This is a genomic window from Rivibacter subsaxonicus, from assembly GCF_004217215.1.
GTDB lineage: Bacteria > Pseudomonadota > Gammaproteobacteria > Burkholderiales > Burkholderiaceae_C > Rivibacter > Rivibacter subsaxonicus.
In genome coordinates this window covers 56074-169100 of record NZ_SHKP01000006.1, presented here as the reverse complement: position 1 = coordinate 169100, position 113027 = coordinate 56074, and the positions used below count along the sequence as shown (strand labels likewise).

102 protein-coding genes, 1 tRNA gene and 1 riboswitch (2 of these 104 only partly in view) are annotated in these 113027 nt (G+C 69.5%); of the genes, 49 read left to right on the top strand and 54 right to left on the bottom strand.

The features are described 5' to 3' along the window. On the top strand, nt 1-172 hold the 3' portion of the coding sequence (locus EV670_RS10735) for a BON domain-containing protein (protein ID WP_130431894.1). 143 nt of this gene lie to the left of the window's left edge; 172 of the gene's 315 nt are visible here — the last part of the coding sequence; its start codon lies beyond the left edge, outside the window; its stop codon occupies nt 170-172. Between the two features lie 55 nt (nt 173-227). On the opposite strand, the gene EV670_RS10730 is transcribed toward EV670_RS10735, so the two are convergent. After that, entirely contained in the window at nt 228-3119 is a 2892-nt protein-coding gene (locus EV670_RS10730; protein WP_130431892.1) for an adenosylcobalamin-dependent ribonucleoside-diphosphate reductase, read from the bottom strand. 194 nt (nt 3120-3313) lie between these two features. Here EV670_RS10730 and EV670_RS10725 point away from each other — a divergent pair, with 194 nt between their 5' ends. Then, complete coding sequence (locus EV670_RS10725) at nt 3314-3643, top strand: cupin domain-containing protein (RefSeq protein WP_130431890.1); 330 nt, start codon at nt 3314-3316, stop codon at nt 3641-3643. Nucleotides 3644-3651: 8 nt separating this feature from the next. Here EV670_RS10725 and EV670_RS10720 read toward each other — a convergent pair whose 3' ends face one another. The 11 genes from EV670_RS10720 to EV670_RS10670 all read right to left on the bottom strand — a co-directional run bounded on the left by EV670_RS10720 (nt 3652) and on the right by EV670_RS10670 (nt 15672). Further along, on the bottom strand, nt 3652-4833 hold the full coding sequence (locus EV670_RS10720; protein WP_130431888.1) for an acyl-CoA dehydrogenase: 1182 nt from the start codon (nt 4831-4833) through the stop codon (nt 3652-3654). 18 nt (nt 4834-4851) lie between these two features. Further along, entirely contained in the window at nt 4852-5256 is a 405-nt protein-coding gene (locus EV670_RS10715; RefSeq protein WP_130432790.1) for a RidA family protein, read from the bottom strand. Then, nucleotides 5256-5732, bottom strand: coding sequence for an acyl-CoA thioesterase (locus EV670_RS10710; RefSeq protein WP_130431886.1), 477 nt, complete (start codon nt 5730-5732; stop codon nt 5256-5258). Before EV670_RS10710 ends, EV670_RS10715 begins: the two co-directional genes overlap by 1 nt. Next, nucleotides 5732-7360: a benzoate-CoA ligase family protein gene (locus tag EV670_RS10705; RefSeq protein ID WP_130431884.1), complete on the bottom strand. Its 1629-nt coding sequence runs from the start codon at nt 7358-7360 to the stop codon at nt 5732-5734. Before EV670_RS10705 ends, EV670_RS10710 begins: the two co-directional genes overlap by 1 nt. 19 nt (nt 7361-7379) lie before the next feature. Then, nucleotides 7380-8558 carry an acyl-CoA dehydrogenase family protein gene (locus EV670_RS10700; RefSeq protein WP_130431882.1) on the bottom strand — a complete coding sequence of 393 codons (1179 nt, stop codon included), beginning with the start codon at nt 8556-8558 and terminating at the stop codon, nt 7380-7382. A 14-nt stretch (nt 8559-8572) separates the two neighbouring features. Beyond that, nucleotides 8573-9433: an enoyl-CoA hydratase family protein gene (locus EV670_RS10695; protein WP_130431880.1), complete on the bottom strand. Its 861-nt coding sequence runs from the start codon at nt 9431-9433 to the stop codon at nt 8573-8575. Beyond that, nucleotides 9433-9969 (bottom strand): MarR family winged helix-turn-helix transcriptional regulator, encoded by a 537-nt coding sequence (locus tag EV670_RS10690; RefSeq protein ID WP_130431878.1) that lies wholly within the window; start codon nt 9967-9969, stop codon nt 9433-9435. The genes EV670_RS10695 and EV670_RS10690 overlap by 1 nt, the downstream gene beginning before the upstream one ends. After that, nucleotides 9966-10751 (bottom strand): SDR family NAD(P)-dependent oxidoreductase, encoded by a 786-nt coding sequence (locus EV670_RS10685; protein ID WP_242616920.1) that lies wholly within the window; start codon nt 10749-10751, stop codon nt 9966-9968. The genes EV670_RS10690 and EV670_RS10685 overlap by 4 nt, the downstream gene beginning before the upstream one ends. Nucleotides 10752-10762: 11 nt before the next feature. Continuing rightward, nucleotides 10763-13117: a bifunctional salicylyl-CoA 5-hydroxylase/oxidoreductase gene (locus tag EV670_RS10680; RefSeq protein WP_130431874.1), complete on the bottom strand. Its 2355-nt coding sequence runs from the start codon at nt 13115-13117 to the stop codon at nt 10763-10765. Between the two features lie 252 nt (nt 13118-13369). After that, nucleotides 13370-13732, bottom strand: a complete 363-nt coding sequence (locus EV670_RS10675; RefSeq protein ID WP_130431872.1) for a transposase — start codon at nt 13730-13732, stop codon at nt 13370-13372. Between the two features lie 74 nt (nt 13733-13806). After that, nucleotides 13807-15672: a tetratricopeptide repeat protein gene (locus EV670_RS10670; protein WP_242616950.1), complete on the bottom strand. Its 1866-nt coding sequence runs from the start codon at nt 15670-15672 to the stop codon at nt 13807-13809. An 852-nt stretch (nt 15673-16524) separates the two neighbouring features. On the opposite strand from EV670_RS10670, the gene EV670_RS10660 reads away from it, so the two are divergent. Further along, entirely contained in the window at nt 16525-17727 is a 1203-nt protein-coding gene (locus EV670_RS10660; protein WP_242616919.1) for an alpha/beta hydrolase family protein, read from the top strand. An 18-nt stretch (nt 17728-17745) separates the two neighbouring features. Here EV670_RS10660 and EV670_RS18680 read toward each other — a convergent pair whose 3' ends face one another. The 7 genes from EV670_RS18680 to EV670_RS10630 form a co-directional block, all read right to left on the bottom strand. Continuing rightward, a complete protein-coding gene (locus EV670_RS18680) occupies nt 17746-17916 on the bottom strand; it encodes a hypothetical protein (protein WP_165393297.1) in 171 nt (56 codons plus the stop codon). 104 nt (nt 17917-18020) lie between these two features. Beyond that, nucleotides 18021-19226 carry a 3-oxoadipyl-CoA thiolase gene (pcaF, locus tag EV670_RS10655; protein WP_130431870.1) on the bottom strand — a complete coding sequence of 402 codons (1206 nt, stop codon included), beginning with the start codon at nt 19224-19226 and terminating at the stop codon, nt 18021-18023. A gap of 52 nt (nt 19227-19278) precedes the next feature. Then, complete coding sequence (locus EV670_RS10650) at nt 19279-20805, bottom strand: 3-hydroxyacyl-CoA dehydrogenase (RefSeq protein WP_130431868.1); 1527 nt, start codon at nt 20803-20805, stop codon at nt 19279-19281. A 34-nt stretch (nt 20806-20839) separates the two neighbouring features. Continuing rightward, a complete protein-coding gene (gene boxA, locus EV670_RS10645) occupies nt 20840-22126 on the bottom strand; it encodes a benzoyl-CoA 2,3-epoxidase subunit BoxA (protein ID WP_130431866.1) in 1287 nt (428 codons plus the stop codon). Between the two features lie 82 nt (nt 22127-22208). Continuing rightward, a complete protein-coding gene (gene boxB / locus EV670_RS10640; RefSeq protein ID WP_130431864.1) occupies nt 22209-23636 on the bottom strand; it encodes a benzoyl-CoA 2,3-epoxidase subunit BoxB in 1428 nt (475 codons plus the stop codon). 112 nt (nt 23637-23748) lie between these two features. Further along, complete coding sequence (gene boxC / locus EV670_RS10635; RefSeq protein ID WP_130431862.1) at nt 23749-25407, bottom strand: 2,3-epoxybenzoyl-CoA dihydrolase; 1659 nt, start codon at nt 25405-25407, stop codon at nt 23749-23751. 114 nt (nt 25408-25521) lie between these two features. Then, on the bottom strand, nt 25522-26499 hold the full coding sequence (locus EV670_RS10630) for a helix-turn-helix transcriptional regulator (RefSeq protein ID WP_130431860.1): 978 nt from the start codon (nt 26497-26499) through the stop codon (nt 25522-25524). Nucleotides 26500-26589: 90 nt separating this feature from the next. Here EV670_RS10630 and EV670_RS10625 point away from each other — a divergent pair, with 90 nt between their 5' ends. From EV670_RS10625 to EV670_RS10585, 9 genes are all read left to right on the top strand, one after another. Then, nucleotides 26590-27054 (top strand): DUF4863 family protein, encoded by a 465-nt coding sequence (locus EV670_RS10625; RefSeq protein ID WP_130431858.1) that lies wholly within the window; start codon nt 26590-26592, stop codon nt 27052-27054. Between the two features lie 10 nt (nt 27055-27064). After that, nucleotides 27065-28618: a 3,4-dehydroadipyl-CoA semialdehyde dehydrogenase gene (locus EV670_RS10620; protein ID WP_130431856.1), complete on the top strand. Its 1554-nt coding sequence runs from the start codon at nt 27065-27067 to the stop codon at nt 28616-28618. 33 nt (nt 28619-28651) lie between these two features. Then, nucleotides 28652-30235, top strand: coding sequence for a benzoate-CoA ligase family protein (locus tag EV670_RS10615; protein WP_130431854.1), 1584 nt, complete (start codon nt 28652-28654; stop codon nt 30233-30235). Continuing rightward, a complete protein-coding gene (locus tag EV670_RS10610; protein ID WP_130431852.1) occupies nt 30235-31053 on the top strand; it encodes an alpha/beta fold hydrolase in 819 nt (272 codons plus the stop codon). The genes EV670_RS10615 and EV670_RS10610 overlap by 1 nt, the downstream gene beginning before the upstream one ends. 2 nt (nt 31054-31055) lie before the next feature. Further along, the gene (locus EV670_RS10605) at nt 31056-32219 is read left to right on the top strand and encodes an ABC transporter substrate-binding protein (protein WP_130431850.1); all 1164 of its coding nucleotides are present in this window, start codon (nt 31056-31058) and stop codon (nt 32217-32219) included. Nucleotides 32220-32298: 79 nt separating this feature from the next. After that, complete coding sequence (locus tag EV670_RS10600) at nt 32299-33180, top strand: branched-chain amino acid ABC transporter permease (protein WP_130431848.1); 882 nt, start codon at nt 32299-32301, stop codon at nt 33178-33180. A 21-nt stretch (nt 33181-33201) separates the two neighbouring features. Then, nucleotides 33202-34215: a branched-chain amino acid ABC transporter permease gene (locus EV670_RS10595; RefSeq protein ID WP_130431846.1), complete on the top strand. Its 1014-nt coding sequence runs from the start codon at nt 33202-33204 to the stop codon at nt 34213-34215. Continuing rightward, the gene (locus tag EV670_RS10590) at nt 34202-34954 is read left to right on the top strand and encodes an ABC transporter ATP-binding protein (protein ID WP_130431844.1); all 753 of its coding nucleotides are present in this window, start codon (nt 34202-34204) and stop codon (nt 34952-34954) included. Before EV670_RS10595 ends, EV670_RS10590 begins: the two co-directional genes overlap by 14 nt. 64 nt (nt 34955-35018) lie before the next feature. After that, complete coding sequence (locus tag EV670_RS10585) at nt 35019-35717, top strand: ABC transporter ATP-binding protein (protein ID WP_207225063.1); 699 nt, start codon at nt 35019-35021, stop codon at nt 35715-35717. Nucleotides 35718-35720: 3 nt separating this feature from the next. Here the strand turns inward: EV670_RS10585 and EV670_RS10580 are convergent, their stop codons facing one another. Together EV670_RS10580 and EV670_RS10575 are read right to left on the bottom strand one after the other, a co-directional pair. Continuing rightward, nucleotides 35721-37982: a xanthine dehydrogenase family protein molybdopterin-binding subunit gene (locus EV670_RS10580; RefSeq protein WP_130431842.1), complete on the bottom strand. Its 2262-nt coding sequence runs from the start codon at nt 37980-37982 to the stop codon at nt 35721-35723. Between the two features lie 70 nt (nt 37983-38052). Beyond that, the gene (locus tag EV670_RS10575) at nt 38053-38514 is read right to left on the bottom strand and encodes a (2Fe-2S)-binding protein (protein ID WP_130431840.1); all 462 of its coding nucleotides are present in this window, start codon (nt 38512-38514) and stop codon (nt 38053-38055) included. A 138-nt stretch (nt 38515-38652) separates the two neighbouring features. On the opposite strand from EV670_RS10575, the gene EV670_RS10570 reads away from it, so the two are divergent. From EV670_RS10570 to EV670_RS10560, 3 genes are all read left to right on the top strand, one after another. Further along, nucleotides 38653-38961 (top strand): ArsR/SmtB family transcription factor, encoded by a 309-nt coding sequence (locus EV670_RS10570; protein ID WP_130431838.1) that lies wholly within the window; start codon nt 38653-38655, stop codon nt 38959-38961. Nucleotides 38962-39152: 191 nt separating this feature from the next. Continuing rightward, nucleotides 39153-39791, top strand: coding sequence for a TRAP transporter small permease subunit (locus tag EV670_RS10565; RefSeq protein WP_130431836.1), 639 nt, complete (start codon nt 39153-39155; stop codon nt 39789-39791). Next, nucleotides 39791-41623 carry a TRAP transporter large permease gene (locus tag EV670_RS10560; RefSeq protein ID WP_130431834.1) on the top strand — a complete coding sequence of 611 codons (1833 nt, stop codon included), beginning with the start codon at nt 39791-39793 and terminating at the stop codon, nt 41621-41623. Before EV670_RS10565 ends, EV670_RS10560 begins: the two co-directional genes overlap by 1 nt. 114 nt (nt 41624-41737) lie before the next feature. Here EV670_RS10560 and EV670_RS10555 read toward each other — a convergent pair whose 3' ends face one another. Continuing rightward, a complete protein-coding gene (locus EV670_RS10555) occupies nt 41738-42820 on the bottom strand; it encodes a TRAP transporter substrate-binding protein (RefSeq protein ID WP_130431832.1) in 1083 nt (360 codons plus the stop codon). Between the two features lie 130 nt (nt 42821-42950). Next, nucleotides 42951-44318 carry a metalloprotease PmbA gene (gene pmbA / locus EV670_RS10550; protein WP_130431830.1) on the bottom strand — a complete coding sequence of 456 codons (1368 nt, stop codon included), beginning with the start codon at nt 44316-44318 and terminating at the stop codon, nt 42951-42953. 40 nt (nt 44319-44358) lie between these two features. Between pmbA and yjgA the strand changes: the two genes are divergently transcribed. Then, complete coding sequence (gene yjgA / locus EV670_RS10545; RefSeq protein ID WP_130431828.1) at nt 44359-44997, top strand: ribosome biogenesis factor YjgA; 639 nt, start codon at nt 44359-44361, stop codon at nt 44995-44997. Then, nucleotides 44990-45586, top strand: coding sequence for a molybdopterin adenylyltransferase (gene mog / locus EV670_RS10540; protein WP_130431826.1), 597 nt, complete (start codon nt 44990-44992; stop codon nt 45584-45586). Before yjgA ends, mog begins: the two co-directional genes overlap by 8 nt. A gap of 15 nt (nt 45587-45601) precedes the next feature. Here the strand turns inward: mog and cysE are convergent, their stop codons facing one another. The 3 genes from cysE to EV670_RS10525 all read right to left on the bottom strand — a co-directional run bounded on the left by cysE (nt 45602) and on the right by EV670_RS10525 (nt 48287). After that, nucleotides 45602-46381 carry a serine O-acetyltransferase gene (cysE, locus tag EV670_RS10535; RefSeq protein ID WP_130431824.1) on the bottom strand — a complete coding sequence of 260 codons (780 nt, stop codon included), beginning with the start codon at nt 46379-46381 and terminating at the stop codon, nt 45602-45604. A 77-nt stretch (nt 46382-46458) separates the two neighbouring features. Beyond that, entirely contained in the window at nt 46459-47568 is a 1110-nt protein-coding gene (locus EV670_RS10530) for a PrpF domain-containing protein (RefSeq protein WP_207225052.1), read from the bottom strand. Further along, nucleotides 47565-48287, bottom strand: coding sequence for an RNA methyltransferase (locus tag EV670_RS10525; RefSeq protein ID WP_242616949.1), 723 nt, complete (start codon nt 48285-48287; stop codon nt 47565-47567). Before EV670_RS10525 ends, EV670_RS10530 begins: the two co-directional genes overlap by 4 nt. 173 nt (nt 48288-48460) lie before the next feature. On the opposite strand from EV670_RS10525, the gene EV670_RS10520 reads away from it, so the two are divergent. From EV670_RS10520 to trmB, 11 genes are all read left to right on the top strand, one after another. Next, a complete protein-coding gene (locus EV670_RS10520) occupies nt 48461-49462 on the top strand; it encodes an inositol monophosphatase family protein (protein WP_130431823.1) in 1002 nt (333 codons plus the stop codon). Nucleotides 49463-49476: 14 nt separating this feature from the next. Further along, the gene (mutS, locus tag EV670_RS10515; protein WP_130431822.1) at nt 49477-52119 is read left to right on the top strand and encodes a DNA mismatch repair protein MutS; all 2643 of its coding nucleotides are present in this window, start codon (nt 49477-49479) and stop codon (nt 52117-52119) included. Between the two features lie 283 nt (nt 52120-52402). Beyond that, a complete protein-coding gene (locus EV670_RS10510; RefSeq protein WP_242616918.1) occupies nt 52403-53251 on the top strand; it encodes a proteasome-type protease in 849 nt (282 codons plus the stop codon). Further along, a complete protein-coding gene (locus EV670_RS10505; RefSeq protein ID WP_130431821.1) occupies nt 53251-54093 on the top strand; it encodes an alpha/beta fold hydrolase in 843 nt (280 codons plus the stop codon). The genes EV670_RS10510 and EV670_RS10505 overlap by 1 nt, the downstream gene beginning before the upstream one ends. Before the next feature lie 60 nt (nt 54094-54153). Next, complete coding sequence (locus EV670_RS10500) at nt 54154-55857, top strand: CTP synthase (RefSeq protein ID WP_130431820.1); 1704 nt, start codon at nt 54154-54156, stop codon at nt 55855-55857. A 136-nt stretch (nt 55858-55993) separates the two neighbouring features. After that, entirely contained in the window at nt 55994-56851 is an 858-nt protein-coding gene (gene kdsA / locus EV670_RS10495; RefSeq protein ID WP_130431819.1) for a 3-deoxy-8-phosphooctulonate synthase, read from the top strand. A 35-nt stretch (nt 56852-56886) separates the two neighbouring features. Next, nucleotides 56887-58185, top strand: a complete 1299-nt coding sequence (gene eno, locus EV670_RS10490) for a phosphopyruvate hydratase (RefSeq protein WP_130431818.1) — start codon at nt 56887-56889, stop codon at nt 58183-58185. Nucleotides 58186-58205: 20 nt separating this feature from the next. Then, nucleotides 58206-58481 carry a cell division protein FtsB gene (gene ftsB, locus EV670_RS10485; RefSeq protein WP_130431817.1) on the top strand — a complete coding sequence of 92 codons (276 nt, stop codon included), beginning with the start codon at nt 58206-58208 and terminating at the stop codon, nt 58479-58481. 37 nt (nt 58482-58518) lie between these two features. Next, complete coding sequence (pnuC, locus tag EV670_RS10480; protein ID WP_130431816.1) at nt 58519-59136, top strand: nicotinamide riboside transporter PnuC; 618 nt, start codon at nt 58519-58521, stop codon at nt 59134-59136. Then, nucleotides 59133-59807, top strand: coding sequence for an AAA family ATPase (locus tag EV670_RS10475; RefSeq protein ID WP_130431815.1), 675 nt, complete (start codon nt 59133-59135; stop codon nt 59805-59807). The genes pnuC and EV670_RS10475 overlap by 4 nt, the downstream gene beginning before the upstream one ends. Continuing rightward, complete coding sequence (gene trmB, locus EV670_RS10470) at nt 59804-60514, top strand: tRNA (guanosine(46)-N7)-methyltransferase TrmB (RefSeq protein WP_242616917.1); 711 nt, start codon at nt 59804-59806, stop codon at nt 60512-60514. Before EV670_RS10475 ends, trmB begins: the two co-directional genes overlap by 4 nt. 397 nt (nt 60515-60911) lie before the next feature. Here trmB and EV670_RS10465 read toward each other — a convergent pair whose 3' ends face one another. From EV670_RS10465 to EV670_RS10445, 5 genes are all read right to left on the bottom strand, one after another. Beyond that, a complete protein-coding gene (locus EV670_RS10465; protein ID WP_165393296.1) occupies nt 60912-61775 on the bottom strand; it encodes an undecaprenyl-diphosphate phosphatase in 864 nt (287 codons plus the stop codon). A 74-nt stretch (nt 61776-61849) separates the two neighbouring features. After that, nucleotides 61850-62923 carry an AI-2E family transporter gene (locus tag EV670_RS10460; protein ID WP_130431813.1) on the bottom strand — a complete coding sequence of 358 codons (1074 nt, stop codon included), beginning with the start codon at nt 62921-62923 and terminating at the stop codon, nt 61850-61852. Nucleotides 62924-63274: 351 nt separating this feature from the next. Further along, a complete protein-coding gene (locus EV670_RS10455; RefSeq protein WP_130431812.1) occupies nt 63275-64507 on the bottom strand; it encodes an ABC transporter permease in 1233 nt (410 codons plus the stop codon). Nucleotides 64508-64934: 427 nt separating this feature from the next. Next, entirely contained in the window at nt 64935-65675 is a 741-nt protein-coding gene (locus EV670_RS10450; RefSeq protein ID WP_130431811.1) for an ABC transporter ATP-binding protein, read from the bottom strand. 14 nt (nt 65676-65689) lie between these two features. Beyond that, nucleotides 65690-67294: an efflux RND transporter periplasmic adaptor subunit gene (locus tag EV670_RS10445; protein WP_130431810.1), complete on the bottom strand. Its 1605-nt coding sequence runs from the start codon at nt 67292-67294 to the stop codon at nt 65690-65692. 191 nt (nt 67295-67485) lie between these two features. Between EV670_RS10445 and EV670_RS10440 the strand changes: the two genes are divergently transcribed. The 5 genes from EV670_RS10440 (at nt 67486) to EV670_RS10420 (ending at nt 74883) form a co-directional block, all read left to right on the top strand. Next, nucleotides 67486-68127 carry a TetR/AcrR family transcriptional regulator gene (locus EV670_RS10440; protein WP_242616916.1) on the top strand — a complete coding sequence of 214 codons (642 nt, stop codon included), beginning with the start codon at nt 67486-67488 and terminating at the stop codon, nt 68125-68127. Further along, nucleotides 68124-69326 carry an efflux RND transporter periplasmic adaptor subunit gene (locus EV670_RS10435; RefSeq protein ID WP_130431808.1) on the top strand — a complete coding sequence of 401 codons (1203 nt, stop codon included), beginning with the start codon at nt 68124-68126 and terminating at the stop codon, nt 69324-69326. Before EV670_RS10440 ends, EV670_RS10435 begins: the two co-directional genes overlap by 4 nt. A gap of 23 nt (nt 69327-69349) precedes the next feature. Continuing rightward, nucleotides 69350-72571: an efflux RND transporter permease subunit gene (locus EV670_RS10430; RefSeq protein WP_130431807.1), complete on the top strand. Its 3222-nt coding sequence runs from the start codon at nt 69350-69352 to the stop codon at nt 72569-72571. Nucleotides 72572-72635: 64 nt separating this feature from the next. Further along, complete coding sequence (locus EV670_RS10425; RefSeq protein WP_130431806.1) at nt 72636-73289, top strand: protein-L-isoaspartate O-methyltransferase family protein; 654 nt, start codon at nt 72636-72638, stop codon at nt 73287-73289. Between the two features lie 238 nt (nt 73290-73527). Next, on the top strand, nt 73528-74883 hold the full coding sequence (locus EV670_RS10420; protein ID WP_130431805.1) for a TolC family outer membrane protein: 1356 nt from the start codon (nt 73528-73530) through the stop codon (nt 74881-74883). Nucleotides 74884-74890: 7 nt separating this feature from the next. On the opposite strand, the gene EV670_RS10415 is transcribed toward EV670_RS10420, so the two are convergent. Beyond that, nucleotides 74891-76018 (bottom strand): NAD(P)/FAD-dependent oxidoreductase, encoded by a 1128-nt coding sequence (locus EV670_RS10415; RefSeq protein ID WP_130431804.1) that lies wholly within the window; start codon nt 76016-76018, stop codon nt 74891-74893. Nucleotides 76019-76091: 73 nt separating this feature from the next. Here EV670_RS10415 and EV670_RS10410 point away from each other — a divergent pair, with 73 nt between their 5' ends. From EV670_RS10410 to EV670_RS10400, 3 genes are all read left to right on the top strand, one after another. Next, entirely contained in the window at nt 76092-77216 is a 1125-nt protein-coding gene (locus tag EV670_RS10410) for a YeeE/YedE family protein (protein WP_130431803.1), read from the top strand. Nucleotides 77217-77331: 115 nt separating this feature from the next. Then, nucleotides 77332-77679 carry a c-type cytochrome gene (locus EV670_RS10405; protein ID WP_242616915.1) on the top strand — a complete coding sequence of 116 codons (348 nt, stop codon included), beginning with the start codon at nt 77332-77334 and terminating at the stop codon, nt 77677-77679. A gap of 10 nt (nt 77680-77689) precedes the next feature. After that, nucleotides 77690-78988 (top strand): NAD(P)/FAD-dependent oxidoreductase, encoded by a 1299-nt coding sequence (locus tag EV670_RS10400; protein WP_130431801.1) that lies wholly within the window; start codon nt 77690-77692, stop codon nt 78986-78988. A gap of 67 nt (nt 78989-79055) precedes the next feature. Here the strand turns inward: EV670_RS10400 and EV670_RS10395 are convergent, their stop codons facing one another. The 4 genes from EV670_RS10395 to kbl form a co-directional block, all read right to left on the bottom strand. Continuing rightward, nucleotides 79056-80678 carry an outer membrane protein assembly factor BamB family protein gene (locus tag EV670_RS10395; protein WP_165393295.1) on the bottom strand — a complete coding sequence of 541 codons (1623 nt, stop codon included), beginning with the start codon at nt 80676-80678 and terminating at the stop codon, nt 79056-79058. A 325-nt stretch (nt 80679-81003) separates the two neighbouring features. Continuing rightward, nucleotides 81004-81813, bottom strand: a complete 810-nt coding sequence (soxY, locus tag EV670_RS18965) for a thiosulfate oxidation carrier protein SoxY (RefSeq protein ID WP_341274606.1) — start codon at nt 81811-81813, stop codon at nt 81004-81006. Between the two features lie 76 nt (nt 81814-81889). Continuing rightward, on the bottom strand, nt 81890-82852 hold the full coding sequence (locus EV670_RS10380; RefSeq protein ID WP_130431799.1) for an NAD-dependent epimerase/dehydratase family protein: 963 nt from the start codon (nt 82850-82852) through the stop codon (nt 81890-81892). Between the two features lie 13 nt (nt 82853-82865). After that, complete coding sequence (kbl, locus tag EV670_RS10375) at nt 82866-84074, bottom strand: glycine C-acetyltransferase (RefSeq protein WP_130431798.1); 1209 nt, start codon at nt 84072-84074, stop codon at nt 82866-82868. A 99-nt stretch (nt 84075-84173) separates the two neighbouring features. Between kbl and EV670_RS10370 the strand changes: the two genes are divergently transcribed. Continuing rightward, nucleotides 84174-84770 carry a helix-turn-helix domain-containing protein gene (locus EV670_RS10370; RefSeq protein WP_130431797.1) on the top strand — a complete coding sequence of 199 codons (597 nt, stop codon included), beginning with the start codon at nt 84174-84176 and terminating at the stop codon, nt 84768-84770. Here the strand turns inward: EV670_RS10370 and EV670_RS10365 are convergent. From EV670_RS10365 to EV670_RS10355, 3 genes are read right to left on the bottom strand one after another with little or no spacing between them, the layout of a single operon-like run. Next, on the bottom strand, nt 84767-86257 hold the full coding sequence (locus EV670_RS10365; RefSeq protein WP_130431796.1) for a hypothetical protein: 1491 nt from the start codon (nt 86255-86257) through the stop codon (nt 84767-84769). The genes EV670_RS10370 and EV670_RS10365 overlap by 4 nt on opposite strands. After that, on the bottom strand, nt 86254-87207 hold the full coding sequence (locus EV670_RS10360; protein WP_130431795.1) for an ABC transporter ATP-binding protein: 954 nt from the start codon (nt 87205-87207) through the stop codon (nt 86254-86256). Before EV670_RS10360 ends, EV670_RS10365 begins: the two co-directional genes overlap by 4 nt. Further along, the gene (locus EV670_RS10355) at nt 87204-87584 is read right to left on the bottom strand and encodes a GntR family transcriptional regulator (protein ID WP_242616914.1); all 381 of its coding nucleotides are present in this window, start codon (nt 87582-87584) and stop codon (nt 87204-87206) included. Before EV670_RS10355 ends, EV670_RS10360 begins: the two co-directional genes overlap by 4 nt. A gap of 166 nt (nt 87585-87750) precedes the next feature. On the opposite strand from EV670_RS10355, the gene EV670_RS10350 reads away from it, so the two are divergent. From EV670_RS10350 to asd, 4 genes are all read left to right on the top strand, one after another. Continuing rightward, complete coding sequence (locus EV670_RS10350) at nt 87751-88530, top strand: spermine/spermidine synthase domain-containing protein (protein WP_130431793.1); 780 nt, start codon at nt 87751-87753, stop codon at nt 88528-88530. 13 nt (nt 88531-88543) lie between these two features. Further along, nucleotides 88544-90202, top strand: a complete 1659-nt coding sequence (locus EV670_RS10345; protein WP_130431792.1) for a SulP family inorganic anion transporter — start codon at nt 88544-88546, stop codon at nt 90200-90202. 3 nt (nt 90203-90205) lie between these two features. Further along, nucleotides 90206-90772 (top strand): DUF1003 domain-containing protein, encoded by a 567-nt coding sequence (locus tag EV670_RS10340; RefSeq protein WP_130431791.1) that lies wholly within the window; start codon nt 90206-90208, stop codon nt 90770-90772. A gap of 116 nt (nt 90773-90888) precedes the next feature. Then, nucleotides 90889-91773, top strand: coding sequence for an archaetidylserine decarboxylase (gene asd / locus EV670_RS10335; protein WP_130431790.1), 885 nt, complete (start codon nt 90889-90891; stop codon nt 91771-91773). Between the two features lie 69 nt (nt 91774-91842). Here asd and EV670_RS10330 read toward each other — a convergent pair. The 12 genes from EV670_RS10330 to uvrB form a co-directional block, all read right to left on the bottom strand. After that, nucleotides 91843-91917, bottom strand: a tRNA-Val gene (locus EV670_RS10330). Between the two features lie 86 nt (nt 91918-92003). Then, complete coding sequence (gene dnaQ / locus EV670_RS10325; RefSeq protein WP_130431789.1) at nt 92004-92720, bottom strand: DNA polymerase III subunit epsilon; 717 nt, start codon at nt 92718-92720, stop codon at nt 92004-92006. Between the two features lies 1 nt (nt 92721). Next, nucleotides 92722-93060: an ISC system 2Fe-2S type ferredoxin gene (fdx, locus tag EV670_RS10320; protein ID WP_130431788.1), complete on the bottom strand. Its 339-nt coding sequence runs from the start codon at nt 93058-93060 to the stop codon at nt 92722-92724. Nucleotides 93061-93071: 11 nt separating this feature from the next. Continuing rightward, on the bottom strand, nt 93072-94943 hold the full coding sequence (gene hscA, locus EV670_RS10315; RefSeq protein ID WP_130431787.1) for a Fe-S protein assembly chaperone HscA: 1872 nt from the start codon (nt 94941-94943) through the stop codon (nt 93072-93074). A 21-nt stretch (nt 94944-94964) separates the two neighbouring features. Then, nucleotides 94965-95504, bottom strand: a complete 540-nt coding sequence (gene hscB, locus EV670_RS10310) for a Fe-S protein assembly co-chaperone HscB (protein WP_130431786.1) — start codon at nt 95502-95504, stop codon at nt 94965-94967. Continuing rightward, nucleotides 95501-95938 (bottom strand): GNAT family N-acetyltransferase, encoded by a 438-nt coding sequence (locus tag EV670_RS10305; RefSeq protein WP_242616912.1) that lies wholly within the window; start codon nt 95936-95938, stop codon nt 95501-95503. Before EV670_RS10305 ends, hscB begins: the two co-directional genes overlap by 4 nt. 86 nt (nt 95939-96024) lie before the next feature. After that, complete coding sequence (gene iscA / locus EV670_RS10300; RefSeq protein WP_130431784.1) at nt 96025-96348, bottom strand: iron-sulfur cluster assembly protein IscA; 324 nt, start codon at nt 96346-96348, stop codon at nt 96025-96027. A gap of 13 nt (nt 96349-96361) precedes the next feature. Further along, nucleotides 96362-96754 carry a Fe-S cluster assembly scaffold IscU gene (gene iscU / locus EV670_RS10295; RefSeq protein WP_130431783.1) on the bottom strand — a complete coding sequence of 131 codons (393 nt, stop codon included), beginning with the start codon at nt 96752-96754 and terminating at the stop codon, nt 96362-96364. Nucleotides 96755-96786: 32 nt separating this feature from the next. Then, complete coding sequence (locus EV670_RS10290) at nt 96787-98007, bottom strand: IscS subfamily cysteine desulfurase (protein ID WP_130431782.1); 1221 nt, start codon at nt 98005-98007, stop codon at nt 96787-96789. 43 nt (nt 98008-98050) lie between these two features. Then, on the bottom strand, nt 98051-98584 hold the full coding sequence (iscR, locus tag EV670_RS10285) for a Fe-S cluster assembly transcriptional regulator IscR (protein WP_130431781.1): 534 nt from the start codon (nt 98582-98584) through the stop codon (nt 98051-98053). Between the two features lie 138 nt (nt 98585-98722). After that, on the bottom strand, nt 98723-99229 hold the full coding sequence (locus EV670_RS10280) for a low molecular weight protein-tyrosine-phosphatase (protein ID WP_130431780.1): 507 nt from the start codon (nt 99227-99229) through the stop codon (nt 98723-98725). Further along, nucleotides 99226-101346, bottom strand: coding sequence for an excinuclease ABC subunit UvrB (gene uvrB / locus EV670_RS10275; RefSeq protein ID WP_130431779.1), 2121 nt, complete (start codon nt 101344-101346; stop codon nt 99226-99228). The genes EV670_RS10280 and uvrB overlap by 4 nt, the downstream gene beginning before the upstream one ends. Nucleotides 101347-101461: 115 nt before the next feature. Between uvrB and EV670_RS10270 the strand changes: the two genes are divergently transcribed. The 6 genes from EV670_RS10270 to EV670_RS10245 all read left to right on the top strand — a co-directional run bounded on the left by EV670_RS10270 (nt 101462) and on the right by EV670_RS10245 (nt 108592). After that, nucleotides 101462-102664, top strand: coding sequence for an amino acid aminotransferase (locus EV670_RS10270; RefSeq protein WP_130431778.1), 1203 nt, complete (start codon nt 101462-101464; stop codon nt 102662-102664). Between the two features lie 174 nt (nt 102665-102838). Further along, nucleotides 102839-104818, top strand: a complete 1980-nt coding sequence (locus tag EV670_RS10265) for a DUF6600 domain-containing protein (protein ID WP_130431777.1) — start codon at nt 102839-102841, stop codon at nt 104816-104818. A gap of 220 nt (nt 104819-105038) precedes the next feature. Beyond that, nucleotides 105039-106376, top strand: coding sequence for a polyhydroxyalkanoate depolymerase (locus EV670_RS10260; protein WP_242616911.1), 1338 nt, complete (start codon nt 105039-105041; stop codon nt 106374-106376). Next, nucleotides 106373-107053: an electron transport complex subunit RsxB gene (rsxB, locus tag EV670_RS10255; RefSeq protein ID WP_242616910.1), complete on the top strand. Its 681-nt coding sequence runs from the start codon at nt 106373-106375 to the stop codon at nt 107051-107053. Before EV670_RS10260 ends, rsxB begins: the two co-directional genes overlap by 4 nt. Nucleotides 107054-107081: 28 nt before the next feature. After that, on the top strand, nt 107082-107726 hold the full coding sequence (gene nth, locus EV670_RS10250; RefSeq protein WP_130432774.1) for an endonuclease III: 645 nt from the start codon (nt 107082-107084) through the stop codon (nt 107724-107726). Between the two features lie 59 nt (nt 107727-107785). Continuing rightward, nucleotides 107786-108592, top strand: a complete 807-nt coding sequence (locus EV670_RS10245) for a helical backbone metal receptor (protein WP_242616909.1) — start codon at nt 107786-107788, stop codon at nt 108590-108592. Between the two features lies 1 nt (nt 108593). Here the strand turns inward: EV670_RS10245 and EV670_RS10240 are convergent, their stop codons facing one another. Genes EV670_RS10240 through EV670_RS10230 form a run of 3 tightly spaced genes read right to left on the bottom strand, consistent with a single transcriptional unit; the run spans nt 108594 to nt 112165 of the window. Beyond that, entirely contained in the window at nt 108594-109346 is a 753-nt protein-coding gene (locus EV670_RS10240) for an ABC transporter ATP-binding protein (protein WP_130431774.1), read from the bottom strand. Beyond that, a complete protein-coding gene (locus EV670_RS10235; protein WP_130431773.1) occupies nt 109343-110278 on the bottom strand; it encodes a FecCD family ABC transporter permease in 936 nt (311 codons plus the stop codon). The genes EV670_RS10240 and EV670_RS10235 overlap by 4 nt, the downstream gene beginning before the upstream one ends. 12 nt (nt 110279-110290) lie before the next feature. Beyond that, nucleotides 110291-112165, bottom strand: a complete 1875-nt coding sequence (locus EV670_RS10230; protein WP_130431772.1) for a TonB-dependent receptor plug domain-containing protein — start codon at nt 112163-112165, stop codon at nt 110291-110293. Between the two features lie 77 nt (nt 112166-112242). Further along, nucleotides 112243-112508, bottom strand: a riboswitch (cobalamin riboswitch). Nucleotides 112509-112672: 164 nt separating this feature from the next. On the opposite strand from EV670_RS10230, the gene EV670_RS10225 reads away from it, so the two are divergent. Continuing rightward, entirely contained in the window at nt 112673-112918 is a 246-nt protein-coding gene (locus EV670_RS10225; protein WP_130431771.1) for a DUF904 domain-containing protein, read from the top strand. Beyond that, nucleotides 112915-113027: the 5' portion of a cell division protein ZapA gene (locus EV670_RS10220; protein ID WP_130431770.1), read on the top strand. 211 nt of this gene lie beyond the right edge of the window; the window shows 113 of its 324 coding nt (coding positions 1-113); the start codon lies at nt 112915-112917; its stop codon lies off the right edge, out of view. Before EV670_RS10225 ends, EV670_RS10220 begins: the two co-directional genes overlap by 4 nt.

Here is a 113027-nt window from a genome sequence, read left to right as displayed (position 1 = left end):
GGTCGAGGACAAGAGCGTCGACGCGGCGGCGATCAGCGTCGAGACGCTCAACGGCACCGTGATGCTGTCGGGCTTTGCCAAGAGCGCTGCCGAGAAGAACACTGCCGAATCGCTCACGCGCGACGTCAAGGGCGTCAAGGCGGTGAAGAACGGGATCACCGTGCGCGGCTGATCGCGGCCGCCGGGCCGCGGCTTCAGGGCGGCGCCGCTCGGCGCCGTCGAGGCCATCAGCCGCATTGCCCGACCGCGCCGCAGGCGGTGCAGAACTCGCAGCCGTCCTTCTGGATGACGGTCGCGTTGCCGCACTCGACGCAGACCTTGCCGGCCATCACGCGGACCTGTTCGCCAGCCTCGCCGGCCGACTCGAGCACGCCCATGTCGCGCAGCGGATAGCCCGCCTCGTCGAGCACGCCGAGCATCGCGTAGCGGTGGATGATCAGCCGCGCCAGGTAGGCCACCGTCGAGGGCCAGGTCTGCTGGCGCCGCTCGCCGTGCGGCAACCCCGGCACGAAGGCCATGAAGTGACCCAGCGGCTCGGCGTAGTTGAGCAGCTTGCGCAGCTTCATGCCGATCCAGGCCGGGTCGATCACGCGCATGTCGAGCGAGAGCAGCCGCGCCAGGCCATCGAGCGCACGCGGGTAGTTGCCGGAGAAGCCGAGCGCGCAGGGCCGGGTCACGGTGCCGCCGTCCGGCCCTGGCAGCGTGACCTCCTTGAGCGTCAGCGTGAAGGCCTCGCCGCTGGCCGGGTTGTCGATGTCGACCGCCCAGGCCAGCGTGCCCGAGGGCCCGGTCTGCGGCTCGGCCACGCTGAACATCGCGTCCATCACCGGTGTCGGCCCGCCGCGGCCGGGCAGCGCCCCGAGTTGCTCGCAGCGCCAGCGGACCACCGCCGCGGTCGCCGCCACCACGCCCGGGAACAGGCGTCGCTCGCCGTGCGGCGGGAACGGCATCTCGAAGGCGCGCTCCTCGGCCACCGTGGCGAGCGCGTCGAGCTTGAGCCGCAGCCAGGCGGCGTCGTTGGCGCGCAGGTCCATCGACAGCGTCTTGGCCAGCGCGCCGAGCCCGCGCGGTTGCTCGGCGCCGTTGACCCAGACCTCGAAGGGCTGGGCCGGGCCGCCGTCGGCGCCGGCGAGCTCGCCGATGAACAGCGCGAAGTCGCCGAATGGGTGGTGCACCATGAAGGTCCAGGCCGGGTTGCCCGAGGGCAGCTCGGGCCGGCCCGGCCAGCGCAGCGAGGCCAGCACCGGCGCCGGCAGCCGCTCGAGCGCGAGGCGGCGGTTGGCGCCTTCTATCTGCAGCGGCGCCACCGGCTGCGCGGCAACGCTCAGCACCGAGCCGAGCACGCTGTTAGGCCGATAGGTGGCCAGTCCCTTCAGTCCCGAGGCCCAGGCCTCGAGGTAGAGGTTCTGGAACTCGGCGTAGGGATAGTCGGCCGGCACGTTGACGGTCTTGGAGATCGCGGTGTCGATGCAGGGCGCGACCGCGGCGACCATCGCCTCGTGCGCCTGCGCGCTCATCTCGAGCGCGGTGACGAAGGCCGGCGTCAGCGCCGCGGCCTCGCCCTTCAGGTGGCGGTACAGCCGCCAGGCGTGGTCCTCGACCGCGTACTCCCTGAAGCTGCCGTCGGGCATGCGCTTCCTGCGCGTGTAGCTCCAGCTGAAGGCCGGCTCGATGCCGTTGCTCGCGTTGTCGGCAAAGGCCAGGCTGATGGTGCCGGTCGGCGCGATCGACAGCAGGTGCGAGTTGCGCAACCCCTGCGTTCGGATGCGTTCGCGCAGCGGCTGCGGCAGGCGCGACGCGAAGGTGGTGCCGCTGAGGAACAGGTCGGCGTTGAACAGCGGGAAGGCGCCGCGCTCGCGCGCGAGTTCGACCGAGGCCGCGTAGGCCGCGTCGCGCATCAGCTCGGCGATGCGGCGCGCCATCGCGCGCGCGGGCTCGGTGTCGTAGCGCAGGTTCAGCATCACCAGCGCGTCGCCGAGGCCGGTGAAGCCGAGGCCGATGCGCCGCTTGTTGCGCGCCTCCTCCTGCTGCTGCGGCAGCGGCCAGACGGTCACGTCGAGCACGTTGTCGAGCATGCGGGTCGCGACCGCCGCCACCTCGGCGAAGGCCGCGTCGTCGAAGTGCGCACCGTCCTCGAAGGGCTCGCGCACGAAGCGCGTCAGGTCGATCGAGCCGAGGCAACAGCAGCCGTAGGGTGGCAATGGCTGCTCACCGCAAGGATTGGTCGCCGCGATGCTCTCGCAGTACGACAGGTTGTTGTCGCGGTTGATGTGGTCGAGGAACAGCACGCCGGGCTCGGCGTGGTCGTAGGTCGACCGCATGATCTGTTCCCACAGCTCGCGCGCGCGCAGCCTGCGGTAGACCCAGGACCCGCCACCGCCGGCCTGCGCCTGCTGGTAGGCGCCGGCCTCCTTCTGCGCCGCGCCGGGCTCGGCCCGGTGCACCAGCTCGATCTCGGCGTCGGACTGCACCGCCTGCATGAAGGCATCGGTCACGCCGACCGAGAGATTGAAGTTCTTCAGGTCGCCGGCGTCCTTGGCGTGGATGAATTCCTCGATGTCCGGGTGGTCGCAGCGCAGCACGCCCATCTGCGCGCCGCGCCGCGCGCCGGCCGACTCGACCGTCTCGCAGGAGCGGTCGAAGACCCGCATGTAGCTGACCGGGCCCGAGGCGCTGCTCTGCGTGCTGCCGACCCAGGCGCCGCGCGGACGGATGCGCGAGAAGTCGTAGCCGACGCCGCCGCCGCGGCGCATGGTCTCGGCGGCCTCGGTCAGTGCGGTGTAGATGCCCGGGTGGCCGTCCTCGACCTGGGCGATCGAGTCGCCCACCGGCTGCACGAAGCAGTTGATCAGCGTGGCCGACAGCCCGGTGCCGGCGGCCGACTGGATGCGCCCGGCCGGCACGAAGCCGGCCCGCAGCGCCTGCGCGAAGCGCGCCTCCCAGTGGCTGCGATCGGCCGGCTGCTCGGCCTGCGCCAACGCACGCGCGACGCGCTGGTTCACGTCCTCGGCGCTGCGTTCGTCGCCCTTGGCGTACTTCTCCAGCAGCACTTCTGCGCTGATGTCCTGCGCGGGCAGGGTGTGCAGCGTGCGTGGCGTGGCTTGGTCGGTCTGGTGCATGCGTGGGTCTCCTCCGGTTCGAGCTTGCAAGGTAGACCTCGGCCCGGCTCCGTTCATTGACCTGGGTCAGGATTCATGAGAGCTTACGAGCCCATTTTCTGCACTCGATGCAGGGCAAGACCCTGCTGGCCACTAGCCGCTAGCCTTGAGCCCAACGGCCGGTGTTTTCACCGGCACACTGACCGGGAGCCCGCATGGCATTGCCGCACGCCCAACCGCTGGACATCATCGATGTTCGCCCGCTCGGTGCCGCCCTGCGCGGGACGGTGACCAGCAGCCTGCTGAAGACGCCGGCGTTGCAACTGATGCGCGTGGTCTTGCCGGCCGGCAGCGCCCTGCCCGAACACAGCGTGGCCGGTGCCGTCACCGTGCAATGCCTCGAAGGCGAAGCCGTGGTCACGACCCCATCGCGCAGCTGCAGGCTCGGCGCCGGCCAGCTCGTGATGCTGGCCGGCGGCGAACCGCACGCCGTGAACGCCGTCACCGACGCTTCGCTGCTCGTGACGGTGCTGTTCGGCGCCTGACGAGACCCTCAGAAGGCCGCGATGCCGGTGATCGCCCGTCCCAGGATCAGCGCATGCACGTCGTGGGTGCCCTCGTAGGTGTTGACCACCTCGAGGTTGACCAGGTGGCGCGCGACGCCGAACTCGTCGGAGATGCCATTGCCGCCGAGCATGTCGCGCGCGACGCGGGCAATGTCGAGCGCCTTGCCGCAGCTGTTGCGCTTCATGATCGAGGTCACCTCGACCGCCGCCGTGCCCTCGTCCTTCATGCGGCCTAGGCGCAGGCAGCCCTGCAGGCCGAGGCTGATGTCGGTCAGCATGTCGGCCAGCTTCTTCTGCACCAGCTGGTTGGCGGCCAGCGGCTTGTCGAACTGCTTGCGGTCGAGCGTGTACTGGCGCGCGCGGTGGAAGCAGTCCTCGGCCGCGCCGAGCGCGCCCCAGGCGATGCCGTAGCGCGCGCTGTTGAGGCAGGTGAACGGGCCCTTGAGGCCGCGCACCTCGGGGAAGGCGTTCTCCTCGGGGCAGAACACCTTGTCCATCACGATCTCGCCGGTGATGCTGGCGCGCAGGCCGACCTTGCCGTGGATCGCCGGCGCGCTCAGGCCCTTGGCGCCCTTGTCGAGGACGAAGCCGCGGATCTGGCCGCCCTCGTCCTTGGCCCAGACCACGAAGACATCGGCGATCGGGCTGTTGGTGATCCACATCTTGCTGCCCGTCAGCTCGTAGCCGCCGGCCACCTTGCGCGCGCGGGTCAGCATGCCGCCGGGATCGGAGCCATGGTTGGGCTCGGTCAGGCCGAAGCAGCCAATCCATTCGCCGCTGGCCAGCTTCGGCAGGTACTTCTGCTTGGTGGCCTCGGTGCCGAACTCGTTGATCGGCACCATCACCAGCGAGCTCTGCACGCTCATCATCGAGCGGTAGCCGGAGTCGATGCGCTCGACCTCGCGCGCCACCAGCCCGTAGCAGACGTAGTTGAGGCCGGCGCCGCCGTAGGCCTCGGGAATGGTGGCGCCGAGCAGGCCGAGCTCGCCCATCTCGCGAAAGATCGCCGGGTCGGTGCTCTCGTTGCGGAAGGCCTGCAGCACGCGCGGCGCGAGGCGCTCCTGGCAGTAGGCCTGGGCGGCGTCGCGCACGGCGCGTTCATCGTCGCTGAGCTGCTGGTTGATCAGCAGCGGGTCGTCCCAGTGGAATGAGGCTTTCTGGCTGGCCATGGCGGTTTCCTTTGTCTCTCAGTTCGAAGAGGTGTTCGGGATCACCGCGGTGACCTCGATCTCGACCTTGGCGCGGTCCTCGATCAGCGCGCTGACCTGCACCGCCGTCATCGCCGCGTTGAAGCTGCCGATGATCTCGCGAAACGCGGCACCGATCTCGCGTCCTGCGGCCAGGTACTCGCGCTTGTCGGTCAGGTACCAGGTCATGCGCACGATGTGCTCGGGCTTCGCGCCGGCCTCGGTCAGCACGGCGACGATGTTCTGCAGCGCCTGGCGCACCTGGCCGACCAACTCGTCGGTCTGGAATCGGCAGTCGGCGTCCCAGCCGATCATGCCGGCGACATAGACCTGCCGGCCCTCGACCAGCACGCCGTTGGAGTAGCCGCGCGGGCGCGCCCAGCCGGCGGGTTGCAGGATCTTCATCATGGTTGTTGCCCTCGCTTGGATTGCCAGTGCGCGATGGCGGCGCGCACGTCGGGTGGAATGTCGATGGTGCGGTCGTCACTGCGGCCGGTGCTGACCAGCACCTGGCGCAGCCGCATGCGCAACTGGCCGTCGCTGCCGTGGCAGGCGACCGCCAGCGTGATCGAGCGCCCGCCGAGACGCTCGACCTGCAGGCTGAAGTCGACCGGCTCGCCCATGCGGCTCGGCGCCGCGAATTCGCATTGCAGCGAGACCGTCGGCAGCCCGACCAGGCGCTGGCCGATCAGTGTTGCGTAGTCGATGCCGAGTTCGAGCGTGAACCAGTCCTCGACCAGGCCGTTGAGCAGCACCAGGTACTGCGGAAAGAACACCATGCCGGCCGGGTCGCAATGCGAGAAGCGGATGGTCTGGCGTTGCACGAAGACCGCGCCGCCCGGCTCGGGCGCGCTCAGGCGGGTGGCGGCGGGCAGCGCCATCACTCGACCTCGTGCAGCCTGAAGCGCTGCAGCTTGCCGGTCTGGGTGCGCGGCAGCTTGTCGACGAAGACCAGCTGGCGCGGGTACTTGTAGGGCGCGACGGTCTGCTTGACGAAGTCCTGCAGCGTCTTGGCCATCGCCGCGTCGGCGCTGTGCCCCGAACGCAGCACGACGAAGGCCTTGACCACCTGGCCGCGCTCGGCATCGGCCACGCCGATCACGCCGCACTCGGCCACCGCCGGATGGAGCATCAGCGCCTCCTCGACCTCGGGCGAGGCGATGTTGTAGCCGGCCGAGATGATCATGTCGTCGGTGCGCGACTGGTAGAAGAAGTAGCCGTCGCCGTCCATCAGGTAGGCGTCGCCGGTCAGGTTCCAGCCCTCGCGCACGTAGACCTTCTGGCGCTCGTCGGCCAGGTAGCGGCAGCCCGTGGGGCCGCGCACTGCCAGATGGCCGACGGTGCCCGGCGCGACCGGGCGGCCGGCGTCGTCGACCACCCGCGCCTCGTAGCCCGGGATCGCCTTGCCCGTCGCGCCGGGCCGGGCATGCGCCTCGTCGGCCGAGATGAAGATGTGCAGCATCTCGGTCGAGCCGATACCGTCGATCAGCTCGATGCCGGTCGCCTCGCGCCACAGCGCGCGGGTCGAGGCCGGCAGCGCCTCGCCGGCCGAGACGCACTTGCGCAGCGGCGTGCGGCGCAACTCGGCGCCGCTAGGCGCCAGCGTGCGATAGCTGGTCGGCGCGGTGAACAGCACGGTGGCGCCGAACTCGCGGACGCTCTCGAGCAGCTGCGGCGGGCCGGCCTTCTCGAGTAGCACGGTCGACGCACCGACCGCCATCGGGAACAGCAGCAGGCCGCCGAGCCCGAAGGTGAAGGCCAGCGGCGGGCTGCCGATGAAGACATCGTCGGCCACGGGCCGCAGCACATGCGGCGGCCAGCAGGCGCAGATCGCCATCACGTCGCGATGGAAATGCATGGTCGCCTTCGGCACGCCGGTGGTGCCGGAGGTGAAGGCAAAGATGCAGCAGTCGTCGGCCGCCGTGGCGACGTTGTCGAAGCGGCCGTCGTGGCGCTGCATCAGGGCCTCGAGGCCGTCGGCGCCATCGCCGTTGCCCACGCCGTTGCCGTGGAAGAAGCGCAGCTGCGCCAAGCCCGGGCACTGGCGTGCTGCCTCCTGCATTTCCTCGGCCAGGTTCAGGTCGCACAGCGCATGCGTGACCTGGCCCTTGTCGATGATGGCCTTGAGCTCCTTGGCGCGCAGCAGCGGCATCGTCGCCACCGCGATCGCGCCGGCCTTGATCACCGCGAACCAGCAGGCCGCCAGCATCGGGTTGTTCGGAGCCCGCAGCAGCACCCGGTTGCCGGGCACCACGCCCATCTCGTGGACCAGCACGCTGGCGATGCGGTTGGCCTTGTCCTGCAGCTCGGCGTAGGTCCAGCGCAGGCCGGGAGCCTGGATGCACAGGCGCTCGCCGCGGCCCTCGGCCACGTGGCGGTCGAGCAGCTCGGTGGCGCAGTTGAGCTGCGCCGGCCAGTGCAGTTCGGGCAGCTCGAACAGGAACTGCGGCTGCAGCTCGGGCGGCGGCAGGTTGTCGCGGGCGAAGGTGTCGATGTGGGCGCTGGGCATGGCGATCTCCGCTTAGAGCTCAGTTGGCACTGGCGGACGTGACATCGCGCAGCAACTCGCGCGCGATGATGAGCTGCTGCACCTCGGTAGCACCCTCGTAGATGCGCAGCGCGCGGATCTCGCGATAGAGCCGCTCGACCGGCTGCTCGCTGACGACGCCCATGCCGCCCCACATCTGCAGCGCGGCATCGATGACCTGCTGCGCGCCCTCGGTGGCGGCCATCTTGGCCATCGCCGCCTCGCGCGTGACTGGCCGGCCCTGGTCGCGCTGCCAGGCGGCGCGGTAGACCAGCAGCGCAGCACTGTCGATGGTGGTCGCCATCTGCGCCAGCTTGGCCTGCGTCAGCTGGAAGTCGGCCAGGGTCTGGTTGAACATGCGGCGGGTGGTGGCACGCAGCAGCGCCTCGTCGAGCGCGCGGCGGGCAAAGCCGAGCGCGGCGGCGGCGACCGAGGTGCGGAACACGTCGAGCGTGCGCATCGCGACCTTGAAGCCCTCGCCGGCCGCGCCAACGCGGCGGCTCAGCGGCACGCGGCAGTTCGTGAAGCGCAGCCGCGCCAGCGGGTGCGGCGCGATGACCTCGATGCGCTCGGCGATCTCGAAGCCCGGGGTGCCGGCATCGACGATGAAGGCCGAGATGCCGCGCGAGCCCGGCGCTTCGCCGCTGCGCGCGAAGACCACGTAGAAGTCGGCGATGCCGCCGTTGGAGATCCAGGTCTTCTCGCCGTCGAGCACGGCATGGTCGCCGTCGATGCGGGCCGCGCATTGCATCGCGGCGACGTCGGATCCGGCCTCGGGCTCGGACAGCGCGAAGGCGCTGATCGCCTCGCCGCGCGCCACGCGCGGCAGGTAGGCCTGCTTCTGCTCGGCCGAGCCGGCCAGGCTGATCGCGCCCGAGCCCAGGCCCTGCATCGCGAAGGCGAAGTCGGCCAGGCCGGAATGGCGCGCCAGCGTCTCGCGGATCAGGCAGATCGAGCGGGTGTCGATCGCCTCGCCCGCGCCGCCCACGGCGGTGCCGCCGACCGCGTGCGCCAGCCAACCACCCTGGCCCAGCTTGCGCACCAGGGCCCGGCATTCGGCATCGACGTCGTGACCATGCTCGAAGGAAATGTTCGTGCGACTCCAGTCATCGAGCGCGCGCGCCAGTTCGGCGTGGCGCGGCTCGAAGAAGGGCCAGTCGAGGTAGTTGGTGTCGCTCATCGCGTTGCCCTTGCTCAGTTGCCTTCGAAGCGCGGCTTCTGGCGCGCGACGAAGGCCTCGTAGGCGCGCGTGAAGTCCTCGGTCAGCATGCAGATCGCCTGCGCCTGGGCCTCGGCCTCGATCGCCTGCTCGATGGTCATCGCCCACTCCTGATGCAGCATGGTCTTGGTGATGCCGTTGGCAAAGGTGGGGCCGGCCGCCAGATCGCGCGCCAGCGCCGCGGCCTCGGCCTGCAGCGCCTCGGGAGCGACCAGCCGGTTGAAGAAGCCCCAGCGCTCGCCCTCCTCGCCACCGAGCGAACGCCCGGTGTAGAGCAGTTCGCTGGCGCGGCCCTGGCCGACGATGCGCGGCAGCATCGCGCAGGCACCCATGTCGCAGCCGGCCAGGCCGACCCGGTTGAACAGGAACGCGGTCTTGCTGCGCGCGGTGCCAAGGCGCAGGTCGGAGGCCATCGCGATGATCGCGCCGGCGCCGGCGCAGACGCCGTCGATCGCCGCGACGATCGGCTGCGGGCAGCCGCGCATCGCCTTGACCAGGTCGCCGGTCATGCGGGTGAACATCAGCAGCTCGGGCGCCTTCAGCCGCACCAGCGGGCCGATGATCTCGTGCACGTCGCCACCGGAGCAGAAGTTGTCGCCGGCACCGGCCATCACCACCACCTTGACGTCGTCGGCGTACTTGAGCTGGCCGAACAGGTCGCGCAGCTCGGCGTAGGACTCGAAAGTCAGCGGGTTCTTGCGCTCGGGGCGGTTCAGCGTGATGGTGGCCACGCCCTCGTCGAGCTGCCACTTGAAATGGGTGGCGCGGTAGCCAGCGGCGGGGCGACGGTTGCCGGCCGCGAGGGCCGGATCGAGGCGCGGGGTCTCGGTACTCATCACTTCTCCTCGGATATCTGTGGTTGTTCCTGCTGCCGCACCAGCTGCACGCGCAGCGCGCCGAGCTGGCTGTAGAGCTGCTGCACGGCCTTGGGATCGAGCCCGGCGAAGAGCTCCAGGATCCATTGCTCGTGCTCCTGCGCCATCGCCTCGAAGCCGCTGCGGCCCTTGGGGGTGAGCCGCACGATCCAGGCGCGGCGGTCGGTCGGGCTGCTCTCGCGCACGACCAGGCCGTCGCGCTCGAGCTCGTCGGTGAGGCCGGTGACGTTGCCGCCGGTCACCATCAGGTAGCGCGACAGCTCACCCATCTTCAGCCCCTCGGGCTGGCGATAGAGCTGCGCCAGGTAGTCGAAGCGCGGCAGCGAGATGCCGAAGCGCGTGCGCAGCCGGCGCCGGATCTCGTCCTCGACCTGCGTGGTGCACGCCAGCATGCGCAGCCAGAGCTTGAGCGCGGCATGGTCGCCCTGTTCGGCGCGCGCCTCGTGGCCGAGTTCGTCGGCGTCGTCGAGCAGCACGTGGCTGGCGTCGGTTCTCATTTCAGCACCTCGCCGCCGCAGACTGGGATGCTTTGCCCATTGACCGCCGCGGCCGCATTGCCGCACAGCCAGCGCACCGCATCGGCCACTTCCTCGGGCTGCACGATGCGGCCCTGCGGGTTGCCGGCGGCGAAGCCGGCGCGCGCTTCCTCCGCGCTGCGACCGGTCTTGGCCATCACGTTGGCGATGCTCTCGCGCAGGATCTCGGTCTCGGTGTAGCCGGGGCAGACCGCGTTGACGGTAATGCCCTTGCGCGCCAGCTCCAGCGCCAGCGCGCGCGTGAGGCCGATCACTCCATGCTTGGCGGCGCAGTAGGCCGACACATAGGTGTAGCCGGTCAGCCCGGCGGTGCTGGCGACGTTGACGACGCGGCCCCAGCCGGCGGCCAGCATGTCGGGCAGTGCGGCCTGGGTGCACAGCATCGTGCCGCCGAGGTTGACGTCGATCATCTGGCGCCAGAGCTCGGCATCGGTCTTGAGGAAGGGCGCACTCGCGGCCTGGCCGGCGTTGTTGACCAGGATCGCGAGCGGGCCGAAGCGCTCGCGCGCCGACGCGAAGGCGGTCGTCACCTGTCCGGCATCGGCCACGTCGGCGCCGACCGCGTGCAGCCGCTCGGGCTGATTGCTGGCGAGCGCCTGCACCACCTCGAGCCGACGGCCGAGCACCGTGACGCGGGCACCGGCGGCCACCAGCGCGAGCGCGATCGCGGCGCCGATGCCGCTGCCACCGCCGGTGACCAGCGCGTGGCGGTCCTGCAGACCGGCAGTCGTTGGTTGATTCACGGCGCCCACCATCAAGCCTCCGCCGCGCGTACCGGCGACAGCGCCGCCATCGCGGCCTGCGCCTTCTCGCGCTGGAAGTTGGCTTCCATCTGCTGCTTGCCCGAGCGGTACTGCTTGGGCCAGGCGAGCGCGGTGTAGCCGATCTTGGCGGCCTCGCTCAGGGTCCAGGCCGGGTTGGCCAGGTGCGGCCGCGCCACCGCGCACAAGTCGGCACGGCCGGCGGCGATGATGCTGTTGACGTGATCGGCCTCGCTGATCGCGCCGACCGCGATGGTGGCGATGCCGGCCTCCTGGCGGATGCGGTCGGCGAACGGGGTCTGGAACATGCGGCCGTAGACCGGCTTCTCCTTCTTGCTGACCTGGCCCGAGGAGCAGTCGATCAGGTCGGCCCCGGCGGCCTTGAAGGCACGCGCAATCTCCACCGCGTCGGCCGGCGTGATGCCGCCCTCCACCCAGTCGTGGGCCGAGATGCGCACCGACATCGGCCGCTGCTGCGGCCAGACGGCACGCATCGCCGCAAAGACCTCGAGCGGATAGCGCAACCGGTTGGCGAGGCTGCCGCCGTACTCGTCGTCGCGCCGGTTGGTCAGCGGCGAGATGAAGCTCGACAGCAGGTAGCCGTGGGCGCAATGCAGTTCGAGCCAGTCGACGCCGATGTCGGCCGCGGCGCGGGTGGCGGCAACGAACTGGGCCTTGACCTCATCCATGTCGGCCCGCGTCATCGCGCGCGAGACCTGGCTGATGCCTTCCAGGTACTGCTGCGGCGAGGCCGAGACGATCGGCCAGTTGCCGGATTCCAGCGGCTGGTCGATGCCCTCCCAGGGCACGCGGGTCGAGGCCTTGGCGCCGGCATGGCCGAGTTGCAGCGCGAACTTGGCGTCGGTATTGGCGTGGACCCAGTCGACGATGCGCTTGAAGGCCTGCACATGGTCCGGCCGATACAGGCCGGGGCAGGCCTCGGTGATGCGGGCCTCGGGGCTGACGCAGGTCATCTCGCAGAACACCAGCCCGGCGCCGCCCATTGCGCGCGCGCCCAGATGCACCAGGTGGTAGTCGCCGGCGACGCCGTCGACCGCCGAGTACTGCGCCATCGGCGAGACGACGACGCGGTTCTTCAACCTCAGGCCGCGCACCGTGTAGGGCGTGAACATCGGCGGTGGCGCGGCCTCGCCGTCGGCCAGTTGCATACCGGCGCGCTCGGCGAACCAGCGTTCGTAGCCGCCGAGCCAGTTGGCGTCGCGCAGGCGCAGGTTCTCGTGGCTGATGCGCTGGCTGCGCGTGAGCATCGAGTACATGAACTGCGGTGCGTCGAGCTGGTCGCAGTAGCGCGTGCCGCAGACCTCGAACCACTCCATCGCGTTCCAGGCCGCGTTCTGCAGGCGCAGCACGTCGACGTTGCGCAGCGTCTGGTAGCGCTCCAGCACATGGGGAATCTGGTCGGGTCCGTCGCCCATCTCGCCGAACAGCCGGGTCAGCTCGATCGCATCCTCGATCGCCAGCTTGGTGCCCGAGCCAATCGCGAAGTGCGCGGTATGCACCGCGTCGCCCATCAGCACCACGTGGCTGCGGCCGTTGTAGAGCGACCATTGCTCGCACTTGACGCGCTGGAAGTTCAGCCAGGCCGAGCCGCGCAGGTGGCGCGCGTTGGTCATCAGCTTGGCGCCCTGCAGATTGCTCGCGAACAGCTGCTCGCAGAAGGCGATCGACTGATCCTGGTCGGCCTTGTCCAGGCCATGCGCGAGCCAGACCGACTCCGGGCACTCGACGATGAAGGTGGTGGTCTTCTCGTCGAACTTGTAGATGTGGGCCTGGAACCAGCCATGCTCGGTCTTCTCGAACAGGAAGGTGAAGGCGTCGAAGAGCTTGTTGGTGCCGAGCCAGATGAAGCGATTCGGCCGCACCACGAGGTCGGGCTTGAAGACCTCGGCGTACTTGGTGCGGATGCGCGAGTTGATGCCGTCGCTGGCGATGATCAGGTCGGCGTCGGGGTAGTCGGTGTCGGACTCGACATCGGTCTCGAAGACCAGCTTGACGCCGAGCTGCTCGCAGCGCGCCTGCAGGATGTTGAGCAGCTTCTTGCGGCCGATGCCGACGAAGCCGTGGCCGCCGGAGCGGATCACCTCGCCCTTGAAGCCGAGCTCGATGTCGTCCCAGTGGTTGAAGGCCTGCTCGATCTCGGCCGCCGTGACCGGATCCCACTGGCGCATGTTGTCCATCGTCGCGTCGGAGAACACCACGCCCCAGCCGAAGGTGTCGTAGGGCTTGTTGCGCTCGACCACCGTGATGTCGTGCGCCGGATTGCGCATCTTCATCAGCAGTCCGAAGTACAGGCCGGCGGGGCCGCCACCGATGCAAACGATTTTCATGAACGCTCCTGCGGGACGAGATCGCCGGCCGGGTGCCGAGGGCTCCTGGACCTTTGGGCGGGCGCCGTGACCGCGCACCCGTCATGGAACGTACATTAGTTATCAATCATTTAGTTGTCAAGTAGTTTGGCGAGAAGCTGCCCGACGACCGTTCTAGGCGCATTGCTGAAGTTCAACTTCGAGCGGCGAACTCGCGCTCCCGACCCCAAGCGGAACTACAAGTAGCGCGATTCGCTCCCGAAAAGCTGGCATTCAATGGCGTGAAGCCAGATTGCGGGGGGAAGAGCGCGGCCTCGGCATCAAGGCCGCCAAGTGCTGCATGAACTCCAGCGGCAATATCGCCAGCTGCGTGGTGCCGTCGTGCCAGGGCGCCTTCTGCTTCAGCATCACCTGCCCCGCCGCGTTGCACTGGACCCGATCGTTGGCCAGCGCCGGGCGAGTGATATAGCGCCACAGTGGCTCCAGCGCTTTGCGGTCGTTGGCGTCACAGCGCACGGCCGCGTGCAGACTGAAACCGGGCATGTCGTTGCACAGCGCCTGATTGCGCCCCGTCTCCCTCGGTATCGTGCCCTGCACACTCAAAGCGCCGGGCGGCACGTGCTCGTTCGAGATCATCGAGGTGCGCTACATCTCACGCTGCATGCCTGCACCGAGACCATGGGGTGGGGGCAAAGCGCCCGCCTCGCTGCCTACAGCCGGGCGATGTCGGGCGCCGCGCCGCCGAGCCAGGCCCGCCCGTAAGCCTTGCGCGCCGAGGCCTCGGCCTTCGCGTCGCCCTTGCGCTTGTAGACCTCCGCCAGGCCCGCCAGCGCCCAGCCGTTGCCGCGCACGCGCACCAGCGAGTCGCGCAGCGCTTTCTCGGCCGCATCGAGCTTGCCCTGCCGCAGGTACACCGAGCCCAGCGACTGGCGAACCGGGTAGTACCAGTACGGCGGTTCCATGTAGGCGAGCGAGTCCTCGATCGCGACCGCCTCCTCGTAGGCCTTCGCCGCCCCGGCGAGGTCGCCCTGCGCGTCGGCCAGGCGTGCGGTCGCCACCAAGCGCGCGGTCTGCACGATCTCCTTGCCCGGCACTGCCCAGTCGGTGTAGGGCTTGAAGTCAGCCTTCTGATCGATCACGGCGATGGCGTCGATCTCGCGCTGTGCGCCGGTCGCGTCCTTCTTCGCCGCGAAGGCGAGCGCGCGGGCGTAGTGCGCCAGTGCGGACACCAGCACCTGCTCCTTCGGTGGCACCTTCATGGCGAGGATCGCCTCAGGCGCGCTGAAGACCGCGTGGGCCAGATAAGGTGCGGCCTTGATGGGTTCCAGCGCCGCGAACTGCGCGATCACCGTGTCGGACAGCGATGCGTCGAGCTTGGCCGCGGCATCGATCGCGGTCGGGCCGTCGCCACCCATCTGCGCCGAGACCAGCACGAAGTGGATGTTGTGTGGGTAGTAGGCCGACTTGTACATCGGGTCCGAGGGCGAGGTGCTGAAGTACCGCTCGTCGACGGCCATCGCGCGCTTGTTGATTTCCAGCGCCTCCTTGTACAGGCCGACGCGGTAGTAGATGTGGGCCGGCATGTGCACGACGTGGCCCGCACCCGGCATCAACGCGGCCAGCCGTCGCGCGTGCGGCAGCGCGCGATCGGGCTTCGTGGACGCCTCGACCGCGTGGATGTAGAGGTGGATCGCTCCCGGGTGATTTGGATTGCGTGCGAGCACCTTCTCCAGCGCCGCGAGCAGTTCGGCGGCGCGGCCCTTGGGTTTCGCGCCCCCCGCCTCCCAGTAATCCCAGGCCTGCGTATCCATCACGGCCTCGGCGTAGAGCGTGAGGACCGTGTCGTCGCCCGGATACTTCTCGGCCACAGACTTCATCGCGTCGGCGAAGGCCGCGTCAAGCGCGGCGCGCTCGGCCTTCGGGTCCGCCGAGTAGCGCTTCTGGAGAGCCGCGATCAACGCACGATCCTTCGCCGGCGCGCCGGGCGCCAATTCGACTGCCTTGGCGAGCGCGGCCAACGCCGGCGCCACCGCCTCGGGCATCATCGGCGCGTTGATGTTCGGCCCTAGCACCAGCGCCTCGCCCCACCAGGCCATCGCGAGCTTCGGGTCTGCCTTTTGCGCGGCCTGAAAGGCCCGCTGCGCCTCTGCGTGGTTGAACGCGAAGGCCCAGCGGATGCCTTGGTCGAAGTAAGCCTGTGCCCTCGCGTCGCGCGTTCCCACCTTGAAGGACAGCGTGCCCAGGTTGTCGTACAGCGGCACTGAGCCGTCCGCGGCCTTCATCGGCTGCGGCGTGAAGGGTTTGGTCTCGGTTTGCGCGAGGATCAGCTTCTGAAGCAGGGGCGGGCGTCCGGCCACGGATGGGCCGCACATATTGCCCGGCTCGGAGAGCAGCGCGTCGTAGGTTGCACCGCCGGAGGGTTCGACGCCGCGGCTCGCCATCAGGTCGGCCGAACTGAACAGGCCAGCCAGCGCCATCGCAACACCGCGCAGAGGGATACGCGCCGACTCCCTCTCGAAAGCGGTGACATTCCACTCCGTCACAGTGTCCGCGCGCCCCGCCGCGCAGGCCAGCACGAAGGCCAATGCGGCGATGGTGGACAGCCGGGCGCGACGCGTTCTCGTGCGTGGGAAGTCTGCTGGGTCGGGTCGCCGAAGGGCTCCAGTACACGTGGAGAGTGCGTCCATGTCATTCTCCTTTCTGCCGTTGAGGGCGCTTGCGGAGTGACGGTGAGCCCGGTGACCAGACGCCGAGTGCGCGCATTGCGCGCGGCGGTGGCTCTGCTCACCGCCGCTGGAAGAGCGATGTTGCGCGTGCTGGAGACCGCAGTCCAGTCGGGTGTCTTGAAAGCGACCCTGAAGTCGGAGGCTTATAGGGGATAGCAAGTTGGGGCCCCCCTTTCGATCCGGCAGAAGCTCAGCGCCGACCGATGCCCACGATGTGACCGAGCAGTGAATTCACGCCGCTCCTTCGAGCATTGGTCTACGCTTGAATGGCCGCTTCGCTTACATGCCACAAACCGCGATGGGTGTGCGCCGTGCAAAGGCGGCGCGGGTGCCTCGTAGCAGAGTCGAGCCGAAGAGTCGGGTGCCTGAACCGGACCGTCGGGACCACCAGCTCCTGGCCGGGACTGTCAGTTGCCGGTCGACCCTGGTAGCTGACTTTGGCGGCGGACCTGACCGAACGACTGCTGGTCACAACCTCGACCACCGTCTGCCGACCCGAACCAGCCGGACGACACCCCAGAAGCAAACAGGCGAGATGGCCGCGCGATCTAGGTCGCTGCGCAATTGGACCAAGGTGCAATGCGTCGGCCACCTCTGCAGGGTCCACGCTTGTACTAACCGGCGATTGCCAGGGCCGCCCCCTTCAACGCACGGTGCGGGCCACATTGCGGCGTTCTGGACGCCAGCGGTCCGTCGGGCCGTATGACCGGTTTCGAAAGTGCTAGCCACCTTGCCAGCATCAAGGCGGTTGTGCCGCACCCGCTCGGTCGGTACCGGAACTGCTTCGCGACGCAGGCTGCATTTCGTCGCGCAGGTTCAAGGGACTTGGTGCGCAGGGCGCACAGTCCGGCCCACGACACCCTCTCGGAGAAGCTGACCATGACCATTCGCAACTTCATTGCCACTGCCACGGTGGCGGCGTTCGGCCTGTCAGCCTGCAGCTCCGCCGTCATCGCCTCGGAGGTCGGCTGGCGCTCGATGAGCGTGCCTGCTGCGGCTGCCGGCGTGCCGATTCCCTTGGCTCTGTGGTACCCGGCCGAGGCCGGTGCGGCCGTCCGCAGCGTCGCCATGGGCCCCTTCGGCGTGCGTGCGGCGGTTGGTGCCCCGGCGGCAGCGAACGTGCGTGGGCTCATCGTGCTGAGCCACGGCACCGCCGGCACCGAGCTCGGCCATGGCCGCCTAGCCGAAGCGCTGGCTGCGCGCGGCTACCTCGTCGCCGCGTTGCGCCACCCCGGCGACAACTGGCAGGACGATTCGCTGCGCACCCAAAGGGCGGAGCAGTACTTCGACGAGCGCCCGCGGCAGGTCAGCCGGGTCATCGACGCGCTGCTGGCCGATGCGGCCTGGAGCCCGCGCATCGCGCGCGATGCGCGTGGCCCGCGCGTGGGCGCCGTCGGCCACTCGGCGGGCGGCTATACGGTGATCGCGCTCGCCGGCGGGCAGCCGGCACCACAGCGCATTGCGACGCATTGCCGCGAGCACGGCGCCGACGACCCGATCTTCTGCGGGCTGCCACGCGGCACGTCGGCCCCCGCGCCGCAGCCGGCCAGCGGGGCGCCGCTGATGGATGCTCGCGTGCGCGCCGTCGCGGCCCTGTCGCCGGTGGGCGTGGTCTTCGCCCCCGAGTCCTTGCGTCGCGTGACCACGCCAGTGGCGATCTGGGTGGCCGATCTCGACCGCTTCCTGGTGCCGCGCTTCCACGCTGAATGGCTCGCGCAGCAGCTGCCGGCGACCTCGTTGCGCCGGGTGCCGAACGCCTGGCACTACGCCTTCATGGATGCGCCAACAACGCCGATTCCCTCGCCCGACGGCGACCTCGCGGCAGACCCGCCAGGCTTCGACCGCAGCCGCTTCCTCGAGCAGCTCGGCCGAGATCTGAGCGACTATTTCGACGCCAAACTGTAGCCGCCGCGAGCCATCGCATCAGCCCGGCGCCCGCACTGGGTCCGCGACGGCTTCGTCGTCCGGCTCGACCAGGTAGGTCTGCCCCATGTCCTCCACCAGTACGCTGCGGCGCGTGAACAGCTTCATCAGCCGGGTGGTGAGGGTCTGCAGCAGCATCACGCAGTGCAGGTGGATGCTGAGCTTGGACATCGCAGGAAGCTGCCAGTCGCCAACGGCCGCAATTGGCCGGGAGGGTGAGTTCGACGACCGGCATTGAAGGTCCGCAATGCGCCGAAGACGGTCTCGCGCTCGTATCAGACGCGCTCGACGATCAGCGCGATGCCCTGCCCCACGCCGATGCACATCGTGCACAGCGCGTAGCGGCCGCCGGTGGCGTGCAGCTGGTTGATCGCGGTGGTGGCAAGGCGCGCGCCGCTGGCGCCGAGCGGGTGGCCGAGCGCGATCGCGCCGCCGTTGGGGTTGACGCGCGGGTCGTCGTCCTTGAGGCCGAGCTGGCGCAAGACCGCCAGGCCCTGGGCGGCAAAGGCCTCGTTGAGCTCGATGACGTCGAGCTGCTCGAGCTTGAGGCCGGTGAGCGCCAGCACCTTCTGCGTGGCCGGCGCCGGGCCGATGCCCATGATGCGCGGCGCCACGCCGGCGGTGGCCATGCCAACCACGCGCGCGCGCGGCTGCAGCTTGTACCTGGCCAGCGCCGCTTCGCTGGCCAGCAACAGCGCGCAGGCGCCGTCGTTGACGCCGCTGGCGTTGCCGGCGGTGACGCTGCCTTCGGGGCTCACCACGCCCTTGAGTTTTGCCAGCGCCTCGAGGCTGGTCTCGCGCGGGTGCTCGTCCCTGGCGACGACCACCGGCTCGCCCTTCTTCTGCGCAATGCTGACCGGCGTGATCTCGGCATCGAAGAAGCCTCGCAGCTGGGCTGCCACCGCCTTGAGCTGCGAGGCCAGCGCCATGCGGTCCTGCGCCTCGCGCTCGATGCCGAAGTCCTTGGCCACGTTCTCGGCGGTCTCGGGCATCGAGTCGACGCCGTACTGGGCCTTCATCAGCTTGTTGACGAAGCGCCAGCCGATGGTGGTGTCGTAGACCGCGTTGTTGCGCGAGAAGGCACTCTCTGCCTTGGGCATCACGAAGGGCGCGCGGCTCATGCTCTCGACGCCGCCGGCCAGCATCAGCTGCGTTTCGCCGGCGCGGATGGCGCGCGCGGCGCTGCCGAGCGCGTCGAGCCCCGAGCCGCACAGGCGGTTGATGGTGGCGCCCGGCACGCCGGTCGGCAGGCCGGCCAGCAGCGCGCTCATGCGGGCGACGTTGCGGTTGTCCTCGCCGGCCTGGTTGGCGCAGCCGTAGATCACGTCGTCGATCGCGCCCCAGTCGAGTTCCGGATGGCGCTGCATCAGCGCGCGGATCGGGATCGCGCCCAGGTCGTCGGTACGCACCGAGGACAGCGCGCCACCGTAGCGGCCGAAGGGGGTGCGAATGGCGTCGACGATGAAGGCGTGCTGGCTCATGGCAATGGTTCCTGGTAGCGGTAGAACGGGTGGGCGGCCACCGTCGCGGGTTTCAGTTCGCCCCGCGCTGGCGGCGCAGCCACGGGCTCACACGGTAGCGCTCGCCGCGGTATTCGGCGTCGAGTGCGTCGATCACCGACGCCACGCCCGCCACGCTCCAGCCGGCGAGCCACTCGAAGGGCCCGGCCGGGTAGTTGACGCCGAGCTTCATCGCGGCATCGGCGCCGGCCGGCGTGCAGACACCCTGCAGCACCGCATCGGCCGCCTCGTTGACCAGCATCGCGACGGTGCGCGCCACCACCAGCCCCGGCGCGTCGGCCACCGGCAGCGGCGCAAAGCCGAGCGCGGCCAGCCAGGCCGCGGCCTGGCTCCGCCAGTGCTCGCTAGCGCCGTCGGCGACCGCGAAGGCCAGTGCCGTGCCCGGTGCCGCCGGCAGCGACAGCGGGCGGTCGAAGACCGCGACCTCGTGCGTGCTCATCGACACCGCCAGTTCGCTGGCGCAGCGGCCGTCGGTGAGCACCAGCCGCTGGCCGTCGATCGCCAGTCCCGTCCAGTCGCTCTCGCGCACCCGCGCCGGGCCCCAGCCCTGGGCCGCGAGCGCGGCGGTGGCGGCCTGCTCGAGGAAGTCGGCGATCGCATCGTCGCCATGCACCGTGACCTCGCTCGCGTGGGCCGGCGCCTCGTGCAGCGCGACCGGCAGCGCCGGCGCGTCATTCGGGTACTGGTAGAAGCCGCGGCCGCTCTTGCGCCCGAACAGGCCGCCGTCGACCATCTCGCGCTGCACCAGCGAGGGCATGTAGCGCTTGTCCTGGAAGTTCGCCTCGTAGACCGAGTTGGTGACCGCGAAGTTGGTGTCGTGGCCGATCAGGTCCATCAGCTCGCACGGTCCCATGCGAAAGCCCGCGCCGCGCAGGCAGGCGTCGAGCACCGGCGGTGTTGCCGCGCGCTCGAGCAGCAGCGCCAGGCTCTCGGCGTAGTAGGGGCGCGCGATGCGGTTGACGATGAAGCCCGGCGTCGAGCGCGCATGCACCGGCACCTTGGCCCAGCGCTTGCCGAGCTCGAAGATCGCCGCGGCCACCGCGGGATCGGTCTGCAGGCCCGACACCACCTCGACCAGCTTCATCACCGGCACCGGGTTGAAGAAGTGCATGCCGACCAGCCGCTGCGGCCGCTGCAGACCGTTGGCGATGGCGGTGACCGAGATCGACGAGGTGTTGGTCGCCAGCACGCAGTCGTCGGCGACGATGGCCTCGAGCTGCCTGAACAGCGCGCGCTTGGCCTCGAGTTGTTCGACGATCGCCTCGACCACCAGCCCGGCGCCGACAGCCGCCTCCAGCCCGCTGGCCGCTTCGATGCGCGCCAGCGTCTGCGCGGCACTGTCGGCGTCCAGCTTGCCCTTGGCGACCAGCGCGTCCAGGCTCTTGGCCAGCCGGGCCTTGGCCTCGGCGGCGGCGCCCTCGCGGGCGTCGTGCAGGAAGACCCGGTGGCCGGCCTGCGCCGCGACCTGCGCGATGCCGGCGCCCATGATGCCGGCGCCGACCACCAGCACCGGCGCACCGTTAAGTTTCTCGAGGCTCATGGCAGCGTCCGTTACCGGTAGCGAAGCAAGATCATCAGTATGTCTCCAGGTGCAGCCGGCCTTCCTTCTTGAGTGCTGCGCCGACCGTGTCCCAGGACAGCCCGGCCTGCTGCGCCACCTCGCGCAGCGCCAGCACCACGCCCTCCTCCATGCTCTTGAGGCCGCAGACGTAGAAGTGGCTGTTGGGGTCGGCCAGCAGCGCGCCGAGGTCGGCGGCGCGCTCGCGCATCACGTCCTGCACGTAGCGCTTGGGATGACCCGGCGTGCGCGAGAAGGCGAAGTTGATGTCGATGAAGTCCTTCGGCAGCCCCTGCAGCGGACCGAAGTAGGGCAGCTCTTCCTTGGTGCGGGCGCCGAAGAAGAGCATCAGCTTTCCGGCCTCGAACTTGCCCGAGGCGCGCAGGCGCCGGCGCCATTCGGTCATCGCGCGCATCGGCGCGCTGCCGGTGCCGGTGCAGATCATCACGATGTGGCTGCGCGGGTGGTTCGGCATCAGGAAACTGGCGCCGAAGGGGCCGATCACCTGCACGGAGTCGCCGACCTTGAGGTCGCACATGTAGTTCGAGGCCACGCCGCGCACCGGGTTGCCCTGGTGATCCTCGAGCACCCGCTTGATGGTCAGCGAGACGTTGTTGTAGCCGGGCCGTTCGCCGTTGCGCGGGCTGGCGATCGAGTACTGGCGCGCGTGATGCGGCTTGCCGGCGCCGTCGACGCCGGGCGGAACGACGCCGATGCTCTGGCCCTCGAGCACCGGGAAGGGCATCGAGCCGAAGTCGAGCACGATGTGGTGGGTGTCGTAGTCCTCGCCGGCGCTGCGGCCGACCTCGGTGACGCGCACGTTGCCGACCACGGTCGCGGTGGTCGGGCTCTTCGGCCCATGCAGGTTGGTGTAGGCATGGGCCGCCGACCACGGCGGCAGCGTCGCGCCGTACTGGGCCGAGTTGAATGGCGTCTCGCCGTTGGCCGCGGCCGGCAGCACCGGCGCCACCGGCTCGACCGCCGGCTCGGCATCGGGCGCGACGCCGGCTTCGGCCAGCTGTTCGGCGGTCCACTCGGTCGGCAGCTCGTCCCAGAGCAGTTGCTCGGTGGTGCTGTAGGCGCGCACCAGCGGCATCGTGCGCCAGTTGTCGATCGAGCCCGTCGGGCATGGCGAGATGCAGGCCATGCACAGGTTGCACTTGGAGGCATCGACCACGTAGTTGCGGTCGTCGTGCGTGATCGCGCTGACCGGGCAGGTCGCCTCGCAGGTGTTGCAGCGGATGCAGATCTCGGGGTCGATCAGATGCTGCCTGATCACCGTGGTGTTGGTGGCCATGTCCATGGACTTGTCTCCTCGCCGCGAGGCTCTCAGTATGCGCAAGGGGCCACGCGGCCCCTTGCTGTCGCCCTGAAGTCGAAGTGGATCAGTTGAAGCGCACGTACTCGAAGTCCACCGGCTGGCGGTTGATGCCCATCACCGGCGGCGCGATCCAGTTGGCGAACTTGCCCGGCTCGACCACGCGGCCCATCAGGCTGGCGACGAAGGCGCGATCCTCGCCGCTCGGCAGCCACTCACCCACCTTGGCGTTCCATTCGGCATCGCTGACCACGCGGCCCTCGGGCGAGACCTTCACGCCCGACAGCGCGCCGATGTTGCGATGGAAGGCCTTGTGCGGCACCTTCAGCTTGAACGGGATGCCAGCCTTCTCGAGCACCTTGTTCCAGCGCTCGACGCCAGCCACCGAGTCCTTGATGTAGTCGTCGCGCAGCACCTCGTTGAGGGCGTTGAGCATCGGAACTTCCTTCTCGACCAGCTGGCCGCCACGTGCCTCGAGCACCTTGTAGGTCTGGCCCTTGAGCACATGGTCGTCGACCCGCTTGCCTTCCTCGTAGCGGCCCTTCAGGCCCGAGGAGTAGAAGGTCGCAGCGTTGCTCGACTCGTCGGCACCGAACAGGTCGATCGTCACGCTGAAGTGGAAGTTGATGTAGCGCTGCAGCGTCGGCAGGTCGATCACGCCGGCCGCGCGCAGCTTGCCCACGTCGTCGGTCTTGAGCTCGTTCATCGCCGCCGCGGTGCGCTGGATCACGCGCGAGATGCCGCTCTCGCCGACGAACATGTGGTGCGCTTCCTCGGTCAGCATGAACTTGGTGGTGCGCGCCAGCGGATCGAAGGCGCTCTCGGCGAGCGCGCAGAGCTGGAACTTGCCGTCGCGATCGGTGAAGTAGGTGAACATGAAGAAGCTCAGCCAGTCCGGCGTCTGCTCGTTGAAGGCACCGAGGATGCGCGGGTTGTTCTCGTCGCCGCTGCGGCGCTCGAGCAACGCCTCGGCCTCCTCGCGACCGTCGCGGCCGAAGTGCTTGTGCAGCAGGTAGACCATCGCCCAGAGGTGGCGGCCTTCCTCGACGTTGACCTGGAACAGGTTGCGCAGGTCGTACTGGCTCGGGCAGGTCAGGCCAAGATGGCGCTGCTGTTCGACCGAGGCCGGCTCCGTGTCGCCCTGGGTCACGATGATGCGGCGCAGGTTGGCGCGGTGCTCGCCGGGCACATCCTGCCAGGCCTTCTCGCCCATGTGGTCGCCGAAGTGCACCTTGCGGTCGGCGTCGCCCGGATTGAGGAAGATGCCCCAGCGGTAGTCGGGCATCTTGACGTGGCCGAACTGGGCCCAGCCCTGCGGATCGACGCTGACCGCGGTGCGCAGGTAGACGTCGAAGTTGTTGGAGCCGTCCGGCCCCATGTCGCCCCACCAGTTCAGGAAGTTCGGCTGCCACTGCTCGAGCGCACGCTGCAGCGTGCGGTCCTCGCTCAGGTTGACGTTGTTGGGGATCTTCTCGCTGTAGTTGATGCTGCTCATGTTGGTTCCTGTGCTGCGTACTCATTCGCGGGCATCGAGCCCGCTCATTCGCCGATCGCTTCGCTGGTCGATCCCCGTCGTCGACGGGGCCCCTCGCCCTCCGCTCCGCGCTCTAGACGCGATGCCAATCGAAGGCCGCCTTGTCGCCCTTGCCGTAGACCTTGAGCGCGCCCTTCTCGCCGACCGCGTTGGGGCGCTGGAAGATCCAGTTCTGCCAGGCGGTCAGACGCCCGAAGACGCGCGTGAACATGTTCTCGGGGCCGTTGAAGCGCAGGTTGGCCTCCATGCCGGTCAGCGCGTCGGGCGACATCGCCACGCGCTCCTCGACCGCGATGCGAACCTCGTCGGCCCAGTCGATGTCGTCGGGATTGCTGGTCACGAGGCCGAGCGCGAAGGCGGCGTCGGCGTCGAGCGCCTGGCCGGCCTTGGCGCGCACCGCATCGAGCGCGGGCTGCTCGTCATAGAAGCGGCGGCCGAGGCGGCTCTGGCCGGTGATCATCGGATAGAGGCCGAAGTTGGCTTCGGCCACGGTGATCTTGGGCGCGCGCGCCTCGTCGTCGGGCAGCGCCAGCTGGTAGCTGCGGTCGCAGGCCAGCGCCAGCTCGAGGAAGCTGCCGGCGAAGCAGGAGCCCGGTTCGATCAGCGCGAACAGGCTGCGCGAGGACACGTCGAGCCGGCTGAAGGTGCGGCGCAGCAGGCCGATCGTCTCGCGCACCAGCCAGTGGTCCTTGTTGGCCAGCAGCGTGGCGTCCATCGCCAGCACCGCGGCCGCCTCGCCCTCGGTCTTGATGAGCCAGGTGCCCATCTCGAGCTCGTTGGTGCGCATCGACAGGATCGCGTCTTCCAGCTGGCGCGCCAGCGCCAGCGGGTACCAGCCGGCGCCGAGCGCCTCGATGCCGGCTATGTCGCTCGGCTGGGCACCGCTCGGCGCCTTCACCGTGAAGGTGGCGGTGCGCTTGCTGCGGTCGATCTCGACCGTGACATGCGGATAGCGCAGCGCATCGGCCTCGATGCTGCACTCGACCGGCGTCAGCGCCACGCCCTTGCCATCGGCCGGGCGGTCGCTCTGCGCGGCCAGTTGCAGCGCGCGTTCCTGCACCTTCTGCGCGAAGACCTGCGGCTTGGCGATGTCGTCGACCAGGCGCCAATCCTTGGCCTTCTGGCCGCGCACGCCCTCGACGCTGGTGCAGAACAGGTCGGCCAGGTCGTGCCGCACATGGCGCTTGTCGGTCACCCGGGTCAGGCCGCCGGTGCCCGGCAGCACGCCCAGCAACGGCACCTCGGGCAGGCTCACCGCGCTCGAGCGGTCATCGACCAGGATGATCTCGTCGCAGGCCAGCGCGACCTCGTAGCCGCCGCCGGCACATGCGCCGTTGACCGCGGCCAGGAACTTCAGGCCGCTGTGCTTAGACGAGTCCTCGAGGCCGTTGCGGGTCTCGTTGGTGAACTTGCAAAAGTTCACCTTCCAGGCATGGCTGCTGACGCCGAGCATGAAGATGTTGGCGCCCGAACAGAACACCTTCTCCTTGCCGCTGGTCAGGATGACGGTGCGCACCTCGGGATGCTCGAAGCGGATCCGGTTGATCGCGTCGTTGAGCTCGATGTCGACGCCGAGGTCGTAGCTGTTGAGCTTGAGCTTGTAGCCGGGGCGCAGGCCGGCGTTCTCGTCGAAGTCGGCGATCAGCGTCGCGACCGGGCCTTCGAATTTCAGCTTCCAGTGGCGGTACTGGGAGGGATGGGTCTGGTAGTCGACGCGCGGTGCTTGGCTCATGCGATGGCTCCTCAGGTGAATGCAGCAAACTGCATCTTGTCGGATTCGATGTAAGCATCATAGTGCATGCATCGACACGAAGTCAAGCAGTTTCTTGCAGTCCTTGTCGGCGATTCAGGCGGGCAGTTGCAGCGCGCCGCGCACCAGTTCGCGCAGCGCCAGGAAGGTCGGCTGCAACGCTTGCGCGCTCGTGTCGAGCGCGAACTCGGCCTTCGAATAGAAGGCGGCGCGGCTGGCGAGGATGCCCTTGAGGTCGTCCATCGCTTCCTTGCTCGCGGCCATCGGCCGCAGGTCGCCCTGGGCCGCAACGCGCTGCATGTGATCCTCGGGCGCCGCCTGCAGCCAGACCGTGCTGCAGTGGGCCAGCAGCAGGTTGAAGGTCGCCAGGTCCGAGACCAGCCCGCCCGGCGTCGCGATCACCGCCTCGGGGTAGATCTGGATCGCCTCCTCGAGCGCGCGCCGCTCGTAGCGGCGGTAGGCGTTCTGGCCGTAGAGGGCCTGGATCTCGGAGATGCTGCAGCCGGCGAACTTCTCGATCTCGCGGCTCAACTCGACGAAGGGGAAGCCCAGGTCCTCGGCGAGCATCGCGCCCAGCGTCGACTTGCCGGCGCCGCGCAGGCCGACCAGCGCCACCCGCGAACTGCGCGGCGCCGGCCCGCTGCCATGCGCGCCGCCGGTGCCCAGCAGTTCGCCAATCGCCACCCGCACCCGGCGCAGCGTCGGTTCGTCGCGATGCTCAAGCAGTTCACGGATCAGGAGCCACTCGGTCGACGAGGTGGTCACGTCGCCCAGCAGTTCGGCCAACGAGCATTGCAGCGCCTGCGCCACCTGCAGCAGGACCAGGATCGAGGCGTTGCCGACCCCGTACTCCAGGTTCGCCAAGTGGCGCTCCGAGACATCGGCGTTCAGCGCCAGGCCCTTGCGCGTGATGCCGCGCCGCGCGCGCAGCGCCCGCACGCGCTCGCCCAGCGCCACCAGAAAGGGATTCTTGCCCTCCCCGTCACCCGCGCCGGACGCCGCCCCCGGCGCCTCGGCAACGGCTTCGGTCGGGCTAGGTGTTTCCACCAGTGAATGCAGTATATTGCTTGACATGGTCCCTGGGCACCCATAAAGTGCATGCAAGCACAATACTGCATCTTACTTGCGGAAGCAAGACCGACACTTTCAAACGGAGTTGCCACCATGCTGCCCGCCGAGTTCCGCCAACAGATTGCCGAGTTGACCGCCCAGTTGGCCGGCCGGCCGCTGGACGCCGGGCTCGATGCCTGGCTCAACCGTGAACACGGCCCGGGCAGCGCGACCTACGACCTGCTGCGCACCAGCTGCCGGATCGGCGTTGCCGAGGGCTGGCTCTGCGATCGCGAGGGCGGCGGCCTGCGCTACGGCCGCATCTTCAAGCCGGCGCCCGACCTGCACGACTTCTCGGTCGACGTGGTTGACATGAAGGACGTCGCCGGCCCCCACCATGCCCATCCGAACGGCGAGATCGATCTGATCATGCCGATCGACGCCGAGGCCCGTTTCGACGGCCGCCCGGCCGGCTGGCTGATCTGCCCACCCGGCAGCGCGCACCGGCCGACGGTGTCGAGCGGCCGCGCGCTCGTGCTCTACCTGCTGCCGCAAGGCCGCATCGACTTCACCAAGTGAGCGAGAACCCATGAGCGAACTGCTTTCCAACTTCATCGGCGGCCGCTGGGTCGCCGGTAGCGGCGCCGGCACGCCGCTGTTCGACCCGGTGCTCGGCACCGAACTGGTCCGCGTCGATGCGACCGGCCTCGATCTCGCAAGCGCCTTTGGCTTTGCCCGCGAACAGGGCGGTGCCGCGCTGCGCGCGCTGAGCTATCGCGAACGCGCCGGCCTGCTGGCCGCCATCGGCAAGGTGCTGCAGGCCAACCGCGACGAGTACTACGCGATCGCCACCGCCAACAGCGGCACGGTCAAGAACGATTCGGCGGTCGACATCGACGGCGGCATCTACACGCTGTCGACCTACGCCAAGCTTGGTGAATCGCTCGGCGAGCGCCGCTTCATGCCCGACGGCGAGCCCGCCCGGCTCGGCAAGGAGCCACTGTTCCAGTCGCAGCATGTGCTGACGCCGACCCGCGGCGTGGCGCTGTTCATCAACGCCTTCAACTTCCCGAGCTGGGGGCTGTGGGAGAAGGCGGCGCCGGCGCTGCTTTCGGGGGTGCCGGTGATCGTCAAGCCGGCCACCGCCACCGCCTGGCTGACCCAGCGCATGGTCAAGGACGTGGTCGACGCCGGGGTGTTGCCGGCCGGCGCGCTGTCGGTCGTCTGCGGCAGCTCGGCCGGCCTGCTCGACCAACTCCAGCCCTTCGACGTGATCTCCTTCACCGGCTCGGCCGAGACCGCCGCGCTGATCCGCTCGCATCGCGCGGTGGTCCAGGGCTCGACGCGCGTGAACATCGAGGCCGACAGCCTGAACTCGGCGCTGCTACTGCCGGGCGAAGCGGCCGGCAGCGAGGCATTCGAGCTACTGGCCAAGGAGGTCGCACGCGAGATGACGGTCAAGTCGGGCCAGAAGTGCACCGCGATCCGCCGTGTCTTCGTGCCCGAGGCGCTCTACGGCGCGGCGGCCGAGGCGATCTCGGCGCGGCTGGCCAAGACCACCGTCGGCAACCCGCGCAACGAGGCGGTGCGCATGGGCTCGCTCGTCAACCGGGCGCAGCTCAATTCGGTGCGCGAGGGCCTGGCGCTGCTGAAGCAGCAGGCCACCGTGCTGCACGACGGCGCCGGCCACGCACTGGTCGATGCCGATCCGGCCGTGGCCTGTTGCGTCGGCCCGACCCTGCTCGGCGTCGGCACGGCCGCGCAGAGCGACGCCGCCGACCGCGTCCATGACACCGAGGTCTTCGGCCCGGTCGCCACGCTGGTGCCCTACCGCGACGCCGCTCACGCGCTGGCGCTGGTCCGCCGCGGCCAGGGCTCGCTGGTCGCCTCGCTCTATGGAAGCGACCCCAAGGCATTGGCCGCCGCCGCGCTCGAGCTGGCCGACAGCCACGGCCGCGTCCACGTGATCTCGCCCGATGTCGCCGCCCAGCACACCGGCCACGGCAACGTGATGCCGCAATCGCTGCACGGCGGCCCGGGCCGCGCCGGCGGCGGCGAAGAGCTCGGCGGGCTGCGCGCCCTCAACTTCTATCACCGCCGCAGCGCGCTGCAGGCCTCGACCGAGGTGCTCGCCGCGCTCTAGCGCGGCAACGAGCCTCGGCACCAGGAGAACCGCATGAGCCAACATCCGCCGCCACCCGGTGCGCGCTTCAACTTCGCGCAGCACCTGATCGAGCGCAACGTGGCGCGCGCCGCCAAGGCCGCCTACATCGACGACCAGGGCTCGCTCGGCTACGGCGAACTGGCCGAGCGCATCCGCCGCGTCGGCGCCGCGCTGCTGGCCTGCGGTGTGCGGCGCGAGGAACGCGTGCTGCTGCTGATGCACGACTGCAGCGACTGGCCGGTGAGCTTTCTGGGCGCGATGTACGCCGGCATCGTGCCGGTGGCCGTCAACACGCTGCTGACCGCCGACGACTACGCCTACATGCTGCAGCACAGCCGCGCGCAGGCCGCGCTGGTCTCGGCGGCGCTGCTGCCGACGCTGCAGGCGGCGCTGGCGCAGCCCGGCCATGAGCTGAAGACGGTGATCGTCTCGCGCGCCGAGGGCGCGCTGCCGCAAGGCTGCGTGGGCTTCGACGCGCTGCTCGAGCAGCACGCGCCGCTGGCCGCGCCGGCCGCCACCGGCCCCGACGATCCCGGCTTCTGGCTCTACTCCTCGGGCTCGACCGGCCGCCCCAAGGGCACGCTGCACACCCACGCCAATCCGTACTGGACCGCCGAGCTCTACGGCACGCCGGTGCTCGGCCTGACCGAGAACGATGTCTGCTTCTCGGCGGCGAAGCTCTTCTTCGCCTACGGTCTGGGCAATGCGCTGAGCTTTCCGCTCAGCGTCGGCGCCACGACGATCCTGATGGCCGAGCGACCCACGCCGGACGCCACCTTCCAGCGCTGGCTCGGCCAGGCCGGCAGCGTGACCGCGCCCAAGCCCACGGTGTTCTTCGGCGCACCGACCGGCTACGCCGGCATGCTGGCCTCGCCCAAGCTGCCGGCACGCAAGGACGTGGCACTGAGGCTGTGCTCATCGGCCGGAGAGGCGCTGCCGAGCGACATCGGCACGCGCTTTACCGCGCATTTCGGCGTCGAGATCATCGACGGCATCGGCTCGACCGAGATGCTGCACATCTTCCTGTCCAACCTGCCGGGCAAGGTGCGCTACGGCACCACCGGCTGGCCGGTGCCGGGCTACGCGGTCGAACTGCGCGGCGACGACGGCCGCGCGGTGTCCGACGGCGAGCCGGGCGACCTCTACATCCAGGGGCCAAGCGCGGCGCTGATGTACTGGGGCAACCGCGAGAAGTCGCGCGAGACCTTCCAGGGCGGCTGGACCAAGAGCGGCGACAAGTACGTGCACAACGCCGACGGCACCTACACCTACTCCGGCCGCAGCGACGACATGCTCAAGGTCAGCGGCATCTACGTCTCGCCCTTCGAGGTCGAGGCCACGCTGGTGCAGCACCCGGCGGTGCTGGAGGCGGCGGTGATCGGCGTCGCCGACGCCGAGGGCCTGACCAAGACCAAGGCCTTCGTCGTGCTCAAGCAGGACGCGCAGGCCAGCGAAGACGAGCTCAAGGCCTTCGTCAAGGAACGCCTCGCGCCCTACAAGTACCCGCGAGTGATCGAGTTCCTGGCCGAGTTGCCGAAGACCGCGACCGGCAAGATCCAGCGCTTTCGGCTGCGCGAGCGCGAGGCGAAGTCCTGATGAGCGAAGCCCCGCGTTTCGTCGAGATCGACTGGGCCGGTCGGCGCGTGCGCGTCGAGCACCAGTGGATCGCGCCCGAGCGGCGCGCGGCGCCGCTGATCGTGTTCCTGCACGAGGGCCTCGGCTCGCTGTCGATGTGGAAGGACTTTCCGCAGCGCCTGTGCGATGCCGCTGGCTGCCGCGGCCTGGTCTGGTCGCGGCCCGGCTATGGCCGCTCGACGCCGCGCGCGGCCGAGGAGGCCTGGAATCCCGACTTCATGCACCGCCAGGCGCACGAAGTGCTGCCGGCGCTGCTCGAGGCGCTCGACGTCGACGTGGCCGCCACGCCGCCCTGGCTCTTCGGCCACAGCGACGGCGCCTCGATCACCCTGCTCTACGCGGCGCGCTTCCCCAAGCAACTGGCCGGCGCCATCGTGCTGGCGCCGCACATCCTGGTCGAGGATCTCTCGGTCAACAGCATCGAGAAGGCGCGCAACGCCTACCTGGAAACCGATCTGCGCCAGCGCCTGGCGCGCCATCACGATGATCCCGACTCCGCCTTCTGGGGCTGGAACGACATCTGGCTGGCTCCGGGATTCCGCGACTGGACGATCGAGCCCGAGTTGGCAAGCATCGTCTGCCCGCTGCTGGCGGTGCAGGGCCTGGATGACGAGTACGGCACACTGGAACAGATTCGCGGCATCGCGCGCCGGGCGCCGCAGACCGAGTTGCTCGAACTGCCCGCCTGCGGCCATTCGCCACACCGCGATCAGCCCGAAGGCCTGATCGCCGCGAGCACCGACTTCATTCGGCGACATCACTACAACCACGGAGACTAGACATGAACCTGTTCCGCCTCACCCTGATCGCCGCCACCACCGCGCTGGCTGCGCCGCTGGCCATGGCCCAGGCCGCGCCCAAGCTCAAGGTCGGCCTGATGCTGCCGGCCACCGGCACCTTCGCTGCGCTCGGCACCGCGATCGAGAACGGATTCAGGCTCTACGTCGCCGAGCAGGGCGGCAAGCTCGGCGGGCGCGAGGTCGAGTTCGTCAAGGTCGACGACGAGTCCGATCCGGCCAAGGCCACCGACAACGTCAACAAGCTGATCAAGCGCGACAACGTCGACGTGCTGGTCGGCACCGTGCACTCCGGCGTGGCGATGGCGATGGCCAAGGTCGCCAAGGAAACCGGCACGCTGCTGATCGTGCCCAACGCGGGTGCGGGCGCGGTGACCGGGCCGATGTGCGCGCCCAACATCTTCCGCAGCAGCTTCAGCAACTGGCAGACCGGCTACGCCACCGGCGAGGCAGTGGCCAAGCGCGGCCACAAGAAGGTCGCGACGATCACCTGGAAGTACGCCGCCGGCGACGAGATGGTGGCCGGCTTCAAGGAGGCCTTCGAGAAGGCCGGCGGCTCGGTGGTGAAGGAGCTGAACCTGCCGTTCCCGAACGTCGAGTTCCAGGCCCTGCTGACCGATCTCGCGGCAACCAAGCCCGACGCCACCTTCGCCTTCTTCGCCGGTGGCGGCGCGGTCAAGTTCGTCAAGGACTACGCCGGCGCCGGCCTCAAGAAGAGCATCCCCCTCTACGGCACCGGCTTCCTCACCGACGGCACGCTCGAGGCCCAGGGCGATGCAGCCGAGGGCATCTTCACCGCACTGCACTACGCCGACAGCCTCGGCACGCCGCGCGACAACGCCTTCCGCCTGGCCTATGCCAAGGCCTACAAGCTGCAGCCCGACGTCTACGCGGTGCAGGGCTACGACGCCGGCCAGATGCTGGGCGTCGGCCTCGCCGCCGTGAAGGGCGATGCCAGCAAGAAGGGCGAGTTCGCCGCCGCGCTGGAGAAGGCCAAGATCGACAGCCCGCGCGGGACCTTCACCCTGTCCAAGGCGCACAACCCGGTGCAGGACTTCTACCTGCGCCAGGTGGTCGGCAAGGAGAACAAGAGCACCGGCCTGGCCAGCAAGGCGCTGGCCGACCCGGCGCGCGGCTGCAAGATGTGACGCCGCGGCGGCCGCGCAAGGCCGCCGCTCCTGAATGCCCGTTGCCTCGCGCGGCAACGGGCGCCTCCCACCGCCCGAGATGGACATCGCCACCTTCCTCATCCAGTGCCTGAACGCGCTGCAGTATGGACTGCTGCTGTTCCTGGTCGCCTCGGGGCTGACGCTGATCTTCGGGATCATGGGCGTGATCAATCTCGCCCACGGCAGCTTCTACATGATCGGCGCCTACATGGCCTTCGCGCTGGCGCCGATCGTCGATGCCACCTTTGGCGGCGGCTTCTTCTCGACGCTGCTGATCGGCATGGTGCTGGCGGTGCTGCTCGGCTACGTGCTCGAGTGGGCCTTCTTCAGCTTCCTCTACGAGCGCGAGCACCTGCAGCAGGTGCTGATGACCTACGGCCTGATCCTGGTGTTCGAGGAGGCGCGCAGCCTGCTTGTCGGCGACGACGTGCATGGCGTCAATCCGCCGCCGCTGCTGGCCGGCACCCTACCGCTCGGCGAAATGATGACCTACCCGGTCTACCGGCTGTTCGTCTCTGGCGTCTGCCTCGCCGTCGCGCTCGGCATGTACTTCGTCTTCACCCGCACGCGCCTGGGCATGATGATCCGCGCCGGCAGCGCCAACCGCGAGATGGTGCAGTCGCTCGGCATCGACATCAAGTTCCTCTATCGCGTGGTGTTCGCCGCCGGCGTCGCGCTCGCGGTACTGGCCGGCATGGTGGCCGCGCCGGTGTCCTCGGTCTACCCGGGCATGGGCAACTCGGTGCTGATCCTGAGCTTCGTGGTGGTCGTGATCGGCGGCATCGGCTCGATCCGCGGCGCGCTGCTCGCTGCGCTGCTGATCGGCGTCGTCGACACCTTCGGCAAGGTCCTGCTGCCGCAGGCCGCCGGCGTGCTGGTCTACGTGCTGATGGCGCTGATCCTGCTGTGGAAGCCGGACGGCCTGTTCAAGGCTGGCTGAACGTCGAAAAAAAGAAGAGCCATGAACCGCCGCTCCAGCCCCCTCTTCGTCGCGCTCGTCTTCGCGGCGCTCGCGCTGTTCCCGCTCGTGGCCGGCAACTACGGCATCGACTTCGTCACCAAGGTGATGATCTACGCGGTGCTCGCGCTCAGCCTCGAACTGCTGGTCGGCAGCACCGGCCTGGTCTGCTTCGGCCAGGCCGCCTTCTTCGGCATCGGTGCCTACGCCACGGTGCTGCTATCGCCGCAGTCGGGCGCACCCTCGCTGCTGTGGCTGCTGCCGGCCTGCATGCTGGCCGCGGGCGCCTACGCGCTCTTCGTCGGCGCGCTGTCGCTGCGCACAAAGGGCGTCTACTTCATCATGGTCACGCTGGCCTTTGCCCAGATGGCCTACTACGTCGTGCACGACACGCCGCTCGGCGGCGGCACCGACGGCATCTATCTCTACAGCAAGCCGGCGATCGGCGCCTGGCTCGATCTCGACAAGCCGCTCACGCTCTATGCCTTCACGCTGGCCTGCCTGCTGGCGGTGTTCGGCTTCCTCGCGCTGCTGCTGCGCTCGCGCTTCGGCCGCGCGCTGGCCGGCATCCGCGTCAACGAGCAGCGCATGCGCGCCACCGGCTTCTCGACCTATCCGTACAAGCTGGCCGCGTTCGTGATCTCGGGCGCCCTCGCCGGACTCGCCGGCTTCCTGTTCGCGGTCAAGGATGGCTATGTCAACCCGGAGATGATGAGCTGGCACCTCTCGGGCGCGGTGCTGATCATGATCATCCTCGGCGGCCTCGGCCACCTGCGCGGCGCGCTGATCGGCGCCTTCGCCTTCGCGCTGCTGCAGGAGTTCTTCAAGTCGGAGGCGATCTTCGGCGGCTTCGCCAAGCACTGGCACCTGGGCCTCGGGCTGACGATCATCGCCAGCGTGGCGCTGCTGCCGCGCGGCCTGGTCGGCGTGCCCGGGCAGGTGCGCGAACGACTGGTCGGCAAGGGCATGAGCTCGCGCCGGGCCGACGCCTCGGAGGTTCGCAATGAGCACGCCTGAAGTCCTGCTGCGCGGCACCGGCCTCACGCGCCGCTGGGGCGGCCTGGTGGCCGTCGACCAGGTCTCGCTGGCGCTCGAGCGCGGCAGCGTGCACGCGGTCATCGGCACCAACGGCGCCGGCAAGTCGACGCTGATCAACATGCTGTCCGGCGAGATTCCGCCCTCGTCCGGTTCGGTCGAACTGCTCGGCCAGGACGTGACCGCCTGGACGCAACCGCGGCGTGCGCGCGCCGGCCTCGGCCGCAGCTACCAGCGCAACACCATCTATCCGAGCTTCACGGTCTTCGAGAACTGCCGGCTCGCGGCCCAGGCCCGCACGCAGAAGCCCTGGGCCTGGTGGCACAGCGCGCAGGCCTGCGAGGCGAGCACCTCGACCGCACGCGACGTGGCATCGCGTGCCGGCCTCGACGACATGCTCGACCGCGCCTCCGGCCTGCTCTCGCATGGCCAGAAGCGCCAGCTCGAGATCGCGATGTGCCTGGCCACCGGCCCCGAGGTGCTGCTGCTCGACGAGCCACTGGCCGGCATGGGCGCCGAGGAAACCGATCGCATGCTCGCGCTGCTCGAGGCGCTGCGCCCCGGCCACGCGATCCTGCTGGTCGAGCACGACATGGACGCGGTGTTCCGCATCGCCGATCGCATCACGGTGATGGTCAACGGTGCGGTGATCGCCTCGGACACGCCCGACGCAGTGCGCGCCAGCCCCGAGGTGCAGGCCGCCTATCTTGGAGACCACTGAAGTGCAGCTGTCGAGCCCCTCCGTCCAGGACCGCGCGCCGACGCCGCCACAAGGCCGGCCACTGATCGTCGATGCCCGCGCGGTCCACGCCTGGTACGGCTCGAGCCACGTGCTGCACGGCATCGACCTGCAGATCGCGCGCGGCGAGACCGTCGGCCTGCTCGGCCGCAACGGCATGGGCAAGAGCACCCTGATCCGCACCCTGCTCGGCCATGTGACGCAGCGCGACGGGCAGATCACGCTGTTCGGCCAGGACGCCTCGCGCGCCCGTCCGCACGAGGTGGCCCGGCTCGGCGTGGCCTACGTGCCCGAAGGGCGCGGCGTGTTCCCCAACCTCTCGGTGCGCGAGAACCTGGTGATGGCGGCGCGCCGCGGGCGCGACGGCCGCCAGGACTGGAGCTTCGAGCGCGTGCTCGAGACCTTCCCGCGCCTGCGCGAGCGGCTCACGAACCTCGGCTCGCAGCTCTCTGGCGGCGAGCAGCAGATGCTGTCGATCGGTCGTGCGCTGATGACGCATCCGGAGTTGATCGTGCTCGACGAGGCGACCGAGGGCCTGGCGCCGCTGATCGTGGCCGAGATCTGGCGCGTGATCGGCGACATCCGTGGCAGCGGCATCGCCACGCTGATCGTCGACCGCGACTACCGCAAAGTGCTGGCGCGTTCGGATCGCGCGCTGGTGCTGCAGAAGGGCCAAGCGGTGCTCGCCGGCCCCTCGGCCGAGGTCGCGGCCGACCCGACGCTGCCGAGCTACCTGGGCGTCTGAGCCTCAGGCCGCCGTCGGCCGCAGCGGCAGCGTGCGCAGCCGCTGGCCGTTGAGCGCGAACAGCGCGTTGGCGACCGCCGGCGCGATCGGCGGCGTGCCGGGTTCGCCGACGCCGCCCGGCGCCGCGGTGCTCGGCACGAGGTGCGTCTCGATCAGCGGCATCTGCGCCATCTGCAGCATCGGGTAGTCGTTGAAGCTGCCCTGCTCGACGCGGCCGTCCTTGAGCGTGATCGCGCCGAACAGCGCCGCCGTCAGGCCGAACACGATCGCGCTCTGCATCTGCGCCTCGACGGTGTCGGGGTTGACGACCACGCCGCAATCGATCGCGCAGACCACACGGTGCACGCGCAGCGCGCCGCCCTCCAGCGAGACCTCGACCACCTGCGCGCAGATCGAGCCGAAGCTCTCGTGCAACGCCACGCCGCGCGCGCGCCCGGCCGCCAGCGGCATGCCCCAGCCGGCCTTGGCCGCGGCGAGATCGAGCACCGCGCGGTGGCGCGGGTGACGCGTCAGCAGTTCGCGCCTGAAGGCCAGCGGGTCTTTGCCCGCGGCATGCGCCAGCTCGTCGACGAAGCTCTCGGTGAAGAAGGCGTTGTACGAGTGGCCGACGCTGCGCCACGAGCCCACCGGCACCGGCGTGCGCGATCGGATCTGGCGCACGTTGAGGTTGTCGATCGCGTAGGGCAGGTCGAAGGCGCCCTCGATCTGGTTCTTGTCGGGCGCGTCGGCGGCCGCCCACGGCAGCAGGCGCGCGAAGGTGTCGAGGCCGACCGAGGGTGCCACCACCTTGTTGAGCCAGGCGGTCGGCCGGCCCTGGGGATCGAGCGCCGCGGAGAACTTCGACAGCGCGGCCGGACGGTACATGTCGTGGCGGGTGTCTTCCTCGCGCGACCAGAGCAGCTTCACCGGCTTGCCGCCGGTCTTGAGCGCCACCGCCACCGCCTGTTCGACCATGTCGGTCTCGAGCCGTCGCCCGAAGCCGCCGCCCAGATACGTGATGTGCAGGTCGACCTTGTCGGTCGCCACCTCGGCCACCTGGGCCGCCTTCCAGCGCGCCAGCGTGGCAACCTGGGTGCCGGTCCAGACGCCGACCCGGCCGTCCCTGACCTGCGCCACGCAACTCATCGGCTCCATCGTCGCGTGGGCCAGGAACGGCACCTCGTAGGTGGCCTCGACCTTGCGCGTGGCCGCGGCGAGCGCGGCCGCGGCGTCGCCGACGCTCCTGAAGCTGAAGCCGCTGGCCGCGTCCAGGTCGCGCCGGAACTGGGCGCTGATCGCCGCCGAGTCGAGCCCGGCGTTGGGGCCTTCGTCGTACTCGACCTTCACCGCGTCGAGCGCGCGATTGGCGCGCCACCAGCTGTCGGCCACGACCACCACGCCGTTGCCGACCGCGAGCACCTGCTGCACGCCGCGCAGCTTGAGCGCCTCGGCGCCGTCGAAGGACTTGAGCTTGGCGCCGAACACCGGCGCCTGGCGGATCGAGGCGTAGAGCATGTCCGGCAGCCGCACGTCGATGCCGAAGCCGGCGCTGCCGTCGACCTTGGCCGGAACGTCCAGCCGCGGCGTCGGCTTGCCGATCAGCCGGTATCGCGCCGGATCGCGGAACAGCACCTCGGCCGGCGGCGACTGCGTGGCCGCGGCCGCCGCCAGCTCGCCGTAACCCAGCCTGCGGCCGGTGCTCACGTGGAGCACCGCGCCGGGCTGGGTACTGCATTCGCTCAGCGGCACCTGCCACTTCTGCGCCGCGGCCTGCAGCAGCAGTGCGCGCGCGGTGGCGCCGGCCAGGCGCATCGGCTCCCAGGCATCGCGCACGCTGCTCGAGCCGCCGGTCACCTGCAACGACAACGCGTAGCCGACGCGCTCGGCCGAGGCACGCACCATGCGCGCGGTGGCGCTGTCGTCGTCGGGCTGCAGCGGCACCAGGTTGAGGAACAGCGCGGTGTTGGCATAGCTCTGCTCGAGCGGTGCCTGCTCGACGCTCACTCGCGACCAGTTGGCATCGAGCTCCTCGGCCACCAGCATCGCCAGCGCGCTGTGCACGCCCTGGCCCATCTCGGCGCGCGGCACCGCGACGCTGACGCTGCCGTCGGTGCCGACGCGCACCCAGCCGTTGAGCGCCACCTTGCCGGCTTCCGGCGCCAGTTGCCCGGGCTTGCCAACACGCGCCGCCGGCCGGTTGTCGGCACAACCGACGATCAGGCCGCCAGCCAGCGCGCTGCCGGCGATCAGCAGGCGACGGCGAACAGGATCCCGCGGCGCGCTCATTGGTCCACCCTTCGGCCTGCGGCCGGTCCCGCCAAGCGGGAATTCGCCCCTTCGGACGGCCGGGCGGCGCTCATGCCTTGGCGCCCTCGCCGCGGGACGCCGCGTGGATCGCGGCACGCACGCGCTGGTAGGTGCCGCAGCGGCAGATGTTGCTCATCGCGGCGTCGATGTCGGCATCGCTGGGCTTGGGGTTGCCCGCCAGCAGGGCGCGCGCGGCCATCAGCATGCCCGACTGGCAGTAGCCGCACTGCGGCACCTGGTGCGCGATCCAGGCCGCCTGCAGGCGCTGCAGCAGCGCGTCGGGCTCGCCCTCGATAGTGCGCACCGACTTGCCCTCGACCGCCGCGACCGGCATCGCGCAGGAGCGGGTCGGCACGCCGTCGATGTCGACGGTGCAGGCGCCGCAGGCGGCGATGCCGCAGCCGAACTTGGTGCCGGTCAGGCCGAGCTCGTCGCGCAGCACCCACAGCAGCGGCATCTCGGGCTCGACATCGAGGCGTCGTTCGACGCCATTGACGGTGATCGTGGGCATGGTGCTTGGCAACAAATGGCGACAAAGTCGCGGTTGGTTTACACGTTTGAACGCATAATCTGAATGTACCGTCGCTGCCCCGGGTGTCAATGGGTTCCATTGCCGAGGAATGCCTTGCCTGTCAGCCATGCATCGCCCATGACCATTGCCGCCGCCCAGCTCGGACTTACCCTCGCCGCATGCACGCCGATCTTTGCGGCGCTTGGCGAGATTGCGCGCCAGCAGATCCTGCTGCTGCTGACCGAGCATGGCGAACTCAACGTCAACCAGCTGACCGAACGGCTGCCGCTGTCGCGGCCGGCGATCTCGCACCATCTCAAGGTGCTGCGCCAGGCCGGACTGGTGCGGGTGCGCCGGGCCGGGGTCGAGAACCACTACGGACTGGCGATCGACGATGCGATCGCGCTGCTTGATCGCTTCGTCGCCGAGCTCAAGCGCTGCGACTGAGTGGGCGCACGCTCAAGCCGGCATCGGCAGCCGGAACTTGCTCCGGCTGTAGGTGAGATCGCTAGGGGTTGCCGCGTAGAGAGGCACCCCTAGGGCGCTTCTAGAATCGTCGCGCCGCGCCCGCTGGCGCGCCTTCATCGGCTCGGCGCCGCCCTGCGCGCGCCGCCTGCCATCCAACCGCGAAGCGTCCCATGTCCGCCCTTCTGAGACTTTCCGCGCTGGTCGACTCGTTCAACGAGCTGATCGGCAAGCTGATCCGCTGGCTCGTGCTGGCGGCGGTGCTGATCAGCGCCGGCAACGCCATCATCCGCAAGATATTCAACATCAGCTCCAACGCCTGGCTCGAGATCCAGTGGTACCTGTTCGCCGCCGTGTTCCTGCTCGGCGCCGGCTATGCCTTCCTGCGCAACGTGCACGTGCGCATCGACTTCGTCTCGTCCAAGCTCAGCAAGCGCACCAACGCGATCATCGACTCGCTCGGCATCGTCGTGTTCCTGATCCCGCTGTGCCTGATCATGATCAACCTCAGCTGGCCGCTGTTCACCAACGCCTGGCATTCGGGCGAGATGTCGCAGAACGCCGGCGGCCTGATCCGCTGGCCGGCCTACCTGCTGATGCCGCTGGGCTTCGCGATCCTGCTGGCGCAGGCGGTCTCGGAGCTGATCAAGCGCATCGCCTTCCTGCGGGGCCACATCCCCGAGCCCATCAGCGTCGAGTCAGGCAAATCCGATGAAGAACTGCTCGCCGAAGAGCTGGCCGCCGAGGCCGAACGCCACCAACAGGCCATCGCGGTGCACGACCGCGCGGCCAAGCTGAACGGGGACAAGTGATGGAAGCCTCGTTCCTTGCCCAGAACTTCGTCCCGCTGATGTTCGCGGGGCTGTTCCTCTTCCTGCTCTCGGGCATCCCGGTCGCCTTCGGTCTGGCCGCCACCGGCCTGCTGTTTGGCTTCATCGGCATGGAAGCCGGCATGTTCGGCTCCAACCTGTTCCAGGCGCTGCCGCTGCGGGTGTTCGGCATCATGCAGAACGACACCTTGCTCGCGATTCCCTTCTTCACCTTCATGGGCATCATCCTCGAGCGCTCCGGCATGGCCGAGGACCTGCTCGAGACGGTGGGCCAGGTCTTCGGCCCGGTGCGCGGCGGCCTGGCGATCGCGGTGATCCTGGTCGGCGCGCTGCTCGCCGCCACCACCGGCGTGGTCGCCGCGGCGGTGATCAGCATGGGCCTGATCTCGCTGCCGATCATGCTGCGCTACGGCTACAACCGCACGATCGCCACCGGCACCATCACCGCCAGCGGCACGCTGGCGCAGGCGATCCCGCCGTCGCTGGTGCTGATCGTGCTGGCCGACCAGCTCGGCCGCTCGGTCGGCGACATGTACGCCGGCGCGCTGATCCCGGGCCTGATGCTCGTCGGCATCTACCTCGCCTTCATCGCCGTGATCGCCTTTGTCAAGCCGCACTGGGTGCCGGCGCTGCCGCAGGAGGCACGCATCTACCGCGAGGCCAACGGCGCCAGCGGCCACCGTTCGCTGCTGGTGCTGCTGCTGATCTGCACCGTGGTCGGCATAGCGTGGTCCAAGATTCACCAGGGCATCATCAATCCGCTGATCGGGCGCGAGCTGCCGGCGCCGGGCGACGAGATCTTCATCCTGTCGATGACGGTCGCCTCGCTGCTGGCGCTGGCACTGGCGATCGTCAACAGCGTGTTCAAGTTCGGCCTGCTGTCCAAGCTGGCCGAGCGCGTGACCTTCGTGCTGATCCCGCCGCTGGTGCTGATCTTCCTGGTGCTCGGCACGATCTTCCTCGGCATCGCGACGCCGACCGAAGGCGGCGCGATGGGCGCGCTCGGCGCGCTGATCATGGCGATCAGCCGCGGCAGGCTGAAGGGAACGCTGCTGGTGCAGGCGCTGGACAACACGGCCAAGCTCTCGTGCTTCGTGCTGTTCATCCTGATCGGCTCGACGATCTTCAGCTTCACCTTCAATGCCGCCGACGGCCACATCTGGGTCGAGCACCTGTTCGACAAGATGCCGGGCGGCGCGCTGGGCTTCCTGATCGTCGTCAACATCCTGGTCTTCATCCTCGGCTGCTTCATCGACTTCTTCGAGATCGCCTTCATCGTGATCCCCATCCTGGTGCCGGTGGCCGAGAAGCTGCTGCCCGGCCTGCTGCCGCCCGGCACCCCGCCCGAGATGGTGCTGATCTGGTTCGGCGTGATCCTCGCGATGAACCTGCAGACCTCGTTCCTGACGCCACCCTTCGGCTTTGCGCTGTTCTACCTGCGCAGCGTCGCGGCCAAGAAGGACTACAAGGACCGCGTCACCGGCGAGACCATCCCGGCGGTGCAGACCTCGCAGATCTATAAGGGCTCGATCGCCTTCATCTGCCTGCAGCTGGTGATGGTCGTGGCAGTGATCGCCTGGCCGACGCTGGTGACCGGCGGCATCGAGAAGACGGTGCAGATCGACGCCGACAAGGCGCTGCAGCAACTGCAGATGGACGACAAGGCCGAGAAGCCCGACCCCTTCATGCCATCACCGGGCGGTGACGGCGCCTCGGCGCCGGCAACCGCGCCGGCGGCACCGGCCTCGGCCGAGAAGGAAGATCCGATGAAGGGCCTGCTCGAGTCGATGAGCCGGGACGCCAAGAAGCCCTGATCTGCGGGCCAGCGGCGTGCTGCGGCACGCCGCCACGCGCACCCATGAAAAAGCCCCGCCGCGGCGGGGCTTTTGCTTTTGCCGGCCAGGCCCGTCAGGGGCCCGGCGCGGGGCTCAGAGCTTCTGCTGCTGCATGAAGTCGTCGAAGCCGGCTTCGGTGAAGCGGAACCAGAGGTTCTGGTCGCGCCGGAAGTTCGAGTAGTCCTCGTAGATCTTCTTCCAGGCCGGGTTGCTGGCGTTGAGCTCGGCGTAGACCTCCATCGCCGCCTTGAACGAGGCGTCCATCACGTCCTTCGGGAAGCGATGCAGCTTGGTGCCCGAGCCGACCAGGGTCTTCAGCGCGGCCGGGTTGCGGCCGTCGTACTTGGCCTGCATGTCGACATGCGCGAGCGCGGCGGCGTTCTCGATGACCGCCTTGTACTCGGCCGACAGCCCCTCGTAGGCCTTGCTGTTGACGTACAGCGAGAGCTGCGGGCCACCTTCCCACCAGCCGGGGTAGTGATAGTGAGGCGCGACCTTGAAGAAGCCGAGCTTGAGGTCGTCGTAGGGACCGACCCATTCGGCGGCGTCGATAGTGCCCTTCTCGAGCGCCTGGTAGATCTCGCCGCCGGGGATGTTCTGCGGCACCGCGCCGACGCGCTCGAGCACCTTGCCGCCGAAGCCGCCGATGCGCATCTTCAGGCCCTTCATGTCGGCAATCGACGTGATCGGCTTGCGGAACCAGCCGCCCATCTGGGCACCGGTGTTGCCCATCGGGAAGTTGACGATGTTGGACTTGGCGTAGAACTCACGCAGCAGCTTGAGGCCATTGCCCTCGTACATCCAGGCCGTCATCTGGCGGCTGTTGAGGCCGAAGGGAATGGCGCAATCGAGCGCGTAGGTCGGGTCCTTGCCGAAGAAGTAGTAGGGCGCCGTGTGCGCGCATTCGACGGTGGCGTTGGAAACGCCATCGAGCACGCCGAAGGCCGGCATCAGCTCGCCGCCGGCATGCACCGAGATGACGAACTTGCCGCCGGTCAGCGCGCTGACCTGGCGCGAGAACTCTTCGGCCGCACCGAAGATGGTGTCGAGCGATTTCGGGAAGCTGGAAGCCAGGCGCCAGCGGATCGTGGCCTGGGCATTGACCACCGCCGGTGCGGCACCGGCAGCGAGCACCCCGGCCAAACCGGCATGCCTGACAAACGAACGACGTTGCATTGATGAGTCTCCTCAGTGGAACAGCGTGACACGCCGCGCAGATTCTAGGGACGCGTCCCTAGCCGCCGTTGCGGGTTTTCCCACGGCGAAATTGCGTAGGGAGTGGCCGCAACAAGCGGCCCGCGCGGGCCTAGCTGCCGGCGACCTTCATGCGCTCGATGAGCACCGAACCGACGCTCTTGCTGCCAAGCGTGTAGACGTCGGCGCCGACCGCGGTCATCTGCATGAACATCTCGCGCAAGTTGCCTGCGATCGTGATCTCGTGCACCGGGTACTGGATCGCGCCGTTCTCGACCCAGTAGCCGGCGGCGCCGCGCGAGTAGTCGCCGGTGACGTAGTTCACGCCCTGGCCCATCAGCTCGGTGACGAAGAGGCCGCGGCCGAGCTTCTTGAGCATCGCGTCGAGATCGTCGCCGGGTCGCGTCTGGCGGCTGGTCAGCGCCAGGTTCTGCGAGCCGCCGGCATGGCCGGTGGTGCGCAGGCCGAGCTTGCGCGCCGAGTAGGTGGAGAGGAAGTAGCTCTGTACGACGCCACCCTCGAGCACCTTGCGCGCCTGGGTGCGCACGCCCTCGTCGTCGAAGGGCGCGCTGCCCTTGGCCTTGGGAATGTGCGGATCTTCCTGGATGTCGATGTGGGCCGGCAGCACCTGGGTGCCGAGGCTGTCGAGCAGGAAGCTGGCCTTGCGGTAGAGCGCGCCGCCGCTGGTGGCCTGCACGTAGGCGCCGAGCAGGCCGGCGGCCAGCGGCGACTCGAACAGCACCGGCACTTCGCAGGTAGCAATCTTGCGGGCCTTCAGGCGTGCCAGCGCACGCTCGGCGGCGTAGCGGCCGATGGCCTCGGGCGCAGCGAGGTCGGCCGCCGAGCGCATCGAGCTGTACCAGCTGTCGCGCTGCATGTCCCTGCCGCGGCCGGCGATCGGCGCCACCGACACCGAATGGCGCGAACTGGCGTAGCCGCCGCTGAAGCCGCGCGTGCTGCCGGCCCAGAAATGCGAGGCCTGGGCCGAGACCCCGGCGCCTTCGGAATTGGTGATGCGGCGATCGAGCGAGAGCGCGGCCTCTTCGCAGCGCAGCGCGATGCGCATCGCGGCATCGGCGTCGATGGCCCAGGGGTGGAACAGGTCGAGCTCGCGCGTGGCCTCGGCGCCCTTGGCGAGGTCGGCCTCGTCGGGCAGGCCGGCGGCCGGGTCCTCTGCGGTGAAGCGGGCGATGTCGTAGGCCGCCTTCACGGTCTGCTCGATCGCCGCCTTGGAAAAGTCGGAGGTGCTCGCATTGCCGCGCCGTTGGCCGAGGTAGACGCTGATGCCGAGCGACTTGTCGCGGTTGCGCTCGACCGTCTCGACCTCGCCCTTGCGCACCGAAACCGACAGCCCGGCCCCCTCGCTGACTTCGGCGGCGGCGTCGCTGGCACCGAGGCGCCTGGCGACGGCCAGAGCATCGGCGATCAGTTCCTGGAATTGGGCGGGGGTATGGGCGAAGCCGGAGGACGGACGGGTCATGAACCTATGATATCGGGCCGATACGAACCGAACCCCGAACGTGAGCCCGCGCCGCCCTTCCGTCCCGCTTGAACAAGAACCCGACGCCGAAGTCGATGACGGCGTCGACGAGAACGGCTACAGCCGCCCGAGCAAGAGCCAGCTCAAGCGCGAGTCGCACGAGTTGCAGGAGCTGGGCGAGGCGCTGCTCGAGCTGCCGGCCAACCGCGTCGACGACCTCGATCTCTCCGACCGCCTGCGCGAGGTGATTGCCGACGCGCACCGCGTCAAGACCCACGAGGGCCGCCGGCGCCAGCTGCAACTGCTCGGCAAGCTGATGCGCGGCATCGACCCGCAGCCGATCCGCGAGGCGGTGGCCTCGTTCCGGCTCGGCCATGCGCGCAACGCGCTGGCGCTGCACCAGGTCGAGGTCTGGCGCAGCGACCTCATCGCCAACGACTCGGCGATCACGCGCTGGATCGGCCAGTACCCGCAAAGCGACGTGCAGCAGTTGCGCCAGCTGCTGCGCGCGGCACGGCGCGACGTGCAACCGGACGCCGCGCCCGGCCTTGCGCAGCGCCAGCAGCGCGCCTATCGCGAGCTGTTCCAGTGGTTGCGTGCGGTGCTCGAGGCGGAATCGAACGACGAAGAAGAACAGTCGCACGAGCGCGACAACCGCGACGACGAGATCAATGACTGAACCGACACATGAGCCGGTGCGCATCGGCCTGGTCTCGATCAGCGACCGCGCCTCCAGCGGCGTCTATGCCGACCAGGGCATCCCGGCCCTGCAGGGCTGGCTGGCGCAGGCGCTGAAGAATCCGATCGAGTTCGTGACGCGGCTGATTCCCGACGAACGTCCCGGCATTGCCGCCGCGCTGCGCGAGCTGGTCGATGACGAACACTGCGACCTGGTGCTGACCACAGGCGGCACCGGTCCGGCGCCGCGCGACGTGACACCCGAGGCCACGCTCGATGTGGCCGACAAGGAGATGCCGGGCTTTGGCGAGCAGATGCGGCAGATCAGCCTGAGGTTCGTGCCGACCGCGATCCTGTCGCGTCAGGTCGCGGTGATCCGCGCCAAGGCGTTGATCATCAACCTGCCGGGGCAACCCAAGGCGATTGCGGAGACGCTGCAGGGGCTGCCGGATGCGCAGCCGCCGGCGCCCGGCATCTTTGCCGCGGTGCCGTACTGCATCGACCTGATCGGCGGCCCCTACCTCGAGACCCGCGACGAGTTCTGCAAGGCCTTCAGGCCGAAGTCGGCCGTGCGGCCGGTGCGCGGCTGAAGCACCGAAGCTGGCTCACTTCACCAGCCGATTCAGCCCCTCGGCATCGAAGCTCTCGGTGGTCTGCGCGTCGTCGGGCACGCAATCGGCGGCCGGCAGCTCGCGCGTGCGGGTCGAGAGCTTCTCGATCGCCTGCCACAGCAACGCGATCTGGTGCTCGTGGCCCGAGGCGTTATCGATCAGCCCCTTCATCGCCTGCGCCACCGGGTCGTCGCCCTGCGTCACGCCGTAGGCCGAAAAGCCCATCTTGGCGGCGGCCGCCTCGCGCTGGGCCTCGCCCTCGGCTTCGATGATGCGGGCCGGGTTGCCGACCGCGGTGGCACCCGGCGGCACCGCCTTGGTCACCACTGCGTTGGAGCCCACGCGCGCGCCGGCGCCGACCGTGAAGCCGCCGAGCACCGCCGCGTTGGCGCCGACCACCACGCCGCGCTCCAGCGTCGGGTGCCGCTTGGCGCCCTTGACCAGCGTGGTGCCGCCGAGCGTGACGCCCTGGTAGATCGTGCAGTCGTCATGCACCTCGGCCATCTCGCCGATGACGACGCCCATGCCATGGTCGATGAAGACCCGACGCCCGATCTGCGCGCCGGGGTGGATCTCGATGCCGGTGAAGAAGCGCCCCAGGTGCGAGAGGAAGCGCCCGAGCCCATGCCAGCCCGAGGTCCAGCAGGCGCGCGCGGCACGGTGGATCAGCAGCGCATGCAGGCCCGGGTAACAGAACAGCACCTCGGCACGGCCGCGCGCGGCGGGGTCGCGTTCGAGGATGGTGTCGATGTCTTCGCGCAGGCGGGTGAACATTTCAGGCGTTCGGAGGCAGGGTCAGGCTTTCAGTGTAGCCAGCACCCCGGCCGCGACGCCGTCGCGGTCTTGCGGTTTCAACGCGGTGTCAGCGGCAGCCAACCCTGCATCAGCCGGCGCGCGCTGCGCCGCACCTCGCTGGCGACCATGATCCAGCGGCCGTCGCGCTGCGCGAGCTCGGCGCCGAGGGCCATGCGGCCGCTGGCGTGGGCGAAGCGCAACTCGCCGGCGCCGTCGCCGACGATCTCGTGCACCACCGAGCCCGGCAGCCGCGCCGCCACCGCCAGCGCGATCGCCCCGGTGCCGGTGAAGGCGTGGTGCAGGCGACCCATCGACAGGATGCGCGCGGACAGCTCGCCGTCGGCGCCGCGGCCGACCCAGGCGATCTTGGGCGTGGCCGGGCGATCGCGCGTGGCCTGTTCGGCGCTGGTCGCCAGCCCCATCGCCACCGCACCGGCGGCGCGGATCGCTTCGAGCCGGGCCAGCAGCTCGGCGTCGGCGTCGATGCGCGGCGCGGCCTCGCTTGCGTCCAGGCCGAGGTCGACGGCACGCACGATCACGCTCGGATTGCCGGCGGTCAGCAGCGTGGCCTCGATCGTCGTGCCGTCGGGCAGCGCGAGGCGATCGAGCACGCGCCCGCTCGGCAGCAACGGCAGGCCGCCCTGCGGCTCGAAGTAGCGCAGGCCGATCTCGACGCTGGCGAACGGCACGCCGTCCTCGGCGAAGGCACCGCGCTCCTCGGGACGGCCATCGGCGTCGAGCGCGAAGCGGGCGTCGATGCGCTGCTGCAGATTGAGTTGCCACAGGCGCAGCGTCGTCGTCGAGCCGCCGGGTTGCGCCAGGCCGAGCCACAGCGCCGCCGGACCGACCGCGGCGCTCAGGTTGCCGCAGTTGCCGCTGGCGTCGATGCGGCCGCCGGCGATGTCGACCTGGCCGAACCAGTAGTCGATGTCGGCGTCGCCGCGCGTCGAGCGCGACAGCAGCACCACCTTGCTGGTGCTCGAGGTGGCGCCGCCCACGCCGTCGGTCTGGCGGCCGTAGGGGTCGGGGCTGCCGAGCAGGCGTGCCAGCAGCGCGTCGCGTGCCTGCGGATCGTCGCCGGCGACCGCGCGCACGTCTTCGGCGCGCAGGAACAGGCCCTTGCTGGTACCGCCGCGCATCCAGACGGCGTCGAGTCCTCTTTTCATTTCGCCGATGTCTCCAGCATCGCCTTGGCGATGCCGCGCAGCAGGTGCACTTCCTCCTGCGTCAGCCCGGCACGATTGAAGAGCTGGTTCAGGCGCGGCATGAGCTTCTTCGGCGCGGCCGGGTCGAGGTAGCCGATGTGCTCGAGCCCGTGCCGCCAGTGCTCGAGCAGGCCCTGCACCGCGGCGCCGTCGGCGAGTTGCGGCTCGGACCTGCGTTCGGTCACGTCAAAACCACCGAGTGCCTGCCGCCATTCCCACGCGACGAGCTGGATCGCCTGCGCGAGGTTCAGCGAGCCGTAGTCGGGCGCGGTCGGAATGCTGAGCACCGCATGGCAGCGGTAGACGTCCTCGTTGGCGAGACCGTAGCGCTCGGAGCCGAACACGAAGCCGACGCTGGCCTCGCCAGCCGCCACGCCCGGCAGCCAGTCGCGCGGCGAGTGGGTCGGTGGGCCGAAGTCGCGCGGCGTCATCGCGGTGGCGCAGGCGATGTGCACGCCCTCCAGCGCCTCGGCCAGCGTCTCCACCACCCTCGCCCGCACCAGGATGTCGGCCGCGCCGCTGGCCAGTGCGACGGTTTCCTCCTGCACCAGCACGTCGGGAAAGCGCGGCCGCACCAACACCAGATCGGAAAAGCCCATCACCTTCATCGCCCGCGCGGCCGAGCCGACGTTGCCCGGATGGCTGGTGCCGACGAGGATGAAACGGGTGCGGTCCGACACGAGTGCGTAGCCTAGGGTTTGCCCGGGCGGGCAGGTAGAATCGCGATTATCGAGGTGGCCCGTTTGCGCGATCATTTGCGCCGCACCGGACAGCTCGACAGCGGCCACCTCGGGCCGCTTGCTCTTTGTCCCCGCCAGCCGCCCTTCCCCTCTATCGACCGAGCCGTCTCGCCATGTCGCAGTCCCTGCATCCCATGCTCAACGTCGCCATCAAGGCGGCCCGCGCAGCCGGCGCGCTCATCAACCGGGCGGCACTCGACATCGAGCGGGTCCAGGTCACCGCCAAGTCGCACAACGACTTTGTGACCGAGATCGACCATGCAGCCGAGCAGGCGGTCATCGAAACCCTGCTCGAGGCCTATCCCGGCCACGGCATCCTGGCCGAGGAGTCGGGCCGCGAGCATGGCGCGCGCGACAGCGACTACGTCTGGATCATCGATCCGCTCGACGGCACCACCAACTTCATCCACGGCTTCCCGGTCTACGCGGTCTCGATCGCGCTGGCCTACCGCGGCCAGGTGCAACAGGCGGTGGTCTTCGACCCCAGCCGCAACGACCTGTTCTTCGCCTCCAAGGGCCGCGGCGCCTTCCTCAACGATCGCCGCATCCGCGTCTCCAAGCGCACCCGCCTGCTCGAGTCGCTGGTCGGTACCGGCTTCCCGTTCCGCAAGGGCGACAACTTCAAGCGCTACATGAAGATGTTCGAGGAGGTCAGCACCGCCTGTGCCGGCCTGCGCCGCCCGGGCGCGGCCTCGCTCGACCTCTGCTATGTCGCGGCCGGCTGGTACGACGGCTTCTTCGAGACCGGCCTGCAGCCCTGGGACTGCGCGGCGGGTTCGCTGATCATCACCGAGGCCGGTGGCCTGGTCGGCAACTTCACCGGCGAGTCCGACTACCTGCACCAGCGCGAGCTGGTGGCGGGCAACCCGAAGGTGTACGCCCAACTGGTCGGCATCCTCGCGCCCTACAGCAAGGTGATCAAGGAAGAGGACGAGAGCAAGCCGGCTGACACCGGTGGCGCCTCGGCCGAAGCCGCCATCACGCCCGAGGCTGCGTTCACGGCCACGCTCGGCGCTGGCATCGAGGAAGCGCCGGCCCTGGCGATCACGCCCAAGCCGGCGGCCAGGAAGGCGCCGCTGCGCATCCGCAAGACCGACGGCAACGCGCTGTCCTGAGGGCCGGCGTCAGCATGGCGGCCGTGCCGAGTGCGCCCGCGGGCGCCGCAACCGAGTTCGCCGGCCACACGCCGGTGATGCAGCAATACCTGCGGCTCAAGGCCGAACATCCGGACACGCTGCTGCTGTTCCGGATGGGCGACTTCTACGAGGTCTTCTTCGACGACGCGCGGCGCGCCAATCGCCTGCTCGACATCACGCTGACCGCGCGCGGCAACAGCGGCGGCGAGCCGATCCCGATGGCCGGTGTGCCGGTGCAGGCGCTCGAGAACTACCTCGGCAAGCTGATCCGCCTGGGCGAGTCGGTCGCGATCGCCGAGCAGGTCGGCGACGTCGCCACCGCCAAGGGGCCGGTCGAGCGCAAGGTGGTGCGCGTGGTCACGCCCGGCACCGTGACCGACAGCGAACTGCTCGACGAACGGCGCGAGACGCTGCTGGTCGCATTGCACCGCCAGCGCTCAACGCTGGGCCTGGCCTGGCTCGGCCTGGCCAGCGGCCGGCTCGGCATCACCGAATGCGGCGAGCGCGAACTGGCCGGCTGGTTATCTCGGCTGAATCCGGCCGAGTTGCTGGTCAGCGCCGAGTCGGATCTGTCGCCGCTGGCGCAGTCGGCGATCGCGGCGCAGGGCGTCGCGCCCACTCGCCGGCCGGCCTGGTCCTTCGACGCCGCTTTAGGCCTGCGCAAGCTCTGCGCACAGCTCGGCGTGCAGAACCTGCAAGGCTTCAACGCGCAGGAGCTGGCGGTCGCGCAGGGAGCGGCGGCGGCACTGCTGAGCTATGCCGAACACACCCAGGGCGGCGGTACGCCGCATGCCGACCGGCTCGAAGTGGCGCGCGCCAGCGAGCTGATCGATCTGCCGCCATCGACGCTGCGCAACCTCGAGTTGACGCAGACGCTGCGCGGCGAGAGCTCGCCCACCCTGCTCTCGCTGCTCGACAGCTGCCAGACCGGCATGGGCAGCCGTGCGCTGCGCCACTGGCTCACCCATCCACTGCGAGATCGCGCCGCCGCGCGCGCCCGCCACGACGCGATCGAGGTGCTACAGGACAGCGGCTTCGATGCGATCCGCAACGCGCTGCGCGGCGTCAGCGACATCGAGCGCAGCAGCTCGCGGGTGGCGCTGCGCCAGGTGCGCCCGCGCGAACTGGCCGGACTGCGCAGCACGCTGCAGGCACTGCCGGCGCTGCGCTCCACGTTGCCCGGCCCCGGCAGTGCGACGCTGCTCGACTCGCTGCATGACGCGCTTACCCCGCCGATCGAGATCGAGGCGCTGCTCACGCGCGCCGTCGCCGACGAACCGGCCGTGATGCTGCGCGACGGCGGCGTCATCGCCACCGGCTTCGATGCCGAGCTCGACGAGCTGCGTGCGATCCAGAACAACTGCGACGCATTCCTGCTCGATCTCGAAGCGCGCGAGCGCGCCCGCAGCGGCATCGCCAACCTGCGCGTGCAATACAACAAGGTGCACGGCTTCTACATCGAGGTCACCGCCGGCCAGGCGGCCAAGGTGCCGGCCGACTACCAGCGCCGCCAGACGCTGAAGAACGCCGAGCGCTTCATCACGCCCGAGCTCAAGGCCTTCGAGGACAAGGCGCTGTCGGCGCAGGACCGCGCGCTGGCGCGCGAGAAGTGGCTGTTCGAGCAGCTGCTCGACGCGCTGCAGCCGCATGTGCCGACGCTGTCGGCGCTGGCGCGGGCGCTGGCCCAGATCGACGTGCTGGCGGCACTGGCCGAGCGCGCCGCGACACTGGCCTGGTGCCGGCCCGAGTTCGTCAGCCAGCCCTGCATCGAGATCGAGCGCGGCCGCCACCCGGTGGTCGAGGCGCGCCTGGCGGAAACCGGTGCCGGCCCCTTCATGGCCAACGACTGCAGCCTCGACGCCAAGACGCGGATGCTCGTCATCACCGGCCCCAACATGGGCGGCAAGAGCACCTTCATGCGCCAGGTGGCGCTGGCGGTGCTGCTGGCCTCGATGGGCTCGTTCGTTCCGGCGGCGAGTTGCCGGCTCGGGCCGATCGACGCGATCCACACCCGCATCGGCGCCGCCGACGACCTGGCCAACGCGCAGTCGACCTTCATGCTCGAGATGACCGAGGCCGCCGCGATCCTGCATGGCGCCGGCGAGCACTCGCTGGTGCTGATGGACGAGATCGGCCGTGGCACCTCGACCTTCGACGGCCTCGCGCTGGCCGGCAGCATCGCGACCCATCTGCACGACAGGAGCCGTGCCTTCACGCTGTTCGCGACCCACTACTTCGAGCTGACCGCCTTTCCCGAGAAGCACGAGCGCGCGATCAACGTGCATGTCAGCGCGGTCGAGTCGCATGGCAGCGGCGGAGACGACATCGTCTTCCTGCACGAGATCCAACCCGGCCCGGCCAGCCGCAGCTACGGCGTGCAGGTCGCGCGCCTGGCCGGCATGCCGGCAGCAGTGTTGCGGCAGGCCCGGGCCACGCTCGAGGCGCTGGAGACCCAGCAACGCGAGCGCGAGGCCCAGATCGACCTGTTCGCGGCACCGCCCGAGCCGGCGCCTTCGCTGCCGAGCGAGAACCCGGTCACGGCGGCGCTGGCGGCGATCGATCCGGACGCGCTGAGCCCGCGCGAGGCGCTCGAGGCGTTGTATCGTCTGAAGGTCCTAGGGTCTATCGATACATGAATCACCCCTGCGTGGCACCCCAGAGCGGGCGCAATCTAGGCGCCAAGCGGAGCCGGGTTGGACACCCGGCGAGCATTGGCAACAACGAGTGCGCCCGCTCTGGGGTGCCACCCGAAGGGCCGGGCCTGCAAGGGGTGCCCCGCGTCGTTGCAGCCCTTGGTCGGGGGACCCACCCCGACCCGCGGCCTGCGCCTAGCGCTGCACCCCTTGCAGGCCCGGCGCAGGGGCGATTCATGTGTCGATAGACCCTTTGGCCACCCGCAACTGATCGCGCTTTCCCTTCATGACCTATTGCGTCGCGATGCGGCTCAACGCCGGCCTCGTCTTCCTCTCAGACTCGCGCACCAACGCCGGGCTCGACCAGATCTCGACCTTCCGCAAGATGACGGTCTACGAGAAGGCCGGCGACCGCGTGCTGGTGCTGCTGACGGCCGGCAACCTGGCGATCACGCAGTCGGTCAAGCAGTTGCTGGCGACCCAGACCATCGAGAGCGATGGCGGGCCGGTCTCGATCTGGAGCGCGAGCTCGATGTTCGAGGTGGCGCGCATCGTCGGTGCCGCGGTGCGCACCGTGCACGCGCGCGATGCCGCCGCGCTCAAGGACCATGGCATCGAGTTCAACGGCAACTTCGTGATCGGCGGCCAGATCGGCGCCGAGCCGATGCGGCTGTTCCATGTCTACGCGGCCGGCAACTTCGTCGAGGCCGGGGTCGACGGCGTCTGCTACTTCCAGATCGGCGAGAGCAAGTACGGCAAGCCGGTGATCGACCGCGTGGTCACGCCCGACACGCCGCTCGACGAGGCCGCCAAGTGCGCGCTGGTGTCGATGGATTCGACGCTCAAGTCCAACATCAGCGTCGGCCTGCCGCTGGACCTGCTGGTCTACGAGGCCGGCACGCTCAAGGTCGATCGCGTCGTGCAGATCGACGAGAGCAACGCCTACTTCCGCATGATCCGCGCCTCCTGGGGCCGGCGCCTGCGCGAGGTCTTCGATTCGCTGCCGGCGCCCACCTGGCATGGCGAGACGAGCGAATACCCGCTGACACCACCGGTGGCCGCGCCGGCCGTCGGCGCACCCAACGCCGGCTCGCCGCTGCCGCCGGTCAGCGTAGTGCGGGCGCCGCAAGGCTGATGTGCCCAAAGCCTGAGCGGACGAGCCGCGACGCACCGCTGATCGTCTTCTCGCACGCCAACGGCTTTGCCGCCGGCACCTACGCCACGCTGTTCGCGCGCTGGCGCGCCGCCGGCTTCGAGGTGCAGGCGATCGAGCGCTTCGGCCACGACCCGCGCTACCCGGTCACGAGCAACTGGCCGCACCTGAGCCGGCAGCTGGCCGAGTTCATCGAGCAACAGGGCCGGGGGCCGGCCTGGCTGGTCGGCCACTCGCTGGGCGGCTACCTGAGCCTGCTGACCGCGCTGCGCCAGCCGCAGCTGGCGCGCGGCGTGGTGCTGCTCGACTCGCCGGTGCTCGACGGCTGGAGGGCGCGCGCGGTGCAACTGGCCAAGGCGACCGGCTGGATCGGCGAGCTCTCGCCGGCCAAGGTCTCGCGCCGCCGGCGCGAACGCTGGGCCAGCGTGGCCGAGAAGCTGCACCACTTCGAATCGAAGCCGGCCTTCGCCCGCTGGGATCCGCAGGTGCTGGCCGACTACGTGGCCACCGCCAGCGTCGGCGACGACGGCTCGCAGCAACTCGGCTTCGAGCGCGCGGTCGAGACCGCGATCTACAACACGCTGCCGCACCAGCTCGGCCGGCTGGCGCGGCGGCGGCCGCCGCAATGCCCGGTCGCCTTCATCGGCGGCTCGATCTCCAAGGAGGTCGAGCAGGTCGGCCTGAGCGCCACCCGGCGCATCGCCCGCGGCCGCATGAGCCGGGTCGAGGGTTCGCACCTGTTCCCGATGGAGCGGCCGGTCGTGGCCGCCGACGCGGTGCTGGCGGCGATTGCCACCATGGGCGCGGACCCCGCGCCCGTATAATTTGGCTTTACCACCGAAGCGTTCCTGGCCGCGCCCTCGCGCCCGGACACGCGGCACGACATGACCAAATTCGTCTTCGTCACCGGCGGAGTGGTGTCCTCGCTTGGCAAGGGCATCGCGTCGGCCTCGCTGGCGGCCATCCTCGAGTCGCGCGGCCTCAAGGTCACCCTCATCAAGCTGGATCCGTACCTCAACGTCGATCCGGGCACGATGTCGCCGTTCCAGCATGGCGAGGTCTTCGTCACCGACGACGGCGCCGAGACCGACCTCGACCTCGGCCACTACGAGCGCTTCATCACCACGCGGATGAAGCGCACCAACAACTTCACGACCGGCCAGATCTACAAGTCGGTGCTCGAGAAGGAACGCCGCGGCGACTACCTCGGCAAGACGGTGCAGGTGATCCCGCACGTCACCAACGAAATCCAGGCCTTCGTCAAGCGCGGCGCCGGACTCGGCGCCGGGTCCGGCGACGATGCCAAGGGTCTTGACGGCCCCGATGCCGTCGACGTCGCGATCGTCGAGATCGGCGGCACGGTCGGCGACATCGAGTCGCTGCCCTTCCTCGAAGCGGTGCGCCAGATGGCGCTCAAGCTCGGCCCCAACAACGCCGCCTTCGTGCACCTGACCTACGTGCCGTGGATCGCCGCCGCCGGCGAGCTCAAGACCAAGCCGACCCAGCACACGGTGCAGAAGATGCGCGAGATCGGCATCCAGCCCGACGCGCTGCTGTGCCGCGCCGACCGCCGCATTCCCGAGGAAGAGCGCGAGAAGATCTCGCTGTTCACCAACGTCGCCGAGTGGGGCGTGATCTCGATGTGGGACGTCGACACCATCTACAAGGTGCCCCGCATGCTGCACGAACAGGGCCTCGACGGCCTGGTCTGCGACAAGCTGCGCCTGGCCACGCCGCCGGCCAATCTCAAGCGCTGGGACGAGCTGGTGGCCGCGGTCGAGCACCCGAAGCATTCGGTGAAGATCGCGATGGTCGGCAAGTACACCGACCTGTCGGACTCCTACAAGTCGCTCAACGAGGCGCTGCGCCACGCCGGCATCCACAACCAGGCGCGCGTGAACATCGAGTACCTCGACTCCGAGACGCTCGATGCCTCCAACATTGGCCAGCTCGCGGGCTTCGACGCGATCCTGGTGCCGGGCGGCTTTGGCAAGCGCGGCATCGAGGGCAAGATCCTGGCCGCGCGCTACGCCCGCGAGCACAAGGTGCCCTACCTCGGCATCTGCCTCGGCATGCAGGTCGCGACCATCGAGTACGCGCGCCACATGGCGGGCCTGAATGGTGCCAACAGCACCGAGTTCGATGACCAGACGCCGCACCCGGTGATCGCGCTGATCGACGAGTGGCAGGACGCCGACGGCTCGATCCAGAAGCGCGATGCCAGTTCCGACCTCGGCGGCACGATGCGCCTGGGCGCGCAGAGTTCCGACGTCAAGCCCGGCACGCTGGCGCACCAGATCTACGGCGACGTGGTGACCGAGCGCCACCGCCACCGCTACGAGGCCAACGAGCATTACCTGCCGCGGCTGCAGGAGGCCGGCCTGGTGATCAGCGCGATCACGCAGCGCGAGAAGCTGACCGAGATGGTCGAGCTGCCGACCGCGGTGCACCCGTGGTACGTGGGCGTGCAGTTCCACCCGGAATTCAAGTCCACGCCCTGGGGCGGCCATCCGCTGTTCAGCGGCTACATCAAGGCGGCGCTCGAGCACCAGGCGCGGCTACGTGCCGACGTGCCGGCCGCGGCCTGATTTCTCGTTCCGAAAGGTGGTCCCGAATGAAGTTGTGCGGCTTTGACGTGATCGACGGACGGCGAAAGAGGGGCCCCACCGAAGGTGGGGATCGCAGCCGGGAGCCGATCGGCCCCGCGTCACAACAGGAGATGGCATGAAACTCTGCGGCTTCGAAGTGGGCCTCGACAAGCCCTTCTTCCTGATCTCCGGCCCCTGCGTGGTCGAGAGCGAGCAGTTGCAGATGGACGTGGCCGGTCGCCTGAAGGAGATCACCGGCAAGCTCGGCATCCCGTTCATCTTCAAGAGCAGCTACGACAAGGCCAACCGCAGCAGCGGCACCTCGTTCCGCGGCCCCGGCATGGACAAGGGCCTGCAGATCCTGGCCAAGGTGCGCAAGGAGCTCGGCGTGCCGGTGCTGACTGACGTCCACACCGAGGCCGAGGTGCCCTACGTGGCCTCGGTGGTCGACGTGCTGCAGACCCCGGCCTTCCTCGCCCGCCAGACCGACTTCATCCGCGCGGTGGCGCAGAGCGGACGCCCGGTCAACATCAAGAAGGGCCAGTTCCTCGCGCCGCACGACATGAAGCACGTGATCCAGAAGGCACGTGACGCCGCGCGCGAGAAGGGCCTGCCGGACGACGTGTTCATGGCCTGCGAACGCGGCGCCAGCTTCGGCTACAACAACCTGGTCTCCGACATGCGCTCGCTGGCGATCATGCGCGAGACCGGCGCGCCGGTGGTCTTCGACGCCACCCACAGCGTGCAACTGCCGGGCGGCCAGGGCACCAGTTCCGGAGGCCAGCGCGAGTTCGTGCCGGTGCTGTCGCGCGCCGCGATCGGCGTCGGTATCTCCGGCATCTTCATGGAGACGCACCCCGACCCGGCCAACGCGATGAGCGACGGCCCCAACGCGGTGCCGCTCAAGCACATGGCGGCGCTGCTGGAGCAACTGGTCGCGCTGGACCGCGTGGTCAAGACCCAGCCGCTGCTCGAGAACGACTTCTCCTGCTGAGCCCAGATTCCAATAACTTTCGAGGTAGTTACTGAATGAGCGCCATCGTCGACATCGTCGGTAGAGAGATCCTGGACAGCCGTGGCAACCCCACCGTCGAATGCGACGTACTACTGGAGTCCGGTGTGATGGGCCGCGCCGCGGTGCCGAGCGGCGCCTCGACCGGTTCGCGCGAGGCCATCGAGCTGCGTGACGGCGACAAGGGCCGCTACCTCGGCAAGGGCGTGATGCGCGCCGTCGAGCACATCAACACCGAGATCTCCGAGGCCGTGCTCGGCCTCGATGCCTCCGAGCAGGCCTTCCTCGACAAGACGCTGATCGACCTCGACGGCACCGACAACAAGGGCCGCCTCGGCGCCAACGCGATGCTGGCGGTCTCGATGGCGGTGGCACGCGCCGCGGCCGAAGAATCGGGCCTGCCGCTCTACCGCTACTTCGGCGGCATGGGCGCGGTGCAGATGCCGGTGCCGATGATGAACGTCATCAACGGCGGCGCACACGCCAACAACAACCTCGACCTGCAGGAGCTGATGATCATCCCCGTGGGCGCGCCGAGCTTCCGCGAGGCGGTGCGCTGGGGCGCCGAGGTGTTCCATGCGCTCAAGAAGATCCTGCACGACAAGGGCATGAGCACCGCGGTCGGCGACGAGGGTGGCTTCGCGCCCAGCGTTGCCAGCCACGAGGCGGCGATCCAGCTGATCCTGGAGGCGATCGACAAGGCCGGCTACACCGCCGGTACCCAGATCGCGCTCGGCCTGGACTGCGCCGCCAGCGAGTTCTACAAGGAAGCGGCCAACGGCTCCAAGGCCTACGTGCTCTCCGGCGAAGGCCTGACGCTGTCGGCGCAGGAATGGACCGGCATCCTCGCCAGCTGGGTCGACAAGTACCCGATCATCAGCATCGAGGACGGCATGGCCGAGGGCGACTGGGACGGCTGGAAGCACCTGACCGAAGTGCTCGGCGCCAAGGTGCAACTGGTCGGCGACGACCTGTTCGTCACCAACACCAAGATCCTGCAGGAAGGCATCGACAAGCGCATCGCCAACTCGATCCTGATCAAGATCAACCAGATCGGCACCCTGACCGAGACCTTCGCCGCGATCGAGATGGCCAAGCGTGCCGGCTACACCGCCGTCATCAGCCACCGCTCGGGCGAGACCGAGGACAGCACGATCGCCGACATCGCGGTCGGCACCAACGCCGGCCAGATCAAGACCGGCTCGATGTCCCGCTCCGACCGCATCGCCAAGTACAACCAGCTGCTGCGCATCGAGGAGGACCTCGGCGAGATCGCGGTCTACCCGGGCCGCGCCGCGTTCTACAACCTGCGCTGATTCGGCTCGTAGCGCCGCCCATGCGCATCGTCACGCTGATCCTCATCGCGCTGATCGCGCTGGTGCAGGTGGAGTTGTGGTTCGGCAAGGGCGGCATGTTGCGCGTAACCGGGCTGCGCACGCAGCTCGCCGAGCAGCAGGCCAGGAACGACAAGGCGCAGGCGCGCAACGCCCGGCTCAACGCCGAGGTGCACGATCTGCAGGAAGGGCTCGAGATGGTCGAGGAGAAGGCGCGCGCCGAACTCGGCATGGTCAAGCCCGACGAGATCGTCGTTCACGTGAGTCCGCGCAAGTAGGCTCGCATCGCCGCGCCTGCGGCGCAATCAAAGCTCCATGCTCGAAACGCTCAGCGCCTGGCTCGGCGCGCCCGCCTTCACGCTCGCCGGCTATGCCGCCAGCCGTGCCGAACTGATCGCCGCGCTGCTCGGGGTCTGGATGGTGGTCTGCAACATCCGCGTCAATCCGCTCGCCTGGCCGCTGGCGATCACCAGCTCGGCGCTGTACGCGCTGGTGTTCCATGCCGCCGGACTGCATGGCAATGCCTGGCTGCAGGGCCTGTTCATCGTGGTCGCGCTGTGGGGCTGGTGGCAATGGTTGCGCGGCGCCGGAGCCGACGGTGCTGCGCTGCGCGTCGGCAGGCTCGGCGCGCGCGCGCGGCTGCTGGCGCTGCTCGGCTGGCTGCTGCTGTGGCCGTTGCTGCTGGTGGCGCTGAACGACGAGTTCAACCCGGTCACCGCGGCCGATGCCTTCACGGCCTCGGGCAGCGTGATCGGCCAGTTGCTGCTGGCCCGCAAGCGGCTCGAGAACTGGTGGACCTGGATCGCCGTCAACACGGTCGGCATCGTGCTGTTCGCCAGCCAGCAGTTGTGGCTCACCGTCGCGCTATACCTGCTGTTCCTCGTGATGGCGATTGCCGGCGCTCGCGCCTGGCGGCGCCTGGCGGCGGCATGACGGCAAGGGTCGTCGCGCTGCTCGGTGCCGAGAGCACCGGCAAGACCACGCTGGCGCAGGAACTGGCCGGCGTGCTGCGTGGACGCGGCGTCGCGGTGGCGGTCGTCGCCGAGTACCTGCGCGAGTTCTGCGATGCCAACGGCCGCACGCCCACACCCGCCGAGCAGCACCAGATCGCCGCCGAGCAGGCGGCCCGCATCGAGGCAGCGGCCGCCGCGCACGCCTTCGTGATCGCCGACACCACGCCGGTGATGACCGCCGTCTACAGCGACTTCGTGTTCGGCGACCGCGCGCTCTACGCGTCCGCGCTGGCCTGGCAGCGGCGTCAGGTGGCGCTCACCCTCGTCACCGGTCTCGACCTGCCCTGGCGGGCCGACGGCCTGCAGCGCGACGGGCCGCAGGTGCGGGTGCCGGTCGACGCGCTGCTTCGTGATGCGCTTGCTGGCGCCGGCATCGGCCATGCCACGATCTACGGCAGCGGCGCGGCGCGCACGGCTGCGGCGCTGGCCGCGCTGGCGCCGCTGCTCGGCGGCCTCGAGTCGACCGGCGACGCGCGCAGCGCCGTCGACGGCGCTCCCTTCACCCGCTGGCGCGCCCGCTGCGCGGAATGCCTGCAGCCCGACTGCGAACATCTCGCGCGGCTGCTGCCCGAACTGCCCCGAACACCATGAGCACCGACGACCCGAGTTCCTCCCCGCCGCCCGAGCGACCGCAGCGCCGCATCCGCAGCTTCGTGCTGCGCGCCGGCCGCATGGGCTCGGGCCAGGTCCGCGCGCTGGCCGAACTAGGCCCGCGCTTCGTGCTGCCCTACGCCGCCGCCCCGATCGACGCCGCCGCGGTGTTCGGCCGCCAGGCTCCGGTGGTGCTCGAGATCGGCTTCGGCATGGGCCAGGCCACCGCGCAGATCGCGGCCACGCGGCCCGACACCGACTTCATCGGCATCGAGGTCCATGAGCCGGGCGTCGGCGCGCTGCTCAAAACCATCGGCGAGCAGGGGCTGGCGAACCTGCGCCTGATCCAGCATGACGCGGTCGAGGTGCTCGAACACATGATCGCGCCGGCCTCGCTGGACGGCATCCACGTCTTCTTTCCCGACCCCTGGCACAAGAAGAAGCACAACAAGCGGCGCCTGATCCAGCCGGCGCTGGTGGCGCTACTGGCCTCGCGCCTCAGGCCGGGCGGCGTGCTGCATTGCGCGACCGACTGGGAGGACTACGCGGTGCAGATGCTCGAGGTGCTGTCGGCCGAGCCGCTGTTGGCCAACAGCGCCGAGGGCTACGCGCCGCGGCCGGACTATCGGCCGTTGACGAAGTTCGAGAACCGGGGAATCAAGCTCGGGCACGGGGTGTGGGACCTCGTGTTCCTGCGGAAGGGCTGAGTTCTTGCGCTGCGCTTGGGCCTAGGCTGCCGCCGGCTGCGCTGGCTGCCCTTGCGAGGGCGCGCCGGGAGTTCGCCCCGGCGGGCGAGTAACTTTCTTCTGCTGGCCCAGAAGAAAGTCACCAAAGAAGAGGGCCCAACACGATTTGGCCGTAGCAAGGAAGCAAGGCTCCTGCGTGTTCATAGGTGAACGACTGCTCTCGCGAGCTGGGCAGAGAAGGTACGGTAAAGCGCTGCTCGCCGGTCCCACGAAGCGATCGAGCAAGATCGCATTGGGGTCCTTTCTTTGGTGACTTTCTTTGGACCAGCAAAGAAAGTTACCCGGCCGCCGGGCCGGGACCCGGCGCGTCCTGACACGGTCAGTCAGCGCAACGGCGGCAGCTGCAGCAAAGGAAGACTCAGCCCCGCCAGTCAACCCACCCGCGCCAATCGCTCAGCAACACCAGCCCGCCGAACACGATCCGGTACCAGGCGAAGACCGTGAAGTCGTGGGTCGAGACATAGCGGATCAGCCAGCGGATGCAGAGCAGCGCGCTGAAGAACGCGAACACCAGGCCGATGGCGAATACAGGCGCGTCGGCCCAGCTCAGCAGCGCGCGCTGCTTCCAGACGGAGTAGGCGCCGGCGCCCATCAGCGTCGGGATGCCGAGATAGAAGCTGAACTCGGCGGCGGCCTTGCGCGAGAAGCCGAACACCATGCCGCCGATGATCGTGGCGCCCGAGCGGCTGGTGCCGGGGATCAGCGCCAGGCACTGCATCAGGCCGACTTTGAGGGCGTCGAGCGTCGTCATGTCGTCGACCGTCTCCACCCGCGCGTGGTAGCGGCCGCCGAGGTCGTGCTCGCCGAAGGCCGCATGGTGGCGGCGCTCGACCAGCAGGATGATCAGGCCGCCGACCACGAAGGCCAGCGCCACCGGCACCGGGTGGAAGAGCGTTTCCTTGATCAGGCCGCCGAGCGCCAGGCCGAACACGACCGAGGGGATGAAGGCGACCAGCACGTTGCGCGCAAAGCGCTGTGCCACCGGATCGTGACCGAGGCCGCGGACCGTGCGCCCGAGGCGCTCGCGGTACTCCCAGATCACGGCGAACATCGCGCCGGTCTGGATCGCGATCTCGAAGACCTTGACCATCTCGCCGGTGAAATTCAGCAGCGAGCCGGTGAGGATCAGGTGACCGGTGCTGGAGATCGGCAGGAACTCGGTGAATCCCTCGACCAGGCCCATGATCGCGGCCTTGAGCCACAGGGCCAACGTTTCGCTCACCAAGACAGACGCTCCGCTACAGCAAAGCTGTGCATCTTAGTGGCAGAGCGTTACTCCATTCTTAAGAGTTCGACTCATTCGTCCTTGGCCTCGAGCCGGCCGTCGAGCGAGAGCAGCACCGCCAGCGGCCGCGTGCCCTCGAATTCCTGGAACACGATCACCATGATCGCGGCGAAGGGCACCGCCAGCAGCGCGCCCGGGATGCCCCACAGGGTGCCCCAGGCCGCCAGGCTGAACAGGATCACGAAGGGGCTCAGGTTCAGCGAGTTGCCCATCAGGTAGGGGTCGAGGATGTTGCCGTTGAGGAACTGCGCGGTCGTCAGGATGACGCAGAGCCAGAACACCGCGCTGGCGTCGGCACCGGTCAGCACCGCCAGCAGCGCCGGCACCACGACCCCGAGCACCGAGCCGGCGTAGGGGATGTAGTTCAGCAGCCCGGCCAGCAGGCCCGACAGGCCGGCGAAGCCGAGATTCATCCACGCCATCACGGCCCAGGTGACGATGCCCAGCCCCACGCTGAGCAGCGTCTTCAGCGCCAGGTAGTTGCCGACGCGGTCGTTGATGGCATGGATCACGGCGCGCAGCCGCACCGAGCGACCGGGGTCGGCGTAGAGGCGATCGATCTTGCGGTCGAAGGCACGCTGCTCGATCAGCAGGAAGATCGCGTACAGCAACACCACCACCAGCAGCGCCACGATGCCGAGCATCACGCCAGCGGTGGAGCCCAGCAGCCGCGTCACGCCGACCCGCTCGACCAGGAACTGGCGGATCTGCGGCCAGGTCGGCTCGGTCTCGACGCCGGCCCAGGCCGCCGCGCGCTGGATCGCGCCGAGTGCGGCCTGGTCGTAGCGCGCCGCGTTGCCGGTGATCTCGGAAACGCTGCCCAGGATCAGCAGCGCCACGCCCCACAGCGCGCCGAGGATCACGCCGGCCGACACCGTGTAGCGCAACGCCGCCGGCAGGTGCGGCCCGAGCCGCGGGATGCGCGCCATCTGGCGCGTCATGCCGAGCACGATGTAGACGACGATGATGCTGTAGGCCACCGGCACCAGCACGTCGCGCGCCACGAACAGCACCCAGCCGATCATCACGGACAGCACGGCGCTGTAGACCAGCGGCTGCAGCAGGGGCTTGTTCGGTTCGGTCATGCGGACGCTCTCCGTGTACTCGTCCGCTTCAGTCTACGGGAGCCGCGCACCGGTGGGCGTCGCGGAGGCGCGACTCGGCAGGCTGTTGAAATACCCTCAGAGGTCGCGTTCGCGAGAGAAAGGGCCTGATGCTAGGCGGACTGCGAAGGTCGTACTGGACGTACGACAGCCGAGCAAGCCAACGACGCAGCGGGCCCTTTATCTCGCGAACCCTTTGGGGCGGGTCTCTGCGGGCGATCGGCGGCGTTGCAGGTCTTGCGAAGGCGTACAGCCTTCGCTGCGGCCTGCGCCTTGCTGCTCATCCCGCAGAGACCCGCCGCGGCCCCTGGGGGTATTTCAACAGCCTGCTGCCTACTCGTAGCGCAAGGCCTGGATCGGCAGCAGCGACGCGGCGCGGCGCGCCGGGTAGAAGCCGAAGAACACGCCGACCGCGGCCGAGAAGCCGACCGCCAGCAGGATCGAGCTGAGGCCGATGTCGACCGGCCAGCCGGCGAAGGTCGCCACCGCCCAGGTGGCCAGCGCCCCGAGCACGATGCCGATCGCGCCGCCGACCAGGCTCAGCGTGACCGCCTCGACCAGGAACTGGGCCAGGATGTCGCGCCCGCGCGCGCCGACCGCCATGCGCAGACCGATCTCGCGGGTGCGCTCGGTCACGCTGACCAGCATGATGTTCATGATGCCGATGCCGCCGACCACCAGGCTGACGCCGGCCACCGCCGCCAGCAGCAGGCTCATCACCTTGCTCGAAGCCTCCTGCGCCTGCATCACCTCGGTCAGGTTGCGCACCGTGAAGTCGTCGTCGGCGCCCGGCTGCAGGCGGTGGCGCTGGCGCAGCAGCTCGCGGATGCCCTCCTCGGCCACCTGCATGCTCATGCCCTCGCGCACCTTGACGTTGATCGAGCCGACCCGCTTGAGGCGGCCGCTGCCCCAGCTCTGCACGCGGTTGCGATAGGTCGAGATCGGCACGATGACCACGTCGTCCTGGTCCTGGCCCATGCTGTTCTGGCCCTTGCGGTCGAGCACGCCGATCACCGTGATCGGCACCTTGCCGACGCGGATCATCTGGTCGAGCGGATCGAGGTCGCCGAACAGCTCGCGCGCCACCGTCTGCCCGATCAGCGCGACCTTGGCCGAGCCCGCGGCCTCGGCCGCCTCGAAGTTGCGGCCGGACGCGACGCCCCAGTCGCGCGTCTCGAGGTAGTCCTGGCTGGTGCCGAAGATCGTGGTCGCCCAGTTGGTGTTGCCGGCCACCACCTGCATGCCGGTGCGCAGCGTCGGCGCCGCGGCCTGCACCTCGGGCACCTCGCGGCCGATGGCGGCGCCGTCGTCCTCGGTCAGCGTCTGCCCGGTCTGCGCGCCCAGGCGCAGGCCGGCGCTGTTCTGCGCGCCCGGCAGCACCAGCATGATGTTCGAGCCCAGACCCTTGATCTGCTCGGCCACCCGCTGCTGCGCGCCGGAGCCGATCGCGATCATCGTGATCACCGCGGCGACGCCGATGATGATGCCCAGCATGGTCAGCATGCTGCGCAGGAAGTTGGTGACGAGAGCGCGCCAGGCGGAGCGGAAGGCGGCTTGGAGGTTCATCTTGATCGCCTGCGGCTACGCGTGACGCGCTTGCTCGTTGAGTCGGCACCTTGGTTGAGGCTGCCGCCACGGCGCTGGCTGCCCTTGCCAGGGCGCGCCGGGAGTTCGCCCCGGCGGGCGAGTAACTTTCTTCTGCTGGCCCAGAAGAAAGTCACCAAAGAAGAGGGCCCAACACAATTTGGCTGTAGCAGGAACAAGAGCACCTGCGTGTTCAAAGGCGAACGACTGCTCTCGCGTGCTGGGCAGAGAAGGTACGGTAAAGCGTTCCTTGACAGGCCCACGAAGCGATCGAGCAAGATCGTATTCGGGGCCTTTCTTTGGTGACTTTCTTTGGCCCCGCAAAGAAAGTTACCCGGCCGCCGGGCCGGGACCCGGCGCGACCTCGCAAGGTCAGTCAGCGCCTCGGCGCCAGCGACAGCAACAACGCTCATGCCAATTCCCCTCGCACCGGCTCCTGCCGCACGTCCTCCACGATGCGCCCGTCGCGGAACACGATGCGCCGCCTGGCCCAGGCCGCGACGTCGTGCTCATGGGTCACCAGGATCACCGTGATGCCGTCGTCGTTGAGCGCGGTCAGCAGGCGCATCACCTCCTCAGAGGTGTGGGTGTCGAGCGCGCCGGTCGGCTCGTCGGCCAGGATCATCTGCGGGTCGTTGACCAGCGCGCGCGCGATCGCCACCCGCTGCTGCTGGCCGCCCGAGAGCTCGGCCGGCGTGTGCTGGGCGCGCTCGGCCAGGCCCACCTTGGCCAGCGAGGCCAGCGCGCGCAGCTCGCGCTCCTTCGGACCGACGCCGGCGTAGACCAGCGGCAGCGCCACGTTCTCGACCGCGCTGGTGCGCGGCAGCAGGTTGAACTGCTGGAACACGAAGCCGATGCGACGGTTGCGGATCGAGGCCAGCGCGTCGGCACCGAGCCGCTCGACACCCTCGCCGGCCAGCGTGTAGCTGCCGCTGGTGGGCTGGTCGAGGCAGCCGAGGATGTTCATCAGCGTGCTCTTGCCCGAGCCCGAGGCGCCCATGATCGCGACGAACTCGCCGCGCCCGATCGCCACCGACACGCCCTGCAAGGCATGGACCTCGGTCGCCTCGTCGGTGCCGCCGCCCATGCGGTAGGTCTTGACCAGATCGCGTGCCTCGATCAGGCGATCGCCCGGCGCGTTCGGCTGCATCGCGATGTCCACCATCAGAACGGCGGCCGCGGGCCGCCCGTGGTGGCGCCGCCCGGACGCGCACCGCTCGCACCGCCCGCGCCCGGCGCCTGCAGCAGCACCGCATCGCCGACCGCCAGTTCGCCGCCGAGCACGCCCAGCACCTCGGTCATGCTGCCGTCGCTGATGCCCAGGCGCAGCCCGAGTGCGCGCGGCTTGCCGTCGTCGCCGGGCACGTAGACGCGGCCGCGCGAGCTGGTGCCGGCGCGCCCGCCGAGCTCGGCCATCGCCTGCTCGAACTTCGGCTTCTGCGCGGGCGTCGCGAGTTCGGCGACGCGCGCGCGCATCTCGGCGCGCAGCGCCTCGCCCGCCCTGGCGCGCTGGTCCTCGGGCAGTTCGCGCAGCGCGGCGTACTTGGGCCGCAGGCTGGTCTGGATCTCGTCGACCTTGATCAGTTGCTCGGGCGTGAAGCCGGCCTGCACCGCGAGTGCCTCGCGGAAGGCGCGCATGCGGTCGGCGCCGCCGCCACCCGGTGCCGAGCCCGGTGCCGGCGCGGCAGCGGGCGCGGGCGAAGCCGCAGGCGCGCCCGGCTCGGCGACGCCGGCGATGCGCACCCGCAGCGCCGCGTTGGGCACCTTGAGCGCGTTGTCGCGCTTGTCGGTGACGATGCGTGCATTGGCGGTCATGCCGGGCAGCAACTGGCTGGTCGTGTTGGCGAAGGCCACCACCACCGTGTAGGTCACGACGTTGGAGGCGATCGTCGCCGACTTGCGCACCTGCGAGACCTTGCCCTCGTAGGTGCGGCCGGGAAAGGCGTCGACCGTGAAGCTGGCCGCCTGGCCGGGCCGGATGCGGCCGATGTCGGCCTCGTCGATCGAGACCTCGACCTGCATGTCGGCCAGGTTCTCGGCAATGATGTAGAGCTCGGGCGCCTGCAGGCTGGCGGCCACGGTCTGGCCGATGTCGACGCTGCGCTTGATGACGACGCCATCGACCGGCGAGCGGATCACGGTGCGGTCGAGATCGATCTTGGCCTGGTTGAGCACCGCCTGGCGCTGCGCGATGGTGGCCGCCGCGTTGCGTGCCTGCGCCTTCGCGACGTCGATCTGGGCCTGCGTGACCTTGAGCGACTGGGCCAGCGTGGCGGCGGTGTTGCGCGCGGTGTCGACCTCGGCGATCGAGATGAAGTTCTGGCCGAACAGGTCCTGCTTGCGGGCCAGGTCGCGCTTGGCGTTCTCGGCATCGAGCTGGGCCTTGCCGGCCGTGGCCAGCGCCGCGTTGACGTTGGCCTCGGCGGTGAGCGCGGTGGCGCGCGCCGCATCGACGTCGGCGGTGGCCTGACTCACCTTGGACTCGAAACTCTGCGGGTCGATGCGCGCGATGATCTGACCGCGCTTGACCTCGCTGTTGAAGTCGACCGCAAGCTCGCGGATCTGGCCCGAGACCTGGGTGCCGACGCTGACCTGCACCACCGGCTTGACGGTGCCGGCGGCCGCCACCACCGCCTGCAACGGGCCCTGCTCGACCTTGCCGAGCTTGAGCTTCTGTGCCTCGTCGGCGGGTCGCAGGAACCACCAGGCTCCGGCGCCGGCCACGGCCAGCGCCACCGCGGCGGCCGCGATCCAAGTCTTCTTCGTCATCAGGTGTAGGCGTTCATGAGTGCGGCGCGATTCTAGGCAGGGGGCATGGCGCGCCTGGCCAGCTTCAAGCTTCTTTGCACTCCGGCAACCCTCGGTGGTTTGACCCCTCGCGGGTGGACCGGTACATTACTGACTGATCAGTCAGTAATCAAATGGTTCCGCCCCAAGCCCCCGAGAACGTCCGAGACACCGTGCCTGCCCGCCAGCGCCGCAAGGAGGCGCGGCCGCAGGAGTTGCTCGACGCGGCGCTCGAACTCTTCGTCGAGAAGGGCTTCGCCGCGACCCGCGCCGAGGAGGTGGCGGCGCGCGCCGGCGTCTCCAAGGGCACGCTGTATCTGTACTACCCGAGCAAGGAAGACCTGCTCAAGGCGGTGATCCTGCGCAACATCTCGCACGAGATCGCCGAGGGCGTCGGCATCGTCGCCGCCCACGAGGGCAGCGCCGCCGAACTGCTGCAGCTCGTGCTGCACGAATGGTGGCGTCGCTTCGGCGAGACGCCGGCCTCGGGCATCTGCAAGCTGATGATGAGCGAGGTGCGCAATTTTCCCGACATCGGCCGCTTCTTCGCCGCCGAGGTCATCGAGCCGATGCACGCGCTGCTCGGCTCGGTCCTGCAGCGCGGCATCGAGCGCGGCGAATTCAGGCCGCTGCCCATCCCCCAGGTCGTCCAGCTGCTGATGGCTCCCATGCTCTTCATCGTCATGCACAAGCATTCCTTTGGCGCCTGCGAGGGCGTCGAACTCGGCGTCGACCCGACGCGCCTGATCGACACCCAGGTCGACATCGTGCTGCAGGGCATCGCGCTGGCACCGGCGACGAAGGGGCGCCGATGAGCAGCACCGTGCGCCGCTGGAAGCCCTGGCTGGTCGTCGGTCTGGTCGTCGCCGTCGTCGTGCTGCTGCTGGCACGTTCGCTGATCGCGCGTCGCGCCCAGATGCCGAGCGCGCAGGCGGCAACGGCGCCGGCGGCCGCGCTCCAGCTCGGTAGCGCCGACGTGGTGCAGGCCAGGATGCGCGAGCTCGAGCGCTCGCTCGAGGTTTCGGGCGCGCTCAAGGCGGTCAACAGCGCCGTGGTCAAGGCCAGGGTCGCCGGCGAGGTCAAAAGCCTCACGGTGCGCGAGGGTGATCGCGTGCGCGCCGGCCAGTTGCTCGGCCAGATCGACGCCACCGAGTACCAGTGGAAGCTGCGCCAGGCGCAGGAGCAGGCCGCGGCCAGCCGGGCCCAGCTCGACATCGCCGAGCGCGCGCTCGAGAACAACCGCGCGCTGGTCGACCAGGGCTTCATCTCTAAGAACGCGGTCGACACCTCGGTCAGCAACGCCGCCGCGGCCCGCGCCACGCTGCAGGCCTCGAACGCCGCCGCCGAGCTGGCGCGCAAGGCGGTGGCCGATGCCGAGCTGCGCGCGCCGATCGACGGCATCGTCTCGGTGCGTGCGGTGCAGCCCGGCGAGCGGGTCGGCATCGATGCACGCATCGTCGAGATCGTCGACCTCGCGCGCATCGAGCTCGAGGCCGCGGTGGCACCCGACGCGGCCGCGCAGCTGAAGGTCGGCGCGCCGGCCCGGCTGCGGGTCGACGGCATCGACGGCGACGTCAAGGCGCGCGTGGCGCGCATCAACCCGGCCGCGCAGGCCGGCTCGCGCGCGATCACGGTCTACCTCGAGGTCGATCCGCACCCGGCGCTGCGCCAGGGGCTGTTTGCCACCGGCCGCATCGAGCTCGAGCGCGCCAAGGTCTTTGCCGCGCCCGAGAGCGCGGTGCGGCTCGACCAGAACCCGCCCTACGTAATGCAGGTGCTGGCCGACAACGTGCGCCAGAAGAACGTCGAGACCGGCATGCGCGGCTACGCCGATGGCGTACCGATGCTCGAGCTGCGCAACCTGGGCGGAGCGGACGCCGCGCCGATGCTGCTGCTGACGGGCGCGGTCGGCTCGGTGCGCGACGGCACCTCGGTCCGGCTCGGCACCGACATCGAGCTGCCCGCCACGGCACCGGCGCTGGCGAGCGCGGCCGCGGCCTCGGCCGCGCGCTGAACCTGTAGCGAGAGCGCCCGACCATGTGGTTCACCCGCGTCTCGATCGCCAATCCGGTGATGGCGGTGATGGTCATGCTGGCCCTGGTGGTGCTCGGCCTGTTTTCCTACCAGCGGCTCAACGTCGACCAGTTCCCGGACGTCGAGTTTCCGGTGGTCGTGGTGCAGATCGACTATCCCGGCGCCTCGCCCAAGATCGTCGAGAGCGAGGTGACCAAGAAGGTCGAGGAAGCGGTCAACTCGATCGCCGGCATCAACGTGCTGAGCTCGCGCTCCTACGAGGGCACCTCGGTCGTCATCATCCAGTTCAACCTCGACATCGACGGCCGCCGCGCCGCCGACGACGTGCGCGAGAAGCTCAGCGCGGTGCGCCCGACGCTGCGCGACGAGGTCAAGGAGCCGCGCGTGCTGCGCTTCGATCCGGCATCGCGCCCGATCTACAGCCTGGCGCTGACCTCGCCCGACGGCAGCCGCGATCCGCAGCAGCTCACGACCTACGCCGACCAGGTGCTCAGGAAGAAGCTCGAGAACGTGCGCGGCGTCGGCTCGGTGACGCTGGTCGGCCCGGTACGACGCCAGGTCAACATCTACCTCAAGCCCTCGGCGCTCGAGTCCTACGGCATCGGCGTCGACCAGGTGGTCAGCGCGCTGCGCACCGAGAACGTCGAGCTGCCGGCCGGCACCCTGCGCACCAAGGACAGCGAGCGCGTGGTGCAGATCGACGCCCGCGTCGAGCGGCCAGAGGAGCTCAAGTACATCACCGTCGCCAAACGCAACAACCAGCCTGTGCGGCTGTGGCAGGTGGCCGACGTGGTCGACGGCCCGCAGGAACTCGACAGCCTGGCGCTCTACAACGGCACCCGCACGCTCGCGCTCGACGTGCTCAAGGCGCAGGGCGAGAACACCATCAACGTGGTCGACGGCCTCAACAAGGTGGCCGACCAGATCCGCGCGGACCTGCCCTCCGGCATGGCGCTCGACGTGGTGCGCGACAACTCGCGCCAGATCCGCGTCGGCGTCAAGAACGTCCAGCGCACGCTGTTCGAGGGCGCGCTGCTGACGATCGCGATCGTGTTCCTGTTCCTGAACTCCTGGCGCTCGACGGTGATCACCGGGCTGGCGCTGCCGATCGCGCTGATCGGCACCTTCCTGTTCATGAACATGTTCGGCTTCACGATCAACATGATCACGCTGATGGCGCTGAGCCTGTGCGTGGGCCTGCTGATCGACGACGCGATCGTCGTGCGCGAGAACATCGTGCGCCATGTGCAGATGGGCAAGAGCGCGCACGACGCCGCGCTCGCCGGCACCAACGAGATCGGGCTGGCGGTGCTGGCCACCACGCTGTCGATCGTCGCGGTGTTCCTGCCGATCGGCTTCATGGGCGGGATCATCGGCAAGTTCTTCCACGAGTTCGGCATCACGATCGTCGCCGCGGTGCTGATCTCGATGTTCGTCAGCTTCACGCTCGACCCGATGCTCAGCAGCATCTGGCATGACCCGGCGATCGACCGCGAGATCGAGGCGCGCGAGGGCAAGCCCTTCGTGCCGGTCACGCTCTACGACAAGACCCTCGGCCGCGTCACGCACCAGGTCGACCGCTGGTCGCACTCGCTGACCGAGGCCTACCAGCGCGTGCTCGGCTGGTCGCTGCGCCACAAGCCAGCGACGCTGGGTATCGCCCTGGCCTCGCTGGTCGGCGCCTTCGCGCTGGTGCCGCTGATGGGCACCGAGTTCGTGCCCAAGGCCGACTTCTCGGAGACCACCGTCAGCTTCTACACGCCGCCCGGCTCGTCGATCGAGGTGACCGAGGCCAAGGCGCACCAGGTCGAGTCCGTGCTGCGCGAGTTTCCCGAGGTGCGCTACACGCTGACCACCATCAACACCGGCCAGGCCCAGGGCCGCAACTACGCCAACGTGCTGGTGCGACTGGTCGACCGCCGCGAGCGCAAGCGCAGCGTCGACCAGATGAGCGTGCCGATGCGCGAGCGCCTGGCCGCGATCCCCGGCATCACCGTCACCCATGTCGGCCTGCTCGACTCGGTCGGCGGCGCCAAGCCGATCTCGCTGTCGGTGCAGGGCGAGGACCTCGACGAGTTGCAGCGGGTCAGCGAGCAACTCTCGCAGAAGCTGCGCACGATCCCGGGCCTGGTCGACCTCGACTCGAGCATGAAGGCCAACAAGCCGACCATCGACATCACGGTCAAGCGCGACGCCGCGGCCGACCTCGGCCTGTCGGTCGGCAGCCTGACCAGCGTGCTGCGCGGCCTGGTGGCCGGCCAGACGGTGGGCACCTGGCGCGCTCCCGACGACCAGAGCTACGACGTCAACGTGCTGCTGGCGCCCGAGTACCGCCAGAGCGCCAAGGACATCGAGAACATCGGGCTGGTCGCCGGCACCAACACCGACGGCACGGCCCGCATCGTGCGCTTCAACCAGGTCGCGACCGTGACCCCGGGCTACGGCCCCACGCAGATCAACCGGCGCGACCTCAACCGCGAGGTCGAGCTCACCGCCAACGTCTCGGGCCGGGCCCAGGGCGAGGTGGCGGCCGACATCCGCAAGGCCATCGCCGCGGCCAAGCTGCCGCCGACCGTCAGCACCACCTTCGGCGGCTCGACCAAGGACATGGCCGAGAGCTTCGGCTACGCGCTCTCGGCGCTGGCGCTGGCGATCATCTTCATCTACATGATCCTGGCCTCGCAGTTCCAGAGCTTCCTGCAGCCCATCGCGCTGATGAGCTCGCTGCCGCTGACGCTGATCGGCGTGGTGCTGACGCTGATCATGTTCGGCTCCACGCTCAACATGTTCTCGATCATCGGCGTCGTCATGCTGATGGGCCTGGTCACCAAGAACGCGATCCTGCTGGTCGACTTCGCCAACCGCGCTCGCCACGGCGACGTCGGCGACGAGCACCATGGCCCGCCGATGACGCGCGAGGCGGCGCTGCTGCTGGCCGCGCGCGTGCGCCTGCGCCCGATCCTGATGACGACGCTGGCAATGGTCTTCGGCATGGTGCCGCTGGCCTTCGCGCTCAGCGAGGGCTCCGAGCAGCGCGCGCCGATGGGCCAGGCCGTGATCGGCGGCGTGATCACCTCCTCGTTGCTGACGCTGGTGGTGGTGCCGGTGATCTATTGCTACCTCGACGACCTCGCCAGCTGGTTGAAGCGCCGGTTCTTCAAGGCACCGGCAGCAGCCGCGAGCCCCGGCTCGGCGGCGCAGCCGCAGCCGGCGACCCGGGACTGAGTTCGTCGTGTCGACGCGACCCTAGAATTCGGCGCTTTCCGCCCTTGCCCGCCATCCGAACACCATGAACGTCGAACAAGCCCGCTTCAACATGATCGAGCAGCAGATCCGTCCCTGGGACGTGCTCGATGGCTCGGTGCTGTCGCTGCTGGCGGTGGTCCGACGCGAGGATTTCGTGCCGGCCGAGCACCGGGCCCTGGCCTTCATGGATCTTGAGGTGCCGCTGGCCGAGGGCCAGCAGATGCTGGCGCCCAAGGTCGAGGCACGCCTGCTGCAGGAACTGGCCCTGCACAAGCACGAGCGCGTACTCGAGATCGGCACCGGCAGCGGCTTCATGGCCGCGCTGCTGGCGCACCGGTCGCAGCAGGTGCTGAGCCTGGAAATCCGCCCGGCGCTGGCCGCCAGCGCCGGCGCCAACCTGCGCCGCGCCGCGATCGCCAACGTCGAGGTGCGCTGCGCCGACGGCAGCGCCGGGGCCGCGGACGCGGCACCCTTCGATGCGATCCTGCTTTCCGGCTCGGTGGCCGAGGTGCCGCGTGCGCTGCTCGCCCAGCTCAAGCCGGGCGGCCGGCTGGTCGCGATCGAGGGTTTCGAGCCGGTGATGCGCGCGGTGCGCTACACGCGCAGCGGCCCCGAGGCCTGGCAGAAGACGGTGCTGTTCGACACGGTCGCGGCGCGCTTGCAGGGCTTTGCCGAGCCCTCGACGTTCAGCTTCTGAGCGTCGGCTTCGCCCTGCCACCCGCCCCGGATCCAGCCCGTCCCGATGCCCACGCGCTTCAACCCGCTGTTTCTACCGCTCGCACCACGGGGCGCGCGGGTCGTCGCAAGCAGCGTGACGCCTCGCATCGCCACCGCTACAAACCGGCCTGCCACGCAAGCGCACGCGCATGCATTGCCATGCCCGCGCGGCTCGTCCCTGTCTCCTGCAAGAAATTCAATCGCCTGAAGGAAGCCCCATGTCCCTGCGTTCCTCGCCGCTGAGCCGGCTCGCCCAGGCCCTTGCCGTCGCCTCCGTGCTGACGGTCGCCCTGCCCGCCAGCGTCTCGGCCCAGAGCATCCAGGAGCTCTACGACGCGGCTCGTGCCTACGATGCCACCTATCTGGCGGCGCGTGCCCAGGCCGAATCGGCACAGTACCGACGCGACCAGGTCAAGGCGCTGATGCGGCCGAGCGTGGGCCTGAGCGGCGCCGTCCAGCGCACCCTGTCGGATTCGCCCGGCCGCGAGGACAACTTCCAGAGCAACCAGAGCCTGGCCACGCTCTCGGCCAGCCAGCCGCTCTACAACCGCGCCAACAGCGTCACGATCGAGCAGGCCGAGCGCGGCTACGAGATCGCGGCGACCGACCTCGACGCCGCCGAGCAGGACCTGATCGTGCGGCTCGTGCAGGCCTACTTCGACGTGCTGGCGGCGCAGGACACGCTGGCCACGGCCAACGCCAACAAGACCCAGATCGCCGAGCAGTTGGCCTCGGCCAAGCGCAACTTCGAGGTCGGCACCGCGACCATCACCGACTCGCGCGAGGCCCAGGCCCGCTTCGACCTCGCCAACGCGCAGGTGATCGCGGCCGACAACGACCTGCTCACCAAGCGCATCGCGCTAGACCAGCTGGTCGGCCGCAGCAATGTCACGCCCAAGCCGCTCCTGGCGCCGGTGCGCCTGCCCGGCGTCGAGCCGGCCAATGCCGATTCGTGGGTGGCACAGACGGACGGCGCGCCGACGGTGCGCAGGGCCAGCCTGGCCTACGACATCGCCAAGCTCGAGACCGAGAAGGCACGTGCCGGCCACCTGCCGACCCTGAGCCTGGTCGGCAGCTACGGCAAGCAGAACAACTCGGGCTTCAGCACCGGCGGCGGCATCTCCAGCACGGTGCCGGGCACCTTCACCAACGGCGCGATCGGGGTGCAGGCCAACATTCCGATCTTTGCCGGCTTCGCGGTGCAGAACCGCGTCAAGGAAACGCTGGCGCTGGAAGACAAGTCGCGCAACGACTTCGAGGCCGCGCGCCGCGCCGTGACCCAGGCCACGCGCCAGGCCTTCTACGGCGTGCAGTCGGGCGAGGCCTCGGTGCGCGCGCTCGAGGCCGCCGAAGCCTCGAGCAAGCTGGCGCTCGAATCGACCCAGCTCGGCTACAAGGTCGGCGTGCGGGTCAACCTCGACGTGCTCAACGCCTCGACCCAGCTCTTCACGACCCAGCGCGACCTGGCCCAGGCGCGCTACAACGTGATCCTCGGCAATCTGCGCCTGCGCCAGGCGGCCGGCACCCTCAAGCCCGAGGACGTGCAACGGGTGACGCGACTGCTGGCGCCCTGACCGGGCCTCACAGCATCGAGAGCACCTCGTCGGCCAGCGCCAGGCTGGCCGTCAGCCCCGGCGACTCGATGCCGAGCAGGTGCACCAGGCCCGGCCAGCCATGCGCGGCCGGGCCGTCGATGCGGAAGTCCGGTGCCGGCTCGCCGGGACCGACCAGCTTGGGTCGCACGCCGCTGTAGTCGGGCTGCAGCACGCCGGCCGGCAGGCCGGGCCACCAGCGCCGCACCGCTGCCTCGAAGGCGGGCGCACGCGCCGGATCGACGCGGTAGTCGAAGCCGCCATCCGGACCACGTTCGATCCACTCCACGTCGGGGCCGAAGCGCGCCCGCCCGCCCAGGTCGAGCGTCAGGTGCACGCCGAGGCCACCGGGCTCGGGCAGCGGGTAGATCAGGCGCGAGAACGGCGAACGCAGCGCCAGCGAGAAATAGTTGCCCTTGGCAAAGCGCGTCGGCTCGACCGGCGCTGCGTAGCCGGGTGCCGGCGGTGAACCGCTCACCCGGCCGGCCAGCCCGATCGCGCCCAGCCCGGCCGCGTTGACAACGACTGCGGCCGCGAGTTCGCTGTCGCCGCTGAGCAGCACATGCGCGCCGCCTGGCCCGCGTGCCGCGTCGATGCGATGCACCTTGGATGCCACGGCGACCATGCCGCCGGCGGTCTCCAGATCGCCCTGCAGCGCCAGCATCAGCGCATGGCTGTCGACGATGCCGGTCGCAGGCGACAGGAAGCCGGCCTCGGCCTCGAGCACCGGCTCCAGCATGCGCAACTGCTCGCGCTCCAGCCACTGCAGCCCGGGCACGCCGTTGGCGGCGGCACGCGCCTGCAGCGCGGCGAGTTCGACGCGCTGGCGCGCATCGATCGCCACCACAAGCTTGCCGCTGCGGCGATGGCCGACGCCGCGCTCGGTGCAGTAGGCGTAGAGCCGGTCCCGGCCGGCCACGCACAGTCGCGCACGCAGCGACCCGGTCGGGTAGTAGAGCCCTGCGTGGATGACCTCGCTGTTGCGCGCGCTGACGCCGGTGCCGATCGCGCTCTCCTGCTCGAGCACCAGGGTCTCGCGGCCGGAGAGCGCGAGGGCACGCGCCACCGCGAGGCCGACCACGCCGGCACCGATCACCACCGCATCGACTCGATCCATGGCGCCAATCCTAAGGGCGAGCCGCGCGCCGCCCCGCTATCCTCATCATCCATCGACACCCGACCCGGACCGCATGGAGCCCGACCTCGCCACCCTGACCCGCAGCGTGCTCGCCGGCGGCCTGCTGATCGGCCTGCTGTTCGGCGCGCTGGCGCAGCGCAGCCGCTTCTGCACGATGGGCGCGCTGGCCGACCTCGTCACCTTCGGCGACGCGACGCGACTGCGCATGTGGGCGCTGGCGGCGTTGGTGGCGCTGCTCGGCACCCAGGCGCTGATCCTGGCCGGCGCGGTGGACCTGCGCAGCACGGTGCAGAACGGCCACCGCCTCTTCTGGGCCTCGAACCTCGTCGGCGGCACGCTGTTCGGCTTCGGCATGGTGCTGGCCTCGGGCTGCGCCTCGCGCAACCTGGTGCGCCTGGGCAGCGGCAGCCTGAAGGCGCTGGTGGTGCTCGGCGTGACCGGGCTGGCGGCGCTGATGACGCTGCGCGGCGTGCTGGCGCCCCTGCGCATCGAGTGGCTCGACGCCTTCGCGCTGTCGCTGGCCGGGCCGCAGGACCTGCCGGCCTGGCTGGCGCGCAGCGGCCTGGCAGCCGAGGCGCTGTTGCGGCCGCTGCTGACGCTGGTCCTGGGCGCGCTGCTCGGCTTCTGGATCCTGCGCGACCGGCGTTTCCGCGGCGACCGCCCTGCGCTGCTCGGCGGCGCCGGGATCGGCGCGCTGGTGGTCGGCGCCTGGTTCCTGACCGGTCACCTCGGCTTCGTTGCCGAGCATCCCGCGACGCTCGAGCCAGCCTGGCTGGCGACCAGTTCGCGCCGGCCCGAGGGCCTGAGCTTCGTCGCGCCGCTGGCCTACTCGATCGACCTGCTGACGCTCTGGACCGACCGCAACACGACGTTGGCCTTCGGCATCGCGACCGCCATCGGCATCCCGCTCGGCAGCGCCGCCGCCGCGCTGGCCGCGCGCGAATTCCAGTGGGAGAGCTTTGCCGAGGCCGGCGACCTGGCCCATCACCTCGTCGGTGCCCTGCTGATGGGCGCCGGCGGCGTGACCGCACTCGGCTGCACCCTGGGCCAGGGCGTCAGCGGCCTCTCGCTGCTGGCGGTCGGCGCCTTCATCGCCTGCGCCGGGTTCGGACTCGGTGCCTGGCTGGCACTGCGCTACCAGAGCTGGCGCATCGAACGCGAGCACATAAGCTCATGAGCAAGTGGTCGCACACGAGGCCCGACCCGGTGCCATGATGCCGTGGCCGGCGCAGCGGCCATCCACTGCGGTGGCCATGACCGCCCACAAGAGTCAGACAACAAGGAGACCGACCGTGATCCACCCCCTGGCCCTGCCGCGCGTGGCCATCGCTCGCCTCGCGCCGTTGTTGTTGCTGCTGACCTCCGCGCTGCCGCTGCACGCACAGACCACGCCGACCCAGGCCCTCTACGCGCGGAGCCTGGCCGCGACCTGCGCCAACTGCCATGGCACCGACGGCCGGGCCGTCGCCGGGCAAGCGATGGTCAGCCTGGCCGGCATGCCCGAGGCCTACTTCATCGAGCAGATGAAGGCCTTCAGGGACGGCAAGCGCCCGGCCACCGTGATGCACCAGCTCGCCAAGGGCTACAGCGACGAGCAGATCGCCGCGCTGGCGGCCTACTTTGCGGCCCAGCCGAAGTGAGGAGCACGCGATGACGATCCAACGCAGACAGATGATCCTCGGCGCGGGCCTGGGTGGCTTGACCGGCGCCGGCCTGTTGACGACGCTGACCGGCTGCGCCACCGGCTCCGCGGTGCCCGCCAGCGCCAAGGTGGTGGTGATCGGCGGCGGCTACGGCGGCGCCACCGCCGCCAAGTACGTGCGCTTGCTGTCGGACCACAAGATCGACGTGGTGCTGGTCGAGCCCGAGGCGGCCTTCATCTCCTGTCCGCTGAGCAACCTGGTGCTGGCCGGCACCGGCAAGCTCGGCGATCTCACCGTGTCCTACGAGGCGCTGCAACGCCGCCACGGCGTGAAGCTGGTGCGCGACCGCGCCAGCCGCATCGACCCTGCCGCCAAGACCGTCACGCTGGCCGGCGGCGCCTCGATCCGCTACGACAAGCTGGTGCTCTCGCCCGGCATCGAGCTGATGTTCGACCGCGTCGAAGGCCTCGCCGCGGCCCAGCAGAGCGGCCAGGTGTTGCAGGCCTGGAAGGCGGGCCCGGAGACCGAGGCCCTGTTCCGCCAGCTGCAGGCGATGCGCGACGGCGGCACCTATGCGATCACCATCCCCGAGGCGCCCTACCGCTGCCCACCCGGGCCCTACGAGCGGGCCTGCATGGTGGCGGCCTACTTCAAGCGCGAGAAGCCGAAGTCGAAGGTCCTGATCCTCGACGCCAACCCCGACGTCACCTCCAAGGGACCGCTGTTCAAGAAGGCCTGGGCCGAGCTCTACCCGGGCATGGTCGAGTACCGACCGCAGCACAAGACGGTGGCGGTGGACGCCAAGGGCGGTGCGATCAAGTTCGAGGTGCAGGAAGACGTCAAGGCCGACGTGCTCAACGTGCTGCCACCGATGCGCGCCGGCCGCATCGCGGTCGACACCGGGCTGGCCAACAGCAACGCGCGCTGGGTCGGCGTGAACTACCAGAGCTTCGAGGCCACGGCGGCCAAGGACATCTTTGTTGTCGGCGACTCGATCCAGATCGCGCCGCTGATGCCCAAGAGCGGCCACATGGCGAACTCGCATGCCAAGGTGGCGGCCGCGGCGATCGTGGCCCAGCTCTCGGGCTGGGAGATCAACCCGCGGCCGATGCTGACCAACACCTGCTACAGCTTCGTCGGCGACGAGTTGGTGATCCACGTCGCCAGCGTGCACGCCTTCGATGCCGCCGAAAAAACCTTCAAGACCGTGGCCGGCTCGGGCGGCGTGTCGGCCGAGCGATCGGCGGTGGAGGCGCTCTACGCCAAGGGTTGGGCGAGGAACATCTGGGCGGATTCGCTGGGCTGACGAACGAGCGCTGCGCCGGCGGCTGCCTTGTGGCACCCGCCGGCGTCAGCTGACTCGAGTCAAGCCTTCAGTTCAGACCGAAGGCAAAGACCTTCTGCGGCCCACCGGGGCTGATGAATGTGCCGCTGCCCCAGTACACCATGCCGTCGACGATCGACGGGCCGGCGTTGCAGGGAGCACCGCTGTTGTAGGACCAGAGAACCTGGCCCGACTTGGCGTTGAGTGCGTACATCGTGCCAGCGCCTAAGGCCAGGTTGCAGCCGAACACCACGTCGTTGGCGGCGCTCACGGCAGCTTCGGAACGGCTGCCCATGGGATCCTTGGTGGTCCACAGCACCGCGCCCGTCTTGCGGTCGAGCGCCGCCCAGCCACCGGCCGTCGTGACGCTGCCGTCCTTCAGAGTCCACGGCAGCGCACCGACACCGCCGCCGGCCGACGAGGGCCCGCTGTTGGCGACCGCGACGAAGATGCGGTTGCCATCGGTCGCCGATCCCCATTGCAGTCCGCCGGTGACACCGCCCGGCGCGACCTGGGTGGACCAGGCCAGTGCGCCGGTCTTGTGGTCGAAGGCCCAGAACATGCCGCTCTTCTGGCCCGCGCCGACCAGCCCGCCGCCCAGCCATATCGGCCCCTGCGCGAAGTCGTAGTCGGGGCCGGCAGTGGCCGGGTTGCCGTTCGGGCAGTTACCGTAGACGCCGGGGAACCATGGTCCGACGGTGAAGCCCGGCGTGTTGAGCCCGCAGGCCACGTTCCACACGTCCGGCGGCAGGCCGCGCCCGGCCCACTTCACGGCGCCGGTGGTCATGTCCATCGCGATGATCGAATCGAAGTGGTTGTCGGCGCTCATGCAGGCGGCCGCGGTGCCGCCGCCGCCGAGGCACTCGAGCACGATCTTCGGCACCGCATAGTTGTTGCCGGTGGCCATGAACACCTGGTTGCTCTTGATGTCCACGGCGCCGGTGCTGCCCCAGACCGCGCCGCCGAAGTAGCCGGCGGGCACGGTGTAGGTCTGCCACTTGATCGCGCCGGTCGCGACGTCCAGCGCCACCACGCTGCCGCGGAACTGCCATTGCCAGTATTCCGGCGGCACGAAGGCCGCGACCAATTCTTCGTTCGACGCGGTGCCGACGAAGGCGGTACCGTTGGCGACGATGGCCGAGTGGGTTACGAATGACAGCGCGGTCGTGTCGACCTGCGTGGACCAGAGCGGATTGCCGCTCGCCTTGTCGACAGCGAAGACACGCGCCGGCTGCGGATTCGGCTGCCCGAAGGCGGTGCCGAGAAACTTGCCACTCTGGTTGCCCAGGATCAGCGCGTTGCCGGCGATGGCCGGGGTGGCACGTGCAAAGTCGCCGGCGATGCCGGTGTAGTCGGAGATCGGCCGCTTCCAGACAAGGGCGCCGGTGATACGGTCGACCTTGTAGAGAAAGCCGGCCGAGTCGGGGAAGTAGAGGTACTGGCCTTCGACGGCCGGATTGGCCGTCACGTCGCCGGTGGTGGTCAGCGACCATTTCAGCTGGAGTCCGCCAACCGTCTTGGCGGTGATGCGTGTCTCGTCGGCCTGGAAACGCGAGTTCTTCAGGTCGTTGCCGGCGGCGGCCCAGCCCGGTTCGGCAAGCACCGGCGAGCCACACGCCATCAGACCCATGAAGGCCCCGAGGGCCACGATCGACAGCTTCTGCTTCCTCATCAGCGCTCTCCTCAAACGACGCATCGGGATCGACGCGAGCCTCGGCCCAGGTAGGTGCCGAAGTCGCCGCAGGCGACCGATGCGCCGCCTGGCGCGAACCGTTGAACTCGGAGGGAGATGGCGATCGATACCGCGCGATCTGACGATGGCAGCATGAGCAACGCTTGATTCTGCGGACCCGACCTATGCACCGCAAGTCATAGCCCGGGGCGACGATGCCCGAGTTCGGGCTCGGGTTAGTCACACCACAGCTGAACTTGCGCTTTCGCGCCAACGCGCCGCGTCGCGTGAGATCGGCGGCGTTACTCGCCGCCTGCCTGCGGCCTCAGCCCACAGTCGCCTCGTCGCTGCGCCGCTCGCCCCGGTTGTCGACCCAGGCGAGCGCGAGCCGGTCGCCGGTCTTCGCGTTCTTCAGCGTGAACTGCAGGAATGGGTTGCGCGAGACCGCCGGCCCCCACCATGCGCCGAGCACCGGATGGCCGTTGAGCCGCGCGCTGAACTCGGTGATGTGCCAAGCCGGGATCACGCGGCCCTGCTCGTCCTTGCGCTGGCCGCTTTCCATCTCGTGACTCAGCAGCGCGCGCACCACGGTGCCCTTGCCGGCGGACGCCTGGGCGCGCATCTTGATCGGGATCGCGGCCGGGTTCTTCACCGCGTCGGGGTCGGTGCCGCCGGCGCAGCCACCGGCGGTGACCCTCACCTCTCGCGTGGCGACGAAGGCGCGGCCGTCGGCCAGCAGCGCCAGCGCGTGCACGTTCGACGACTCCTGCATCTTGATGCGCAGCGAAACCGTGGGCTCGACCGCATCGCTCAGGGTGAAGACGGCCGACAGCAGCCCCGGGTTGCGCTCGACCAGCAGCGCCAGTTGCCGCACGCCGGGCAAGGTGCTCGAGAGCTGCAACGGCACCAGCGCGCCGTCTTCAGAGAGATCGGGCGCCTGCAGCGTGAGCTCCTTGCTCGGCAGCGCCGGACCGGTGGCGCCGAGCGCCTTGAGCACCTCGGCGATGTTGCGCGCCTCGAAGGCGCGTTGCGGCCAAGCGCCGGTCGCGGTCTGCGCGAAAGCCGGCCGCGGCAGCAGGAGGGCGCTGGCCGCGAGCGCGGCACTCTGGTTGAGCAGGAGGCGTCGAGTGGTCATCGGTCGATTGTCGACCGGCGCCTGCCGCCTTGCAGGCCGATGGTTTGGGCCCTGGCGACCGCCGTTGCCCAGTGGCTCACGCCGCCTGCGCCACCGGCCGGATGTTGGCCAGCATGTCGTCGACCAGTTCGTCGAGACCGAAGGCCGGCTGCCAGCCCCAGTCGGCGCGCGCGACGCTGTCGTCGATCGACTGCGGCCAGCTGGCGGCGATGGCCTGGCGGAAGTCGGGCGCGTAGTCGATCGCGAAGCTCGGCAGGCGCCGGCGGATCGCCGCCGCCAGCTCGGCCGGCGTGAAGCTCAGACCGGCAAGGTTGTAGGAGCCGCGCTCGCGGATCGCCTCGGCCGGCGCCTCCATCAACTCGATCGTGGCGCGCACCGCGTCGGGCATGTGCATCATCGGCAGGCGCGTGTCGGCGGCGAGGAACGAGGTGTAGCGGCCGTCGCGCCGGGCCGCGTGGAAGATGTCGATCGCGTAGTCGGTGGTGCCGCCGCCGGGCAAGGTGCGGTGGCTGATCAGTCCCGGATAGCGCAGGCTGCGCACGTCGACGCCATGCTTCTCGTGATACCAGCGACACCAGCCCTCGCCGGCCAGCTTGCTGATGCCGTAGATGGTGCCCGGGTCCATCACGGTCGCCTGTGGCGTGTTCTGCTGCGGCGTGCCCGGGCCGAAGGCGGCGATCGAGCTGGGCCAGAACACGCGCAGCCCCTTGTCCTTGGCCAGCTCGAGCACGTTGAGCAGGCTCTTCATGTTGAGGTTCCAGGCCCAGGCCGGATGCTGCTCGCCGCGCGCCGACAGCGCCGCCGCCAGCAGCCAGACCTGCGTGATGCCATGGCGCTCGATCTCGTGCTCGATGGCCTCGCGGTCGAGCGCGTCGATGCGCTCGTAGCGCAGGCCGGGCAGCGTCGACGCCGAGGTCGGCGCGATGTCGCTGGCGATCACGTTGGCAACGCCGTGGCGCTGCGCCAGCGCCTCGCTCAGTTCGGTGCCGAGCTGGCCGTTGGCGCCGATCAGCAGGATGCGGGTGGGCTTGTGGTTCATCTCTGCTTGCTCCTCACTTGACCAGGCCGAGTTCGAGGCCGGCCTGGCGGAATGCGGCGACCGCGCGCTGCAGTTGCTCGGGCTCGTGCGCGGCCGAGAGCTGGGTACGGATGCGCGCCTGCCCCTTGGGCACGACGGGGAAGAAGAAACCGACCGCATAGACGCCGAGCTCGAGCAATCGGGCCGAGAGCTGCTGCGCCTTGACCGCGTCGTAGACCATGATCGGCACGATCGGATGGTCGCCGGGCTTGATCTCGAAGCCGGCCTCGGTGATGGCCTGGCGGAACCAGCGCGTGTTGACTTCCAGCTTGTCGCGCAGCGCGGTGCTCTCGCTGATCAGGTCGAGCACCGCCAGCGAGGCACCCGCGATCGCCGGCATCAGCGTGTTGGAGAAAAGATAGGGCCGCGAGCGCTGGCGCAACAGCTCGACCACCTCGCGCGGGCCGGCGGTGAAGCCGCCCGAGGCGCCGCCGAGCGCCTTGCCGAGCGTGCCGGTGATGATGTCGACCCGGCTCTTGCCGCCCATCAGCAAGCCGCGGTGCTCGTGCGTGCCGCGGCCGGTGGCGCCCATGAAGCCGGAGGCATGGCATTCGTCGACGCCGAGCAGCGCGCCATGCTGGTCGCACAGCGCACGGATCCTGTCGAGCTGCGCCACCGTGCCGTCCATCGAGAACACGCCGTCGGTGAACACGAGCTTGAAGCGCGCGCCCGATTCGGAGGCCTCGCGCAGGCAGCGCTCGAGGTCGGCCATGTCGTTGTGCTTGTAGCGCCAGCGCTTGGCCTTGCACAGGCGGATGCCGTCGATGATCGAGGCATGGTTGAGCTCGTCGCTGATGATCGCGTCCTGCTCGCCGAGCAGCGGCTCGAACAGGCCGCCGTTGGCGTCGAAGGCGGCGGCGTAGAGGATCGCATCCTCGGTGCCGAGGAATTGCGCGATGCGCGCCTCGAGCTGCTTGTGCAGGTCCTGCGTGCCACAGATGAAGCGCACCGAGCTCATGCCGTAGCCATGCGTGCGCAGGGCCTCGTGGGCCGCCGCCACCACCCGCGGGTGCGAGGACAGGCCGAGGTAGTTGTTGGCGCAGAGGTTGATCAGCTCGCGGCCGTCGGCAGTGCGCACGACCGCGCCCTGCGGCGTGGCGATCACGCGCTCGCTCTTGAACAGGCCGGCTTCGCGGGTCTGGGCCAGCTCCTGCTGCAGGTGGGCGATGAGTTCGGTGCTCATGAGGAAGGGCTCCGGTGGACCGCGACTACACTCAGGCGGTCTCAGTCCTGTAAATCGAATTGTTGTTCAGTATATCGAACTGCGTTCGATCTTCAAGCCATGCCCCGAGCCACCGGCCGTAGCGCCGCCCCCGCCCCTGCCGAGCCACCACGCGTGGGCACCACGCTGGCCGCGTTGCGCCATGGCCAGGGTCTCTCGCTCGACGAGCTCTCGCGCCGGGCCGGGGTCAGCAAGTCGATGCTGTCGCAGATCGAACGCAACCAGGCCAACCCGACGGTGGCGGTGGTCTGGCGCCTGGCCAACGCGCTTGGCGTGGGCCTGAGCGACCTGCTCGAGGGCGGCAAGGCGGCGCCGCCGGCGATCGTCACCGTGCCGGCCCAGGCCACGCCCACGCTGCACAGCGCCGATGGCGGCCATGAGCTGCGCATCCTTGGCCCGATCGAACTGGCCGGAGCTTTCGAGTGGTACGAGTTGTTGCTGCAGCCCGGCGGCGCGCTGGTCTCGCAGCCGCACGAGCCCGGCTCGCGCGAGCACCTGACGGTGCTCGCCGGCAGCGTCGAGGTCAGCTCAGGCGACGACAGCCAGCGTCTCAAGCATGGCGAGACGGCGCGCTACGCGGTGGACCGCCCGCATGCGATCCGCAACCTGGGCAAGACGGTTGCCACGGCACTGCTGGTGGTGATCCACGGGTCCTAGCGCGCCCTTGGTGCCCGTCGCGCCGCCGGCAGCATCTGCGGCAGGCGCTCCATTCGCGATCGGGCCCACGCCAGCGCCAGCACCAGCAACACGAGGCCCACACCGACGAACAGTTCGGCAGGCACGTCGAGCCTCGCCACGAGCAGCACGATGCCGACCCAGAGCACGATGGCCGGCAGCATCAGGCCCATGCCGGCCAACGGGCCGGGCCGGCGCAGCCGCGACCAATCGCTGACGATGATCACCAGGCCCGCCGGCAACGCCAACGCGACGAACGCGCCGATGATGGCCCATGCGATGCCTGGCACGCGGCCGCCAAACAACCAGGCCATTGCAATCGCCGCGACGCCGATGATGAGCGCGCCCGACGCCAGGTGGTGAAGCGCCAGGTGGCGCACCAGCCAGCGGTTGAGCTCGGCCCGGCGCGGCAGGCCGGGCGCCAGCACCAGCAGCGCCTGCTCGCGGCGCGTTGTGTAGAGGGTCGACCGCAAGCCGACGAAGTAGCCGGTCCAGCCCAGCAACGCGCCGCCCGTCATGCCGCTGGCACCCTCGCGCGCCGCCTGGTCCAACTCGCCCTGCGGCAAAGGCACCAGCAGCATCAGCAGGCCCGGCAGCAGCATGCCGAGCATCAAGAGGTTGCCGGCCAAGGTCGACCAGTGCAGCGACGGCCCGAACACCATTGCCAGTCGCGCGCGGCTGCTGCTGTCCAGTCGCGCCAACAGACGCGCGAGCCAGAGGTGATAGCCCCAGTTGAAGCCCCGGTTGATGGCCGACCAGAACCGCGTTTTCGGCAGCACCTGCACCTCGGCTGCACCCCACTGCTGCAGGCTGTGTATGCGCTGCGACGCCGCGTAGCGCTTCAGGTGCCAGCTCTCGCCATGGCCGAGCAAGCAATGCGCACTGCACCAGCCGACAGCCGCCACCGCGGCGCCCAGCATCAGCAACTGCAGCGGCGGCAGGGCCAGCAGCGCGGCGACCGTCGGCACGGCAGCACGCAACGGCGTGATTGGCACCACGAGGAACCAGGCCCCCCATGCCAGCCAGGCGTGCAGCGGCCATGCCACCGCCCAGGCAAAGAACAGCGCGACCGCCGCCGTGGCGATGATGCAGGGCGCCACATGCCCAAGCAGAGCGCCAAGCAGCAGGCCGGCCACCAAGGCCACGACGGCCCAGCTCAGCAGGAACAGAAGGCGCAGGCGCCGGAGATGGCCCGGCACCAGCCGCGCGGCATTGGGATGGTTCTGCTGCAGCAGGCTGCTCGCCAGCATCCACCAGGCCGCCGCCAGCAGCAGCACGCCCAGCAGCGGCGGCGCCTGCCACCAGCGTAGCGGCGGAATCAGCAAGACCAGGATGACCGGCACCGCGGCGAGAAAGGCCAGCGTGATCCACAGCGTCCAGCGCGAGCCCTGATTGACGGTCTGCCACCACGGCGCGAGCAGCATCTGCCGCCACGGGACCAGAGGCAAGGCGCGGGTGGACGAGTTCATGCGGTGAGCTCCGCGTACAGATCCTCGAAGCCCACCTTCTCGACCAGCACAGCACCGGCCGGCGCCGGTGCCGGCGCATCGGCGGTGCAGCGCACCAGCAGCCGCAGGCGCTCGCCAGCGCCAGTGACCGGCATCCCGGCCAGGGGTTGCAGCGCCTGCGCCTGCATCAACGCGCGCACCTCGGCGGCCGGGCCGCTGAGGCGGCGGGTGGTCTCGATCAGCTCGTCGAGCGGCGCCTGCAGTGCGATCCGACCACGCGCAAGAAAGGCGACATTGAAGGCCACGCGCTCGAGGTCGGACAGGATGTGGGTGCTGAACACCACCGTGGTGCCGCGGTCGAGCACCTGCTCGACCAGCTCGCGCAGGAAGTCGCGTCGGCCCACCGGGTCGAGGCTGGCCACGGGCTCGTCGAGCACCAGCAGGTCGGGCTCGTGCGCGAGCGCACGGATGATCGACAAGCGCTGCTGTTGGCCGCCCGACAGTCGCGCAATCGGGAGGTTCCGGTCGATATCCCAGCGGGTCAGCAGCGCCTCGACCTTGGCCTCGTTCCAGCGTGGATAGAAGCTGCGAAAGTAGGCCAGCAACTGCGCGCCGGTGAGCCACGGGAACAGGTCGGAAGCTTGCGGCACGAAGCCGATGCGAGCGCGTGCCGCGTCGTCCAGCGCCGCCAGCGGCTGGCCGAACAGGCTCACGCTGCCCGAATCGACATCGCGCAACCCGAGCAGCGCTTCGAGCAGCGTCGTCTTGCCGGCGCCATTGCGACCGAGCAGGCCCACGACCTGGCCCGGCACCAGTTGCCAGTCGAGGCCGTCGATCACCGGCCGCTTGCCGTATCCGACGTGGAGCCCCTTGACCTCGACCGACGCGGCCGGCACGAACGGCGAAGCTGCGTGCAGCGAACTCGCCAGCGAGCCGCGCGCCGGCGGCGCATGAGTGGTGCTCACATTCATTCGTCGTTCCCCTTGCCTTCCCGAAGAATCTGGTCGAACAGCGCGACGGCGCGCGCCGATGAAAGCTCGAGCTGGCGAGCCTCCTGCGCGGCGCGCTCGAGCGTCGGTCTCAGCAGCAGGGCACGGTCGGCCAGCGCGGCGGCGCGCTTGTGCTGGGCCGCGACCACCATGCCCAGGCCGCGGCGCCGCTCCAGCGCGCCCTCGGCCTCGAGCAGGCTGTAGGCCTTGGAGACGGTCATCGGGTTCACCGCCAGCGACTGCGCGACGTCGCGCACCGAGGGCATCTCGTCGCCAGCGCGCAACTGCCCGCCCGCCACCAGCCGCCGCACCTGGTCGCTGAGCTGGCGGTAGATTGGCTCGGCGGAGCCGGTGGCCACCGAGAAGAGATCGAGAGGAGTCAAGTCGCGCCGTCGCTACTGTTGTGTATTAGTACAGTAATACACATGATTCACCATTGCAAGTCTCGCCGTTGCACGGACGCCGCGTTCGGTGCTGCCGCCCACGGCTTCCGGTAGTCTTGGCGGTTGCCGCCCGCCATCGCCCATGCCCGACCACGCCGACTCTCCCGCCTTCGAGCGCCCCTTCGTCTACGAAGCGCTGGCGACCAAGGCGCTGTACTTCTCGATCAGCGAGATCCAGAGCCGGATGCTGATCCTCGAGCCGGACGTGCTCGACCTCGAGTACACGCGGGTCATGATGGGTTTCCTGATGTTCGAGCCGCAGCCGCGGCGCATCGGGATGATCGGGCTCGGCGGAGGCTCGCTCGCCAAGTTCTGCTACCGCCACCTGCCGCAGGCGCACATCGAGGTGGTCGAGATCAACCCGCACGTGATCGAGCTGCGCGACGAGTTTCAGGTGCCGCCCGACGACCAGCGCTTCACGGTGGCATGCGGCTGCGGCGCGGCCTTCGTGCAGTCACCGTCGGCACCCTTCGACGTGCTGCTGGTCGACGGCTATGACCGCGACGGCCAGTCGACGCCACTGGCCAGCCAGCGCTTCTACGACGACTGCCGTGCCGCGCTCGGCGCGCGCGGCGTGATGGTCGCCAACCTGCACGCCGGCCACCCCGAGCACGCGCAGCAGCTCGAGCGCATCCGGCTCAGCTTTGGCGGCTCGGTGGTGACGGTGGGTGACGACGACTGCGGCAACAGCCTGGTCTTCGGCCTCAAGGGCCACCCGATCGACGGCCACACGCTCGGGCCGCTGGCGCGCCCCACCGGGCTCGACCGCCAAGCCTGGGCGCAGCTGATGCCTTCGTTCTCGCGGCTGGCGGCGGCGCTGCGCAACGAGCGCCTGCCGCCGCGGGTTCCCGACCTGGGATGAGATCCGGTCGCCGATGATCGCCTTCCTCGAAGCCAGCCGCGCCGGCCTGCTCGCCCGCCACCACTGGTTGCCGAACATCGTGGCCGGCCTGGTCGTCGGCGTGGTCGCCCTGCCGCTGGCGATGGCCTTCGCGATCGCCTCCGGCGCACGCCCCGAGCAGGGCCTCTACACAGCGATCATCGGCGGCCTGATGGTCTCGGTGCTCGGCGGCAGCCGGGTCCAGATCGCGGGGCCGACCGGCGCCTTCATCGCGATCCTCTCCGGCATCACCGCCCAGCACGGCATCGCCGGCCTGCAGCTGGCCACGCTGATGGCCGGCCTGATCCTGCTGCTGATGGGCATCGCCAAGCTGGGCGGCGTCATCAAGTTCATCCCGGCGCCGGTGATCGTCGGCTTCACGACCGGCATCGGCCTGATCATCTTCGTCGGCCAGTGGCAGTACTTTTTGGGCCTGCCCAAGGTCGAGGGCCTGCATTTCCACGACAAGCTGCTGAACCTGCTCGGCGTGCTGGCGCAGTTTCACTGGCCAACGCTCGCGCTCGGGCTGCTGAGCCTGGCGCTGGCGCTGTACTCATCGCGCATCCGCGGCCTGGCGCGCGTGCCCGGGCCACTGGTGGCGATGATCGTGGCAACCTTGCTGCAGGCGCTGCTGCAGTTGCCCGGCGTGGCAACCATCGGCAGCGCCTTCGGCGGCATCCCGCGCGGCCTGCCGGCACCGAGCTGGCCGAGCTTCAGCTTCGGCGACGTCATCACCCTGCTCGGGCCGGCGTTCACGATCGCGATGCTGGGCGCGATCGAGTCGCTGCTCTCGGCAGTGGTGGCCGACGGCATGGCCGGCACCAAGCACGACTCCAACCAGGAACTGATCGGCCAGGGCCTGGCCAACATCGCGGCGCCGCTGTTCGGCGGCTTCGCCGCGACCGGGGCGATCGCGCGCACCGCCACCAACATCCGCAACGGCGGCAACAGCCCGCTGGCCGGCATCGGCCACGCGCTGACGCTGGTGGCGGTGCTGCTGTTCCTGGCACCGCTGGCGGCCGACATCCCGCTCACCGCGCTGGCCGCGATCCTGTTCGTCGTGGCCTGGAACATGAGCGACCTCGGGCATTTCAGACACCTCCTGCTGCGGGCACCGCGCGCCGACAGCGCGATCCTCGTCATCACCTTCCTGCTGACGGTGTTCGCCGACCTGGTGGTGGCGGTCAACGTCGGCGTGATCCTGGCGATCCTGCAGTTCATTCGCCGCATGTCGTCCGCGGTCGAGGTGCAGCAACTCGGCAAGAACGACCTGCAGAGCGAGCTTGACCAGCAGGGCCACGCCGACCTGCCACCGGGCGTGCTGGTCTACGAGATCGACGGGCCCTTCTTCTTCGGCGCGGTCGAGAAGTTCGAAGCCTCGCTGGCGCAGACCCACACCGACCCGCGGGTGCTGATCCTGCGGCTGCGACGCGTGCCGTTCATCGACATGAGCGGCCTGCTGACGCTCGACGAGGTGATCCGCAAGCTGCACAAGCGCGGCGTGCGAGTGATGCTGTGCGAGGCCAACGAGAGGGTGCGCGGCAAGATGTCCAAAGCCGGTCTGCTGGACCTGCTCGGCGCAGAGCACTACGCCGAGCAGTTCGCGCCGCTGCTGCAGCGCGCGGCGGCCGACGCGACTCAAAGCCCGGAGTGAAGCATGGACCACGAGCACGACGAGATTGCATCGAGGCTGCTGGGCAAGCCCTTCGAGGCGCTGGACGCGCGGGCCCAGAAGGTGGCACGCCACATCGCGGGACGGACCCACATCGCGCGCGACCTCACGCAGGATTACGATGCGCGCCCCGGCCTCGGCCAACGCGCCGCCGACGCGGTGGCATCCTTCGGCGGCTCGTGGACCTTCGTCGGCCTGTTCGCTGCGGCGATGCTGCTCTGGGTCGGGCTCAACGCCTTTCTGCTGATGAACCACGGCAAGACCTTCGATCCCTACCCGTACATCCTGCTCAACCTGTTCCTGTCGATGCTGGCCGCGATCCAGGCGCCCATCATCCTGATGTCTCAGAACCGGCAGTCCGAAAAGGACCGCTTGACCACCGCGCACGACTACGAGGTCAACCTGAAGGCCGAACTCGAGATCATGCTGCTGCACCAGAAGATTGATGCGCTGCGCGAGCAGCAGTGGGACGATCTGCTGAAGCTCCAGCAACAGCAACTGGCGCTGCTGACCGCATTGGCCGACAAGGGCAAGCCGGCGGTCGGCAGCTAGGGCCCGCCGATGGTCGCGGTCGCAGGAGACGGTGCGCCGGGCGGCCGCCGACGCACCGGCAGGCGCAGAGACAATGCGAACATGACCAGCATCCGCGCCGGCGGCCACGGCGCGCGATGATCCCTCACAAGAGAAAGCATTCAGCGGTGTCCCGACTCTCCGTACTCCCCCAGTACCTGCTGCCCAAGCGGGCGCTCACCGCGTTTGCCGGCCGCGTGGCGCGCAGCGAGGGCGGCGCCCTCACCACCTACTTGGTCCGCTGGTTCGTGCGGCGCTACGGGGTGCAGATGGATGAAGCGCTGCATCCCGACCCGGCCGCCTACAGGAGCTTCAACGAGTTCTTCACGCGACCGCTGCGACCCGGCGCGCGCACCATCGCGCGTGCCGACTTGGTCTGCCCGGTCGACGGCGCGATCAGCCAGTGCGGCCGCATCGAGCACGACCAGATCTTCCAGGCCAAGGGCCACCACTACTCGACCACCGCGCTGCTCGGCGGCGACGCAGCCATGGCGCGGCACTTCGAGGACGGCGTGTTCGCCACGATCTACCTGAGCCCGAAGGACTACCACCGCATCCACATGCCCTGCACCGGCCGCCTGCAGCGCATGGTCTACGTGCCGGGCGAACTGTTCTCGGTGAACCCGACGACCGCGCGCGGCGTGCCGGGCCTGTTCGCGCGCAACGAGCGCGTGGTCTGCCTGTTCGACGGCGAGCGCGGCCCCTTCGTGATGGTGCTGGTCGGCGCGACGATCGTCGGCAGCATGGCCACCACCTGGCACGGCGTGGTCAACCCGCCGCGCACCCCGGACATTCGCCAGTGGGACTACGAGGCGCAGCCGCTGCGCCTGGAACAGGGCGCCGAGATGGGCCGCTTCCTGCTGGGCTCGACCGTCGTGCTGCTGTTCCCGAAGGACGCCGCCCGCCTGGCCACCGACTGGACGGCCGAGCGCGCCGTGCGGCTGGGCGAGGCGATGGGTACCTGGGCCACCGTGGGCTACTGAGCGCGCGGCGGCATTTCCACACCGCCAACGAAAACGCCACCCGAAGGTGGCGGAAATCGTTGATCTTCTTGGTGGGCGGTGCAGGGTTTGAACCTGCGACCCCTGCCGTGTGAAGGCAGTGCTCTACCGCTGAGCTAACCGCCCGGAATGTTGCGGATCGTTCCGGATTCGCGAGCGGGCAGCGCCATCTCGCGAGCCGCAGATTATGCCACAAGCGGCGCGGCCGGAGCTCAGTCGCCGAGCACCTTCCACCTGCTCTTGCCGCCGCTGGCCTTGTCGAGTTCGGCCAGCATCGCGGCATGGGCCTCGAGTTCGAGCGCGCTCGGCTCGATGACCGGCGGGCTGAAGGAAGCGAGGTCGACCTCGACCAGCGCGACCTCGCCGTTCTGCGCGCCGCCGCCATCGGCCGCGTCGATCACCAGCGAATCCTGGCCGCGCGTCATGCGGATGTAGACCTCGGCCAGCAGCCCGGCGTCGAGCAGCGCACCGTGCAGGCTCCGATTGCTGTTGTCGACCTCGAGCCGCTTGCACAGCGCATCGAGCGAGTTGCTCTTGCCGGGGAACATCTCGCGCGCCATCGTCAGGCTGTCGACCACGCCGGCCACGTGGCGGGTGAAGGGCTGGCGGCCCAGGCGCTTGAGTTCCTCGTCGAGGAAGCCGAGGTCGAAGGTGGCGTTGTGGATGATGATCTCGGCGCCCTGCACGTACTCGAGCAGTTCCTCGACTACCGCCGCGAACCTGGGCTTGTCGGCCAGGAACTCGTCGGTCAGGCCGTGGACCTTGATCGCGTCCTCGTGGCTCTTGCGCTCGGGGTTCAGATAGAAGTGCAGATTGCGGCCGCTGTAGCGCCGGTTCACCAGTTCCACGCAACCGATCTCGATGACGCGGTCGCCGTTCTCCGGACTGAGGCCGGTGGTTTCGGTGTCGAGGAAGACTTGCCTGGACATCTCAGTGGTTCTCTTTTGCGTGGTTGATCGAGTACTTCGGGATCTCCACCACCACGTCGGTCTGCGACAGGATCGCCTGGCAGCTCAGCCGCGAATTGGGCTCCAGGCCCCAGGCGCGGTCGAGCAGGTCTTCCTCGCTCTCGTCCATCTCGCCGAGCGAATTGAAGCCCTCGCGCACGATCACGTGGCAGGTGGTGCAGGCGCAGCTCATGTCGCAGGCGTGCTCGATCTTGATGTCGTGCTCGAGCAGCGCCTCGCAGATCGAGGTACCCGGGTCGGCCTGCACGGTCGCGCCCTCGGGGCAGTACTCGGGGTGCGGCAGGATGCGGATGGTGGTCATCGCGGTGCTGTTCAGAGTTCGTCGAGCCGGCGCCCCGACAAGGCCTGGCGGATACCGCGATTCATGCGGCGCGCGGCAAAGGCCTCGGTCGCGTCGGCCAGCGCCTTGGTCGCGGCCTCGATGGCGGCGGGCTCGGTGCTGTCGGTGTGTGCGGCCTCCAACGCGGCGATGTCGGCATCGATCAGCGCACGCTCCTCGGCGTCGAGCAGATCGCCATCGGCCGCCAGCGCCGAGCGCGTCGCCAGCACCAGCCGCTGCGCGTCGACCCTGGCCTCGCGCAGCGCGCGGTCGCGCATGTCGCCCTCGGCGGTGGCAAAGCCTTCCTGGAGCATCTGCGCGATCTGCTCGTCGGCCAGGCCATAGCTCGGCTTGACCACCACGCTGGCCTCGACACCGGAGCCCAGTTCGCGCGCGCTGACGCTGAGCAGCCCGTCGGCGTCGACCGTGAAGCTGACGCGGATGCGCGCCGCACCGGCCACCATCGGCGGGATGCCGCGCAGTTCGAAGCGCGCCAGCGAGCGGCACAGCTCGACCTGCTCGCGCTCGCCCTGCACCACGTGCACCGCGAGCGCGGTCTGGCCGTCCTGGTAGGTCGTGAAGTCCTGGCCGCGCGCGGTCGGGATCGGGCTGTTGCGCGGGATGATGCGTTCGACCAGGCCGCCCATCGTTTCGATGCCCAGCGAAAGCGGCGTCACGTCGAGCAGCAGCAATTCACCGTCGCGGCCATGGCCGGCGAGCTGGTTAGCCTGGATCGCAGCGCCGAGCGCGACCACCTCGTCGGGGTTCAGGTTGGTCAGCGGCGCGCGGCCGAAGAAGGCCTCGACCGCGGCGCGCACCACCGGCATGCGGGTCGAACCGCCGACCAGCACCACGCCCTGCACTTCCTCGCGGCCGACCTTGGCGTCGCGCAGCACCTTGCGCATCAGGTCGACGGTGCGCTGGGTCAGCGGCGCGGTCGCGGCCTCGAACTCGGCACGCGTGAGAGCAGAGTCGATGCGGCCGGCCTTGAGGCCGATCTGCGCGCGCGCGTCGGCTTCGACGCTGAGCTGTTGCTTGATCGCGCGCGCCTCGCGCAGCACCGCTCGCTTGTCGTGCGCGTCGACCGCGCTCAATCCCGGTAGGCCCGCCTTCGAGAGCAACAGTTCGGCCACGCGCTCGTCGTAGTCGTCGCCGCCGAGCGCCGAGTCGCCGCCGGTCGCGACCACCTCGAACACGCCCTTGGCCAGGCGCAGCAGCGAGATGTCGAAGGTGCCGCCGCCGAGGTCGTAGATCGCGTAGAGGCCCTCGCTGCCGTTCTCCAGCCCGTAGGCGATCGCGGCCGCGGTCGGCTCGTTGATCAGGCGCAGCACGTTCAGCCCGGCCAGTTGCGCCGCGTCCTTGGTGGCCTGGCGCTGGGCATCGTCGAAATAGGCCGGCACCGTGATGACGGCACCGAAGAGCTCGTCGGTGTCGAAGCTGTCCTCGGCGCGCTGACGGAGCGTGGCGAGGATCTCGGCCGAGACCTCGACCGGACTTTTCACGCCGGCGCGGGTGTGCAGCGCCAGCATGCCGGGCCGGTCTTCGAAGCGGTAGGGCAGCTTGTCGGCACCGGCCACGTCGGCCAGCGCGCGACCCATGAAGCGCTTGACCGAGACCACGGTGTGCTCGGGGTCGTCGGCCTGCGCCGCGAGCGCATCGAAGCCGATCGCGCGCCGCCGTTCGTCGAGATAGCGCACCGCCGAGGGCAGGATCACGCGGCCCTGCGCATCGGGCAGGCATTCGGCAACGCCGGAGCGCACCGCGGCCACCAGCGAGTGGGTCGTGCCGAGGTCGATGCCGACGGCGATGCGGCGCTGGTGCGGGTCCGGCGACTGGCCGGGTTCGGAGATCTGGAGCAGGGCCATGATGAACGGGGAATCAGGACGTCATTGTCCCAGCGCCTCGAGCCGGCGATCGAGTTCCTCGCCAAAGCGCTCGATGAACATGAGGGCTCTCAGTTCGGCGGCGGCGGCCGGGCCGTCGGCGCGCTGGTCGAGGGCGGCCTCGAGCGCGCGCAGATGGCGCTGGCGATCGGCCTGGACCTCGCGCGCGATGGCGTCGATCGCCGCCGCGTCGCGCGCCTCGTCGAGTTCCTCGCGCCAGTGCATCTGCTGCATCAGGAAGGCGGGCGGCATCGCGGTGTTGTTGGCTGCACCGACCGGCGCGCCGAGCAGCTCGCACAGCAGCGCCGCACGCTGCAGCGGATCGCGCAGCCGGCGCTGGGCCTCGTTGACGCGCACCGCCCATTGCATCGCGATGCGCTGCGCGGCGGCGCCTTCGCTGGCAAAGCGGTCCGGGTGCACGCGCGCCTGCAGCGACTTCCAGCGCGCATCGACCTCGCTGCGCTCCAGCGCAAAGCGGCGCGGCAGGCCGAACAGCGAGAAGTCGTCGGCGTCGATGGCAAGCAGGGGCTCGGGCGCGTTCATGCCAGTCGCTTTTCGTAGAACAGGCTCAGGCCGTTGTCGGGGTAGCCGCCAAAGGTGCCGCGCAGCGTGTAGCCGGCGCGCTCGTAGAGGCGCACCGCCTCGAGCTGGTCGCGCCCGGTCTCGAGCAGCGCAAGTGGCAGGTCGCGCTCGCCGGCCGCGTCTTCCAGCGCCGCCAGCAGCCGCGCGCCGATGCGCTGGCCGCGCGCTGCGGGCTGCACCATCATTCGCTTGATCTCTGCATAGGGCCGGCCGCTGGTATCGGCCTCGCCGGGCATCGCGCGAAGCGCGCCGCAGCCGAGCAGCGACTCGCCCTGCCAGGCGCCGAGGAAGACGATGTCCGGCGCCAGCAGCGCCTCGATGCCGAGGATGTGGTTGTCCTCGGGGGCGTAAAGGCTGGCGAGGTAGCTGTCGAGCTGGTCAAGCAGTTCGCGCACCGTTGCCTCGTCCGGACGAGTGGGCCGGATCGACAAAGCAAAAGGCGCGGCATCTGCCGCGCCCGTCGTGAAGCCCATGCTGAAACTCAGATGCGGAACGATTCGCCGCAGCCGCAGCGGTCGCGCTCGTTCGGGTTGTGGAACTTGAAGCCCTCGTTGAGGCCTTCGCGCACGAAGTCGAGCTCGGTGCCCTCGATGTAGGGCAGGCTCTTCGGGTCGACCAGCACCTTCACGCCATGCTGCTCGAAGACCACGTCCTCGGGCTGCGCCTCGTCGGCGTACTCGAGCTTGTAGGCCAGGCCCGAGCAGCCGGTGGTCTTGACGCCTAGGCGCACGCCCACGCCCTTGCCGCGGCGGGCAAGGTAGCGGGTGACGTGCTTGGCGGCGGCTTCGGTCAGCGTGACGGGCATCGCGACTCCGACCTCAAGCTGCCGCGCCGTGGCGCGCCTTGTAGTCGTCGACGGCAGCCTTGATCGCGTCCTCGGCCAGGATCGAACAGTGGATCTTGACCGGCGGCAGCGCCAGTTCGGCGGCGATCTGGGTGTTCTTGATCGTCACCGCCTCGTCGAGCGTCTTGCCCTTGACCCATTCGGTGACCAGCGAGCTCGACGCGATCGCCGAGCCGCAGCCATAGGTCTTGAAGCGCGCGTCCTCGATCACACCGGTCTGCGGGTTGACCTTGATCTGGAGCTTCATCACGTCGCCGCAGGCAGGAGCGCCGACCATGCCGGTGCCGACCGTCGCGTCGCCCTTGTCGAAGGATCCGACGTTGCGCGGGTTCTCGTAATGCTCGATGACTTTTTCGCTGTAGGCCATGATGACCTCCTTCGGGAGTATTCCGGTTTATGTCAGTGGGCGGCCCACTGGATGGTGCTGATGTCGATGCCGTCCTGGTGCATCTCCCACAGCGGCGAGAGTTCGCGCAGCTTGGCCACGTTGTGGCGGATGGTGCTGATCGCGTAGTCGACTTCTTCTTCGGTCGTGAAACGGCCGATCGTGATGCGCAGGCTCGAATGCGCCAGCTCGTCGCTGCGGCCCAGGGCCCGCAGCACATAACTCGGCTCCAGGCTGGCCGAGGTGCAGGCCGAACCGGAGCTGACCGCCAGGCCCTTGATGCCCATGATCAGCGACTCGCCTTCGACGAAGTTGAAGCTCATGTTGACGTTGTGCGGCACGCGCCTGGTGGCGTGGCCGTTGAGGAAGGTCTGCTCGATGTCCGACAGGCCCGCCAGCAGGCGCTGTTGCAGCGCGCGGATCTTCGGCAACTCGACGCCCATCTCCTCGCGCGCGATGCGGAAGGCCTCGCCCATGCCGACGCACTGGTGCGTCGGCAGCGTGCCCGAGCGCAGTCCGCGCTCGTGGCCGCCGCCGTGCATCTGCGCCTCCAGGCGCACGCGCGGCTTGCGCCGTACGTAGAGCGCGCCGATGCCCTTCGGGCCGTAGCTCTTGTGCGAGGCCAGGCTCATCAGGTCGACCGGCAGCGTGGCGAGGTCGATCTCGACCTTGCCCGTAGCCTGCGCCGCGTCCACATGGAAGACGATGCCGCGCTCGCGACAGATCGCGCCGATCGCCGCCACGTCCTGCACCACGCCGATCTCGTTGTTGACGAACATCACCGAGGCCAGGATCGTGTCCGGTCGCAGCGCGGCCTTGAACTTCTCGAGGTCGAGCAGGCCGTCTTCCTGCACCTCGAGGTACGTGACCTCGAAGCCCTGGCGCTCCAGCTCGCGCATCGTGTCGAGCACCGCCTTGTGCTCGGTCTTGACCGTCACCAGGTGCTTGCCGCGGGTCTTGTAGAACTGCGCCGCACCCTTGATCGCGAGGTTGTTGCTCTCGGTGGCGCCCGAGGTCCAGACGATCTCGCGCGGGTCGGCACCGATCAGCGCGGCCACGTTCTCGCGCGCCTTCTCGACCGCCTCTTCCGCTTCCCAGCCCCAGGCGTGGCTGCGCGAGGCCGGGTTGCCGAAGTGCTCGCGCAACCAGGGAATCATCGCGTCGACCACGCGCGGGTCCACCGGGCTGGTGGCGCCGTAGTCCATGTAGATCGGGAAGTGAGGAGTCATGTCCATGGCGGGCTCGTCCCTGAGTACGAAGGGATGGCTGGCGAGATGCTTATTTGTTGAAGGCGTTGCCGAGGGCGAAAACCGAGTTCGGCGCGGTGATCTTGATCGGCTTGACCACCGGTGCACTCGAGATGGCGCGCTTGATCGGCGCTTCCTCGATCGAGATGCCCTTGGCCAGCTGTTCGTCGACCAGCTTGCGCAATGAGATCGAGTCGAGGTACTCGATCATCTTCTTGTTCAGGCTGGCCCACAGGTCGTGCGTCATGCACTTGCCGGTGTCGTCGCCCATGCAGTTTTCCTTGCCACTGCAGCCGGTGGCGTCGATCGGCTCGTCGACCGCGACGATGATGTCGGCCACGGTGATGTCGTCCGACTTGCGGCCCAGCGAGTAGCCGCCGCCGGGGCCACGGGTGCTCTCGACCAGCTCGCTGCGGCGCAGCTTGCCAAACAGTTGCTCGAGGTAGGACAGCGAGATCTGCTGGCGCGCACTGATCGCGGCCAGCGCTACCGGACCGGTGTGCTCGCGCAGCGCGAGATCGATCATGGCGGTGACGGCGAAGCGGCCTTTGGTGGTGAGACGCATGACGAACTCCTTGGACTGGCTACCGGCCGATGGACCGGCCGGCTTGCTTGCCTCATGCTCAACCGGCTAATCCCGACTGATTAACTCGATTATAGGGGAAAGCGCGCGGTTTGGTCGGCGGACCGGGCGCCGGTTGCCCTACCGAGAGCCGAGCGTCCTGGACAAATCGTCGAGCAGCCCCTCGCACGCCAGTTCCACCAGGTCGAGCACGCGCTCGAAACCGGCCGCACCGCCGCTGTAGGGGTCCGGCACGATCTCGGTGCCGGCCGCCGGGGCGTACTCCATCAGTCGCCGCAGCCGTGGCTTGAAGCGCGGGTGCGGGCAGGCGTCTTCGAGCAGCGCCAGGTTGTCCCAGTCCATCGCCAGCAGCAGGTCGAAGCGCTCGAAGTCGGCGTCGACCACCTCGCGCGCCCGCTGTGCGGAGAGATCGATGCCGCGCCGCAGCGCGTGGCGCTGGCTGCGCTCGTCGGGCGGATTGCCGACGTGGTAGCGGTGCGTCCCTGCCGAATCGACCTCGACCAGGCCGTCCAGCCCGGCAGCCTGCAACTTGTGGCGCAGCACGCCCTCGGCGGTCGGACTGCGGCAGATGTTGCCCATGCAAACCATCAGGATGCGAAACGGCGGCCGCCGCGCATCGCCGCTCATCGCTTCTGACCTCCGGCGATCGGCAGCACGTTGTCATGGCCCGCGCCGCCGAAGACCTGCTCGCGCAGGATCGCGAGCTGGTCGCGCACCCGCGCCGCCTTCTCGAATTCGAGGTTCTTGGCGTGCTCGAGCATCTGCTTCTCGAGCTGCTTGATGCGGCGGCCGACGTCCTTCTCGCTGAGCGCCTCGAACTCGGCAGCCTGCAGCGCCTTCTGGTCGTCCTTGGCCTGCGCCGAATAGACGCCGTCGATCATGTCGCGCACCTGCTTCTTGATGCCGATCGGCGTGATGCCGTGCTCGAGGTTGAACGCGACCTGCTTGGCACGCCGGCGCTCGGTCTCGTCGATCGCCTTGCGCATCGACTCGGTGATGCGGTCGGCGTAGAGGATCGCGCGGCCGTTGACGTTGCGCGCGGCTCGGCCGATGGTCTGGATCAGGCTGCGCTCGGCGCGCAAGAAGCCTTCCTTGTCGGCGTCGAGGATCGCCACCAGCGAGACCTCGGGGATGTCGAGCCCCTCGCGCAGCAGGTTGATGCCGACCAGCACGTCGAAGGTACCCAGGCGCAGGTCGCGCAGGATCTCCACGCGCTCGACGGTGTCGATGTCGCTGTGCAGGTAGCGCACCTTGACGCCGTTGTCGGCGAGGTAGTCGGTGAGCTGCTCGGCCATGCGCTTGGTCAGCGTGGTGATCAGCACCCGCTCGTTGACCTTCACGCGCTCGTGGATCTCCTGCAGGACGTCGTCCACCTGGTGCGTGGCCGGCCGCACCTCGACGATCGGATCGACCAGCCCGGTCGGCCGCACCAGTTGCTCGACGACCTTGCCCGCATGCTGCTGCTCGTAGGCGGCCGGCGTGGCCGAGACGAACACCGCCTGGCGCATCTTGCGTTCGAACTCCTCGAACTTGAGCGGCCGGTTGTCCATCGCGCTCGGCAGCCGGAAGCCGTACTCGACCAGCGTCTGCTTGCGCGCGCGGTCGCCGTTGTACATGCCACCGAACTGGCCGATCAGCACGTGGCTCTCGTCGAGGAACATCAGCGCGTCGGGCGCCAGGTAGTCGACCAGCGTCGGCGGCGGCTCGCCGGGCGCGGCGCCCGAGAGATGGCGCGAGTAGTTCTCGATGCCCTTGCAGTGACCCACCTCCTGCAGCATTTCCAGGTCGAAGCGGGTGCGCTGTTCCAGGCGCTGGGCCTCGACCAGCTTGCCCATGCCGACCAGTTCGGCCAGGCGGGTGCGCAGCTCTTCCTTGATCGCGTCGGCCGCGGCCAGCACGCGCTCGCGCGGCGTCACGTAATGGCTGCTGGGGTAGACCGTGAAGCGCGGGATCTTCTGGCGGATCTTGCCGGTCAGCGGATCGAACAGGCTCAGCGCCTCGACCTCGTCATCGAAGAGCTCGATGCGGATCGCCATCTCCATGTGCTCGGCCGGGAACACGTCGATGGTGTCGCCGCGCACGCGGAAGGTGCCGCGCGAGAAGTCCACGTCGTTGCGCGTGTACTGCATGCGGATCAGCTGCGCGATCACGTCGCGCTGGCCGAACTTGTCGCCGGTGCGCAGCGTCATCACCATCTGGTGGTAGTCGCTCGGGTTGCCGATGCCGTAGATCGCGCTGACGCTGGCGACGATGATCACGTCGCGTCGCTCGAGCAGACTCTTGGTGGCCGAGAGCCGCATCTGCTCGATGTGCTCGTTGATCGCGCTGTCCTTCTCGATGAACAGGTCGCGCTGCGGCACGTAGGCCTCGGGTTGGTAGTAGTCGTAGTAGCTGACGAAGTACTCGACCGCGTTCTTCGGAAAGAACTCGCGGAACTCGCTGTAGAGCTGCGCCGCCAGCGTCTTGTTCGGCGCGAACACGATCGCCGGCCGGCCGGTGCGCGCGATCACGTTGGCCATCGTGAAGGTCTTGCCGGAACCGGTCACGCCGAGCAGGGTCTGGAACACTTCGCCGTCGCCGATGCCCTCGACCAGCTGGTCGATCGCGGTCGGCTGGTCGCCGGCCGGCGGATAGGGCTGGAACAGCTGGTAGGGCGAGCCCTCGAAGCTGACGAATTCGCCTGCGGCCGGCGGCTCCGCGGACGGGGCCTCGACAACTGCAGCAAGTTCGATCGGCTCGGCCATGGCTTTAAACTCCGGGTGATCCCTAGGGCGACGGGAAACCCGCCAGCGTAGCCGAAATGGCCGCCCGTCACCCGCGCCGGATCAGCCTACCCAACTCCTGCCTGCCGAGCCCGCAATGTCCCAGAGCCTGTTTGCCGCCGTCGAGATGGCGCCCCGCGACCCGATCCTGGGTCTGAACGAACAGTTCAACGCCGACCCGAACCCGGCCAAGGTCAACCTCGGCGTCGGCGTCTACTACGACGAGAACGGCAAACTGCCCCTGCTCAAGTGCGTCGCGACGGCCGAGAAGCAACTGGTCGAGGCCGCCAAGCCGCGTGGCTATCTGCCCATCGATGGCATCGCTGTCTATGACAAGGCAGTTCAGGGCCTGGTCTTCGGCGCAGCGCACGAGGCCGTCACCAGCGGCCGCATCGCGACCGTCCAGGGCCTGGGCGGTACCGGCGGGCTGAAGATCGGCGCCGACTTCCTCAAGCGCCTGAACCCTGCCGCCAAGGTGCTGATCAGCGATCCGAGCTGGGAGAACCACCGCGCGCTGTTCACCAACGCCGGCTTCGCGGTCGAGGCCTACCCGTACTACGACGCCGCCGCGCGCGGCATCGACTTCGTCGCGATGCTGGCCGCGCTGCAGGCGGCGCCGGCCGGCACCATCGTCGTGCTGCACGCTTGCTGCCACAACCCGACCGGCTACGACCTCAGCCCGGTGCAGTGGCTGCAGGTGATCGAGGTGCTCAAGTCGCGCCAGCTGGTGCCCTTCCTCGACATGGCCTACCAGGGCTTCGGCCAAGGCATCGCCGAGGACGGCGCGGTGATCGAGCGTTTCCTCGAGGCCGGCATCGACTTCTTCGTCTCGACCAGCTTTTCCAAGAGCTTCAGCCTCTATGGCGAGCGGGTCGGCGCGCTGAGCGTGGTCTGCGAAAGCAAGGACGAGGCCGCACGCGTGCTGAGCCAGCTCAAGATCGTGATCCGCACCAACTACAGCAACCCGCCGACCTTCGGCGCCCAGGTCGTCGCCACCGTGCTCACCACGCCGGCGCTGCGCGCGCTGTGGGAGGAAGAACTGGCCGGCATGCGGGTGCGCATCAAGGCGATGCGCGAGTTGCTGGTCACCAAGCTGAAGGCGGCCGGCGTCAAGGAAGACCTGAGCTTCATCACCCGCCAGCAGGGCATGTTCAGCTATTCGGGCCTCAACGCGGCCCAGATGCAGCGCCTGCGCGGCGAGTTCGGGATCTACGGTGTCGACTCCGGCCGCATCTGCGTGGCCGCGCTCAACGAGCACAACATCGGCGCCGTGGCCAAGGCGATGGCGGCGGTCGTCTGAACCAGCGATTCGCCCCGCAAACGACCGCGCCCGGCGCGGTCGTTGTGTTTGCGGCGTCCGGATTGCACTTCTTTGCAATTGCCGCGCCCTTTTGTCGCCGCACCCGATGCACCGAAACCGGGGCTGGTGCGTTAAGCAGTGACGGGCCGCCCCCGCGGCCCGCGGATTGTTCGGATGAACCGCTCCCCCTTGCGACTCCATTTCGGCGCCCTCGCCGCCACCGCGCTGGCGCTGCTGCTCGGTGCCTGCACCACGGTCGCTTCCTCGCAGACCGGGGCGCCGCAAGACGACAACGTCGTCGATCCGCCGGCGCGCGTCGGCCGCCTGAGCGCCATGCAGGGCGAGGTGCAGATCACCTCCGAGCCGCAAGGCACCTGGGAGCCGGCGCGCCTGAACTGGCCGCTGACCACGCAAAGCATGCTGTTCGTGCCGCCTGCCGGCCGCGCCGAGACGCGCATCGGCAGCACCGCGGTGCGCCTGGACGGCAACACCCAGGCCGCCTTTGCCCAACTCGACGACCACGCGATCGCGATCGACGTCGTCCAGGGCACCGTGCGCAGTCGGCTGCGCACGCTCTACAGCGGCGACCGCTTCAGCCTCGCCGCCGACGGCGTGCGCGCCGAGGCGCTGCAACCCGGCGACTATCGCGCCAGCTTCCAGCCCGAGCGGCGCGCCTTCACGGTGGCGGTGCTGGCCGGCCGGCTACGCGTGGTCACGCCGAGCAACACGATCGAGCTCACGCCCGGACAGGAGGCCACCATCGAGCGCGGCGGCGCCACGCTGCAACTGGCGCAGGCGGCCGGCGACACGCCCTTCGACCAGTGGGCCGAGGCGCGCGACCAGGCCCAGGAGCGGCTGGCCGCGTCGCGCTATGTCTCGCCCGAGGTCACCGGCGTCGAGTCGCTCGACGAACACGGTCACTGGATGGTCGACAACGTCTACGGCAACGTCTGGTTCCCGACCGTCGTCGCCCCGGGTTGGGCGCCGTACCGCTACGGCCGCTGGGTCTACCTGCGGCCCTGGGGCTACACCTGGGTCGACGATTCGCCCTGGGGCTACGCCCCGTTCCACTACGGCCGCTGGTCGCAGTTCGGTGGCCGCTGGGGCTGGGTGCCAGGCCCGATGGCGGCGCGACCGGTGTGGTCGCCGGCGCTGGTCGGCTTCGTCGGCGGTGGTGGTGGTTACGCGAGCGTCAACATCTCGATCGGCGGCGGGTCGCCGGTCGGCTGGTTCCCGCTCGCGCCGACCGAGATCTACCGCCCCTGGTACCGCTACTCGCCGCGCTATGTGCAGCAGTACAACGTGGTCAACGTGACGAACGTCAGAAACGTCAACGTGATCGCACCACCACAGCGGCCGGGCTTCCCGGTCACAGGCGATCGCCGCGCGCGCATCCCCGAGAACCAGCCGGGCCGTCCAGACGCACCGGCCTACCGCTACGCGCAGCGGCCCGAGGCACTGACCGTGGTCGGTGACGAGGTGATGCGCGGACGCCGCCCGGTGGGCGCGGAGCGCGTGCAGCTCACGCCGGCCCAGGCCGCCCAACTGCGCCCGATCGCGGTGGCGCCCGGTGCGCTGCCCGCGCCGCCGGCGCAGTCCAACGGCGCGGCGCCGGGGCTTGGTCCCCAGCGACCCTGGCTGCCACCGGCGGCGGTCGTGCCCCGGCCGCAGGAGCAACAGCCGCGCCCGCCGACGCTCGCCGTGCCGCAGCAGCCGAGCATCGAGCCACAGCAGCAGCCGCGCCCGCTGCCCAACTACGGACGCCCGGGGCGCTTCGAGGACGAGCGCCAGAGGCCGCAGCGGCCGGCGCCTTCGACGGCCCCCGCCGAACCCGGCCGCGGCGCCGAGGCGACGCTCCGCCAACCGCCGCAGTGGTCGAATCGACCGGGCCGAGAGGACCGGCAGCCACCACAGCAACAGGTGATACCGCAGTCGCCGTCGCAGGCCATGCCGCAGCCGGGTCGCCCGCCGGTGCAGGCCGAGCAGCGGGCACCGGCGCAGATGCCGATGCCGGCGGCGCGGCCGCCGCAGGGCGAGGTCCCGCGTCCCGCACCGCCCGCCGATGGCGAGCGCCGTGCCAAGGCGCACGACAACGAGCGTGACAAGGAGCGTGCAAGGGATCGCGACGGCTCGACACGACGCGCGGAGCGCTGAGTCCCGAGGCGCCGCGCGTGCAGGCGCGGGCATGGTCGTGACGAAATGCCGGCGCCCCGCGAGGAACGTGAATTTCGTCGCTCGCACGGCCCCTTGTCGCGTCCGGGACAGCGGGCTTCCCCTGTCGATTGGAGGCGCCACTCGAGGGCTTGCGTCCCTAGAATGCGGCAGTGCACCATGAGTGCACTTGTCTTCTTGTGCGTTCTCCCGGAGCCCCGCCATGCTGTACCAGTTCTACGAAGCTCAGCGCGCGATGCTCAGCCCCTTCGCCGAGTTCGCCAGCGCCACCGCCAAGCTCTACAGCCATCCGCTGTCACCCTTTGCCCAAGGCCCCGGCGCGCAGCGCATGGCCGCCGGCTATGACCTGATGCACCGGCTGACCAAGGAGTACGAGAAGCCCGAGTTCGGCATCACCGGCATCTCGGTCGATGGCACCGAGATCGCGGTGCAGCAGCTGACTGCGCTCGCCAAGCCCTTCTGCCGACTGCTGCGCTTCAAGCGCTACACCGACGACGCGCGGATGCTCGAGAAGATGCGCGCCCAGCCCACCGTGCTGGTGGTGGCGCCGCTCTCGGGCCACCACTCGACGCTGCTGCGCGACACCGTGCGCACGCTGCTGAAGGACCACAAGGTCTACATCACCGACTGGATCGACGCCCGCATGGTGCCGCTCGAGGCCGGCGCCTTCCATCTCGACGACTACGTCCGCTACGTGCAGGAGTTCATCCGCCATGTCGGCGGCGACGTCAACGTGATCTCGGTCTGCCAGCCCACGGTGCCGGTGCTGGCGGCGATCAGCCTGATGGCCTCGGCCGGCGAGACCACGCCGCGCACGATGGTGATGATGGGCGGCCCGATCGATGCCCGCCGCTCGCCGACCGCGGTCAACAACCTTGCGACCAACAAGAGCCACAGCTGGTTCGAGAACAACGTGATCTACCGCGTGCCGCAGAACTTCCCGGGCGCCGGCCGTCGCGTCTACCCCGGCTTCCTGCAGCACACAGGCTTCGTCGCGATGAACCCGGATCGCCACGTCACCTCGCACTACGACTACTTCCTCGACCTGGTGCGCGGCGACGACGACAGCGCCGACGCCCACCGCACTTTCTACGACGAGTACAACGCGGTGCTCGACCTGCCGGCCGAGTACTACCTCGACACGATCAAGACCGTGTTCCAGGACTACGCGCTGGTCAACGGCACCTGGACCGTCGCCGGCAAGCCGGTGCGGCCGCAGGACATCACGAGCACCGCGCTGCTGACGGTCGAAGGCGAGCTCGACGACATCTCCGGCGCCGGCCAGACCCACGCCGCGCACGATCTCTGCGCCGGCATTCCGCAGTCGCGCCAGCAGCGCTACGACGTGGTCGGTGCCGGTCATTACGGCATCTTCTCGGGCCGCCGCTGGCGCGAGCATGCCTACCCGCAGATCCGCGACTTCATCGTGCAGCACCAGCAGGCGCCGCAGCCGCGCCGCGCTGCGGTGAAGACCACGACGGCCGCGCCGGCCGGCAAGAAGGCGGCAGCGCCGCGAAAGCGCGCGCTCGCCAAGGCGTGACCACGGCCGCGGCGCCCGGCGTCGTCGAAGCGATCGACGCCGCGCTGCCGCAGACCCAGTGCACGCGCTGCGGCTATCCCGACTGCCGCGCCTACGCCGAGGCGATCGCCGATGGCAGCGCCGGGATCAACCGCTGTCCGCCGGGGGGCGCCGAAGGCGTCGCGCGGCTGTCTGCGCTGACCGGCCGGCCGCCGCTGCCACTTGACCCTGATTGCGGCGCCGAGGGCCCGCTGCGGCTGGCGCTGATCGACGAGGCCTGGTGCATCGGCTGCACGCTGTGCATCACGGCCTGCCCGGTCGACTGCATCGTCGGCAGCAACAAGCGCATGCACACCGTGATCAGCGCCCAGTGCACCGGCTGCGAACTGTGCGTGCCGGCCTGCCCGGTCGACTGCATCTCGATGGTCGCGGTCGACGCCGGTTCCGATGCACCGACCGGCTGGGCCGCGTGGGGTCCGCAGCAGGCGAGCGATGCGCGACGGCGCTATCGCGCCACCACGGCGCGCCGCGCGCGCGCCAGGACCGAGCACGACGAACGTCTGGCCGCCAAGGCTGCAGCCAAACTGGCCGACCTCGCGACCGCATCGACGCTGACGGACCCTTCGGCGCTCGATCGCAAGCGCGCGCTGGTCGAGGCCGCGATGGCGCGCGCCAGAGCTCGTCGCGACGAGTCCTGAACAGCCGGCACAATGCCGGCGCATGAAGATGAACAGCGCCGACATCGAGCCCTTCTTCGCGACGCTGAAGGCGGCCAATCCGCAGCCGCAGACCGAGCTGGAATACAGCAGCGTGTTCGAGTTGCTGGCCGCGGTGCTGCTGTCGGCTCAAGCCACCGACGTCGGCGTCAACAAGGCGACGCGACGGCTGTTTCCGGTGGCCAACACGCCGAGCAAGATCCTCGCGCTCGGGGTCGAGGGCCTGGGCGAGTACATCAAGACCATCGGCCTCTATCGCAACAAGGCAAAGCACCTGATCGAGACCTGCCGCATCCTGGTCGAGCAGCATGGTGGCGAGGTGCCGCGCAGCCGCGAGGCGCTCGAGGCGCTGCCCGGCGTCGGCCGCAAGACGGCCAACGTGGTGCTCAACGTCGCCTTCGGCGAGGCGACGATGGCGGTCGACACCCACATCTTCCGCGTCGGCAACCGCACCGGCCTGGCATCCGGCAAGACGCCGCTGGCGGTGGAACAGCAACTGATGAAGCGGGTGCCGGCGGCCTACCTGGTCGACGCCCACCACTGGCTGATCCTGCATGGGCGCTATGTCTGCCAGGCAAGGAAGCCGCTGTGCTGGCAATGCGGGGTGGCGGCGTGGTGCAGTTTCAAGCCGAAGACGCCGGCGCCGGCGGCATGAGGGCCGCTGCGTTCGTGCTGGCGGCTCTGCTGGCCGTGACTGCGGCACACGCCGCACCGGTGAGCACCACGGATGATCTTGGCAACACGATCACGCTGCCGCAGCCGGCGCGGCGCGTCGTGTCGCTCGCGCCGCACCTGACCGAACTCGCCTACGCCGCCGGCGGCGGAGCCGCGCTGGTCGGCGTCGGCCGCTACGGCGACTATCCGGCCGCGGTGCGCAAACTACCTCAGGTGGGCGATGCCTACGCGCTCAATCTCGAGGCGATCGCGGCGCTGAAGCCGGACCTGGTTCTGCTGTGGGGCAGCGGCACCAACGAACGCGCCAAGGCGCAGTTGCGAGCGCTGAGGATTCCGGTCTACGAGAGCGAGATCCGCAGCGTCGAGGGCATCGCGAGCGCGCTGCGCGCGATCGGTGCGCTGCTCGGCACCGAGCCGGCCGCGCAGGCCGCCGCCGGACAGTTGCAGCTCGACTGGCAGTCGCTCGGCGAACAGTATGCGAAGCGCGCTCCGGTGCGCGTCTTCTACCAGCTCTGGCACGAACCGCTGATGACGCTCAACGGCGAGCACCTGATCAGCAGCGCCATCGCCACCTGCGGCGGCGTCAACGTGTTTGCCACGCTGCCGACGCTGACCTCGACCGTGAGTTGGGAAGCCGCGGTCAAGGCCGACCCGCAACTGATCGCCACCGCCGGCGCCCAGGCCGACGACGCACACCTCGAAGGCTGGCAGCGCTTTTCATCGCGCGTCAGTGCGGTGCGCGACGGCCGCTACGCCCTGCTGCCCGGTGAACTGATCGCGCGCATGGGGCCGCGCTTCGTGCTCGGCGCGCGCCAGCTCTGCGAGGCGATCGACAAGGTGCGTTAGATCAAGCCCTCTGGTCGGGCAGCCACAGTCCCTGCACGCTGCGCCAGCGGCAGCGATAGACCTGTTCGAGCAGCGCGGCATCGAGCAACTCGGCGGCCGGGCCGGCATGCCAGCCACCGGCGCCGTCGTCGAGCAGCGCCAGCACGTGCGTGGCGGTGCGCGCGATCCAGTTGATGTCGTGCGCGCTGATCACCTGCGCGCTGCTCGCCGGCGCCGACGCGAGCCAGGCCGAGACCTGCAACTGGTGCGCCGGATCCTGGAAGGCGACCGGTTCGTCGAGCAGCAAGAGCGGCGCACCCTGCAACGCGGCCTGCGCCAGCGCCACCCGCTGTCGCTCACCACCCGAGAGTTCGAGCACGCTACGCGGCGCCAGCTCGGCCGCGTCGAGCGCCGACAGCGTGGCGTGCAGATCGCGGGCGCCCGGCACCACCGTGCACAGCGCCAGCAGCCGCGCCACCGGCAGCGCAAAGCGATCCTGCGCCTGCTGCGGCATGAAGGCGCGCACCGCGGCCGCGTCGGCCGGCGACCACTGCCGCTGTTCGCGGCCGAGCCACTGCACGCTGCCGCTGCGGGCCGGAACGTCGAGCCCGGCGAGCGCGCGCAGCAAGGTGCTCTTGCCGCTGGCGTTGCGGCCGATCACGCACCAGCGCTCGCCGCGGCGGACCTGCCAGTCGAGCTCATGAACAAGCAGCCGATCGCCGGCGCGCAGCGACAGCGCCTCGGTGGCAAGCAAGGGGGCGTAGCAGCTGCTCATGAACGCGGTCTCGCCAACAACACGATGAACACCGGCGCCCCGATCAGCGCCATCACCGCACCGACCGGCAGCTCCATCGGTGCGGCCACCAGGCGAGCCAGCAGATCGGCGCCGATCAGCAGCGCCGCACCGCCGAGTGCCGACAACGGCGCCAGCCAGCGCGTGCGCTGCACGCCGAGCAGGCGCAGCGTCTGCGGCACCACCAGGCCGACGAAGCCGACCGCGCCCGCGGTGGCCACCGCCAGTGCGGTGGCGAGCGCGGCCGCGACCAGCAACTCGAGCCGCAGCCGGCGTACCGGTTCGCCGAGCAGCGCCGCCGCCTCGCTGCCGATCAGCAGCCGGTCGACGCTGCGCTGGCGCGCCAGCAGCGCGAGCACCAGCAGCGCCGCGCCGAGCAGGCACCAGACACCGCCGCTCGCACCCGAGAGATCGCCAACCAGCCAGAAGATCGCGCCACGCAGGCGCTGGTCGGGCGTGATCGTCAGCAGCAGCGAGACCGCCGCACCGAACAGCGCCGCCAGCATCGCGCCGCTGAGGATCAGGCGAGCCGAGGCATCGTCGCTGGCCGCCAGCGCACGCCGCGCTATCAGCAGCAGCGCCCCGGCCGCCAGCAGCGCGCCGAGCGCGGCACCGAAGGCGAGGCTCAGGCCCAGGCTCAACGCCAGCAGAGCGCCCATCGCCGCGCCGCCCGAGGTGCCGAGCACGTAGGGATCGGCGAGCGGGTTGCGCAGCAGCACCTGCATCGCCAGCCCGGCCAGCGCCAGCAGCGCGCCGACACCGGCTGCCGCCGCCACGCGCGGTGCGCGCAGCACGACGATCAGTTCGGCATCGAGGCCGCCGGCGCCGAGCAACAGCGCCAGCGCGACCAGGCCCATGCTCGCCACGGCGAGCACGAGTGCGATCAGGCGCAGGCGGGTTGCGTCGGCTTCCATGCGGCGAGCACGCTACCTCAGCTGCCAGCCAAGCTGCACGAACACCCCGCGCGGCCGGCCGTTGTAGCCGTAGACCGGCTGGTACTCGCGGTCGAACAGGTTCTCGAGCGTTGCCTGCAGGCTCCAGTCGGCGTTGATGCGCCAGCGCGCGCTGGCGTCGAGCACGGTGTAGGCCTCGAGCGTGACGCCGCCGTTGTCGGGCCGGCTGCCGACGCGCTTGAGCGCGGCGTCGGCCGACCAGGCGTCGGCGTCGTAGCCGGCACGCAGCGCGAGCAGCTGACGCGGACGACGCAGCAGTTGCTGGCCGGTGGCGTCGTCGCTCGGATCCTGGAAGGTCGCTTCGCCATCGAGACGCCAGGCGCCGAGCTGCGTGCGCGCCGTCAGTTCGATGCCGCGGTTGCGCGCGCTGTCGATGTTCTGCGGCACGAAGTTGGCGTCGTTGGCGATCTTGTTCTCGTAGCGGGCGCCGAACAGCGTGGCGCGCAGCAGCGCGCCTTCGCCCTGCCACTGCAGCGCGAGGTCGGCATTGCGCGCGCGCTCGGGCACCAGGTTCGGGTTGCTGCAGGCGTAGCCGAAGGGCGAGCAGTCGAAGAACAGGAAGTCGAGCGTCGGCGGCGTGAAGCTCGAGGACAGCGTCGTCAACACGCTCAGCTCGCGGCCCAGGTTGAAGCGCGCCCCGAGCAGGCCGGTATTGGCGCCGCCGAAGTCGCTGGTGTCGTCGCGCCGCAGGTTGAGCTGCAGGCCGCCCCAGTCGGCATCGAAGCTGGCGCCGGCGCGCAGCGTGTTGGTGCGGCGCGAGGTCTGGGTGTAGGTCGGGTTGTCGGTCGACTGGCGCAGCTGCTCGCCGCCCAACTGGACGGTCAGGCCGGCGAGCGGCTTGCCGGTGAGGTCGATGACCGCCTGCCGGTTGTGCAACTCGTTGCCGAAGTCGAAGGGGCCGAAGGCGCCGACGGTGAAGTTCTCGCGCTTCTCGTCGTTCGCGCCGGCGCGCCAGGCCAGGGTCCAGTCGGGCAACAGGCGGTGGCTGCCGCGCAGCGCCAGCGCGCGCTGGGTGGTTTCGCTCAGATGCGTGTCGGTCGGGGTCGCGAAGGACGAGGGGTCGTCGTAGAGCGCCTTGCCGCTGAAGTAGTTGAAGTCGGCGCCGAGTTCCTGGCCTTCGGCCAGCGTGGCGTCGAGCGCGAGCGCGGCGTTGCGGCGCCGGTTGCCGTCGTCGTCGGGGTTGGCGTTCGGCGCGATCTGAGGGTTGGCGGCCGAGAAGCCGTCGCTGCGCTCGCCGCCGACGCTGAGCCGGCCACGGAACATGCCGTCGCCGGCACCGATGCTGGCGTTGGCGGCGCGCGTGGCCATGTTGCCAACACCGGCATTGACCGCAGCCGTGAAGCCGCCGCCGCGCCGCGTGAAGACCTGGATCACGCCGCCGGTGGCGTTGGCCCCGTGCAGTGCCGACAGGTTGCCGCGCACGACCTCGATGCGCTCGATCGCGTCGGTCGGAATCTGGGCGATCGCGGCCAGGCCGCTGGTGACGTCGGTGATCGGCACGCCGTCGATCAGCACCAGCGTGTCGCGCGAGTCGGCGCCGCGCAGCCGCACGGTGGCCAGCGTGCCGGGGCCGCCGAGCTGTTCGAGCTGGACCACGCCCAGCCGCGACAGCGCCGATGGCAGGTCGCGCACGCCGCTGCGCTCGATGTCCTCGCGCGTGATGACGCTGGTGGCGGCGAACTCGCTGCCAAGAGTGCGCGGCGCGATGAGGCCGGTGACCACCACCGGGCGCAGCGTCGACGACGCATCGGCGTCGGCAGCGATCGAGGAAATGGAGGCGCAGCAAAGCGCAACGGCGCAGCCGAGCCGCGAGAGCCTGGTCCGGGGGACCTTGAGGGAGGGATTCATGGAGAGGTCAACGGTGGCACTGCCCGCGCGAGCTTCCCCGCAAGCGCTGGCGACATGGCGCGCGCCGCTTGCTGCGCGGCACGCACCCCCTGTTGGCCGGTCTCCGGGCTGGCGGAGACGACCCGTGCGACCTTCCCGGTCGCCTCGGGCGACCAGTGGCATGTGCACACGAGCGGGCATCCGGATCGCGTCGTTTCCGACGCGGAGCCAAACGCCGTCCGCTTACCGTTGCGGGGGCAGCGCAGGTTGGGCTTCACCGCTGCACGAGGTGTCGCCGCCCTGCTTCCCGTTTCACTGCACCGATGGAACCACCGGTGCGAGCACCAACGCCGCGCAGTGTAGCTTTGGCGCCGACGCTGCCGCGCGACGACGGCCGCGGTGTGCATTGCGCCCGCATCCGGGTGCCGGGCGCATGCGGGCGCGTGCGGGCGCGCGCGAGGCGCCACCTACAATCCGCGCGCCGCCTCGCATCCACGGACGCGAGGCCGGCCCAAGAAGAGGAATGGCATGGCGAGCATCGACGATCTGGCCGACCGCGTGGAGCGGCTGCTGCTGCGGCATGAAGAGCTGCAGCGCACGCATGCGCTGACGGTTTCGCAGCTGGCGGCGGTGACGTCCGAGCGCGACTCGCTGAAGTCGCGCCTGGCGGCGGCGCGTCAGCGCGTCGAGGCGCTGCTCGACCGGCTGCCGCCCGCCACGATCCCGGCCGAGTCGGACCTTTCCTCCAGTCAAGCGCGGAGCGACGACGAATGACCAAGCAGCTCGAGGTCACGATCATGGGCCAGAGCTACCTGCTCGGCTGCCCCGAGGGTGGCGAGCAGGCACTGCTGACGGCAGTGGTCGAGGTCGACCGCGAAATGAG

Excerpts from the sequence above, each read along its gene's own strand:
- EV670_RS10600 (WP_130431848.1), top strand. The coding sequence starts at position 32,299 with ATGGACATCGCCACCTTCCTCATCCAGTGCCTGAACGCGCTGCAGTAT.
- EV670_RS10705 (WP_130431884.1), bottom strand. The coding sequence starts at position 7,360 with ATGCCCAGCGCCCACATCGACACCTTCGCCCGCGACAACCTGCCGCCG.
- EV670_RS10695 (WP_130431880.1), bottom strand. The coding sequence starts at position 9,433 with ATGAGTACCGAGACCCCGCGCCTCGATCCGGCCCTCGCGGCCGGCAAC.
- EV670_RS10570 (WP_130431838.1), top strand. The coding sequence starts at position 38,653 with ATGACCATTGCCGCCGCCCAGCTCGGACTTACCCTCGCCGCATGCACG.
- EV670_RS10625 (WP_130431858.1), top strand. The coding sequence starts at position 26,590 with ATGCTGCCCGCCGAGTTCCGCCAACAGATTGCCGAGTTGACCGCCCAG.
- EV670_RS10500 (WP_130431820.1), top strand. The coding sequence starts at position 54,154 with ATGACCAAATTCGTCTTCGTCACCGGCGGAGTGGTGTCCTCGCTTGGC.
- fdx (WP_130431788.1), bottom strand. The coding sequence starts at position 93,060 with ATGACCACCATCCGCATCCTGCCGCACCCCGAGTACTGCCCCGAGGGC.
- EV670_RS10420 (WP_130431805.1), top strand. The coding sequence starts at position 73,528 with ATGTCCCTGCGTTCCTCGCCGCTGAGCCGGCTCGCCCAGGCCCTTGCC.
- EV670_RS10590 (WP_130431844.1), top strand. The coding sequence starts at position 34,202 with ATGAGCACGCCTGAAGTCCTGCTGCGCGGCACCGGCCTCACGCGCCGC.
- EV670_RS10380 (WP_130431799.1), bottom strand. The coding sequence starts at position 82,852 with ATGAACCACAAGCCCACCCGCATCCTGCTGATCGGCGCCAACGGCCAG.
- asd (WP_130431790.1), top strand. The coding sequence starts at position 90,889 with ATGATCCCTCACAAGAGAAAGCATTCAGCGGTGTCCCGACTCTCCGTA.
- soxY (WP_341274606.1), bottom strand. The coding sequence starts at position 81,813 with ATGACCACTCGACGCCTCCTGCTCAACCAGAGTGCCGCGCTCGCGGCC.
- EV670_RS10235 (WP_130431773.1), bottom strand. The coding sequence starts at position 110,278 with ATGGAAGCCGACGCAACCCGCCTGCGCCTGATCGCACTCGTGCTCGCC.
- EV670_RS10410 (WP_130431803.1), top strand. The coding sequence starts at position 76,092 with ATGGAGCCCGACCTCGCCACCCTGACCCGCAGCGTGCTCGCCGGCGGC.
- hscB (WP_130431786.1), bottom strand. The coding sequence starts at position 95,504 with ATGAACGCGCCCGAGCCCCTGCTTGCCATCGACGCCGACGACTTCTCG.
- EV670_RS10565 (WP_130431836.1), top strand. The coding sequence starts at position 39,153 with ATGTCCGCCCTTCTGAGACTTTCCGCGCTGGTCGACTCGTTCAACGAG.
- mutS (WP_130431822.1), top strand. The coding sequence starts at position 49,477 with ATGGCGGCCGTGCCGAGTGCGCCCGCGGGCGCCGCAACCGAGTTCGCC.
- EV670_RS10690 (WP_130431878.1), bottom strand. The coding sequence starts at position 9,969 with ATGAGAACCGACGCCAGCCACGTGCTGCTCGACGACGCCGACGAACTC.
- iscA (WP_130431784.1), bottom strand. The coding sequence starts at position 96,348 with ATGCCCGTCACGCTGACCGAAGCCGCCGCCAAGCACGTCACCCGCTAC.
- EV670_RS10280 (WP_130431780.1), bottom strand. The coding sequence starts at position 99,229 with ATGAGCGGCGATGCGCGGCGGCCGCCGTTTCGCATCCTGATGGTTTGC.
- EV670_RS10530 (WP_207225052.1), bottom strand. The coding sequence starts at position 47,568 with ATGAAAAGAGGACTCGACGCCGTCTGGATGCGCGGCGGTACCAGCAAG.
- EV670_RS10595 (WP_130431846.1), top strand. The coding sequence starts at position 33,202 with ATGAACCGCCGCTCCAGCCCCCTCTTCGTCGCGCTCGTCTTCGCGGCG.
- EV670_RS10350 (WP_130431793.1), top strand. The coding sequence starts at position 87,751 with ATGCCCGACCACGCCGACTCTCCCGCCTTCGAGCGCCCCTTCGTCTAC.
- EV670_RS10455 (WP_130431812.1), bottom strand. The coding sequence starts at position 64,507 with ATGAACCTCCAAGCCGCCTTCCGCTCCGCCTGGCGCGCTCTCGTCACC.
- hscA (WP_130431787.1), bottom strand. The coding sequence starts at position 94,943 with ATGGCCCTGCTCCAGATCTCCGAACCCGGCCAGTCGCCGGACCCGCAC.
- pnuC (WP_130431816.1), top strand. The coding sequence starts at position 58,519 with ATGCTCGAAACGCTCAGCGCCTGGCTCGGCGCGCCCGCCTTCACGCTC.
- EV670_RS10615 (WP_130431854.1), top strand. The coding sequence starts at position 28,652 with ATGAGCCAACATCCGCCGCCACCCGGTGCGCGCTTCAACTTCGCGCAG.
- EV670_RS10240 (WP_130431774.1), bottom strand. The coding sequence starts at position 109,346 with ATGAGCAGCTGCTACGCCCCCTTGCTTGCCACCGAGGCGCTGTCGCTG.
- EV670_RS10580 (WP_130431842.1), bottom strand. The coding sequence starts at position 37,982 with ATGAGCGCGCCGCGGGATCCTGTTCGCCGTCGCCTGCTGATCGCCGGC.
- nth (WP_130432774.1), top strand. The coding sequence starts at position 107,082 with ATGAACAGCGCCGACATCGAGCCCTTCTTCGCGACGCTGAAGGCGGCC.
- uvrB (WP_130431779.1), bottom strand. The coding sequence starts at position 101,346 with ATGGCCGAGCCGATCGAACTTGCTGCAGTTGTCGAGGCCCCGTCCGCG.
- EV670_RS10610 (WP_130431852.1), top strand. The coding sequence starts at position 30,235 with ATGAGCGAAGCCCCGCGTTTCGTCGAGATCGACTGGGCCGGTCGGCGC.
- EV670_RS10430 (WP_130431807.1), top strand. The coding sequence starts at position 69,350 with ATGTGGTTCACCCGCGTCTCGATCGCCAATCCGGTGATGGCGGTGATG.
- EV670_RS10620 (WP_130431856.1), top strand. The coding sequence starts at position 27,065 with ATGAGCGAACTGCTTTCCAACTTCATCGGCGGCCGCTGGGTCGCCGGT.
- iscU (WP_130431783.1), bottom strand. The coding sequence starts at position 96,754 with ATGGCCTACAGCGAAAAAGTCATCGAGCATTACGAGAACCCGCGCAAC.
- EV670_RS10450 (WP_130431811.1), bottom strand. The coding sequence starts at position 65,675 with ATGCAGCCGAACGCGCCGGGCGATCGCCTGATCGAGGCACGCGATCTG.
- EV670_RS10475 (WP_130431815.1), top strand. The coding sequence starts at position 59,133 with ATGACGGCAAGGGTCGTCGCGCTGCTCGGTGCCGAGAGCACCGGCAAG.
- EV670_RS10365 (WP_130431796.1), bottom strand. The coding sequence starts at position 86,257 with ATGAACTCGTCCACCCGCGCCTTGCCTCTGGTCCCGTGGCGGCAGATG.
- EV670_RS10265 (WP_130431777.1), top strand. The coding sequence starts at position 102,839 with ATGAACCGCTCCCCCTTGCGACTCCATTTCGGCGCCCTCGCCGCCACC.
- iscR (WP_130431781.1), bottom strand. The coding sequence starts at position 98,584 with ATGCGTCTCACCACCAAAGGCCGCTTCGCCGTCACCGCCATGATCGAT.
- EV670_RS10560 (WP_130431834.1), top strand. The coding sequence starts at position 39,791 with ATGGAAGCCTCGTTCCTTGCCCAGAACTTCGTCCCGCTGATGTTCGCG.
- eno (WP_130431818.1), top strand. The coding sequence starts at position 56,887 with ATGAGCGCCATCGTCGACATCGTCGGTAGAGAGATCCTGGACAGCCGT.
- EV670_RS10230 (WP_130431772.1), bottom strand. The coding sequence starts at position 112,165 with ATGAATCCCTCCCTCAAGGTCCCCCGGACCAGGCTCTCGCGGCTCGGC.
- boxC (WP_130431862.1), bottom strand. The coding sequence starts at position 25,407 with ATGAGCCAAGCACCGCGCGTCGACTACCAGACCCATCCCTCCCAGTAC.
- dnaQ (WP_130431789.1), bottom strand. The coding sequence starts at position 92,720 with ATGTCCAGGCAAGTCTTCCTCGACACCGAAACCACCGGCCTCAGTCCG.
- EV670_RS10710 (WP_130431886.1), bottom strand. The coding sequence starts at position 5,732 with ATGGCGCTGCCCGCCGCCACCCGCCTGAGCGCGCCCGAGCCGGGCGGC.
- EV670_RS10425 (WP_130431806.1), top strand. The coding sequence starts at position 72,636 with ATGAACGTCGAACAAGCCCGCTTCAACATGATCGAGCAGCAGATCCGT.
- EV670_RS10675 (WP_130431872.1), bottom strand. The coding sequence starts at position 13,732 with ATGATCTCGAACGAGCACGTGCCGCCCGGCGCTTTGAGTGTGCAGGGC.
- EV670_RS10630 (WP_130431860.1), bottom strand. The coding sequence starts at position 26,499 with ATGTCAAGCAATATACTGCATTCACTGGTGGAAACACCTAGCCCGACC.
- EV670_RS10720 (WP_130431888.1), bottom strand. The coding sequence starts at position 4,833 with ATGGCCAGCCAGAAAGCCTCATTCCACTGGGACGACCCGCTGCTGATC.
- mog (WP_130431826.1), top strand. The coding sequence starts at position 44,990 with ATGACTGAACCGACACATGAGCCGGTGCGCATCGGCCTGGTCTCGATC.
- EV670_RS10725 (WP_130431890.1), top strand. The coding sequence starts at position 3,314 with ATGGCATTGCCGCACGCCCAACCGCTGGACATCATCGATGTTCGCCCG.
- pcaF (WP_130431870.1), bottom strand. The coding sequence starts at position 19,226 with ATGAGCCAGCACGCCTTCATCGTCGACGCCATTCGCACCCCCTTCGGC.
- EV670_RS10260 (WP_242616911.1), top strand. The coding sequence starts at position 105,039 with ATGCTGTACCAGTTCTACGAAGCTCAGCGCGCGATGCTCAGCCCCTTC.
- pmbA (WP_130431830.1), bottom strand. The coding sequence starts at position 44,318 with ATGACCCGTCCGTCCTCCGGCTTCGCCCATACCCCCGCCCAATTCCAG.
- EV670_RS10700 (WP_130431882.1), bottom strand. The coding sequence starts at position 8,558 with ATGAGCGACACCAACTACCTCGACTGGCCCTTCTTCGAGCCGCGCCAC.
- EV670_RS10660 (WP_242616919.1), top strand. The coding sequence starts at position 16,525 with ATGACCGGTTTCGAAAGTGCTAGCCACCTTGCCAGCATCAAGGCGGTT.
- EV670_RS10340 (WP_130431791.1), top strand. The coding sequence starts at position 90,206 with ATGGACCACGAGCACGACGAGATTGCATCGAGGCTGCTGGGCAAGCCC.
- EV670_RS10605 (WP_130431850.1), top strand. The coding sequence starts at position 31,056 with ATGAACCTGTTCCGCCTCACCCTGATCGCCGCCACCACCGCGCTGGCT.
- EV670_RS10505 (WP_130431821.1), top strand. The coding sequence starts at position 53,251 with ATGTGCCCAAAGCCTGAGCGGACGAGCCGCGACGCACCGCTGATCGTC.
- ftsB (WP_130431817.1), top strand. The coding sequence starts at position 58,206 with ATGCGCATCGTCACGCTGATCCTCATCGCGCTGATCGCGCTGGTGCAG.
- cysE (WP_130431824.1), bottom strand. The coding sequence starts at position 46,381 with ATGTTCACCCGCCTGCGCGAAGACATCGACACCATCCTCGAACGCGAC.
- EV670_RS10415 (WP_130431804.1), bottom strand. The coding sequence starts at position 76,018 with ATGGATCGAGTCGATGCGGTGGTGATCGGTGCCGGCGTGGTCGGCCTC.
- EV670_RS10730 (WP_130431892.1), bottom strand. The coding sequence starts at position 3,119 with ATGCACCAGACCGACCAAGCCACGCCACGCACGCTGCACACCCTGCCC.
- EV670_RS10290 (WP_130431782.1), bottom strand. The coding sequence starts at position 98,007 with ATGGACATGACTCCTCACTTCCCGATCTACATGGACTACGGCGCCACC.
- boxB (WP_130431864.1), bottom strand. The coding sequence starts at position 23,636 with ATGAGCAGCATCAACTACAGCGAGAAGATCCCCAACAACGTCAACCTG.
- EV670_RS10510 (WP_242616918.1), top strand. The coding sequence starts at position 52,403 with ATGACCTATTGCGTCGCGATGCGGCTCAACGCCGGCCTCGTCTTCCTC.
- EV670_RS10345 (WP_130431792.1), top strand. The coding sequence starts at position 88,544 with ATGATCGCCTTCCTCGAAGCCAGCCGCGCCGGCCTGCTCGCCCGCCAC.
- EV670_RS10370 (WP_130431797.1), top strand. The coding sequence starts at position 84,174 with ATGCCCCGAGCCACCGGCCGTAGCGCCGCCCCCGCCCCTGCCGAGCCA.
- EV670_RS10460 (WP_130431813.1), bottom strand. The coding sequence starts at position 62,923 with ATGACCGAACCGAACAAGCCCCTGCTGCAGCCGCTGGTCTACAGCGCC.
- EV670_RS10715 (WP_130432790.1), bottom strand. The coding sequence starts at position 5,256 with ATGAAGATCCTGCAACCCGCCGGCTGGGCGCGCCCGCGCGGCTACTCC.
- EV670_RS10445 (WP_130431810.1), bottom strand. The coding sequence starts at position 67,294 with ATGACGAAGAAGACTTGGATCGCGGCCGCCGCGGTGGCGCTGGCCGTG.
- EV670_RS10520 (WP_130431823.1), top strand. The coding sequence starts at position 48,461 with ATGTCGCAGTCCCTGCATCCCATGCTCAACGTCGCCATCAAGGCGGCC.
- EV670_RS10650 (WP_130431868.1), bottom strand. The coding sequence starts at position 20,805 with ATGAGCCTCGAGAAACTTAACGGTGCGCCGGTGCTGGTGGTCGGCGCC.
- trmB (WP_242616917.1), top strand. The coding sequence starts at position 59,804 with ATGAGCACCGACGACCCGAGTTCCTCCCCGCCGCCCGAGCGACCGCAG.
- EV670_RS10225 (WP_130431771.1), top strand. The coding sequence starts at position 112,673 with ATGGCGAGCATCGACGATCTGGCCGACCGCGTGGAGCGGCTGCTGCTG.
- EV670_RS10575 (WP_130431840.1), bottom strand. The coding sequence starts at position 38,514 with ATGCCCACGATCACCGTCAATGGCGTCGAACGACGCCTCGATGTCGAG.
- EV670_RS10395 (WP_165393295.1), bottom strand. The coding sequence starts at position 80,678 with ATGAGGAAGCAGAAGCTGTCGATCGTGGCCCTCGGGGCCTTCATGGGT.
- kbl (WP_130431798.1), bottom strand. The coding sequence starts at position 84,074 with ATGAGCACCGAACTCATCGCCCACCTGCAGCAGGAGCTGGCCCAGACC.
- EV670_RS10555 (WP_130431832.1), bottom strand. The coding sequence starts at position 42,820 with ATGCAACGTCGTTCGTTTGTCAGGCATGCCGGTTTGGCCGGGGTGCTC.
- EV670_RS10435 (WP_130431808.1), top strand. The coding sequence starts at position 68,124 with ATGAGCAGCACCGTGCGCCGCTGGAAGCCCTGGCTGGTCGTCGGTCTG.
- boxA (WP_130431866.1), bottom strand. The coding sequence starts at position 22,126 with ATGGACATGGCCACCAACACCACGGTGATCAGGCAGCATCTGATCGAC.
- EV670_RS10270 (WP_130431778.1), top strand. The coding sequence starts at position 101,462 with ATGTCCCAGAGCCTGTTTGCCGCCGTCGAGATGGCGCCCCGCGACCCG.
- EV670_RS10680 (WP_130431874.1), bottom strand. The coding sequence starts at position 13,117 with ATGAAAATCGTTTGCATCGGTGGCGGCCCCGCCGGCCTGTACTTCGGA.
- EV670_RS10400 (WP_130431801.1), top strand. The coding sequence starts at position 77,690 with ATGACGATCCAACGCAGACAGATGATCCTCGGCGCGGGCCTGGGTGGC.
- EV670_RS18680 (WP_165393297.1), bottom strand. The coding sequence starts at position 17,916 with ATGTCCAAGCTCAGCATCCACCTGCACTGCGTGATGCTGCTGCAGACC.
- kdsA (WP_130431819.1), top strand. The coding sequence starts at position 55,994 with ATGAAACTCTGCGGCTTCGAAGTGGGCCTCGACAAGCCCTTCTTCCTG.
- EV670_RS10360 (WP_130431795.1), bottom strand. The coding sequence starts at position 87,207 with ATGAATGTGAGCACCACTCATGCGCCGCCGGCGCGCGGCTCGCTGGCG.